Source organism: Amycolatopsis sp. NBC_01488 (assembly GCF_036227105.1).
In the GTDB taxonomy this organism is placed as follows: Bacteria; Actinomycetota; Actinomycetes; order Mycobacteriales; family Pseudonocardiaceae; genus Amycolatopsis.
The window spans coordinates 6,819,283-6,934,625 of sequence record NZ_CP109434.1; the positions used below are offsets into that span (position 1 = coordinate 6,819,283).

Here is a 115,343-nt window from a genome sequence, read left to right on the forward strand (position 1 = left end):
GGCCGAGCGCGCGCACGCCGACGTCCCGTTCCATGGCGCCGACGCCCTTGCCGCCGAGCGCCGCCTCGTACTCGCCCTTCACCCGCGCGCGCTCGGCGTCGAGCCGCGCGTACAGCCCGGCGACGTGGTCGCGTTCGGACCGCAGTTCTTCTTCGTACCCCTGAGACAATTTTCCTCTTCGTTCTCGGACGACAGCGGTCAGGCGGGCGCGCCGAACCACTTCCGCAGCACGCCGGGCAGCTCGGCCCCGTCTTCGCCGGCCCAGACGACGTGGCCGTCCGGCCGCAGCAGCACCGCGGGCACGTCCAGCTCTTCGCTGACGTCGACGACGTGGTCGACCCGCTTTTCCCAGCCCGCCACCGAAAGCGAGCCGGTCTGGTCGAGCAGGAGGCCGCGGCCTTCGTGCATCAGGCCGTAGAGCCGGCCCTGCTTCAGCTCGACGTCCCGCAGCCGACGGCCCAGCAGAGCGTGCCCCTCGCCGAAGTCGTAGCGGATGCCGATCGCGATGATCTTCTCGGTGAGGTACCGGTTGACCTCGTCGAACTCCATCAGCTCCGCCACCAGCCGGCGCGCGGCCTGCGGGCCCGGCTCGAGCAGCATCAGCTCCATCTGCGCCCGCGTGTTGTTCAGCACCTCCTCGGCCACCGGGTGGCGCTCGGCCTGGTAGCTGTCGAGCAGCCCGTCCGGCGCCCAGCCGGCGACCGCCGCGGCCAGCTTCCAGCCGAGGTTGAACGCGTCCTGGACACCGAGGTTGAGCCCCTGCCCGCCGACCGGTGGGTGGATGTGCGCCGCGTCGCCGGCCAGCAGCACCCGGCCGACCCGGTAGCGCTCGGCCTGCCGGGTGGCGTCGCCGAAGCGCGAGAGCCAGCGCGGCGAGTGCACGCCGAAGTCGGTGCCGGCGACCTTCCGCAGCTGCTCCTTGAGTTCGTCGAGGGTCGGCGCGGTCCGCCGGTCCTCGGCGACCCCGTCGGCCGGGACGCCGACGCGGTACGTGCCGCCCTCGACGGGCATGAAGCCGAACCGCTTCTGGGTCTTGCGGACCTCGATGTTCGCGGTGTCGATCTCCTCCCGCGAGACGGCCACCTCGACTTCGCCCAGCAGCGTCTCGATCCGGCTCGGTTCGCCGGGGAAGCCGACGCCGAGCAGCTTGCGCACGGTGCTGCGGCCGCCGTCGCAGCCGACGAGGAACCGCGCCCGCAGTCGTTCTCCGCCGGCCAGCTCGACCGTGACGCCCTCGTCGTCCTGCGCCAGCCCGATCACCTCGCGGCCGCGCCGGATCTCGGCGCCCAGTTGGATCGCGTGCTCGGTCAGCAGGCGGTCGATGACGGGCTGGTGGATGCCGAGCGTGTAGCCGTGCGCGGTGTCCAGCTTCTCCGGCGACGGCTTCGGGATCCCGGCGAAGAAACCCCCGACCGGGTACTTCGTGCCCAGCTCGAGGAACCGCTCCAGCAGCCCCCGCTGGTCCATCACTTCGATGCTGCGCGCGTGCAGGCCGAGCGCGCGGACGACCTTCGTCGGCTCCGCGTCGCGCTCGAGCACCACGACGTCGGCCCCGTGCAGCCGCAGCTCCGCCGCCAGCATCACGCCGGTCGGCCCGCCGCCGGCGATGATCACGTCGAACAAGAAAACCCCCTTGACTTCCCCGCGTTTCCGCAGGTTGTGGCTACGGCCGAGAATTGTGCGGCACGACGGGGGTCTTGCCGCAAGCCCGGGGGTGCGCTATACGTTGAACATGGAGGGGAGTGGTTTTCCTCCCTCCGTCTCCGGGACGTCTTCCCAGATCCAGCCCTTCGTACCAGGTTTCGGCCTGCTCTTCGCGGCCGGTCTATGACGGCTGTCATAGTGTGCTTCGCGTCGCACTGTGGTCTGATGGAGCTATGACAGCTGTCATAGACATCCGGGAGCTGGGTGACCACCCGGCGGACCGGGAGCGCGTCGCCGCGCTGGTCGCGGCCTGCTCGCCGGAGAGCCTCCGGCTGCGGTTCCTGATGGGCGGCCCGGCCGAGCCGGGCGACGTCTTCCGGCGCTACCGGCGGTTCCTGCTGGCGGGAACGCCCGCGCTGCTGGCCGTTCGCGACGGGCGGCCGGTGGGGCTGCTCAACTTCGTCGCGGAGACCCCGGGCGAAGCCGAGATCGGCGTCCTCGTCGCCGATCCCTGGCAGCGACAGGGAATCGGCAGCGCGTTGACGCGCTGGCTGTGGGCGTCCGGGCAGTGGCCGGGCTGGACGGTGCGGGCCACCGTGCGGGCCGGCAACACCGGTGCGGAAACGCTGCTGCTGCGCCAAGGGTTCCGGCCCGTGCCGACGTACGAACGCGGCGAGCGGGACTTCGCCCTGGTCGTCCCGGACTGGGCTACCATGACAGGTGTCATGAAGGAGGCGGTCGATGACCAGGACGCCGCGGGAGCGGATGGTGCTCAGCGCCGCGCAGCTGGTGCGGATCCAGGGTGTCGGGGCAACTGGCATGCGGGACGTGGTCGCGCACGCCGAGGCGCCGCGGGGGTCCCTGCAGCACTACTTCCCGGGCGGTAAGGACCAGCTGATCGCCGAAGCCGTCGCGTGGGCGGGAGGGTACGCGGCGCGGCGCGTCGAGCGCGTGCTGGCGAAGCTGACGGATCCGACGCCCGGCAAGCTCTTCGAGGCCATGGCCGCTCAGTGGCGCGACGAGTTCACGGCCCAGGGCTTCGACGGCGGCTGCCCACTGGTCGCCACGGTCGCCGACACCGCGGCGACCAGCGACAGCCTGCGGGAGGCGGTCGGCAAGGCGTTCGACGGCTGGCAGCGTCCGGTCGCTTCGGCGCTCGAGGAACTGGGCGTGCCGTCGGCTCGCAGCACGTCACTGGCGGTGCTGATGCTCAGCGCCCTGGAGGGCGCGATCGTCCTGGCCCGCGCGCACCGGGACGTCGCACCGCTCGACACGGTGGTCGCGGAGCTGCGCCCCCTCCTCGACGGCGCGGTGTCCTAGGGGGCCGCGGAAAGACTCCGTCCGGGATTCCCGAGACGGCCTAAGTGTGGGTGCCGCCGTCGATGCGGATTTCCGTGCCGGTGATGAACTTGCCGTCGTCGGAGGCCAGCATCGCCACCACGCCCGCCACCGTCTCCGGGCCGGCCACCGGGTTGCCCACCTCCGTCGTGAAATCCGCCGGGAGGATCGGCAGCAGGCGGCCGAACAGCGAGAAGTCGGTGTCCTGGGGCAGCCAGCTCGCCGCCGAGTCCGTGATGCCGCTCTTCACGCTGCCCGGCGCGATGCTCACCGCACGCAGGCCCTGCTTGCTGTACTCCAGCGCCAGCGAGTGCGTGAACGCCTGGATGCCGCCCTTGCTCGCGCAGTAGGCCGCCATGTACGGGTGCGCGAACGACGCCGACGTCGAGCTGAAGTTCACCACCACGCCGTGCTCCGAGGCGAGCAACGACGGCAGGGCCGCGCGCGTCACCAGGAACGTGCCGGTCAGGTTGACCGTCAGCACGCGGTTCCACAGCTCCAGCGACGTCTCGTGCGTGTGCGAGGCCAGCAGGATGCCGGCCGCGTTGACCACCACGTCGAGCCCGCCCAGCGCGTCGACCGCCGAAGTCACCCCGAACTCGACCGACGCCTCGTCGGCCACGTCCATGACGAACGTCGTCAGGCCGCCGAGGCTCGCGGCCTTCTGGGTCTCGATGAGCCCCTCTTCGGAGACGTCGGTGCCGATGACCTGGGCCCCCTCCTCCAGCAGGCGGAATGTGGTGGCCCGGCCGATGCCGGAGCCGGCACCGGTGACCAGGATGCGGCGATCGCGCAGGCGTTCCATGGCGATCACCGTAGCCAAGAACTCAGAGCGCGGGCACCCTCTCGGCCTCCGGCGGCGGGCCCGGCGGGGTCCCGTCGCCGAACGGGCGGCCGCCCAGCTCCTCGCGGTGGTGCGGCGTCGGCCAGCCGGACACGTCCGGCCCCAGCGGGACGATCCCGCTCGGGTTCAGGTTCTTGTGCACCACGTAGTAGTGCTCCTTGATCTGCGGGAAGTCGATGGTGTCGCCGAACCCGGGCGTCTGGAACAGGTCGCGCGTGTAGGCCCAGAGCACCGGCAGTTCGGTGAGCTTCTGCCGGTTGCACTTGAAGTGGCCGTGGTAGACCGCGTCGAACCGGACGAGGGTGGTGAACAGCCGGACGTCGGCCTCGGTGATCGTGTCGCCGACCAGGTAGCGCTGGTTCGCGAGCCGTTCGGACAGCCAGTCCAGCCGCGTGAACAGCTTGCGGTAGGAGTGCTCGTACGCTTCCTGGGAGCGGGCGAACCCGCACTGGTAGACCGCGTTGTTGACGTCGGTGAACACCTTCTGCGCGACGTCGTCGATCTCGTCGCGCAGCTTCTCCGGGTACAGCTCGGGCGCGCCGTCGCGGTGGTACGCGGTCCACTCGGTGGACATGTCGAGCGTCATCTGCGCGAAGTCGTTGGTGACGACCTGGCCGCTCGGGACGTCGACGAACGCCGGCACGGTGATGCCGCGCGGGTACTCCGGGTCGCGCTTGAAGAACGCCTCCTGCAGCCGCTCGATGCCGAGCACCGGATCGCGACCGCCCGGATCCAGGTCGAAGCTCCAGCTCCGCTCGTCGTGCACCGGCCCGGCGATGCCCATCGACAGCACCGGTTCGAGGCCGAGCAGGCGTCGCACGATCACCGCGCGGTTGGCCCACGGGCACGCCCGCGCGACGACCAGGCGGTAGCGCCCGGGCTCGACCGGCCAGCCGTCGCGGCCGTCGGCGGTGATGCGGTCGGGAAGGTAGTTCAGGTCGCGCTTGTACTCGCCCTGGTCGGTCATCGGCGTCCTCAGCAGTCGTCGGTCGGGGGAGTGGCGTCCAGCGCCGCGGCCAGCCGGGCCAGCACCGGCCCGGCCGTGCGGATGTCTTCGGTGCTCAGGTGATCGAACACCCAGGCCCGCGCGCGGGCGAGGTGGCCCGGGTAGGCCGCCTCCAGTCTGGCCAATCCGGCGCCGGTCAGCACGGCGTTGGACGCGCGGCCGTCCTCTTTGCAGCGCCGCTTCTCGACCAGCCCGCGGCGGGTGAGGTCGTCGACGACCCGGCTGATCCGGCTCAGCGAAAGCCCGGTGGTCGCGGCCAGTGCCGAGATGCGGAGCAGGTGGTCCGGCGCTTCGGAGAGCGCGACGAGCACACCGTAGTCGCTGACGGTGAGCCCGGTCTCGGGCAGGAACTGGTCCTCGAGCGCCCGCGGCAGCGCGGTCGTGATGCGCATCAAGGACCGCCAGAACGGCGCTTCGTCGGGATCGAGCGCGGACAGTTCACCCATACGGCGAGTGTATGCGAAAGCTTGCTTGCGCAACCAGCCAAAGTGAGTACAGTGTCGTTGAACCCTCAATCACCTGGGGGTCGCCCCGACGAGGAGAGAAGACGAGCATGACCAGCGCGACCACCTACCCCCAGCTGACCGGTGAGTACACCCTGGACGCCGCCCACTCGCGGATCGGGTTCGTCGCCCGGCACGCCATGGTGACCAAGGTCCGCGGCAGCTTCAACGAGTTCACCGGCGCCGCGACGATCGACGGGGACACCCCGGAGAAGTCGTCGGTCCAGGTCACGATCCAGGCCCACAGCATCGACACCCGCAACGCCGACCGCGACGGTCACCTGAAGAGCAACGACTTCCTGTCGATGGACGAGTACCCGCAGATCACCTTCACCTCCACCGAGATCAAGCAGACCGGCGAGACCTCCTTCGACGTGACCGGCGACCTGACGATCAAGGACGTCACCCGGTCGGTCACGATCCCGTTCGAGTTCGAGGGCTCCGCCAAGGACCCGTTCGGCAACGACCGGATCGGCTTCGAGGGCTCCACCACGATCAGCCGCAAGGACTACGGCATCACCTGGAACGCCACCCTCGAGACCGGCGGTGTCCTGGTGAGCGACAAGGTCACCCTCGAGTTCGAGATCTCCGCGATCAAGAACGCCTGACTTCGGGAGCGGGAGCCGGCCTCAGCGCCGGTTCCCGCTCGCCCGCAGGTTCGCGATCCCGACGTCGAGCGCCGCTTCCAGGTGCTCGATGCCGCCGGTCGACAGCATCACCACCACGCCGCCCTGGATCCCAGCCAGCAGGGCGGCCGCCGTGCGCCCGGCGTCGACGTCCGTGCTCACCTGGCCGGCGTCCTGCAGGTGGCGGATGCCCGCCTCGATCTCGTCCTGCCAGCGTCGCAGCAGCTCGCTCACCACGGCCTGCGCCCCCGGCGTCGCGCGGCCGAGCTGGGAGATCAGCACGTTGAGCGGGCAGTGCTGCCCCCGGCTGTCGTAGTGCGAGACGACGGTGTCGCGCCAGCGCTTCCACGCCGCCCACGACGTCAGCCGGCCCAGCTGCGGCTGCTGGACGGCCAGGACCTGGTCGGCTTCGTGGCGCGCCACCGCGAGCAGCAGCTCTTCCTTGCCGTCCGGGAAGTAGTGGAAGAGCTGGCTCTTGCTGGTGCCCGTGCGCGCCCGCACGTCGTCGAGCGTCGTGACGGCGACACCGCGCTCGCGGATCTCCGCCGCGGCGCCCTCGATGATCCGCTGCCGCGTCGCGACGCCCTTCGGGGTCAGCTTTGGACTCACCGGTCCAGTTTAATCAGGTCTCGTCGTGCGCGCTCCGGCGGGACGATCCCGGCCTGTCCCCGCCGCGAGCGCGCCGAGGGTGAGAAGGCCGATGAGCACGTACAGGTAGTTGCCGAACAGCGTGGCCAGCTCGCCAGGGTGCGGCACCCTGAGCGTTTGCAGGACGATCCAGCACGACGACGCCAGGAACGCCAGCCACACCAGGACGACGCCGGCCTTCTCGGCGGGCAGGTGGCCGCGCCAGGCCCGGACGGCCCAGATCACCAGCAGGGGGACGCACCACACCCAGTGGAAGATCCACGAGACCGGTGAGATCAGCAGCCCGGTGATGGCACCCGCCAGGATGCCGGCCAAGTCGTGCCCGCGGCGGCTCGCCCGGACCGCGACCGCGAGCCCGGCCACGCCGACCAGTGCCGCGAGCACCAGCCAGATCGCGCCGGCGTGCGGGACCTCCAGCTGGTCGAGCACGCCGCGAATCGAGGCGTTCAGGGTGCGGGCCACCTTGTCGTCGGGGATCTGCGTCACCCGCTTGAAGTCCCACAGCTCGGTGAACCAGTATTCGACGGAATCCCGGGGCAGCAGCACGAAACAGGCCAGGATGGTGGCGGCGAAGGTCAGCGCCGCGGTACCGGCCGCGCGCCGGCCGCGGGTGAACAGCAGGTAGGGGAGGAAGATGAGCGGGGTCAGCTTGATGCCCGCCGCGATGCCCACCCCGACCCCGCGAAACCGGCCGCGTGCGCCGACCAGGTCGGCGATCACCAGCAGGAGCAGGATCAGGTTGACCTGGCCGATCCACAGGTTGAACGTGACCGGAGCCAGCGGCAGCGTGGCCAGGCTGGCGACCGCCGTCCACCGGACGCGTGCCGCCGGATCGGTGACGCCGAGCGGCCGGAGCAGTGACCAGATCACCGCCTCCATCGCGAGCACCGAGATCAGCGTCCAGACGGCCGCCGCGATCGCGGCCGGCAGCACGGCCAGCGGGCTGAACAGCACGGCGGCGATCGGCGGGTAGGTGAACGGGAGCTTCAACGGCGAGGTGAAGCCGTACAGCGGGGCACCGTCGAGGACGGTGGCTCCCGCGCCCCGGTAGACGTCGAAGTCGACGCCGAGAAACGCGCGTGGGTAGCGGAGGAGGACGGCGCCCGCCGCGCCGACGGCCAGCAGAGCCAGCAGGCCGTGCCACCCGGTGATGTTCCCGGCGAGCCGGTGCCATCGGGTCGTGTCGTCGCGCCGGGCATCCACGTCCACCATGTCGTGGCCCCTTCCATCCCTGTCGATCGAATGAGCCCGTCCGAACAGGCTAGGGAGGAATGGTCGCCGGCGGTTCTTCTGTCGTGCTGTCCCCTCCGACGGCGGACGAACGTGCCCTCGTCACTCGCGACCGGTGATCGGCACCTCCGCACCGTCGCGCAGGAACACGGGAATCCGCTCCGCGGGCGCCTCGGCCTCGACCGTGACGCCGCCGTCGTGGCGGGCGCCGGTCACCGCGTCCGTCCACGACGCACCCGCGGGCAGGTACACGCGCCGCGCGGTGAGCCCCGGCGCGAGGACCGGCGCGACCAGCACGTCCGGCCCGAGCAGGAACTGGTCGGAGACGTCCCACGCCGAAGCGTCCGCGGGGAAGTCGACGAACAGCGGGCGCATCGGGGGCACGCCCTGCTCGTGCGCCACCCGCATCTGGGCCATCAGGTACGGCCGCAGCCGCTCCCGCAGCCGCAGCGATTCGGTGATCGCCGGCAACGCCTCCGGACCGAAGGACCAGACCTCGTTCGGACCGCCGGTCATCGACGGCCCGAACGGCGGCCGCGGGTCGCGGAAACCGTGCAGGCGGAACAGCGGGCAGAACACCCCGTACTGGAACCACCGCACCATCAGCTCGCGATACTCGGGCGACGCCGGGTCGCCGCCGTGGAAGCCGCCGATGTCCGTGGTCCACCACGGGATCCCGGCCAGCGCCACGTTGAGCCCGGCGCGGACCTGCGTCCGCAGTGACGCCCAGGTCGCCGGGATGTCGCCCGACCACAGCGCCGCCCCGAACCGCTGGCTGCCCGCCCACGCCGAGCGGCTGAGCAGCACCACCTCGTCGTCGCCTTCGGCGCGGATGCCGTCGTGGAAGGCCTGCGCGTTCGCCTGCGGGTAGAGGTTGACCACCTCCGAGCCGGGCCCGGCGTGGAAGCCGAGGTTGTGCGGGTGGCCGGGCTGGATCTCCGGCTCGTCGCCGTCGAGCCACCACGCGCGCACGCCCAGGTCGTAGTAGTTCTCCTTGACCTTGCTCCAGACGAACTGCCGGGCCACCGGGTTGGTCGCGTCGTAGAACGCCACCGGCATCTCGACGTCGAACCCCTTGTCCTTCCACGGCGCGTGCGCCGGGACCCCGTTCTCGGCGGCGACCAGCAGCCCCTTCTCGTGCATCTCGCGGTGGTTCGACGACAGCGGGCTCACCGACGGCCACACCGACACCATCAGCTTGACGCCGAGTTCGTCCAGCTCCCGCACCATCGCGGCGGGGTCCGGCCACTCGGCGGGGTCGAACCGCCAGTCGCCGAGGTGCGTCCAGTGGAAGAAGTCCGCCACGATCACCGACAGCGGCAACCCGCGCGCGTGGTACTCCCGCGCGACCTCCAGAAGCTCGTCCTGCGTCCGGTAGCGCAGCTTCGACTGCCAGAACCCGGCCGCCCACTCCGGCAGCATCGGCGGGTACCCGGTCGCGTCGGCGTAGTGGCCGAGGATCTCCCGCGGGCCGTCGCCGGTGGTGACCCAGTAGTCGAGCTGACGCGCGTCGTCGGCGACCCAGCGGGTGCCGTTGGCGGCCAGTTCGACGCGGCCGACCGCCGGGTTGTTCCAGAGGAACCCGTAGCCGCGGCTGGACAGCAGGAACGGCACCGACACCTCGGCGTTGCGCTGCACCAGGTCGAGCACGAGGCCCTTCTGGTCGAGCCGGCCGTGCGTGTGCTGGCCGAGGCCGTAGAGCCGCTCGTCGTCGTAGGCGGTGAACCGCTGTTCGAGGCGGCCGTACCCGTTGCGCGACGGCATGAACAGCCGCGCGCCGGGCCACCAGAAGTGCGCGCGCTGCTCGGCCAGCAGCTCCTCGCCGGTATCCGACCGGACGAACCGCAGCTGCGCGTCGATCCCGGTGTCGGTGTCGGCGATCTCCACGATCGCGGTGAGCGCGCCGTTGACCAGAAGGCCGGTGCGCCCGTCGACCGAGGCGGTGGCGGTCGACGGCTTCGCGGGCAGCAGCGCCCCCGGCACGTCGTCGAGGATGCGGTGCCGCCCGGCGCGCACGCGCACGCTGCCGTCGCCCCACGGCTCGACGCGCAGCACCTCGTGCCGCACGGTGACTTCGAGCGAACGGCCGTCTTCGGACGTGATCACGCGGTCTCCTTAGTCTTTGACGGCGCCGCTGGTCAGCCCGGCGACGACGTACCGCTGGGCGACGACGAGCAGGACGGCCGCGGGGATCGCGGCGAGGACGGCGGTGGCCATGATCCCGTTCCAGTCGGCGGACTGGTTGCCGACGAACCGGTAGATGCCGACCGTGATGGGCTCGAACGACTGCCCGGTGGTGAGCGTGACGGCGAACAGGAAGTCCGCCCAGGCGAACAGGAACGCGAACAGGCCCGCGGTGACCAGCGCGTTGCGGCTGATCGGCAGGATGATCGAGCAGAACGTCCGCCAGTACCCGGCACCGTCCACTCGGGACGCTTCGGTCAGCTCCTTCGGCACGGAGATCATGAAGGCGCGCAGCAGGAGCACGGCGAACGGGATGGTCGCGGTCGAGTCCGCGAGCACCAGCCCGAGGTAGTTGTCGATCAGGCCGAGGTTGCTGAACACCGTGTAGAGCGCGTTCGCCATCACGATGCCGGGGATCATCTGCACGATGAGCAGCACGAACACCAGCACCGGGCCGCCGCGGACCTTGAGCTGCGCCAGCGCGTACGACGCCGGCGCGGCGATCGCCAGCGACACGAGCACGGTGCCGAGCGCGACGACGACGCTGGAGAGCAGGTGCGGCCCCTGCGACGCGAGGGCTTTCCGGTAGCCGTCGAGCGTCCCGTCCACGGGGAAGAACGCCGGGTCGGGCCGCAGGAGCGCGCCGCTGGGCTGCAGCGAGGCGTTGACCATCCAGTACAGCGGGAACAGCAGCACCGCGACGATCAGCACGCCGAAGACCGTGCGCGGCCAGGACGAGGTCTTCATGCCGCCGCCTCGGCCAGGGTCGCCTTCGCCGAGCGCAGGTACAGCAGCCCGAACAGCGTCGCCACCAGGATGAGGACGTTGCCGACCGCGGCGCCCTGCCCGAACGCGAAGTCCTGGAAGGACAGCCGGTAGGACCACGTCGTGAGCGTCTGGGTCGCGTTGGCCGGGCCGCCGCCGGTGACGACCATGATCACGTCGAACACCTTGATCGTGTAGACCAGCCCGAGCATCAGCACGATCCCGGTGACCGGCCGCAGCAGCGGCCAGGTGACGTGCCGGAACCGCTGCCACGCGCCGGCGCCGTCCAGCGACGCCGCCTCGTAGAGCGACGCCGGGATCGCCCGCAGGCCGCCGTGCAGGATCACCAGGTTGAACGGGATGCCGATCCAGATGTTGGTGAGGATCACCGCGGGCAGCGCCCAGCTCGTGCTGCTCAGCCACGGCACCGCGTCGAGGCCCGCGAACCTCAGCGCCGCGTTGAGCACGCCGTGGTCCTGGTCGAACATCCACCGCCAGACCGCGCCGCTGACCACCAGCGGCAGCAGCCACGGGAGCAGGAGCAGCGAGCGCAGCAGTGAGCTGCCGAGGAACCGGCCGTTGAAGAACACCGCCAGCGCCAGCCCGATGCCGAACTGGAAGACGAGCGAGCCGGCGGTGAACAACACCGTGTTGAGCGCCGCTGTGCCGAACAACGGGTTGTCGAACACGGCCGCGTAGTTGGCGAGGCCGACGAAGGGTGCTTCGCCGGTGTAGAACGACTTCACCGTGTAGTTCTGCGTGCTCATCACGAGGTTCGCGGCCAGCGGGTAGCCGAAGAACACCACGATGTAGGCCAGCGCGGGCAGCAGGAACGCCCACGCGGCGAACCGGGTGCCGCGCCGGGGTTTCCGGCCGGCGCGGGGCGGTGCCGCGACGGCCGGGGCGACCAGCGTCACGAACCGCTCGCCTGCTGGGCGGCCTTCAAGGCCTGGTCGGCCGGCTGCTTGCCGGTGAGCGCCGCCTGCAGCGCGTCGGCGAGGGCCTGCGAGACCTTCGGGTACTTCTCGCCGAGTTCGGCGGTGCGGGAGCGGGCGGTGCCGACCTCGTCGACGAACGCCTGCATCTCCGGCTGCTCGCTGCCGAACTTGGCCGCGGTGGCCGTCTTCGACGGGATGTAGGCGTGCGCCTTGCTCCACTGCAGCATCGTGGGCTCCGACAGGACGCAGGAGAGCACCTTGCCGGCGGCCTGCTGGGTCGCGTCGCCGGTGACCGGCACGGTGCCGACCTCGCCGCCGAGCGCGACCACCGGCTTCGCGCCCGCCTGCGGCACCGGCATCGGGACGACGCCGTAGTGCAGGGACTTCTGCTCGTCGAGCCGGGCCAGGTTCCACGACCCGTTGACCATCATCGCCGCGTTGCCCGCGACGAACTGGTCGGCGACGTCGTTCTGGTTCCATGTCACCACGGACTTCGACGCCGACCCGGAGTTCACCAGGTCCGTGACGAATTGAAGCGCTTTCACGGACTGCGCGGAGTCCAGTTGGGACAGTTCGGCACCGTTGCTCCAGAAGAACGGGAGGAACTGCCAGGTGCCCTCTTCGGACGGGATCGCGGAGAAGGCGAGGCCGTACTTGCCGTCCTTGGTGAGCTTCGCCGCGGCGGCCTTCAGCTCGTCCCAGGTCTTCGGCGGCTCGATGCCCGCCGCGGTGAGGAGGTCCTTGTTGTAGATGAGCGCGAGCCCGTTGACGCCGGGCGCGACGCCGTAGACCTTGCCCTGGTACGTCCCGGCCTTGACGATGCTGTCGTAGTAGCCGTCGGTGGTGATGCCGTAGCCGTCCAGCGGGGTCAGCGCGCCGGTCGCGGCGACCTGCTGCAACGTCGGGTTGTCGGTGAAGAGCAGGTCCGGCAGCGTCTTCGAGCTCGCGCCCTGCAGGACCTTCGGCAGCATCTGCGCGGTCGGCACGGTCTGGCGCTGGATCTTGATCCCGGTCTGCGCCGCGCAGGCGTCGAGGATCTTCTGCCACGCCGCGGAACCCTGCTCGTCGGCGTAGTAGTCGAGTTCGGTGATGGACGACGCGGGCGCGGCCCCGGTCCCGGTCGAGGGGGCGGCGGGGCTCGGGCTGCACGCGGCGAGCACCGCGGCGCTCGCGGCCAGGACGAGGGCGCGACGGGCTACGGACATGGCGATTCTCCTTCGGCGGTGGAGCAGAACCGGATCAGACGCGGGGGGCGGCGGTGCTGGCGCGCCGGGTCAGGCGGGGCCCGAGCAGCCGCACCTCGGGCGTGGTGTGGCCGGCGAGCCGGCGCATGGTCATTTCGACGGCCTGGGCCCCGACCTCTTCGGCCGGGATGGCGACCGTCGTGAGCGCGACGGCGTGGTGCTCGGCCATGCTGTCCGGGCACACCGCGACGACGGAGATGTCCTCGGGCACCCGCAGGCCGCGGTGGCGCAGGTCCGAGAGCAGCCCGGGCAGCACGGCCTCGTTGTGCACGACCAGGCCGGTCAGGTCCGGGTCGGCGGCGAGCAGGTCGTCGAGGCAGGCGCTGACCGCTTCGTAGGAATGGGCGCACGGCCGGTTCGTGGCCCGGATGTCGCGGCTCTTCGCGCCGTCGTCGAACCCGCGCAGGAACCGCGTCGCGTAGCTCGTGCCGCGCCGGTAGACGGCGGGGGAGGGGCCGATCAGCGCGACCGAGCGGTGGCCGAGGTCGGCCAGGTGCGCGACGCACGCCGAGCCGGCGGCGGTGAAGTCCAGGTCGACGCAGCTGAGGCCGGCCGGGTGGTCGGGGACGCCGATGAGCACCACCGGCAGGTCGAGCGCGATGAGCATCGGCACCCGCGGGTCGGCGGCTTCGACGTCCATCACCATCAGCGCGTCGGCGATCGCCGACGACGCCACCCGCTGCAGCGCGGCGGGGCCTTCGTCCTTGGTGAGCAGCAGCAGGTCGTGGTCGTACGCGCGGGCCGCGGTGACCGCCGAGGCGACGAACTCCATCACGACGGCGACGTTGAGGTCCGTGCGCAGCGGCACGACCAGGGCGAGCACGTTGGTCTTGCTGCTGGCCAGCGCCCTGGCCCCGGCGTGCGGGTGGTAGCCCAGCTTGCGGATACTCTCCTCGACCAGCCGCCGGGTCTTCGGCGAGATCGAGCGCTTGCCGCTGATCACGTACGACACCGTGCTGGGGGCCACGCCCGCCGCGCTGGCGACGTCGTTGATCGTGACCACGGGCGGCCTCCTGGGGACGGGGCGGGAGAACTTCGTCGAAGCGCATCGACGATGGGACGAAGGTAAGTGACCCCCGCCCGAAACACAAGCCGGATTTGCCGTCCGCGGATATTCGATTCGCATTCGACGATCCTCGTCGGTGTCGAAACTGTCGAACGTCGCTGTTGACGGATCTTCTCGCAGTTCAGCGCGCAGTTTCGGGGGAAGTCCGGACTTCCCTGGGAGCGCGCCCAGGAACTCTTGACCTCGTGCTCACACGACTGTAATAGTCGTCACCATCCCCACCTTCGACGCGAATGTTCCGCGCCGCGCTGTCGAAACGATTCGACGATTCTGGGAGGCCGTCCGTGCGCCAGTCCCCGCTCCGCCGCGCCCTCGTCCCGGTGGTGGCCGCCACCCTGCTGCTGGCGCCCGCGCCGGCGCTCGCGGCACCCCCGCCGCCGTTCCGCGACCCGGCGCTGCCCCTGGCCACCCGGATCGACGACCTGCTGTCCCGGCTGACGGCCGACGAGAAGATCTCGCTGCTGCACCAGTACGAGCCGGCCATCCCGCGGCTGGGCATCGGGGTGTTCAAGACCGGCACCGAAGCGCTCCACGGCGTCGCCTGGTCGACCGACTACGACGACAACGGGGCGGTGGTGAAGGCCGACGGCACGGTGTTCCCGCAGGCGGTCGGCCTGGCTTCGACGTGGGACCCGGCGCTGGTCAAGCAGGTCGGCACGGCCGTCGGCCAGGAGGCGCGCGGGTTCAACGCCGAGAACCCGACGCTGTGGGGGCTGAACCTCTGGGCGCCGGTGGTCAACCTGCTGCGCGACCCGCGGTGGGGCCGCAACGAGGAGGGCTACTCCGAGGACCCGTACCTCACCGGGCAGCTCGCGACCGCCTACGGCCACGGCATCCAGGGCGACGACCCGCGCTACCTGCAGGCCGCCCCGACGCTGAAGCACTACCTCGCCTACAACAACGAGATCAACCGCGACACCAGCAACTCCTCCGTGCCGCCCAAGATCCTGCACGACTACGACGAGCAGGCGTTCAAGATCCCGCTGCAGGCCGGGGCGGCCAATGCCGTGATGCCGTCGTACAACCTGGTCAACGGGCGGCCGAACACCGTGAGCCCGGACCTCGGCGGCCTGCTGCGGAAGTGGGCGCCGCAGGACATCGCCGTCGTGAGCGACGCCGGTGCCCCGTCGAACCTCGTCAACTCGGAGAAGTACTACGCCACCAAGGCGGAGGCGGACGCGGCGGCGCTCAAGGCCGGGCTCGACAGCTTCACCGACAACGACACCAACGGCTCGATCACCGTCGAGGCCGTCAAAGAAGCGCTCGCGCGCGGGCTGCTGACCATGGCCGACGTCGAAAAGGCCGATCGGCACCTGCTGTCGCTGCGCTTCCGGCTCGGCGAGTTCGACCCGCCGGGCCGCAACCCGTACGCGAAGATCACCCCGGCGGTCATCAACTCGCCGGAGCACCAGGCGCTCGCCCGGAAGGTGGCCGACGAGCAGGTCGTCCTGCTGCGCGACAACGCCAACGCGCTCCCGCTCGACGCGAAGAACAAGAAGGTCGCCGTCGTCGGCCCGCTGTCCGACACGCTGTACGAGGACTGGTACAGCGGCTCGATGCCGTACCGCGTGACGCCGAAGCAGGGCATCGAGGAACGGCTGGGAGCCCCGGTGGCGTCGTCCGAAGGCGTGGACCGGATCGCTCTCAAGGACCTCGCCACCGGCCGCTACCTGACGGCGCCGGCCGCCCCGGGGAAGGTGACCGCGGGCGGGACCACGGCGGGCACGGCGGAATCCTTCGACGTCTTCGACTGGGGCGCGGGCAAGAACACCCTGCGCGCGGCGGCGAACGGCAAGTACTTGAGCTACTCCGGTGGCGCGCTGGCCGACGACGCCGACCAGCCTTCCGGGTGGTTCGTGCAGCAGCAGCTCAAGCTCGACCCGCAGCCCGACGGCAGTTACGTGCTCGAATACGCGGGCAACGAGGTCACCGAGCCGTGGTTCGGCCCGAACCGCTACGCCGTCGTCGGCGCGGACGGGGCCCTGACGATCTCCGCCCCGGACGCGGCGCACGCGACGAAGTTCGGCCGCGAGGTGCTGCGCAGCGGCGTTTCCGACGCGGTCGACGCGGCGCGGGGCGCGGACACGGCGGTCGTCGTGGTCGGCAGCATGCCGTTCATCAACGGCCGCGAGGCGAACGACCGGACGAGCACGGAACTGGCTCCGGCGCAGCGCGCGTTGATCGAGGCCGTGCAGAAGGCGAACCCGCACACCGTGGTCGTGGTGGAGAACAGCTACCCGACGACCGGCTGGGACACGCTGTCCGTGCCGGGAATCGTGTGGACGAGCCACGCGGGGCAGGAGACCGGGCACGCGGTCGCGGACGTGCTGTTCGGCGACCACGACCCGAGCGGGCGGCTCACCCAGACCTGGTACGCCTCCGACGCGGGGCTGCCGAGCATCCTCGACTACGACATCGCGAAGACCGGGATGACGTACCAGTACTACCGCGGGAAGCCGTTGTACCCCTTCGGATACGGGCTGAGCTACACGAGCTTCCGCTACGGCTCGGTGCGTGCGTCCCGGGTCGGCGGCTCGGTGCGGGTGAGCGTCGACGTGACGAACACCGGGGCTCGCTCCGGGACCGACGTCGTCCAGCTCTACTCGAAGGACTCCGGCGTCCAGCGGCTGCGGGACTTCTCCCGCGTGACGCTGCAGCCGCACGAGACCCGGACGGTCCGGTTCGAGGTGCCGATCGCGGACCTGGCTTCGTGGGACGTCTCGCGCGGCCGGTCGGTGGTGGCGCAGGGGACGTACGACTTCTCGGTGGGCCGCAACGCCTCCGACCTCTCCGCGGCGCAGCCGGTCTTCGTGCCGGGGGAGCGGGCCGAGCCGCGCGACCTGAGCCGTCCGACGCAGGCACAGAACTTCGACGACTACTCCGGGACGACGTTGACGGACACGTCGAAGACGGCGGGCACGTCGGTCGCGGCGGCCCCCGGAAGCTGGCTGGCCTACCACGACGTCGCCTTGACCGGCCCCGCGCGGTTCACGGCGTCGGTGTCCACAGTGGAGTCGTCGCACGTCACGATCCACGTGGACTCGCCGACCGGCCCGGTTCTGGGCACGGCCGCGGTGCCGTCCACCGGGGACCGGTACGCGTACACCACGGTGAGCGCGGCACTCGCGAAGGCGACCGGCCGCCACGACGTCTACCTGACCTTCGACGGGCCGGTGAACCTGGCGACGTTCTCCCTGCGGTGACTAGGGCTTCCGGCCGACCCCGGCGTAGGGCAGCGCGTTGATCGCCGGGTCGTCGGACATGTCGCCGGCGCCCTCGGGCTTCCACATCGCGCAGCCGACCACGCCGGGGTCGACCACCTCGAAGCCGTCGAAGAAGGCGAGGACCTCGTCGTGCGTGCGGGGGACCGGCTGGTTCTGCTGGTCCTGGTTGCTCTTGTACACCTCGACGGCTTCGTCGAGGCGCTCGGACTCGGAGTCCGCCGCGACGTGCGTGACGGCCAGGAAGCTGCCCGCGGCCAGCCGGTCGCGGTAGCGGGCGAGGATGTTCGCCGGGTCCCACGAGTCCGGGACGAAGTGCAGCAGCAGCAACATGAACACTCCGATCGGCTCGTCGAGGTCCAGCAGCTTGCCGGCACCGTCGAAGACGTCGTTGACGTCGCGCAGGTCGGCCTGCAGCACCACGCAGTCGTCGTTGCCCTGCAGCAGCAGTTCGCTGTGCGCCACGGCCACCGGCTCGCGGTCGACGTACACCACCCGGCACGACGGGTCGGCCTGCTGGACGATCTCGTGCAGGTTCCCCACGGTCGGAATGCCCGAGCCGATGTCGAGGAACTGCCGGACGCCGGAGCCGACCATGAACTTCGCGGCACGGCGCAGGAACGCGCGGTTGAGGCGGGCCGCGTCGCGCACGCCCGGCATGATCTCGAGGATCTGCTCCCCGAGAGCCCGGTCGGCGGCGAAGTTGTGGTCGCCGTCGAGCCAGAAGTCGTACACCCGCGCCGGGTTCGGCACCGTGGTGTCGATCTCCGGCGGTACCCAGCTCGGCTCCCCGGTCACGGGATCTCCCCCCTCGCGCTTGAAAGACCGCTTGGAAGCACGGAGTGTAGCGCCCTCCTCCGTTCGTGTGGACTCGCGCTCGGGGGCGCCCGCGCACGGCTAGGGTGTCCCGGTCACCAGGAGGCGAGGCCATGCCGAACCCGCGTCGCGTGCCCGGCCGGTGGCCCGTGCTCGGGCACACGCCGTCGCTGCTGCGCGACCCGCTGAAGCTCTTCACTTCCCTTCCGGCGTACGGAGATGTCGTCGAACTCCGCCTCGGGCCGCTGCCGGTGCACGTGGTCACCACGCCCGAGCTGGCCTGGCGGGTGCTCGCCACCGACGCCGACAAGTTCGACAAGGGCCTGGTCTTCGACAAGATGCGCCCGCTCTTCGGCGACGGCCTGGCCACCTCGAACGGCGAGCTCAACCGCCGTCAGCGCCGCCTGGTCATGCCCGCCTTCGGCCGCACGCGGATCGCGGGCTACGCCGAGACGACGATGACGAAGCTGGCCGAGGAGCTGGTGAGCTCGTGGCAGCCGGGCGATGTCGTCGAGGTCGACAAGCGGATGCAGGACCTGGTGCTGACCATCGCCGGGCAGACGCTCTTCTCGACCGCCCTCGGCGACGAAGCCCTGGCGGAGATCCGGCGCTCGATCCCGATCATGCTCAAGTACGTGCTGATCCGGGCGTTCTCGCCGAGGTTCGTGGAGAGGCTGCCCATTCCGCCGAACCGCAAGTTCGACGCCGCGGCCGCGCGCCTGCGCGACGTGATCGGCGAAACCGTCGTCGCCGCCCGGAAAGAGGGGGTCGACCACGGCGACCTGCTGTCGATGCTGCTGCTCGCCCGCGACGAGGACACCGGCGATGGCATGTCCGACCGGCAGGTGCACGACGAGGTCGTCACGATCCTCACCACCGGCGCCGAGACCACCGCCGTCGCGCTGGCCTGGTTCTTCCACGAGCTGGGGCAGCACCCGGAGGTCGAACGGCGTTTCCACGCCGAGGTCGACGAGGTCCTCGGCGGCAAGCCCGCGCGGTTCGAGGACCTGCCGGACCTGGTGTACACGAACCAGATCGTCGACGAGATCGTCCGCCGGACCCCGCCGTTGATCCTCATGCGCCGCGCCCGGGAGGACGTCGAGCTCGGCGGCGTCGGGATCCCGGCGGGCAGCGAGGTCGCGGTCAGCCAGCACACCCTGCACCGGGATCCGCGCTGGTTCCTCGAGCCGGAGCGCTTCGACCCGGACCGCTGGGCGCCCGGTCACACCACGGAACTGCCGAAGGGCGCCTACATCCCGTTCGGCGCCGGGGCGCGGCTGTGCCCGGGGCACGTCTTCGCGCCGACGGAGATCGGCATCGTCGCCGCCACCATCGGGGCGCGGTGGCGGCTGGTTCCCGTGCCGGGCAAGAAGGTCCGGGCGCAGCTCAAGGCCACGATGCAGCCGAACCGGCTGCCGATGACGGTCGTGCCGCGGACCTGACGGTACCCGTACGGCTACCGGGTGTAGTGTTCCCGAGTTCCTTCACCCGCCCGAGTCCGGAGGGAGTGTGGCGTGAAGCTGCCGCTCAAGCTGACATCGGCGTTGTTCGCCTGCGGTGTCCTGCTCGCCTCGCTGACCGCCGCGATGCCCGCCGAGGCGGCCGCGATCTCCTGCGCCGACACGGATCTGCCGGTCAGCGGCCCGGGCCTGCCGCCGCTGGTGCCGGGCGCGCCGGCCATCGTGCACGGCAGGCTGTGCCTGCCCGCCGGGGCCGGGTCGGCCACCGCTGTGCCGGACACCGTCCAGCTGCTCGTGCACGGTGGCACGTACAACAGCGCGTACTGGGACCTGCCCTACGAGCCCGAGCGCTACTCCTACCAGCGCGACATGGCCGCGCACGGCTACGCGACGTTCGCCGCCGACCAGCTCGGCGCCGGGCAGAGCAGTCACCCGCTGAGCCTGCCGCTGTCGGTCTGGGCGGCGGCCGAGTCGATGCACGAGGTCGTCGGCCACCTGCGCGCCGGGCACGTCGGCGGCGTGCCGTTCGCGAAGGTCGTCATCGTCGGGCACTCGGTCGGGTCGGGCGTCGTCGCGGTCGAGGCGTCGACCTACCACGACGTCGACGGCGTGGTCCTCACCGGCATCACGCACCTGCCCGCGCTCCCGGCGCTGGCGCTCGGCGCGGCGCTCGGCCTGCAACCCGCCCCGCTCGACGGCCGGCTCGGCAGCCTGGGCAGCGACCCGCTGTACTTCACGACGAAACCGGGTGCGCGGGCCGGGCTGTTCTACGCCGCGGGTGATTCCGACCCCGGCGTGATCGCCGCCGACGAAGCGACCAAAGATCAGGTTTCGGTGCCCGGCATGGGCACGGTCGCGCTGTTCGGGATCGTGTTGCCGGCGACGAAGGGAATTTCCGTACCGGTTTTCCAGGTGGTGGGGGAAAAGGACGTTCTTTTCTGCGGCCCGCTCGCCCTGCGTGACTGTTCGGACGCAGGCGTGCTGCGCACGCAGGAGGCACCGTATTACGCCGATCCGTCGAAGCTGTCGATGTACGTCCTCCCGGGTGCCGGTCATTCCGTTGCGTTGCACGAAAACGCGGCGGACTACCGGGACGCCACCCGGTCGTGGCTGCGGGATTGCCTGGCGATCGCTCCGCAGGGTTATCACTCGATTGGATGAATGCTGTTTCGTGCACCGGACACAATTTCGCGCCAAGATATATCGGCTACCCGAACCGGAGTTGACTGAAGTCCAGGACAGGCTGAGGTGACTGCTCCCCATCCCCGCGGTGACACCCCGCGGCAGAAGCCGTCCGCCGAACGCGCGGCGAGACGGCTCGGCACGCTCGCGCGCAAGTGGGGCTATCTGATCAGCACCACCGCGTACCTCCCGCACACGCCGGAGGAGATCGAGCGTGAGCTGGCCGTGCTGGTCGGGCGGCTGTTCGAAGCGGTCGCCGGCGAGCAAGCGGACCTCGAGGAGGCCGCGGCCGCGGGCGCCCGGCTCGCCGAACTGCGCTGCGTCGGCGCGGACAGCCTGCGCCGCAGCCTGGAGGTGCTCGGCAAGGCGCTGCTGCGCGAGCCGGAGCTGCGCCGGGTCGACGACCTGGCCGAGCGGGTCGTGCTGGTGCTCGGCGCGCTCAGCTCGGGCTACGGCGAGATGCTGCGCGAAGACATCCAGAAGCGTCAAGAAGGCCTGAGCCGCGCGTTGCTCAAGGTCGAGCAGGAGACGCGGCAGAAGCAGATCATCACGCGCGCGCAGTTCGAGGAGGTGTTCGCCGGCTCGGCCAGCGGCGTCGCGCTCACCGAGCTGGACGGCCGCGTGCTGCGGGCCAACGCCGCGCTCGCCAAGACGCTCAACCGCACGCCCGCCGAAATCGCCGCGATGAGCCTGTTCGACCTGGTCCACCCGGAGGAGGTCGAACAGCTGCGGGCGTCCTACGCCGAGCTGGTGGCCGGCCGGCTGCACCGGTTGCGCGTCGGCCGGCGGCTGATCGGCAAGGACGGCGAGCCGATGTGGGCGACCTTCGCCGCGTCGGTGGTCCGCGACGCGGTCGGCACGGCCCGGCAGCTCATCACGATCGTCGACGACGACACCGAGGTGTCGCTGCTGCAGCGGCGGCTGTCCCACCAGGCCCTCCACGACGTGCTCACCGCGCTGCCGAACCGGCAGTTCTTCAGCACCCGCCTGGAGAACCTGCTGTGCGACGCCGACCCGGCGCGGGGCGTCACGCTCTTCCACCTCGACCTCGACGGCTTTTCGCAGATCACCGGCGGGCTCGGCCAGGACCTGGGCGACCGCGTGCTGCGCGGGGTCGCCGCGAAGCTGAAGGCGGTCTTCGACGGCGAGAAGGCCCTCGTGGCGCGCCTCGGCGGCGACGAGTTCGGTGTGCTGGTGCAGAACACCGCGGACACGCCGGACGTGGTGACGCTCGTCCGCCGGATCACCCATGAGCTCGCGGAGCCGGAGTACGTCGACGGGCACCGCGGGGTCGGGGTGTCGGCCGGCATCGGCGTCGTCCACCGGCCACCGCGCGACATCACGCCGGCCGAGCTGCTGCGCGCGTCGGACCTGACGCTGCGCCGCGTGCAGCGGACCGGGAACCAGTGGGGCCTGTACGACCGTGAGCTCGACCGCCGCGACCGCCACGACTTCGCTCTTGCCGCGGCGATGGCGGGCGCGTGGGAGACCGGTGAGATCGAGGTCGGCTACCGGCCGCTGGTGGCCGCGGTGGACGGCTCGGTCCGCGGTGTCGAGGCGCGGCTGCGCTGGACCCATCCCACCGAAGGCGTGCTGCCGCACGAGACGTGCGTGCGGCTGGCGGGGGAGACGGGCCTGGCGCTCCCGCTGGGCACCTGGCTCCTGCGCACGGCGGCCGGGCGGGTCGCGGCGGCCGGCGTCGCCGTGCCGCTGACCGTCGAGCTGACCACGCAGCAGGCCACCGACCCCGAGCTGATCGGCGAGATCCGCGGCGTGCTGGAGTCCGCCGGCCTGGCGCCGGAGCGCCTGCGCCCAGCGTTCCCGGCCGCGACCCTGCTCGCGGACTCCGGCGACGCGGCCGACAACCTCAAGGTGCTCGCCGAAATCGGCGTGGGCGCGGAGATCCACGACTTCGACGACGTCACCTGCCTCACCGAGTTCCCGGTGCGCGCGGTCCGCGTCGCGGCCCGGCTCGTGGAGCGCCGGGAGCACCCGCTGGTGGACCGCTCGCTGACGGCGCTGGTCGAAGCGGCCCACCTGGCCGGAGCGGAGGTCGGCGTGGCCGGCGTCGCGCGCGCGGACCAGCGCGAGTGGTGGCGGGACCGCGGCGCGGACCGGCTGTCGGGTCCGTTGTTCGCCGGTCTCCCCGGCGGACTGCCGTCCTGCTGAGCCGTCAGATCCGGACCAGCACCTCGTCGAGCGACTTGCGCCGCAGGTCCGGCACCACGCAGTCGTCGGCCGGGTAGCCGACCGGGATCACCGCGAACGCCCGTTCGTTGCGGGGCCGGCCGAGCAGATCGCCGAGGAACCGCATCGGCGACGGCGTGTGCGTCAGCGCCGCGAGGCCGGCCACCTGCAACGCCGTCAGCAGCATGCCGACCGCGATGCCCACCGACTCGTCGACGTAGTAGTGCTTGTGGACGCCGCCGTCGTCGTCGAGCGCGAACCGTTGCTGGAACACGACGATCAGGTACGGCGCGTCGGTCAGGTGCGGCTTCACCGCGTCCGTGCCGAGCGGCCGCAACGCCTCGAGCCACTCGTCGCCGAGCCGGCCGTCGTAGGAGATCCGCTCCTCCGCCTCGGCGGCCTCACGGATCGTCCGGCGCACCGCGGGATCGGTGACGAGGACGAAGGTCCACGGCTGCTGGTGCGCGCCGCTGGGAGCCGTGGAGGCCACCGCGATCGCGTCGAGCACCGCGCGCTCGGGGACGGGGTCGGAGGAGAACATCCGGACCGAGCGCCGCGCTTCCATCCGCTGCCGCAGTGCGGCGGCCTCCGCAACGGCTTCGGCGGCGGGCACGCGGGCCGGCCGGTACGGGACGGGGCGATACGTCATGCCCGGATTGTGGCGGGGGACACCACCGCGCCAGCAGGGCCGAACGTACGATTTCGAGGCACCTGAGTCCGATATACGGACGGTAAGGTGATCCTTGCCTCGATTTTTACCCCGAATGGCCTAGGGCAACTAGGCCGAATGGTCCTGTCGCGCGAAGTGACCTCCTCATTACCCTCCAGTAGTCAGTGGTGCCGATCACAGTCGCCGGAGGAGGCCCCATGGCGTCGCGCGTCCGAGGACCCGGCTCCGAAGACCGGCGCGAACTGCGGCTCAGGCACATCGCCGGCTGCCTCTCCTGCACCCTCAAGTGCGGGTACTGCGGCCTGCCGGTCCGGCTCACCGGCCGGAGCGATCACCCCGGCTACGGCGTGGTCGAAGAAGTCACCGGGGAACTGGTGCTGCTGCACCGGTTCTGCCGCGGCGCGCTCGGCCGTTGCCGGACGCGGGGGGGCGTGCTGCGGCGCGCCCACCTCGGCCGCGCGACCGAGCAGTACGAAACCGGCCGCCGCCGTCCCGGGCGCTACCAGCGCCTCGGCGTCCGCCGGTCGCCCGACCTCGATCTGTACCGGAAACACTGGCGGGTCGCGAAGATGCGGTACGCGTGCAAGGCGTGCCGCTACTACACCGGCTCGCACTGAGCCGTTCCTTCCAAGTACGTCCGGAGGACCCGTGCTCGTTCGTCTCATCCTCGGCCTGCTCATGACGGTCGTCGGCCTCGCCGTCGCCGGCAAGCGGGTGGCCTTCCTGTACCGGCTGATCAAGGCCGGCCAGCCCGACACCAAGCGGTCGGACGACCTGGGCGCCCGCCTCCTCGCGCAGGTGCGCGAGGTGTTCGGCCAGCGCAAGCTCCTGAAGTGGTCGGTGCCCGGCCTGGCGCACTTCTTCACGTTCTGGGGCTTCGTGATCCTCGCTTCGGTGTACCTCGAGGCGTACGGCGCGCTGTTCGACGAGAAGTTCGCGATCCCGTGGATCGGCCACTGGGCGGTGCTGGGTTTCCTGCAGGACTTCATCGCCGTCGCCGTGGCCGTGTCGCTGGGCGTGTTCACGGTGATCCGCATCCGCAACGCCCCCGAGCGCAAGCAACGCGCGTCCCGGTTCTACGGCTCGCACACCGGCGGCGCGTGGCTGATCCTCGTCATGATCTTCAACGTCGTCTGGACGATGTTCTTCTTCCGCGGCGCGTCCTCGGCGTCCGGCAACTTCCCGTACCGCTCGGGCGCGTACGTCTCGCTCGGCGTCGGGAACCTCCTCGAGCCGCTCGGGCACTCGACGACCGAGGTGCTCGAGACGGTCGGGCTGCTGCTGCACATCGGCGTCATGCTGGTGTTCCTGTCGATCGTGCTGTACTCCAAGCACCTGCACATCTTCGTGGCGCCGATCAACGTCTCGGCGAAGCGGCTGCCGGACGCGCTCGGCCCGCTGCTGCCGATGGAGTCCGGCGGCAAGCCGATCGACTTCGAGGACCCGGGCGAGGACGACACGTTCGGCCGCGGCAAGATCGGCGACTTCACGTGGAAGGGCATGCTGGATTTCGCCACGTGCACCGAGTGCGGCCGCTGCCAGTCGCAGTGCCCGGCGTGGAACACCGGGAAGCCGTTGTCGCCCAAGCTCGTCATCATGAACCTGCGCGACAACCTGTTCGAAGAGGCGCCGTACATCCTGGCGGGGACCGAGCACGAGGGCGCGCGCCCGCTGGTCGGCCCGGAAGAGGACGGCGCCGTCATCGACCCGGACGTGCTCTGGTCGTGCACCACCTGCGGCGCGTGCGTCGAGCAGTGCCCGGTGGACATCGAGCACGTCGACCACATCGTCGACATGCGCCGGTACCAGGTGATGATCGAGTCGGCGTTCCCGACCGAGCTGGGCGGGCTGTTCAAGAACCTGGAGACCAAGGGCAACCCGTGGGGCCAGAACAACTCCGAGCGGCTGGCCTGGACGAAGGACCTCGGCTTCGACGTCCCGGTGTTCGACGGCGAGCTCGCGGAAGACGTCGAATACGTCTACTGGGTCGGCTGCGCGGGCGCGTTCGACGACCAGGCGCGCAAGACGGTCCGCGCGACGGCCGAGCTGCTGCACATCGCCGGGGTCAAGTACGTGGTGCTCGGCAAGGAGGAGTCCTGCACGGGCGACCCGGCGCGCCGGGCGGGCAACGAGTTCCTGTTCCAGATGATGGCGCAGCAGACGGCGGAGACGCTCAACGCGGTGTTCGAGGGCCGCGAGCCGCGGCTGCGGAAGATCGTCACGACGTGCCCGCACTGCCTCAACACGCTGGGCCGCGAGTACCCGGACCTGGACGGCCACTACGAGGTGGTCCACCACACGCAGCTGCTCAACCGCCTGGTCCGCGGCGGTCAGCTGACCCCGGTCAAGCCGGTCGAGGACGGCCCCCGCGTGACCTACCACGACCCGTGCTACCTCGGGCGTCACAACAAGGTCTACACGCCGCCCCGCGAGCTGGTCGGCGCGACGGGCGCTTCTCTCGAGGAAATGCCGCGGCACGCGGACCGCGCGCTGTGCTGCGGTGCGGGCGGCGCACGCATGTGGATGGAGGAGCAGATCGGCAAGCGCATCAACCTGGAGCGCGTGGACGAAGCGATCGCGACGGACGCGGAGACGATCGTGACGGGCTGCCCGTTCTGCCGGGTGATGCTGACCGACGGGTTGGTGCAGCGCCAGAGCGAGCAGAAGGCGGAGAACGTCGACGTCCGCGATGTGGCGCAGCTGCTGCTGGAACGGGTGAAGGCTCCGGAAGCCGCGCCGAAGCCCTGACGGTTCACCCGTTCGCCGCATCTCTTCCCGCCGCGGCCCGGCTCTACCCCGAGTCGGGACGTGGTGGGAGGGGCGATGGAACACCCAGTGACGATCGAGACGCTCGAAGGGGCTGTTGCGCGGCTGGACGTGCGGCGCGGATCGTGGCTCGTCGGTCGCGGGCCGGAAGCGGACCTCCGGCTGTATTCGAACCGGGTGAGCCCGCGGCACGCCTGGCTCCGGCGTGACGCGCGCGGGACCTGGGTGTCCGACGGCGGGTCCCGCGGCGGCACGCGCGTCAACGGGGAAGCTCTGGCGCCGAGGCAGGCGCGGCTGCTGCGCGACGGCGACCGGGTTTCCTTCGGTCCCATCACCACCGTCTACTCGGACCTCCAGGCGGCCGGGGACGACCAGCCGGAGTTCGCCGTGGTGCCCGCCGCGCGGACGGGCACCGTCGCGCTGATGGTCGGCCCGGTCCTGTTCGTGACCGGGTTCGGCTTCGGGGCGGCCCGCGTGCTCAAGCACTTCGACGCCCGGCCGGAGTTCGGGGTCACGCTCCTTCTGGTGGGGCTCGCACTCTCGGCGCTCGGACTCGTGCGGGCACGCCGGAGAAGAGTGCGTTAGCCGTCCACAGTGGAAGCGACCACAGTGGACGGTGACGACACCGCCGGAACCCGGCTGCCGAGCTGGGCGGTCGGCACCCGGAAGGTCTCCCGGGCCGTCGCCGCGGCGGCCGCCGCCAGCACGCAGACCACTGCCGTGAAGATCGCGACGCCCAGCCAGTCCTGCTTGGCCGAGCCGATCGCCGCCACCACGCTCGGCGCGAACCCCGCCACCGCGAAGCCGACCTGGGTGCCGATCGCCATGCCCGACAGGCGGACGCGGGCGGTGAACATCTCGCCGTACAGTGCGGGCCAGACGCCGTTGACCCCGGAGTACGCCACGCCGAACAGCGCGATGCCGAGCACGAACAGCAGCGCGTACGAGCCGATCGAGATCGACCACAGGTAGGGGAAGATCAGCACGCCGCACAGGAGGCACCCGGTGATGAACACCGGCTTGCGCCCGACGCGGTCGGCGAGCCCGGCCAGCAGCGGGATCGCCGCCAGCGCCACGATGTTGGCCAGCACGCCGACCCACAGCATCGGCGTGCGGGCCAGGCCGATCGTGTTGACCGCGTAGCTCAGCGCGAACACCGTGAAGATCGTGCTCACCGACGCGATCGTCGCCGCGACGACCACCCGCAGCACGTCCGCCCAGTGGTCGCGGAAGAGGACGGCGACCGGCAGCTTCGCGACCTCGGTGCGTTCGAACACCGGCGTCTCGTCGAGCTTGCGGCGGATGACGAACCCGACCACCACGACCGCCGCGCTGCACCAGAACGGCACCCGCCAGCCCCACGTCAGCAGCTGGTCCTGCGGCAGCGCGGCGACCGGGAGGAAGATCGCGGTCGCCAGGATCTGGCCAGCCTGCGTGCCGCTCAGGGTGAAGCTGGTGAAGTACGCGCGGCGCCGTTCCGGGGCGTGTTCGAGCGACATCGAGTTCGCGCCCGCCTGCTCGCCGGCCGCGGAAAGTCCCTGCAGCAGCCGCAAGACGACCAGCAGGATCGGCGCGAGCACGCCCACCGCGCCGTACGTCGGCAGGCAGCCGACGGCGAACGTCGCCGCGCCCATCAGCAGCAGCGTGAACACGAGGACGCGCTTGCGGCCGAAGCGGTCGCCGACGTGGCCGAGGATGAACGCGCCGACCGGCCGGGCCAGGTAGCCGACGCCGAAGGTGGCCAGGGCCAGCAGCGTGCCCGTCGCGGGGGAGGAGGCGGGGAAGAAGACCTTGTTGAAGACCAGTGCGGCGGCGGTCCCGTAGATGAAGAAGTCGTAGTACTCGAGCGCGCTGCCGATCCAGGCGGCCAGCGCCGCCTTGCGGGGCATCGATCCGGTCACGGGGATGAGCTCCTGACGTCCGTGCTTCGTTGCTCAGAGTCGGCGGGGAAGCAATGTACGGTCTAGTTAGTTAATAGAGAGTGCGAGACCGCGCCCCGGGTGTCAAGAGGGGGATTTCAGGCCGTCAAGTAGTCGATCACCAGGTCGCCGAGCATCTTCCGGTAGTGCGCACGCCGGGCCGGGTCGAGCAGGTCGCGACTGAAGATCGCCTGGAACGTGTGCCGGTTCGCGAGGCGGAACACGCAGAACGAGCTGATCACCATGTGCACGTCGAGCGCGTCGGCGTCGGCGCGGAAGCGGCCGGCCTCGCGGCCGCGCTGGAGGATCCGGGTGATGCCGCCGAGGGCCGGGTCGGCCAGGCCGGGCAGGATCTCCGACTGCGCCAGGTGTTCCGCGCGATGGATGTTTTCGATGCTGACCAGCCGGATGAAGTCGGGGTTGGCTTCGTGGTGGTCGAAGGTCAGCGCCGCCAGCTGCCGTAGCGCGTCCTCCGGGTCCAGGCGCTCGACGTCGACGTGCTTCTCCAGCGCGCGGATCGTGAGGTACGCCTTCTCCAGCACGGCGAGGTACAGCTGTTCCTTGCCGCCGAAGTAGTAGTAGATCATCCGCTTGGTCGTGCTGGTGCGGGCGGCGATCTCGTCGACGCGGGCGCCGGTGTAGCCCTTGTCGGCGAACTCCCGGGTGGCCACCGCGAGGATGTCCGCACGAGTTCGTTCCTTGTCGCGCTGGCGCTCGGCCTCCGACGACGGTGCGGCCACCTGGCTCCTCCCACTGCAGGTCAACGGCCCCACTCTAGCCCAGCCCTTCCGCCGAGGCGGTCGCCACGCTAACGTGAACGTACTAGTTCGTACATTAACTCGGAGGGCGCGGCGTGACCAGCTACCTGATCGGACTCGTCGGCTCGGGCATCGGGCCGTCCGCCAGCCCGGCGCTGCACGAGCGGGAAGCCGACGAGCTCGGCCTCCGCTACCTCTACCGCCGCCTGGACCTCGACGTGCTGCGCCGCCCGGTCGCCGACGTCCTCGCCGCCGCCCGGCTGGCCGGGTTCGACGGGCTCAACGTCACCCACCCGGCCAAGCAGGAAGTCCTCCCGCACCTCGACGAGCTGTCGCCCGAAGCCGCAGCGCTCGGCGCGGTCAACACCGTCGTCTTCGAGCACGGCCGCGCGATCGGGCACAACACCGACGCGACCGGCTTCGCGCGCAGCCTCACCCGCGGCTTCCCGGACGTCCGCAGGGACGACGTCGTCCTCCTCGGCGCGGGCGGCGCGGGCGCGGCGGTCGCGCACGCGCTGCTCTCGCTGGGCACCGGCCGGCTCACGATCCACGACGTCGACAGCGAGCGGAGCGCGAAGCTCGTCGACGCGCTGCGGCGGAGGTTCGGCGCGTCCCGGGCCGAGACCGGCGACCTCGACGCCGTCCGCCGCGCGGACGGCCTGGTGCACGCCACGCCGACCGGGATGGCCGCCCACCCCGGCTCGCCGATCCCGGCCCGGCTGCTGCGACCGGAGCTGTGGGTGGCCGACATCGTCTACCGGCCGCTGGAAACCGCGCTGCTCGCCGACGCCCGCGCCCGCGGCTGCCGCGTCCTGCACGGCGGCGGCATGGTCGTGCTGCAGGCCGCCGAGTCGTTCCGGCTGTTCACCGGCGTCGAGCCGGACCCGGCGCGGATGCTGCGCCACTTCGACGCCCTCGAAGGGAAGACCGCCCGTGCTGCCTGAACCGCGCACCGCGATCGCCACGGTCTGCCTGTCCGGCACCCTCGAAGACAAGCTCGCCGCGGCCGCCTCGGCCGGCTTCGACGGCGTCGAGCTGTTCGAGAACGACCTGCTCGTCTCGCCGTCGAGCCCGGCCGAGATCCGCCGCCGCTGCGCCGACCTCGGCCTGTCGATCGACCTCTACCAGCCGTTCCGCGACTTCGAGGCGGTCCCGCCGGACCGCCACGCGGCCAACCTCCGGCGCGCGCGGCACAAGTTCGACGTCCTGGCCGAACTCGGCACCGGCACCGTGTTGGTCTGCTCGTCCGTGGCGCCGGACGCGATCGACGACGACGAGCTGGCCGCCGAGCAGCTGCACGCGCTGGCGGAGCTGGCCGGCGAGCGCGGCATGCGGATCGCGTACGAGGCGTTGGCCTGGGGCAAGCACGTCAGCGGGTACGAGCACGCGTGGCGGATCGTGCGCCGCGCCGCGCACCCCGCGCTCGGCGTGTGCCTGGACAGCTTCCACATCCTGTCGAGGGGCCACGATCCGGCGCCGATCCGCGCGATCCCCGGCGACAAGATCTTCTTCCTGCAGCTGGCCGACGCGCCGAAGCTGCCGATGGACGTCCTGCCGTGGAGCCGGCACCACCGGCTCTTCCCCGGTCAGGGCGACTTCGACCTGACGGCGTTCACCGGGCACGTGCTGGCCGCGGGCTATCGCGGGCCGCTGTCCCTGGAGGTCTTCAACGACGTCTTCCGCCAGGCCGACCCACGCCCGGCCGCGGTCGACGCGATGCGCTCGCTGCTGGCGTTGAAGGAGTCCTTGGGCGTGCTCGCGATCCCGGCCGCGCCGGTGCTGACCGGGCACGAGTTCGCCGAGGTCGTCACCGACCCCGGCGCGGGGCGGGTGCTCGCGTCGCTGGGGTTCGCGCGCACCGGCGTGCACCGGACCAAGCCGGTCGAGCTGTGGGAGCAGGGCAAGGCCCGCGTGGTGGTCAACGAGGGCGGGGCGGCGCACGGCGCCGTCGGCGCGGTGGCGCTGGCCAGCACCGACCCGGCCCGCTCGGCCCGCCGGGCGGAAGCACTGCTGGCACCGGTGCTGCCGCGGGTGCGCGGGCCGCGCGAGGCGGACCTGGCGTCGGTCACGGCGCCGGACGGTACCGAGGTGTTCCTGTGCGGCAGCGACGACTGGCGCGGCGACTTCGTGCCGACCGGCGAGACGGCGGCGGGTGCGGGCATCCTCGGCATCGATCACGTGGCGCTCACCCAGCCGTTCGACCACTTCGACGAGGCGGCGCTGTTCTACCGGTCGGTGTTCGGGCTGACGCCGTCCCCGGTGGTCGAGTTCGCGGCGCCGTTCGGGCTGGTCCGCAGCCGCGCGATGGCGGCGGGGGAGGTCCGGCTGACGCTGGACAGCGCCCTGGTCCGCCGCGGCGAATGGGCGCCGGCGGTACCCGAACCGCAGCACGTGGCGTTCGCCTGCACGGACGCACTGGCGGCGGCCGCGGCGATGCGGTCCGCCGGCGCGCCGCTGCTGGACATCCCGGCCAACTACTACGACGACCTGGAGGCCCGGCTGGACCTGCCGGCGAGGCGGCTGGCGGAACTGCGGGAGCACTCGGTGCTCTACGACCGGGACGAGCAGGGGGAGTTCCTGCACTTCTACACGGCGCTGGCCGGGGCGCGGGTGTTCTTCGAGGTGGTGCAGCGGATCGGCGGGTACCGCGGGTACGGCGTGGTCAACGCGCCGGTGCGGATGGCCGCGCACCGGGCCCGCCGCGGCGCCGGCGCACCGGTGAAAACACCGGCCTGACCGGCAGACCGCGTCCGCGCCGGAAACCACCGCCCCGGGGAAGCCTTTCCCGGGGCGGTTTTCGGTGCGCCGTCCGGGTGGCCGGGCGGTGGATTGCGGGTGGCCACCGGTGAAAAACGTTCCGGACACCCTCCTATTCGGACGACTTCCCCCGCAGGTCGCGGGCGGCGCCGTGACCGTCCGGCTACTGCGCGTCAGAGTCCCCGGTGGGTTTACAACGTTCCGGCAACCGCCTTGACAGGGCCTGTGGTACGTACCACTCTAACCCCAACATTGGTCTACACCATTTGGGGAGTCCGGCCGCGGTTCGGCCGGGCATCGAAAGGACGGCATCGAGTGAAACGCTGGCTCAAGCTGGCGGCGGGCGCCGCCGCACTGACCCTCGCGACCGCCGGCTGCGCGGGCTCCAGCGGCTCGGACACCGCGGCCTCGTCGAGCGGGAACGCGCCGCTCAGCGGCACCGTCACGGTCTGGCTGATGACCGGGTCCGCGCCGAGCACCCTGACCGACGCGCTCAACAAGGAGTTCGAGGCCGCGCACCCCGGGGTCAAGGTCAAGTACGAAATCCAGCAGTGGGACGGCATCCAGCAGAAGCTGACCACCGCGCTGGCCGGCGGCACCCCGCCCGACGTGATCGAGATCGGCAACACGCAGACCGCGGCGTTCGCCTCGCAGGACGGCGTCCTGACCGACCTGACCGCCGACAAGGACAGCTTCAACGGCGCGCAGTGGCTGAAGGGTCTCGCGGACTCCGGCACCTACGACGGCAAGACCTACGGCGTCCCGTTCTACGCGGCCAACCGCGAGGTCATCTACCGCAAGGACATGTTCGAGCAGGCCGGCATCACCAAGACGCCGACGTCGAACGACGAGTGGATCGACGCGATCACCAAGCTGAAGACGAAGTTCGGGTCCGACCCCGACTTCCAGCCCCTGTACATGCCGGGCCAGAACTGGTACGCGCTGCTGTCGTTCATCTGGGACAACGGCGGTGACATCGCCCAGGCCGACGGCAAGAACTTCAAGGCGACGCTGGACAGCGCCGGCGCGAAGGCGGGCCTGGACTTCTACAAGAAGCTCGTCGACACCTCCGGCACCAAGGCACCGAAGGACGCCGACGAGGCGAAGCCGCAGCAGGCGACCGTCTACGGCGCCGGCAAGGTGGCCATGATGATCGGTCTTCCGTGGGAGCTGCCGACCGCGGCCAAGACGGACCCGAGCCTGACCGCCAAGACCGGCGCGTTCCCCATCCCGAGCAAGACCGCCGGCCAGAGCGCCCCGGTCTTCCTGGGCGGGTCCAACCTGGCGATCCCGGCCAACAGCAAGAACGTGGCCGCCGCCAAGGAGTACATCAAGCTGCTCTCCAGCCCGAAGTACCAGAGCCAGCTCGCCGCCGCCGGCGTCGTGCCCGGCACGTCGACCGACCTCTCCGGCCTGGACAAGGACCCGCTGGGCAGCGTGATGGCGAAGGCGTCGGCCAACGGCAAGGCCGTCCCGGCCAGCCCGAAGTGGGGCGACGTCGAGTCCGGTCAGAACCCGATCAAGGACATGCTGACCGCGTACCTGACCGGCAAGAAGACGCTCGACCAGGCGACCGCCGACGCCAACGCAGCGCTGAACAAGCTCATCGGCGGATGACAGCGACCGCCAATGTGACGATGCCGGCGGGGGCGACCCCGCCGGCATCGCCGCGCGACGCGGGCGTCAAGAGGCGCAGGCGCGGCCGGTTCGGCGACCGGGTGCTCCCGTACCTGCTCCTCCTCCCCGCTCTCGCGGCGATCCTGGTCCTGCTCGCCTGGCCGCTGGTCCAGGTGCTCGGGATCAGCTTCCGCAAGCTGGACATCGGCCAGCTCGTCTCCGGCAAGACCATCTGGATCGGGTTCGACAACTACACGAACACGCTCTCGGACCCCGAGTTCTGGACGGTCACCTTCCGGACGCTGGTCTTCACCGCGTCCGTCGTGGCCGCCACCATCCTCGGCGGCCTGCTGCTCGCGGTGCTCATGCGCCACCTCGGCCCGGTCGTGCGGATCCTCGTGCAGGTGACGCTCGTGCTGGCCTGGGCGACCCCGGTGATCGCGACGACCACGGTGTTCCAGTGGATCTTCGACGAGCAGTACGGGATCCTCAACAAGACCTTGGACCGGCTGGGCTTCCACGGCTTCATCGGGTTCTCGTGGTTCTCCAGCGGCGCCAGCACGCTGACCGTGATCGGGCTGCTCATCGTGTGGCAGGCCGTGCCGTTCGTGACGTTCTCGCTGTACGCGGGCATCATCGGCGTCCCGCGCGAGCAGTACGAGGCCGCCGGCATCGACGGCGCCAGCGCGTGGCAGACGTTCCGCGCGGTCACCTGGCCCGCCATCCGGCCGATCACCACGATGGTGACGTTCCTGTCGGTGCTGTGGGACTTCAACGCCTTCGCCCAGATCTGGGCGATCCGCGAAGGCGGCCCCGACGGCGAGAGCACCACGCTGGCCGTCGTGCTGTACCTCAAGGGCATCGCGGGCAACCACTTCGGCGCGGCCGCCGCGATCGCGACGCTGATGCTGATCGTGCTCGCGCTCATCACGGGCCGGTACATCCAGCTGCTCACCCGGACCCGGGAAGGTGATCTGTCGTGAAGAAGTCGCTGTCGCAGCGGATCGTGCTCTCGGTGGTCGGCGTGCTCGTCGCGCTGGCGATCGTGTTCCCGACGTACTGGATGTTCGTCACGTCGCTGCGGACGCCCGGGCAGATCCTCTCGCCCAAGTACGACCTGATCCCGACGTCGTTCTCGTTCGGCAACTTCGCCACGGCGCTGGGCAAGGACAACTTCCCGACCTACCTGATGAACAGCCTGATCGTCACGGTCGGGTCGGTGCTGTGCGCGCTGGTCGCCGGGACGCTGGCGGCGATCCCGCTGTCGCGGCTGCGCTTCACCGGCCGCAAGGGCTTCCTGGTGCTGGTCATGGTGGCGCAGCTGGCCCCGGTGTCGGCGCTGTTCATCCCGCTGTTCCTGCTCATGCGGGACGCCGGGCTGCTCAACACGCTGCCGTCGCTGCTGCTGATCTACTTCGCGACCACGCTGCCGTTCACCGTCTGGATGCTCTACGGCTTCGTCAACGGGATCCCGTACGAGCTGGAAGAGGCCGCGATGATCGACGGCTGCAGCCAGACCGGCGCGTTCCGCCGGGTCACGCTGCCGCTGCTCGGGCCGGGGCTGGTCACGACGTCGGTGTTCAGCTTCATCACGGCGTGGAACGAGTACCTGTTCGCGCTGGTGTTCATCCAGGACAAGCCGAAGGAGACGCTGCCGGTGTGGCTGGCGTCGTTCCGCACGGCGTTCGCCACCGACTGGGGCGGCGTCATGGCCGCGTCGGTCATCTACGCGATCCCGGCGCTGGTGTTCTTCCTGCTCGTGCAGCGCAAGCTGGTGTCCGGCGCGACCGCCGGCGCGGTGAAGGGGTAGCGGTTGACCACACCGGAGAAGCTCGCCGAAGCCGTCCTCCTGCCCGGGTTCGCCGGGACCACCGCGCCGGACTGGCTGCGCCGCCGGATCGCCGGCGGCCTGGGCGGGGTGGTCCTCTTCGGCCGCAACGTCGTCGACGACGAGCAGGTCGCCGCGCTCACCGCGCAGCTGCGGGGCGAGCGGGACGGCGACAGTGGTGTCGTCGTCGGGATCGACGAGGAGGGCGGCGACGTCACCCGCCTCGACGTCAACACCGGGTCGTTCGTGCCGGGGCCGCTGGCCCTCGGCGCGGCCGACGACCCGGAGCTGACCACGGCGGTCGCCGCCGCGCTCGGCGAGCGGCTCGCGGCCTGTGGCGTCACGCTCAACCTCGCGCCGTGCGCGGACCTGACCCTGGCGGCCGAGGACCCGATCATCGGCGTCCGGGCGTTCGGGTCCGACCCGGTGAAGGCGTCCCCGCACGTCGCCGCCTACGTGACCGGCCTGCAGAAGTACGGCGTCGCGGCGTGCGCGAAGCACTTCCCGGGCCACGGCGCGGCCACCGAGGACTCGCACGTCGCGCTGCCGGTGCTGCCGCGCACGCCCGCGGAACTGCGCGCCATCGAGCTGGTCCCGTTCGCCGCGGCGATCCGGGCCGGGGTGCGCTCGGTGATGTCGGGCCACCTGGTCGTGCCGGCCTGGGGCGCGGAGCCCGCGACGCTCAACCGCGTCGCCCTCACCGACGTCCTGCGGGGCGAGCTGGGCTTCACCGGCGCGGTGATCACCGACGCGCTGGAGATGGGCGCGGTCTCGGGCGCGTACGGCAAGCACGACGGCCTCGGCCGGTCGGCGGTGCGGGCCCTGGCCGCGGGCGCGGACGCGTTGTGCCTCGGCGGCGCGGCGTTCGAGGCCGAGCACCTGGACGCGTGCGTCACGGCGATCGTGGCCGCGGTCGCGGCGGGGGAGCTGCCGCTCGACCGGCTCGAGGAGGCGGCGTCACGGACGGCGGCGCTGGGCACCGACCCGGCACCGGCGGCCGTCGGCCCGGTCGACCGGCGGCTGGGCCTCGAAGCGGCCCGCAAGGCGCTGCGGGTGACCGGCGAGCCGCGGCTGGACGGGCCCCCGCTGGTGGTCGACGTCCAGACCGAGCCGACCATCGCGGCCGGCCCGATGCCGTGGGGCCTGGGCGCGCACCTGGCCGAGCTGGTGCCCGGCACGCGGGCGCTCACCGCGACGCCGGACGACGTCGACGCGGTGCTCGAAGCGGCCAAGGGGTTCCGCAGCGTCGTCGTGATCACCCGGGAAGCGCACCGGCACCCGCGGGTGCGCGAGCTGCTGGCCGCGCTGTCCACTGTGGACTACATCCGGGTGGAGACCGGCGTGCCCGGACCGCTGGAAGCCGGACGGCCGCGGATCGACACGTTCAGCGGCTCCTACGTCAGCCTGCGCGCGGCCGCCGAGTACCTGGCCTGACCCGGTCCTTTTTGCCGTATCTCCACGGGTCCCGCCGGCTTTTGTACGGCGCTTGTACCGGCGGCCGCCATGGTGTCCTCACACCACAACTGGAGGACGGACACCATGAAGATTCGAATCGGCAAGCAGGTCGCGGCGGTCGCCGGCGTCGCCGCGGCGATCGCGCTGGCCGGGGCCACCCCCGCGTTCGCCGCGACCGGCACGGTGCACACCGATTCCGGCGCCGCGCTGACCCTGCGCCGCGCTGACCCTGCGGGCCACCCCGAGCACGAGCGGCAGCTCGGTGGGCAGCGTCGCCGACGGCACCGCGGTCACCATCTCGTGCCAGACCAACGGCTCGACCTTCGACGGCAAGTACGGCACCTCGGACATCTGGGACAAGGTCGGCGACGGCTACCTCAGCGACGCCTACGTCTACACCGGCTCCGACGGCCGCGTGGCCCCGGACTGCGCCGGTTCCACCCTGGCCTGCACCACCGCGAGCACCGGCGACCCGAACACCTGCGCCGAGGCGGTCACGAAGGCGAAGTCCCGCGTGCACACGAACGACGACTCGTCCTACGACGGCTGGTGCGACCGGATCAACGCCCAGAACTACGGCTTCTCCGCGTCGGGCTCGGCGTCGGCGCAGGTGCACTGGACCCAGATCCCGGCATCGTTCAAGCACCCGGGCGACTACCAGGTCCCCGCGGGCGGCCTGGCGTTCTTCTCCAGCAGCAGCGGCTACGGCCACACGATGATCTCCATCGGCGGCGGCGACTTCCTGTCGAACGACATCCACGGCGCCGGCACCTACACCAAGACGACGATCTCGGAGATCAAGAGCAAGTGGGGCCAGACGTACCTCGGCTGGTCGCAGCCGTGGTTCAAGGTCAACCACTGACGCGCTGAGCGGACGCGGGTCTCGCCGGCCCTGGGGGTGCGGCGAGATCCGGCCCCGGTGTCGCGAGACCGCCACGATCGGCGAACCCCCCCGGCCACCATCCCCGGCCGGGGCGAGACGGCCCCTGCCCACCTCCCCGGGCAGGGGCCGCGCGCGTCAGGTCTCGCGCTTCACGTGGTGCAGCACGAAGATCCCGCCCAAGGCCGGCCGATCGGACCGTTCGTGGTCGGTCGCCACGTACTCGTCGAGCACCGCGAGGATCCGCCGGTCCAGCTCCTCGACCTCGTCGGGGGACAGGTGCAGCAGGAACTTCTCGTGCACCGCCACCGACTCCGGGCCCGCCGCCCGGATCTCTTCCTGGAAGATCTCGATCGGCGCGAACCGCGTCTCGGCGTCGGCCTCGGCCAGGGGGCCGTCCAGCCACCACGTCTCGTTGTTCGACCGGTACGGCTTCTCCAGCGCGCCACTGGGTCCGGTGCGGACCGGCGCCGGTTCCAGCAGGCCCGCCGACACCAGCTGCCGCACGTGGTGCAGGACGGTCCCGGGGTCGCGCTCGAGGCGCTCGGCGAGCTGCTTGTTCGTCAGCTCCTCGACCAGGCACATCCGCATGATGCGCAGCCGCAGCGGGTGGCCGAGGGCCTTGGCTTCCGCCGGCGTCGCCGGGCGCCGGCGGCGGGGTTCCGTCATGAGCGGAGCGTAGTCCATCGATGGAATGACGTCACATCGATGGAGAAAGCCCATCGATGTGCGATCCTCAATTCATGACCACCGTGTTCTGGCGGCTGTGGTCCGCCGCCGGCCTCTCGAGCCTCGCCGACGGCGTCCTCAAGGTCGCGTTGCCGCTGGTCGCGGTCGGCTACACGCGTGAACCGGCCCTCATCGCGGGGCTCGCCTTCGCCTTCAGCCTGCCGTGGCTGCTGCTCGCGCTGCCCGCCGGCGCGCTGGTCGACCGGCTCGACCGCCGTCGTGCGATGCTCGCCGCCAACGTCGTGCGCGGCGGGCTCCTCGCCGGCGTCACGCTGTTGACCGCCTTCGGCGCGGGATCCATCTGGGCGCTGTACGTCGTCGCGGTGGGGGCCGGGTGCGCCGAGACGATCTACGACACCGCCGCGCAGTCGATCGTCCCGCAGGTCGTCGGGCGCGCGGACCTGGCCCGCGCCAACGGCCGGATGTTCGCCGCCGAGCAGACCGCCAACGAGTTCGCCGGCCCACCGCTCGCCGGCGTCCTGGTCGCGGCGGGGGTCGTCGCCGCGCTCGTCACGCCGGTGGCGCTGTGGGCAGTGGCCGTCGCGGCCCTGCTGCTCGTGCGCGGCTCGTACCGGATCCCGCGCGAGGGCCGCACGACCCTCCGTGCGGACATCGCCGAAGGACTGCGCTTCCTGGTGCGCCACCAGGTGTTTCGGACGTTCTCGGTCATGGTCGGCACGTTCAACTTCGCCACCGGCGCGACCTTCGCCGTCCTCGTCCTCTACGCGGTCGGCCCGGGCTCGGCGATGGGCCTGTCCGGACCGGCCTTCGGGCTGCTGATGGCGACGAGCGCCGCGGGCGGGCTGACCGGGTCACTGCTCGCCGAAGCGGCCGAACGCCGCCTCGGCCGGATCCGCGCGCTCTGGATCTCCTGGCTCACCGGCGGGCTCTCGGTCGGCGTGCTCGCGGTGACCGCGAACCCCTACGCCGTGGGGGCGGGCTTCTTCCTCGGCGGCGCGGGGGTGCTGGTGTCCAACGTGGTCATGGTGTCCCTGCGCCAGCGCCTCACCCCCGACCGGCTCCTGGGCCGGCTGAACAGCAGCTACCGCCTGGTCGCGTGGGGCACGAAGTCCCTCGGCGCCCTCGCGGGCGGCGCGATCGCGCAGGCCTTCGGACTGCACGTGGTGTTCGTGGTGATGGCGGTTTTGGCCTTCGCGGTGGTCGCCGGGCTCCGGGTGGTGACCGAGGACGCCCTCGATCAGAGCGGATGCGTCTCCGCGTAAGCGGTCCAGACCTTCTTCGGCACGCACATCCGCCACGCGTCCAGGACCAGCTCGCGCAGCTCCTGCGCATCGATCGCCGCCAGGCGGCAGCGCACCCACTGGTAGCGCAGGTCCGACGGCTCGGGCAGCAGGAACTTCTCCGGTTCGCCCGCCACCAAGGCTTCCCGTTGGTCACGGGGATAGCCGAACCCCATCACGGTCTCGTCCGGCGACAGCGCGGCGAACACGATCCGCCCGACCCGGAACTTGGCCCGGTCACGCACGACGGCTTCGTAGGCGCGGGGGAGTGTCAGGGCGAACGCGCGGACTTCGGCACCGGTGACCATGCCGGTCATTCAACCGCGTCGTGCCCGGCAGGTCTCGTCGCGGCTCACCCGGGCCGGACCCGAGGCCGGGCGGGCAACGGCAGGACGAGCAGGTCGACCGAGCCCGGCGTGAGCGCCCCCACCCGCTCCCAGCCCCACCGCCGGTACATCGCGTACGCCGGGGCCGCGGTCGCCGCCGCCAGGACCGCGACCGGCTCGCGGCGGCCGGCGAGCAGGTCGCGCAGCAGCTCACCGCCGTGTCCCCGGCCGCGCAGACCGGGCAGCACGGCGAGTTCGTAGACGTAGAACAGCGGCGTGCCGGCCAGCCAGCGGGGTACCGGTGACGCGGCACCAGGGTGCCACCAGCCCGCTTCGCGGCCGACCCCGTAGGCGAACCCACCGAGCTCCTCGCCGGCGCGCACGGTCTTCAGCGCGAATCCCGGCAACCGCGAATGCCGGGCCACGGTTTCGCGGAACCGGGCAGCGTCCGCGGCGTCTTCCCCGTACGGCCGTTCGCGGTAGACCGAGAGGTAGGTGCTTTCGATCTCCGCCCACGGGTCAAGCACCTGCCGGCTCCTCGACCCGCGCCGCCACCGGCTCCAGTCCTAATCAGTTCTGGGAGTGGGCTATCCGGCACACTCCTGGTGGTAGCCGGCCGGCAGGTGAGCACTCGTGGGTCCTGGACGCTTGAGTCCTGATGAAAGACCGTGCCCCTGTCGGTGGCTGGGAGAGTTGATCGCTGCTGGGATGTCGTGCCGCGCGTGGTGGTGGCGTGAGCACTGTGTGATTAGGTCGCTGATGGTTCTCCCCGCCGGCTGCTCAGGGTGATCGAGATCGGGAGGATCGTTGCGGCTGTTCGTAGGGGATGACTGGGCTGAGGACCATCACGATGTGGAGGTGATGGACGGTTCCGGGCGCAGGCTGGCCAAGGCCCGGCTGCCCGAAGGCGTCACGGGGATGGCCCGGCTGCACGCGATGATCGGTGAGCTGACCGGGGACGACACCGACACCCTCGAGGTGCTCGTCGGGATCGAGACCGACCGAGGCCCGTGGATCCGGGCACTGGTCGCTGCCGGATACACGGTGCTGGCGGTCAACCCGTTGCAAGCGGCCAGGTTCCGCGACCGGCTCGGGGTCTCCGGGGCCAAGAGCGACGCCGGTGATGCCCATGTGCTGGCCGACATGGTCCGCACCCACGGCCACGAGCTGCGGCCGGTCGCCGGGGACAGCCCCGAGGCCGAGGCGGTCAAGGTCGTGGCCCGTACTCACAAAACCCTGATCTGGGAACGGACCCGCCACACCCAGCGGCTGCGGCACGCCTTGCGGGACTACTTCCCCGCCGCGCTGATCGCGTTCACCGACCTCGACGCCGCCGACACCCTGGAACTGCTCGGCAAGGCCCCCACCCCGGCCCGGGCCGCCCGGCTGACGATCGCGCAGATCAGCGCCGCGTTGACACGCGCGCGCCGCAAGGACATCGCCGGGAAAGCGGCGGGAATTCAGGCGGCCTTGCGCGCTGAGCACCTGGCCCAGCCCGATGTCGTGGTTGCCGCCTACGCCGCCTCGGTCCAGGCGCTGCTGGCGGTGCTGACTGTCCTGGACGCTCAGGTCAAGACTCTGCAAGGGCAGGTCGAGGCCTATTTTGGGCAGCACCCGGCCGCTGAGATCATCCTGTCCCAGCCTGGTCTGGGATCGGTTCTTGGCGCCCGGGTGCTCGCAGAGTTCGGCGACGACTCCCACCGCTACACCTCGGCCAAGGCCCGCAAGAACTACGCCGGGACTTCCCCGATCACCCGTGCCTCGGGCAAGAAGAAGGTTGCCCTGGCCCGGTTCGTGCACAATGACCGGCTCATCGACGCCCTGATGAGCCAGGCACAGAGCGCGTTGCTGCACTCGCCCGGCGCCCGTGCATACTACGACCGGCAGAAAGCCCGCGGCGCTGGCCACAACGCCGCTCTGCGTCAGCTCGCCAACCGACTCGTCGGTCTTCTCCATGGCTGTCTCACAAACGGCACCCTTTATGACGAGCGGACTGCCTGGTCGCATCACGCCGAGAACGTTGCTGCTTGACATCTACGCTCCTGGGATGTCTTTCAGGACGGAGAACGCCAGCGCGCAGCACCCGGCGAGCACGAGCCACGGCAACCACGCGCTCCCGGCGAGCAACGCGGTGAACGTCACCGGGGCGATGACCCGTGCGGCGCCCCACAGCAGCTCCTCCAAGCCGAAGTAACGCCCCCGTAGGTGGGCCGGCGCCAGAGCGACGGTGAGCGCACTGCTCGTCGGCGCCTGCAGCAGTTCGGCGGCGGTGAACACCGCGGTCGCCACCGTGAGGACGACGATCGCCGCGCCGGGTACCGCCCGCGGCACCACCGCGAACAGCACGAACGACAGCGCCCACACCGCGGCCGCGACCTGCAGCACCCGCGGCTTGCGGTACCCCGCCAGCCTGCTCGCCACCACCGTCTGGCCGACCACCACCAGCACGGTGTTGCCGGCGAACAGGATTCCCGGCTGCCACGAGGGCAGGCCGAGGGTGTCGATCACGTAGGCGCTGAGCAGCACGGTGAACGCCAGATCGCACAGGGCGAACACGAAGACGGTCAGCAGCACCCGCCGGAAGGACCGGTCGGCGAGCACGGCGCGGTAGCCCGCCCCCGCCGTCGGCGCACGGGGTGGTGGCGCGGGAGCGGCGGCGGGCCCCCGCCACGAGGCGACCAGCCCGGCCGCGACGAGGAACGTCGCCGCGTTCGCCAGGACGATCCCGGTGTAGCCGGCCGTCCCGCCCCAGGCGACGAGCACGCCACCGGCCAGTCCGCCGGCACCGATGCCGACGTTGCGCAGCGCGCGGTCCATCGCGTACCAGCGGCCGCGCTGGCCGTCGTCGGCCACCTGCGCCACGAGTGCGCCCGACGCGGGCCAGAACAGCCCCTCACCCCAGAAGGTCAGGGCGGCGAGGACGACCAGCTGCCACAGGGATCCCGCGACGACATAGCCGGCGAAGGTGAACACCCGCAGCAGGTTGGCGATGACGACGACCCGCCGGGCGCCGAGCCGGTCGACGAGCGGGCCGGCGAGCGGCCCCGCGGGCAGCGCCAGCAGGGCGGCGGCCGACAGCGCGCCGCCGACCGCCGGCAGCGGGATGTCCTTGGCCGCGTGGAAGTACACGACCGCGAACGGGAGGAACAGGCCGGTGCCCAGGGCGTCGACGGCCTGCGCGGCGACCAGGGGGAGCCGGCCGCGGGTGCGCGGCAGGCCGAGCAGTTCGGTGGCAGCCATCGCGACCCTTCACGCGTGCGGGAGCGGAAAGGTGTTCAGCCGCTCTTCGGTCAGGGGCCGGGTCCGCCAGCCGAGGTCGACGGCGGCGCGGCGGATCCGGCCGTCGCCCCAGTACGGCAGGCCGGCGGGGAAGTTGGACACCAGCCCCGGCACGATCGTGTGCGCGGCGTGGAACCCGGCCGCGGCGACGTCCCGGGTGGTCAGGTCGACCGCGATCACCTCGAAACCGCGCTCCTCGACGCGCTCCCGGTACGCCTTGAGCCGTCGCTCGCCCAGGGCCGGGAGCCCCTGCCACGGGCGTACCGGCAACTCGTGCACCCACGGAGCCACGCGCGTCGCGGCCCGCGGGTCGAGGTAGACCTGCTGCTGGCACAGCAGGTCCACGACGTCGCCGAAGTCTTCGCGGTAGGAGTCGAGGTAGCGCCGGTCGGCGCGGTAGGGCTTCAGGTTGGCCAAGTGCGGCAGGTCCGCCCGCATCCCGGCGAGCTCGAGCTCGTCGTCGAGGGCGAGGCAGGTGTGCTGCAGCGTGAACCCCTCGGCGAGCGCCTTCTTGGCCGCGTCGACCGCGTCGGGGCGAGTGGCGAACCCGATGGACAGCCAGTGCCGGGCGCGGTCGAGCACCGCGGCGGCGACGATCGGCACCGCGAACTCGTTGTCCAGCGGGATCAGCGTGACGTCGTAGGCGTCGGTGGTGTCGGCGATCAGCGCCCGGAGCTCGGCCGGGACGGGCAGCCGGCGCAGCCGCGGGGTGTTGGCCCACCAGAGCATCGTCGTGTCGCGTTCGAGCACCTCTTCCAGCCCCGACGTCACGGCGTGCTCTTCGCTGGTGCCGCCGGCGAGCCCGGCGATCAGCGGGTCGGTGAACCGGCCGCGGTCGGCCTCCGACGAGACGAGACAAGCGGGGATCCACACGGTTTCGTCCGTCGTGTGGGAGAAAGCTTCGATCCAGGTGCACTCCGTTTCGGGCGTCAGGGGAGCGAAGGGGAAGCCCGGGGTGGCGTACTGCCGTGGCGAATACAGGTTCAGGCGACGCGGGTCCAGCGCGGGGACGCCGTCGCGGCGCAGGCGCCGGTAGCTCGTGTACCGGAGCTCGCGCTCGGGGGGCAGCCAGCTGCCGCAGTACCGTTCGACGGCCTCGCCGATCGCGGAATCCCGCGCCGCGTCGAAGTCGTGCCAGGACGTTCCGAACGCCTGGCGGTCGTTGGGCCAGTCCACGACCCGGCGCATGTCCGCCACGTCCACCGCGCACACGCGCAGGCGCGCGGGCATGCCGGGGGCGGGCGGAAGCTCGTGGACCGCCGTGACGATGCCGGTCCGGTCGTCGACGAGCAGGTCCGGGCGGGGGCCGAGCGCTGCGACCGGCCGGGGGCGGTCCGGCATCGGGAGCACGGGCCGGGGCGTCACGCTCAGCCGGACGGGGTCGATCTCGAGCTCGCCGGTGATCGTCTCCGTGGGTTCGCCGGCGAGCCAGCGCTCGAGCTGGACGGCGAGCACGGTCAGCATCCAGCGGGCGTCGCCCGGGCGGAACCGGCGACCGGCCGGTGGCGGGGCGGTGGCGAAGGCGTCGGCCAGGCGCGGGTCGAGGGCCGCGGAACGCCGCCGCGCGAGCACGTCGGCGAAGTCGGGCCCGGTGCCGCCGGGCGTGATCGCGGGCCCGGCGACACCCTGGCCGCGTTCGCAGCGGAAGGGCAACAGGCGGACGCCCCGCTCCGCGCAGTACGCGTCCAGGGTGGTGAGTTCCGAATGCGCTGGATGGGTGAACGCGGCGACGACCACGGTGTCGACCGGATCGAAGGGGAGGGGGCCGGTGAACCCGGAGAGGGTCTCGACCCGCGCATACCCGGCCGGCACGAGGATCTGCGCGAGGGGCGCGGTGAGCTCGGGGGTACCGGCGATGAGGACGGTGGTCGAAGCGGCGCGCCGGGCCGCGGCGGCGTCCGTCGCGGCGGGCCGGAGGCTGCCGTCCGCCGCGAGGACGTCGAGCACCTCCGCGTACTCGGGGTTCATCCCGGCGAGCAGCTCGGTCCGGGTCCGGGTCCCGTCGCAGCGTGCGATCCACGCGTGGAACTCGGTGACCGGCGCGGTGATCGAGTACTGGCCACCGTTCGGCGTGATGAGCAGGCACAGCTCCGGCTCCAGGTCGTGGACCTCGACTCCGGTCAGTTCCAGGTGGACGTCGTCGGCTGGCATCGCGAACCCCTCGTCGGATATGGCCGTGCCGCGGCCCCGGGGTGGGCCGCGGCACGTGGTGCGGGCCGGCTACTTCGCGGAGGCGCGGTTGTGGACGACCGCGCGGTTGTGGACCACGGCGCGGTTGTGCACGACGGCCCGGTTGTGGACCACGGCGCGGTTGTGGACGACGACGGCGGTGGGGCGCTCGACGATCGAAATCAAGGTTCCTCCTGTGTGTGTGGAGTGTCTCCGGTGTGGATTCCGGGACGGGGTGACGTGATCAGTTTGTGGTCCGGGGGTGCACCGTGACGTCTTCCGGAATGCGATCCGCACGACGAGCTTCGGGCGTTTCGCACCGGCCGCCCACGCGGAACGCACGAGAGCGCCCCGCCACCCGGGAAGGGTGACGGGGCGCTCGGCTCGCCGTGGGGTCCGGTGCGGTCAGGCCCGGCAGGTCTTGCCGCGGTTCACGCAGTTGACGAGCCCGTTCATGATCCGCTGCGACATCACGTTCGCGAAGTCGTCGTGGTCCGAGAGCGGGTTGTGCTTCTCCTGCGGGAAAGCGTCCACTTTGTACTGCTTCTTGACCTGGATGTCGTGCGGGATGTCGTAGGTCAGCGAGATCTGCAGCTGGGGAACGGCCTTGAACCCCTGGGCACACTGGCCGAACTTGTCCGGGAACACGATGTGCGTGCGGTGGTTGGCGCTGTCGGTGTTCTTCCCGTCCCAGCAGCTCGGGAACGTGTGGATTCGCTTGACCTTGCTGTTCGGCGGGCAGATCGGGTACTTGTCCGTGACGCGGTTCTCGAACCCGGTGCACGTCCAGCTCGCGCGGGCGTTGGCGGGCCCGTTCGTGGACTGCTTCGCGTCGCCGTAGAGCACGCGCAGGAACCGCGGCATCGCCACGACCTTGCCCACCGGGCTGCCGCGGAAGGTGATCTGCACCTTCTGCGGGCGCAGGATCTTGCCGTCGTTGCCCGGCAGCTCGTTGTTCTGGTCCTGGCCGGGCAGCGCGCCGCCCGCTGTGGTGCTCGTCGGCGGGGTCGGCGTCCCGGTGTCCTTGCCCGGCTTCGGCGCGCACGGCGCGAGCCCGCCGAGGTCCTTCGGCTTCGGCGCAACCGGGCGATGATGGTGGCGATCCGGTCGAGGATCGCGGCACGCCGGTCCTTCAGCGGGTTCAGGATGGCGTTCTGCAGGAAGTTCGCGCCGCCCTGGCCCTGCGTCTGCGCGACGCGCTGGTTGGCCTCGTCGGTCTGCGCGTCGAGCTGGTCGAGGTTGCCGTCGACCTCCGCCATGGCCTGGTCGGGGACGTCGGTGAGCTTGCTGGCGACGTCCGGGCAGGCGACCTGGACGGTCTTGGCTTCCTGGTCGGCCTGCGCCCGGTCGCCGTCGGGCGCCTTGGCGCTGGGATTTCGCTCCGCCTCACCGGTGTCGATGCGGACCACGGGCCAGAAGTAGGCGGACTTGTCGCCGTTCTTGCAGGTGGTGCCGGCCTTGGCGAGGCTCTTGTTGTTCGAGTCGGCGTTCGTCGAAAGGTTGCCGACGTAGTCGTGCAGGTGCTGGGCGCCGTTCTTGACGCCGGACTGGGCGATGAAGTTGTCGGGGTTGAAGTGGCCGTTCTCGTTGCGGCCGCAGTCGACGGTGAACGTGCCGGTCGACGCGCCGTAGACCGGGCGCGGGTCGAACTGGTTCGGCGGCACCTTGAGGATGTCGACGAAGAAGGCGGGGTTGGCCTCGTCGGCGCTCGCTTCACCGGTGTTGCCGGTGGTCGTCGCGACGACGATGCCGCCGACCGCGATGGCGAGGGCGAGGCCGCCGGTCGCGATCTTCGTTCTGCGGGAAAGGCGATGCCGTCCTTGGGTGCTGGACATGGCTGGATCCTCCGGGTGTCGGGCTGGCGGGAACGCCGCGACACTGGCGGGCACGAGCCCAGGCTCGTGCGCACCAGGTTTGCCATTTTTACGATGGCGTCGGCGGGAGGAACGATTCCCGGACCGGCCACCGACCCGACATCGGTGGGTGCGCGCCACCTGCCCGTGGCCACGCCGTCAACCGGCTGGTTATCGTTCCGTGATGGAAGCTACACCGGGGCTTGACACCGGGCAAGAAGGAAATTCCGCCAATTACGAACCGTCAGGCCGGGGTGCCGTTTCCGTAGTCGTTCATGAGTACGAAAAGTGTCCGAGAATGGAAGAAGAATGGCGTACGCGAAAAACGCGGGCGCGACGGACCGCGACTGGATCACGCTGGGCGGCCGCGCGTGTCTCTCTCCGGCGTACTCGGGTGTGCCGTCATCGTGGGCCGCTGACCGGGGCGTTGTCCAGCTTCGGGCGGTGTGGCGAGAAACTTTGAACCGATCCGAACCCGCGTCCGTATACCAGGGTGAAGCGTGCGAAATGCCCGCTCGCCGTTCAGGGATGATTGTGTCACCGCAGCGCGGCCGGGGTCGCGGGAATCGCCGCCAGCGCGGAGCCGAGCCGGTGTCCGACCGCCAGTCCGACCTGGTCCCGCAGTTCCGCCAGTTTCCCGACGTCGATTCCCGTCGCGATGCCTTCGGAGTGGAAGAAGTCGACCAGGTCGTCGGTCGCCACGTTCCCCGAAGCGCCCGGCGCGAACGGGCAGCCGCCGAGCCCGCCGAGCGCGGAGTCGAACCGGCGGATGCCGAGCGCGAGGCCCTCCCAGGCGTTGGCGGCCGCGCGGCCGTAGGTGTTGTGCAGGTGCAGGCCGAGCGGGACGTCCGGCAGTTCGTCGCGGACCGCCGCGACGACCGTACGAAGCTGGCCCGGTCGCGCCGCGCCGATCGTGTCGGCGAGGTGGACGACCCGTGCGCCGAGAGCGCCGAGACGGGCGGCCACGTCGGCGGTCCGGTCCGGGTCCGTGTCGCCGTCGAACGGGCACACGAACGCCGTCGCGACCGAAGCTTCCACGGCGACACCCGCTTCGGTCAGCAGCGCGGCGCATCCGGCGAGCCGGTCGAGTGCCGCGGCCGTCGGCACGCCCGCGTTGGCGACGCTGTGCCCGTCGCTGGCCGAGACGACCAATCGCACCGAGCGCGCGCCCGCGTCGATCGCCTGCCGCGCCCCGCGTTCGGTGAACACCAGCGTGTGCAGGGCCGCCGGGACGCCCGGCAGCAGCGTCCGCAGCACGTCGCCGGTGTCGGCCAGCTGCGGCACGCGGCGCGCGGAGACGAACGACCCGACCTCGAGGGACCGCACGCCCGCGTCGACGAGGCCGCGGGCGAGCCGGACCTTTTCGTGCGCCGGCACGGTGACGGGCTCGTCCTGCAGGCCGTCGCGCAGCACGACCTCGGTGAGGAGGACTTCGGTCATGGTCAGATCACTCCGTTCTCACGCAGGCGGGTGACCGCCTCGCCGGTGACGCCGAGCTCGGCGAGCACGGCCTCGGTGTGCGCGCCCAGCTCCGGCCCGAGGGCGCGGGTCCGGCCGGGCCGCTCGGTCAGGGCCGGCACGATGCCGGGGAAGGTGATTTCGCCGTCGTGGCCGCGTACCCGGTGCCGTTCGTGCATGCCGCGGGCCTCGAAGTGCGGGTCCTTGGCGATGTCGGCGGCGGTCAGGATCGGTCCACAGGGGACGGACGCGTCCCGCAGCACGGCTTCGGCGGCCTCCTGGGGGAGGGTCGCCGCCCACGAGCCGATGGCGTCGTCGAGCAGCTCGGCGTGCGCGACGCGGCCGGCGTTGTCGGCCAGCCGGGGATCCTCGGCGAGGTCCGCCCGGCCGACCGCCCGCATGAGCCGCCGGTAGATCGCGTCGCCGTTGCCGCTGACGACGATGTACCTGCCGTCGGCGCAGCGGTAGGTGTTGGACGGCGCCACCCCGGGCAGCGCGGAACCGGCCGGCCCGCGCACGACGCCGAACGCCTCGAAGTCCGGGACCAGCGACTCCATCAGCGAATAGACGGCTTCGTACAGCGCGACGTCGACCACTTCACCCGGCGTGGCGCCCGGCTCCCGCTCGCGCCGGAGCAGGCCCATCAGCGCGCCGATCACCGCGTACAGCCCGGCGACGGAGTCGGCCAGGCTGACCCCGACGCGCGTGGGTGGCCGGTCGGGATGGCCGGTGAGCGCGCGCAGGCCGCCGATCGCCTCGGCGACGCCGCCGAAGCCGGGCCGGTCGCGGTAGGGGCCGGTCTGGCCGTAGCCGGAGACGCGGACGACGACCAGCCGCGGGTTGAGCGCGCGCAGTTCGTCCGGGCCGAGGCCCCAGCGTTCGAGGGTGCCGGGGCGGAAGTTCTCGAGGAGGACGTCGCTGCGCCCGGCGAGCGCGCGGACGAGCTCCTGGCCTTCGGGGCGGCGCAGGTCGACGGTCACCGAGCGCTTGTTGCGGCCCAGGGTGCGGAACAGCAGCGACGTGTCGCCGGCGTGCAGCCGCCAGCGCCGGAGCTCGTCCCCGGTACCCGGCCGCTCGACCTTGACGACGTCGGCGCCGAAGTCGGCCAGCAGCCGGCCGGCGGTCGGCGCGGCGATGAAGTTGCCCAATTCGACCACCCGGATGCCCGCCAGGGGACCGGTTCGCTGACTCATGCCCGACTCCAAACCACGATGTGAGTTCTAAACCCAGAATACGGGCGAGTGTCGCGGAGTCAACAGCGGCGAGCGTGGCTAGACTGTGCGACACACCACGGGCACGGAGCGGGGCGATGGCAGAGGAAGAACGCAGCGGCACGACGCCGGTGCTGGTGCTGCGCAAGTTCAAGCAGATCCTCGAGTCGTTCACGATCGACGACCCCGAGCTGACGCTGCAGCAGATCACCCGCTCGACCGGGCTGCCGGCGAGCACGTGCCAGCGGCTGGTGCACAACCTGGTGCGCGAAGGGTTCCTCGACCGCTACGACGACACGTACCGCGTCGGGCTCGGCCTGGTCCGCTGGGCGGCGCCGGGCACGTTCGGTCTCGACCTGGTCCGGCTGACCCGGCCGGTGCTCCAGCAGCTGCGCGACGAAACGGGCGAGACGGCGTGCCTGTACGTCCGCGACGGCGCGTACCGCACGGTGATCTCCCTGGCCGAGTCCCGGCATCCGGTGGTGCGGCTGTTCGTGGTCGGCATGGTGATGCCGCTGCACGCCGGTTCCGCCGGGAAGGTGTTCCTGGCGTGGGACAAGCTGGCGGTCAGGGACGCGATCGGCCACGGCCTGGCCCGCTTCACCCCGCGCACGACGGTCGACATCGACCTGCTCTCGGAGCAGCTGGGCCAGATCCGCGAGGCGGGCTACGCGGTGAGCTTCGAGGAGCGCGACCTCGGCGCGGCGTCGTTGAGCGCCCCGGTGTTCGGCCTGAACGGCGAGGTCAGCGCGGCGATCGGGATCGGCGCGCCGACCCAGCGGTTCACCGCCGCCGACGTGCCGCGGCTGGCGCCCATCGTGGTCGAGGCCGGGCGACGCGCTTCCGAGCGGCTCGGGTACCGGCCCGGTGTCGAGCGGGTCGCCGCTCTCTGATCCATCCTGTCTTCGCGACGTGCCCGGCACGGCCGTGCCCTTGACTCCGTCGAACGCTCGTCACATTATGGGTCGGCCAACCACATCGTGGAGAAGTCAAAGGAGACGACGGATGGCGAACATCCCCGACGCCGCCGTGCCGGACACCGGCACGATCGCGGGCCGGCTCGACCGGCTGCCCATCACCCGCACGCACCGCCGGGCCACCGTCGCCGTCGGGCTCGGGCTGTTCTTCGACTTCTACGAGGTCTTCCTGACCGGTGTGCTCAGCTCGGTGCTCGTCCAGGAGTTCTCGCTCACGAAGGCGGAACTGCCGCCGCTGCTGGCGTCGACCTTCGTCGGCATGTTCTTCGGCGCCCTGCTGCTCGGCCGGCTCGCCGACCGGTTCGGCCGCCGCGGCGCCTTCCTGCTGAACCTCGGGCTCTACTCGCTGTTCTCGCTGCTCGGCGCGTTCAGCGGCAGCGCGCTGATGCTGCTGGTGACGCGGTTCTTCGCGGGCATCGGCCTGGGCGCGGAGCCGCCGTTGGCCGACACCTACCTCACCGACCTGCTCCCGGCCCGCAAGCGCGGCCGGTTCATCGCCTGGGCGTACACGCTCGCCTTCTGCGGCTTCCCGGTCGTCGGCTTCCTCGCCCGCGGCCTGACCGAGCACGAGATCCTCGGCGTCGCGGGCTGGCGCTGGCTGTTCGTGCTCGGCGCGCTCGGCGCGGGCGCGGTGTTCCTGCTGCGGCGCGGCCTGCCCGAGTCGCCGCGGTGGCTGGAGTCCGTCGGCCGCACCGAGGAGGCCGAGCACCTGGTGGCCGGGCTCGAAGCCGAGGCGCGCGGGAGCGTCGACGAGAACGTCGCCCCGCCGCGCGGCAAGACCCGCAAGCGCGCCGCCGCGCCGGTGCGCGAGCTGTTCGGCCCCGCGCTGCGCCGCCGCACCTGGATGATGGTCGTCTTCCAGGTCCTGCAGACCCTCGGCTACTACGGCTTCGGCACGCTCGTGCCGCTGGTGCTCGCGGCCAAGGGGTACGCCGTTTCGCAGTCGCTGCTGTTCGCCGCGCTGACCTACCTCGGCTACCCGGTCGGTTCGGCGCTGTCGCTGCCGATCGTGGAACGCGTCGAGCGGAAGTACCTGGTGGTCGGCTCGGTGCTGGCGATGGCGGTGTTCGGGATCGCGTTCGGCTACGCGGGTTCGATGGCGCTGATCCTCGTGTTCGGCTTCCTCTACACCGCGACCAGCAACCTGTTCTCGAACGCCTTCCACATCTACCAGGCGGAAATCTTCCCGACGGCGCTGCGCTCGACGGCGTCCAGCGGCACCTACTCGCTGTCTCGGCTGGCGAGCGGCGCGATGCCGTTCGTGCTGCTGCCCCTGCTGAACTCGCACGGCCCGACGACGCTGTTCCTGGTCGTCGCCGGCGCGCTGGTGGTGGTCGCGGTGGACGTCGCGGTGCTCGGCCCGCGCACGACGGGGCGCCGGCTGGAGAGCGTCAACGACGAGGTCGCGCCGCCGCTTCGATGACCGCGACCGCATCGCCGACCGAATGCCGGGCGGTGTCGACGACGAGGCGCTCGCGGGTCCACGGCTCGTACTCGCGGGCGGCGATCTGGGCCCAGGTGGGCGGGACGAGTCCCGGGATGCCGGAGTCGCGGGTGTCCGCGCGGCGCCGGTGTTCGACGGGGTCGGAGCAGACGATCTCGGCCTCGAGCACGCGCGCGCCGTGGTCGGCGCCGGTGTCCCGCCAGGCATCGCGGGTGATCGCCAGCGGGTTGACGCACTCGGCGATCACGCTGACGCCGGTCCGGAGCAGATCGGCGGCAACCGCCCGGGCGACGACGTAACCGACCGGCCCGAGTGGCTGCACCAGCGAAGTGGCGCGGATGACGGCCTGCTCGATCGTGTCGACGCGCAGGAAGGAGAACCCGGTCCGCCGGGCCAGTTCCGCGGCGACGGTCGTCTTCCCGCTCGCGGGCAGGCCGCCGACGACGATCAGCAGCGGAGGCACGGCGGCATGATCGCACGCCGCGCCGATGGGGGCGGGCTCGCCCGGGTGCGATGGTCAGCGGGTGGAGCCGGTCGCGGCCGCACGCCCGGTCCGGGAACGCCGTATCGGAGGAGGCCAAGTCCCTCGATGCGGCATTCCCGGACCACCCGCCCCGCGCTCTTCAGGACGCCTCGCGCTTCTGCGCCAGCAATCCGCGCCTCAACGTCGTCAACGCGCGGTGCTGGGCCACCCGGACCGCTCCCGCGCTGCTCAAGCCCACCGCCGATGCCGTCTCCTCCGCTGAGAGGCCCAAGATGATGCGCAGCACCAGGACCTCCCGCTGGCGCGGCGGGAGCGTGTCGAGCAAGCCCGCCGACCAGTCCAGGGCCGCCGCGCGCTCGACCTCGTCGCCTGTCGGGTCCGGGCCCGTCCGGTGGTCGGCGGGGGGCTCGGCCACCGGGCTCGTGCGGTCGCGGGCCCGGCGGCGGTGGAAGTCGGAGACCTTGTGCGCCGCGATGCCGAACACGAACGCCAGGAAGCTGTCGGCCTCGTACCGGTACCCCGGCAGCGCGCCGACGACCGCCAGGAGCACCTCCTGCGCGCAGTCCTCCGCGTCCGACGAGCCGTCCTGCCAGGTGCCGAGCCGGCCGAGGCAGTAGCGGAACACCATCGGCCGCAGCGCGCGCAGGATGCCTGCGATCGCGGCGCGGTTGCCGGTGATCGCGGAGCGGACCAGCTCCGGATCCAGGGACAACGTCGCCGTGGGTGCGGGTTCGCCCGCGGCGGACTGCGGCGGCATCGAGTCTCACCTCTCTTCGGCGACGGACCGTCACGACGCTAGGTCACCCCGAGTGGCCGCCGCACCGGCCGGGCGGCCGCCGGGACCCGGGTCTTACGGCCCTGGCGCGAGCCCTCTCGACGTGCTGCGCGGGCGCCCCACCGGCGGCCGGGCCGAACGGCCCTACCGGCTGCCTCGGCCCACCGATCACGCTGGAGGCCGGGGATTTTCAGAGAAAACACAGGGACGCGATGGTGGACGACGTGGGCTTCGGGCTGCTGCTCGACCGGCAGCAGTGCCTCGCCCTGCTGCGGACGGCGAGCCTCGGCCGGGTGATCTTCACCCACCGGGCCATGCCGGCCGTCCGGCCGGTGCGCTTCACGGTCGTCGACGACGCCGTCGTGTTCGCGGTCCCGACCGGCAGCTCCCTCTACGCGGGCGCCCGCGACGCCGTCGTCGCGTTCGAGGCCGACGACTTCGCCGCCGACCTCGGCGCCGGCTGGTACGTCAGCCTGCTGGGCCGGGCCACCGAGTCGCCGGTGGACGGTGCCGACATCGCGTGCCTCTGCCCGTGCCCGGCGCCGGCCGGTCGCCAGTTCCTGCGGATCCCCGTCGAGGCCATCACCGGTCACCGCATCGCCTGCCACGCCGAGTGACACGGCGCCACCCGTAACAGCGGCACTCCGCCGATCGACCCACCGGATGGACGAACCGGATTGGGCCGACGCGGGCAGTCGCCTGTGGGACCCTTGACGGCCCGGGGACACCCCCGGGATCGGGCTACAACGGGTCGGCGGGAAGTGGCGGACGAAATCGGCATGCCGGCGATCCTGGCCGCGGTGGCCGGGATCGCGCGGGAGCTCGAGGTGCCGGCGGTGCTGGGCACCGCGGTGACGACCGTGCGCGACCTGGTCGGCGCGCGGTACGGCCGGCTCGAGGTGACCGGCCCCGAAGGCGGCGTCGCCGAGTTCGGCCGGGCCGGCGGCACCGAGGTGGTCGAGCTGCCCGTGCGGGCGGGCCCGAAGACGTTCGGCCGGTTCGAGGTCGAACCCGCGCCGGGCCGCGAGTTCGGCCGCCGCGAGCGGGAGGTGCTGGGCGCGCTCGTCGCGGCGACCGCGATGGCCGTCGACAAGGCCCAGCTCCTCGACCAGATGCGCCGCCGCGAACGCTGGCTCGAGGCGTCCTACGACGTCACCCGCGCGCTGCTCGCCTCGCAGGACCTGCGGGCCACGCTCCGGCTGATCGCCGAGCGCGCGCGGATCGTGGCCGGCGGCACCGCCGGGGCGATCGCCCTGCCGGACGGGCCGGGGCGGCTCGTGTTCGACGTCGTCGAGCCGCCGGGGGAGGACGCCGACCGGCTCACCGGGCTGACCGTGCCGACCGAGGGGACGGCCACCGGCGTCGCGTTCACCACCCGCCGCCCGGTCGTCGTGCGCGACTACGGCGACCGCGTGCAGGAGGAGCAGCGCGACCGCGCCGGGCCGATGCCCGCGATGATCAAGGACCTCGACTCGGCGATCTCCGTGCCGCTGCTGGTCGGCGACGATACGCTGGGCGTGCTGGTCGTCGCGAAGTTCCGCGACAAGACGCCCTTCACCGAGGCCGAGGTCCAGCTGGCCGAGACCTTCGCCGGGCACGCGGCGCTCGCCGTCGAATTCTCCCGGGCGCAGGAGGTGCGCCAGCAGCTGGCGGTGTTCGAGGACCGCGACCGGATCGCCCACGACCTGCACGACCTGGTCATCCAGCGGCTGTTCGCGACCGGGCTCGGGCTGGAGGGCGTCAGCCGGTTGATCGCCGACCCGGTCGTCGCCGGGCGCGTCGCCGGGTTCGCCCAGGACCTCGACGGCACGATCCGCGAGATCCGCAACAGCATCTTCTCCCTGCAGGCGCCCGCGCAGGCGCAGGGCAGCCTGCGCGCCGAGCTGCTGCGGGTGGCGGTCGACGCGCGGGACACGCTCGGCTTCGAGCCGCGCGTCGGCTTCGACGGGCCGCTCGACGCCGCGGTGCCGGACGCCGTCCGCTCCGACCTGATCGCGTCGCTGCGCGAAGCGCTGACCAACGTCGCGCGCCACGCCGGGGCGACGTCGTCCTCGGTCGACGTCACCGTGGACGGGGCCGCCCGCCGGCTGACCCTGGTGGTGCGCGACGACGGGACCGGGCCGCTGCCCGCCGGACCCGGCCGGGTCAGCGGGCTCGCCAACCTGATCGCCCGTGCCGCACGGTGGGGCGGGAACTGCGAGCTGGTGGCCGCCGAGGGCGGCGGCTCCCGGCTGGAATGGACCGCGGAGCTGCCGGCCAGGGCCGGCGGGCAGGGGAGTGGGCGATGACGATCTCGGTGTTCCTGCTGGACGACCACGAGCTGGTCCGCACCGGGCTGAAGACCGTCTTCGAGTCCGAAGTGGACATCGAGGTGGTCGGCGAGGCGGCGACCGCGGCCGAAGCGCTGGTCCGGATCCCGCAGGCCCGCCCGGACGTGGCGATCCTCGACGTCCGGCTGCCCGACGGCCAGGGCGTCGAGGTGTGCCGCGAGATCCGCTCGACGGTCGAGCCGGCGCCCGCCTGCCTGATGCTGACGTCCTATTCGGACGACGACGCGCTGTTCGGCGCGATCATGGCGGGCGCGGCCGGGTACATGCTGAAGCAGGTCTCCGGCCGGTCGCTGGTCGACGCCGTCCGCACGGTCGCCGTCGGCGGCTCGCTGCTGGACGCCACGCTCACCGCGTCGGTGATGAACAAGCTGCGCGGCGAGGACGTCGCGGCGCCGGACCCGCGGTACGAGCAGCTCAGCCCGCAGGAGCGGCGCGTGCTGGACCTGGTCGCCGAAGGACTGACGAACCGGCAGATCGCGGAGCGGCTGTTCCTGGCCGAGAAGACGGTGAAGAACTACGTTTCTTCGGTGCTGCACAAGCTCGGCGTCGAACGGCGCACTTCGGCGGCGGTGTACGTGTCGCAGCGACGCGCCGACGGTGGCCATTCGGGCTGATCCCCGCGCCCACTCGGGCGAAACCGGTGGGGCATCCGACGTATCTGGCCGCCGATGCGATACACCTGTCGGGTGACGCACGAGTTGTCGTGCGCGGCGGAGGGGACGGCATGTCGGGGTTGTCGAGCGGGGACTATGTCACGCAGCAGATCAAGGCGCTGGCCAGAGCGGTGCGCCGGGAAGGCGCCGGCGGCGTCGGCACGCGCAGCTTCCAGCTGGCGGAGCACCTGGCCGCGGAGGGGGGCATCCACCGCGGCGACATCCTGACGGCGACGGCGACGCTCCTGGCGATGACGGCGTGGTGCGACGGCGAGGCCGACGCGGCCTGCCGGTTCGCGGCGCTGGCCGGCGAGCACGACGAGGAGTCGCGCGAGCTGGTGACCCACCTGCTGCGCCTGGAAGCCGGGGCGGACCAGGGCCGGCTGCCGCAGGAGCAGGTGGAGGCGCTGCTGGAGTACGCGCGCCGTGCCCGCCGCGGCGACCTGGCCAAGCGGGCGCGCGCGATCACTGGCTCACGCGGCGGACGGCACCGGCGGGACAACTAGCGCGTCGGCGACAGACCACCGGGGTGGCCTTCGGGGAGCGGCCGTGGGCGGGGCCGGCGCCCAGGGACGCCGTTCCCCACCCACGGCCCGTTGGCCGGCGCGGCTGGCTCGTGAGGGGATGCGCGGGGGTCCGAGGGGCGGCGCGGTCGAGCGCCGGCCGGGCAGTCCGGCGCCGACGATCACGTGCGTGTCGATCAGCCACTCACCCCGGTCAGCGCGAAGAACTCCTGACGCGTCTTGGGTTCCTCCCGCAGGAGGCCGTGCAGGGACGACGTCACGGTCAGCGCGCCGGTGGCCCGCACCCCGCGCAGCGACATGCACAGGTGCTCGGCTTCGATCACCACGCCGACGCCCTTCGGCGCCAGGTGCTCCTGCAGCCAGTCCGCGACCTGCTTGGTCAGCCGTTCCTGCACCTGCAGGTCCCGCGCGAACATCTCGACGACGCGGGCGAGCTTCGAGAGCCCGAGGATCCGCTCGCCGGGCAGGTAGCCCACGTGCGCGACGCCGCGGAAGGGCAGCAGGTGGTGCTCGCACAGCGACTGCACCGGGATGCTCTTGGCCAGCACGAGCTCGTCGTAGCCCTCGTCGTTCGGGAACGTCGTCAGCTGGAAGTCGCGCGGGCGCAGCATCTCCGCGTAGGCGTTGGCCACCCGCCGCGGCGTGTCGCCCAGGTGCACCGACGACGGGTCCTTCCCGAGCGCCCGCAACAGGTCGGCGACCGCGCGTTCCGCCGCGGGCAGGTCCATGGTGTCGCGCTCGTGTACGACGCCCAGGTGCCGCAACGGCACCGGTTCGCGGACGGGATCGACGGTCACGGAGGGCCTCCTTCAAGCCAAGACGAGCCGACGGTAGAAGCCTTCCGGGGTTTTCGTCAACGATTATTTGTTTTAGAGTGCTCGGATGCACAAGTCCCAGGCCGGCGCGCTGGCCGCGGTCGCGGCGCTCGACGAGCCGACGCGCCGGAGGCTGTACGAGTACGTCGTCCGGCGGCCGGGTCCGGTCAGCCGCGACGACGTCGCCGAGGCACTCGGCGTGGCCCGCCCGACCGTCGCCTTCCACCTCGACCGCCTGGTGGCGGAGCGGCTCCTGGTGGCCGAGTACGAACGCCGCAGCGGCCGCACCGGGCCGGGCGCGGGCCGCCCGGCGAAGCTCTACCGCCGGTCCGACCGGCAGGTGAGCGTCTCGGTGCCCGAGCGACACTACGAGCTGGCCGGCGAGCTCCTCGCGTCCGCGATCGAAGAGGCCGACGAGACCGGCGGCTCGGCGCGGGAAATCCTGGCGCGGCGGGCCCGCGACCACGGCGCCGGACTGGCGGCCGGCGCCCCGGACGTCGTCGGCGCGCTCGAGGAGCACGGGTTCGAGCCCCGCGTCGAGGAGGGCGCGGTGCTGCTCGGCAACTGCCCGTTCCAGCGGCTGGCCAAGACGCACGCACAGCTGGTGTGCGAGATGAACCTCGGGCTGCTCGCAGGCATGCTCGACGGCGTGGGCGAGGGAGGGCTGCGCGCCCGGCTCGATCCGCGGCCGGGGTTCTGCTGCGTGCGCCTCGAGCCCGCCTGAGGTCAGCGCGGGAGGAACGGGAGGACGAACAGGAAAGCGCCGAAGGCGACCAGCGCCGCCGAGGCGACGCGGTGCAGCCGGCGCCCGCGCAGTCTTCGGGCCAGGCGCGTGCCGAGCAGGGTGCCGGCGCCGGCCAGTACGCCGAGGACGCTGCCGAGTCCGAAGTGGACGGATCCCTGCGCGGCGTAGCCGAGCGTCGCGAACCCCACGAGCGGGAGCTGGATCAGCTGCCCGGCCGCGATCGTCGTCAATGCCGGCACGCCGAGCGCCAGCAGGACCGGCACGAGCAGCACCGGGCCGCCGGTGCCGGTCAGCGCCGAGCCGAACCCGACGGCCGCGCCCACCGCTGCGGCGGCGGGCGCGGGCAGCTCGCGGGATTCCCGCGGGCGCGACCAGAGGTTGAAGGCGCCGGACCCGGCGGTCACCGTGGCCAGGAACAGCCAGAGGACCGTCGCCGGGACGACGCCGTTCACCAGGGCGCCGGCGGCCGCGGCCGGTGCGGCCCCGAGCGTGAGCCATCCGCCGAAGCGCCACGGCATGGCCTGGTGCCGCGCGTAGGCCGTGGTGCCGACGATCCCGGTGAACAGGAAGCACCAGCTGCTGGTGCCCGCCGCCGCGTGGACGTCGAGGCCGGCGAACCAGGTGAGCGCGGGCGGCAGGAGGACGCCGCCGATGCCGATCGTCCCGATGAAGACGCCGACCGGCACGGCCAGCAGCAAGACGGCTAACACGGCCCGAAATGCTCGCGAAGCCGGTGCCGGACCGTGCCGGTGATCCCTTCCACGGATCGACCGTAACCCGGATGTGCGGGGCAAGTCGTGACGCGGGGCCGGACCTCGCGCGGTGCCCGCCCGGATGAGACGCAGGCCACATCCGGTGCCCGCGGGCGAACAGCGCGGGGGTGTCCGGACAAGAGCCGGTATGCACAAGGGGAACGCGATGCTGCTGGCCGGGGCCTGTGCCGGCGCGGTGGCGGCGATGCTCGTCGCGGCCGCGGCGGTCCGGTCGCCGGGACCCGCCGTGGCGGCCGGACCACCACCGCCCGTCGCGCCGTCCTTCACGACGAGCGTGGCCACCACGGCGACTTCGGCACCGCCGGAGACCTCGGCGAAGCGGCAGCCGGTGCCCGACGGCGCCTCGCTGGCGGCGCTCGCGCCCGGCCGGCTCAGCGTCCTCGTCCGCGATCGCACATCCGGCCGCGACGTCGTTTCGTACCGTCCGGGCGCGCTCTACACGTCCGCGTCGCTGGTCAAGCTGCTCATCGCGATGGAAGCGCTGCGGCAGGGCGTGCCCGCCGACGTCGTCGCCGAGATGCTCTCGCGCAGCGACGACGACGTCGCCGGCCGGCTCTGGGCGAAGCTGGGCGGGCCCGCGATCGTGCTGTCGTGGGCCAAGCGGATCGGCATGACCTCGACCCGCCCGCCCGCCGACGCCACCCACTGGGGCGCCACCCTCGTCACCGCGACCGATGTGACGCGGTTCTACGCGTACCTGATGGACGAGGTGCCCGCGGGCATCCGGCAGGTCGTCCTGCGCGCCCTCGACGGCGCCACCGAACACGGCACGGACGGCTTCGACCAGTTCTTCGGCATCCCGGACGCGGTCAAGGCGGCGGACTGGGCGGTGAAGCAGGGCTGGTCCTGCTGCGACCCGGGCCGCAACCTGCACACCAGCGGGCTCGTCGGCGGGCGCCGCTACATCGTCGTCGTCCTCACCGCCCAGCCCGCCACGACTTCCTGGGCGACGGCCACCCAGCGCGTCACGGCGGTCGTGAAAGCGCTCTCCGGCCCACTCGGCTGGTCCTGACGCGCCCGGCGTCCGCCGGTGACGGCCCGTTCGGCGGTACGGTCTCGGGGTGGTGAGGCAGCGCGAGGCGGAGGGAGCCAGGGTGGTGGACCGGGCGAAGCCGGGGGAGCAGGTCAGGACGTCGGCCCCGGGACCGCGGCAGCCCAGCCTGGCCGACGTCGCCGGCCTGGCCGGGGTGTCGCACATGACCGTCTCGCGCGTGGTCAACGAGAGCGGGCCGGTGCGCCCGGAAACCCGCGAGCGGGTCCTGGCCGCGGTGCAGAAGCTCGGGTACCGGCCCAACACCGCGGCGCGGACGCTGGTCACCGGCCGGTCGGGGACACTCGGCGTGGTCGCACTGGAATCGAACCTGTACGGGCCGGCGAGCACCCTGTACGGCATCGAGAACGCGGCGCGCGAAGCCGGGTACGGCGTCGCGATCTGCAGCGTCACGCGCCCGGGCCGGACGTCCATCGGCGACGCGGTGGAGAGCCTGCGCCGCCAGGCGGTCGAGGGAATCGTCGTGATCGCCCCGCACGTCACGGCCGGGCGCGCTCTCGCGGCGGTCCCCGCGGACATCCCGGTGGTGGCGGTCGGCGGCGGGAAGTCGGCGCCGGTGCCGGTGATCTCGGTCGACCAGTACGACGGCGCCCGCCGCGCCACCGAGCACCTGCTGGCCCTGGGGCACCGGACGGTCTGGCACGTCGCCGGGCCGGAGGACTGGCTGGAGGCCCGCGACCGCGAACGCGGCTGGCGCGAGACCCTGGAACGGCGCGGCCTGCGGGTGCCGGCGGTCGTGCGCGGCGACTGGAGCCCGCGGTCGGGCTACGAGGCGGGCCGGGCGCTCGTCGGGAAGCGCGGGCTGAAGGCGGTGTTCTCGGCCAACGACCAGATGGCGCTGGGGCTGCTGCGCGCGTTCACCGAGGCGGGGATCCGGGTCCCGGAGGACGTCCACGTCGCGGGCTTCGACGACGTCCCGGAGGCGGCGTACTTCCCCCCGCCGCTGACGACGGTCCGGCAGGACTTCATCGAGGTCGGCCGGAAGACGTTCGGGCTACTGGAAGACCGGATGGCGGGCGGTGACGTCCGCGCGCGGCACCTCGTGCCCGCCGAGCTGATCGTGCGGGAGAGCACCGGCCCCCGCTGAGCGTCGCGAATGACTCGTTCAAGACATCCGGTGCGAATGTTAGCGCTAACACGACGTCGGCATTGATCCATCCCGGTGTTGTATCTTGACCGCTTCTGTGTGATCGGCAAAGGATCGTGTTCGGTTCTGGTCCCTGACGCCCGGAGGTCCCCGCATGCGTGCCGTCGTCCGGACTCTGCTCGTCGCCGTGCTCGCCCTGGTCGGGGTGACCGTCCCGCAAGCCACGGCCACACCGCCGGCGAAGGCCGCGCACACCGTCACCTACGACGGCTATTCCTTCCTGGTCGACGGGAACCGGACCTACCTGTGGTCGGGGGAGTTCCACGCCTACCGCCTGCCCAGCCCCGATCTCTGGCTCGACATCTTCCAGAAGATGAAGGCCGCCGGGTTCACCGCGACCTCCCTCTACTTCGACTGGGGCTACCACTCGCCGCGCCAGGGCGTCTACGACTTCACCGGCGTCCGCGACCTGGACAAGCTCCTCGACCTGGCGCAACAGGCCGGGCTCTACGTCATCGCGCGGCCCGGCCCCTACATCAACGCCGAGGTCGACGGCGGCGGCTTCCCGACCTGGCTGTCCACCACGCCCGGCCACACGCGCAGCGCCGACCCGGTCTACCTGAAGTACTCCGACGAATGGCAGACGCAGATCGACCGGATCCTGCAGCGCCACCAGCTCACCAACGGCACCGGCAGCGTGCTCGCCTACCAGGTCGAGAACGAGTACTACAACGGCAACGCCGACGGCCGCGCCTACATGCAGCACCTCGAGGACAAGGCCCGCGCCGACGGCATCACGGTTCCCCTGGTGGGCAACAACAACGGCACCTTCAACGCCGGGGACGCCGCGCTCGACGTCGACGCCGCCGACTCCTACCCGCAGGGCTTCGACTGCTCGAACCCGACGCGCTGGAACGGCGTCCCGGACATCAGCTACGACCACGTCCCCGGCAAGCCGCTGATCACCGCCGAGTTCCAGGGCGGCGCCTTCGACCCGTGGGGCGGCCCGGGCTACCAGAAGTGCGCGCAGCTGATCAACGACCAGTTCGCGAACGTGTTCTACAAGCAGAACATCGCCGTCGGCGCCACCGGCCAGAGCTTCTACATGCTGCACGGCGGCACGTCGTGGGGCTGGAGCGCGATCCCGCAGAACTACACCTCCTACGACTACGGCGCCGCGATCACCGAAGGCCGCCAGTTCGACCCGAAGTACGACGAGGACAAGCTGATCGGGTACTTCACCCAGTCCGTGGCGCCGCTGACCAAGACCGACGGCCTGGCGAGCGCGCCGCTGACCGATCCGGCCCTCACCGACACCGCCCGGATCAACCCCGACACCCGCACGCAGTTCCACACCCTGCGCCACACCGACTCGACGTCCACCGCCACGAACACCACCAGCCTCGCGCTCGACCTCGCGGCGCACGCCGGCTACACCTACGACGACCGCGCCACCGAGGTCGGCTACACCGGCACCTGGAGCCACGTCGGGCCTGAGGTGAACTACACCGGCGGCGACTACCAGCACACCGAGTCGTTCTCGGAGGTCACCGGCGACAGCGTCGGCATCCCGTTCACCGGCACCGGGATCCGCTGGGTGACGTCGAAGGACCCGAGCCACGGCATCGCCGACGTCTACCTCGACGACGCGAAGGTCAGCACGGTCGACCTCTACGCGGGCAGCAAGCAGAACCAGGTCACCGGCTACGAGGTGCGCGGCCTGCCCGCCGGCGCGCACACGCTGAAGATCGTCGTCACCGGGCAGAAGAACGCGAAGGCCACCGGGCCGTTCGTCGTGGTGGACGCCGTCGACCTGCTGTCGGGCAGCAGCGACTACTACCCGGTCGTCCCGCAGCAGGCCGGCACCGGGATCACGCTGAACGGCCGCCAGTCGAAGATCGTCGTCGCCGGGTACGACCTCGGGCGGACGCGGCTGCAGTACTCGACGTCGGAGATCATGACGAACGCGGCCATCGGCGGCCGTGACCTCGCCGTCCTCTACGGGGACGAGGGCGGGCCGGGCGAGACCGTCCTGAGGTTCGCGCAGCAGCCCACCGTCCAGGTCCTCGGGGGCAGTGCGACGTCCACTTGGGACGCCGCCCGCGGCGACCTGCGGCTGAACTACACCCACGACGGCCTGACGCGGGTGCTCGTCACCGCGCCCGGGCAGCGGCCGCTGCTCCTGCTGCTCGCGGACAAGGCGACGGCGGCGACGTTCTGGCGCCAGGACTCCGCCGCGGGCCCGGTGCTGGTCCGCGGCACGCACCTGGTGCGGACCGCGGCCGACGACCACGGCACCCTCGCCCTGACCGGCGACACCGGCACCGATGGCACGTTCGAGGTCTTCGCGGCCGAGAAGTCGTTGTCGTGGAACGGATCCCGCGTCGCGACGCAGCCGACGCCGAGTGGCAGCCTGGCCGGCACCGCGCCGGCGGCCAAGGCCGTGACGCTGCCCGCGCTGACCGGCTGGAAGCACCAGCAGGAGTCCCCGGAGAGCCAGCCGGGCTTCGACGACTCGGCGTGGCCGGTGGCCGACAAGGACACCACCAACAGCTCGACGGCGCTCGGCACGAAACCGGTGCTCTTCGCCGACGACTACGGCTTCCACACCGGCAACACGTGGTACCGCGGCCGGTTCACCAGCGACGGCAAGCAGACCGGGATCACGCTGTCGAGCCAGAGCGGCGGCCCGGCCGGCGCGTTCTCGGCGTGGCTCAACGGCGTCTTCCTGGGCAGCTCGACCGATCCGCAGCACACGTTCGCCTTCCCGGCCGGTGCGCTGCGTCCGGGGGACAACGAGATTTCCGTGCTGACCGTGAACATGGGGCACGAGGAGGACTACGGCGCGAACAACGGCAACAAGGCCGCGCGCGGGCTCACGTCCGCGCGGCTGACCGGGTCGCCGCTGACGTCGGTGACCTGGCGGCTGCAGGGCGTCCGCGGCGGCGAGACCGGCCTCGACCCGGTCCGCGGGCCGCTCAACACCGGCGGCCTCTACGGCGAGCGGGCGGGCTGGTCGCTGCCCGGCTTCCCCGACGGGCGCTGGACGTCGACGTCGCTCCCCGCGAAGGACACCACGCCGGGCGTGTCCTGGTACCGGACGACCGCGGACCTGGATTTGCCCCGCGGCCAGGACACCTCGCTCGGCCTGACGATCACCGACGACCCCGCGCGGCAGTACCGGGCGCTGCTCTTCGTCAACGGCTGGCAGCTCGGGCAGTACGTCAACCACCTCGGGCCGCAGCACAGCTTCCCGATCCCGAACGGCGTCCTGAACCCCCACGGACACAACACGATCGCCGTCGCGGTGTGGAACCTCGACGGCAGCACGGGCGGCCTCGGCACGATCGCGTGGACGAACTACGGCAGCTACCGCTCGCCGCTGACGGTGCAGCAGAACGCCTCGCCCGGCTACGACCCCGGGCGCTACGCGATGCCGTCGGCCCCGACCGCGGCCGTGTTGCTGAGCGCGCCGGACACGGCCTCGGGCGGACAGCGGTTCACCGCGTCGGCGACGGTCCGGGTGCCCGCGGGCGCACCTCCGGCGTTCGACGTGAAGCCGGTGCTGAGCGCGCCCGCCGGGTGGACGGTCGGCGCGGCGTCGCCGCCGTCGGTGGCGCGGATCGACGGCGGCCGGTCGGCGACCTTCACCTGGCCGGTCACCGCTCCCTCCACAGTGGACACCGCCGCGCTGAAGGTGGCGGTGGGCTACCGGCAGGCCGGTCACCCGGGTGCGGTCTCGGACGAGCGGATCGTCGGTGCGGTGCCTCCGGCGCCGCCCGCCGGGCAGGTCGCGGTCAGCTCGCTGCCGTTCCTCACCGCGACGAACGGCTGGGGCCCGGTCGAGCGCGACACGAGCAACGGCGAAGCGAGCGCGGGCGACGGCAAGCCGATGACCATCGGCGGCGTGGCCTACGCGAAGGGCCTGGGTGTCCACGCGGCGAGCGACGTCCAGGTCTACCTGGCGGGCGCGTGCAGCCGGCTGACGGCGTCGGTGGGCGTCGACGGCGAAACGGGCACGGGCGGCAGCGTGAGCTTCAGCGTTTCGGTGGACGGCGCCACGCGGGTGACGACGCCGGTGGTCCGCGGCGGCCAGGCGGCGGTCCCGCTCGACGTCGACGTGACCGGCGCCCAGGTCCTGGACCTGCTGGTGGCCGACGGCGGCGACGGCAACGGCAACGACCACGCGGACTGGGCGCTGCCGACGCTGACCTGCGCTACGCCGCCCGCTCGGTGACCGCGGGCAGGGCCCGGAGGAAGAAGGTGGCGCGGACCTCCCGGCGTTCGCGCCACAGGTGGTACAGCGCCAGCCCGAAGATGATCGAGCCCAGGACGTTCGCGACGAAGTGCCACCAGACGCGGTACGTCGTCAGGCCGGGGCCGGGGTCGAGCAGGCCGAAGAACGTCGACAGGCCGACGGCCCGCGAGCCGAAGGCCACCGACAGCGTCAGGACCAGGTGCTCGAGTCCGTGCAGGCCCTGCATCCAGACGCCCATCTTCGCCCAGCGGCGGGCGCGCGTGCCCCGCGCCCGCCGCGTGATCACCATGACCCCCGCCAGCCCGGCCAGGAAGAGGAAGTTGCCGGTCAGGTGCAGCAACTCCATGCCGAACGTCTTGCGGTCCGGCAGCAGCAGCTGCAGGCCGTTCGCGAGCCCGGTGCCCCACGGCGTCATCCACGCGGGCGCGTTCGGGTGCCCGAGCCAGTAGCCGACCTGCGCGACGTGCTCCTGGACGTGGCCGAGCTGGCCGAGCACGCCGGCGCCGATCACCGCGACCGAGCCGCGGTACACCCACGGCCGCACCGGCCCGCGGTTCGCGTACGCCAGCACGCCGACCGCGGCCCACATGGCCAGCGCCCAGAGCACCAGCAGCACCGCCCCCGCGACGTCCCAGCCGGACATCGCCTCCATCGGCATCGTCATGGCCGCCTCCCGTCCGCGTCCCGGCTCAGGCTAGCCGCGGACCGGGGCGTCCTACGTCTTCCTCCGTGCGCCGGCGAACCGGGCAAACCGTTACACCGCAATGATTTCCGGCTCAAGCGAGGACAAGCCGGACGGCCAGGGCCGTGATCACCGCGCTCGACGCGAGCGCCGTCACCAGCCGGCCACGCGGCCCGGTCAGGACGCGCCCGAGCAACGCCCCGCCGCCGGCCAGGAGCGCTTGCCAGCTCGCCGAGGCGGCGAACGCGGCGAGCACGAACACGACCTGGCCGAGCGCCGACACCGCGGTGCCGGCGCGGTCGCCGACGACCAGGGCGGTGAAGTAGACGACCGTGGCCGGGTTCACCAGCGTGATGCCGAGCAGGCTGACGTACGCGCGGCCGGGCGCGAGCGGCGTCACGGGCCGGGCGGTGGCGTCGCGGTGCGACCGCAGCGCCAGGACGGCGCCCCGGACGGCCAGCACGACCAGGATCCCGGCCGACGCCAGCCGCAACGGCCCGGCGGCCGGCGCGATCACCCCCGCGATCGCCGCCCCGCCGAGCACCGCCACCAGCGCGTACACGCCGTCGGCGGTGGCGACGCCGAGGGCCGCGGCCAAGCCGGTCCGCAGCGACGTGCGGGCGGTGAGCGCGACGAGGTAGGTCCCGACGGCGCCGACCGGGATCGCGATGCCGTAGCCGGCGAGCAGGCCGGCGAGCAGCGCGCCCGTCACGGCGCCGAGGTGATCGACCTCCGCGGACGGCACGGCTGCTGCCGGACCGGCGCGGTGGTCGCGGCGACGGTCGGCGGGAGCGGCGTGCGAGAGGTCGTCATGCGCAGAGGGTGCCGTCGGCGCGGCCGTTAGGGCAACCGGATTTCCCAGCCGGTGCGCGCCGGGCAGCTGTGCTTGAATCGGCCGGAGGGCGGGGCCGACGCGAGGAAGGGCTTTCACGATGCGGGTCGACCTGAGCGGGAAGACGGCGCTGGTCACCGGGTCCACCCAGGGCATCGGCTCGGCGATCGCGGCGGGGCTCGCCGCCGCGGGCGCGCGGGTCGCGGTCAACGGCCGGAGCGAAACCGGGGTCGCGAAGGCCATCGCGCGCCTGAAGGAGGACCTGCCGGACGCCGACCTGATCCCGGCCCCGGGCGACGTCTCGGAGGAGGCCGGCGCGGCCCAGGTCGTCGAAGAGGTGCCCGACGCCGACATCCTCGTCAACAACCTGGGCATCTTCGGCGCGCAGGAGCCCCTCGAGATCACCGACGCCGAGTGGCGGCGCTACTTCGAGGTCAACGTCCTGGCCGCGGTGCGGCTGACTCGCGCGTACCTGCCCGGCATGACCCAGCGCGGCTGGGGCCGGATCCAGTACATCGCCAGCGATTCGGCGGTCGTGATCCCGGCCGAGATGATCCACTATGGAGTGTCGAAGACGGCCCTGCTCGGCGTCTCGCGCGGGTTCGCCAAGCACGCGGCGGGCACCGGCGTCACGGTCAACGCCGTGATCGCGGGGCCGACGCACACCGCCGGCGTCGAAGAGTTCGTCTACGAGCTGGTGGACAAGGACCTGCCGTGGGACGAGGCCCAGCGGGAATTCATGAAGAAGCACCGGCCGCAGTCGCTGCTGCAGCGCCTGATCGAGCCGGAGGAGATCGCGAACCTGGTGGTGTACCTCAGTTCCCCGTTCGCCTCGGCGACCACGGGCGCGGCCGTGCGCGCCGACGGCGGGTACGTCGACTCCATCGTCCCGTAAGGCCCGCTCCCGCCCGGTGTTCCGCGGCCGGGCGGGATGTGCGTCGCCGGGGTACCCCGCGCAGGGGTCGCCCGGACGGGCGCGCCGACTGTCCCGATCGGCCCGCTTGGTTCATGATCGATTTCATGGACCACATCGAGACACCGGTGAAACCCGCCCGGGGCCTGCGCCGGGTGCTCCTCGCCGCGGCGGCGGGCGCGCTGCTCGCCGCCGCGGCGTGGGTGGCACTCTGGCTGGCCATGCACCTGTGACGCTACGGCGTGAGCCGGTCCGAGGTCGCTAGCCGGTGACGCTCGGCGCGCCCGTCTCGAGGTGCCCGCTGAACCGGCGGAGGAACTTCGGGTCGGCGTCGAGCGTCGCCGACAGGTCGTACCAGCCGTTCCCGTAGGCCACCGGGTTCCAGTCGTCCGACACGGTCTGGCCCGCGGCCAGCGGGTAGGTCCACGGGCCGTCGGTGCGGTAGTGGTTCGCCGTCACCGTGATTGTCACGGTCGTCGTGCCGCCGTTGCGCATCGTCAGGCGCAGCTTGTTCTCCGTCGTGTAGCCGCCGAGGACGTCGACGCCCGCGCCCGCGCTGTTCGCGTCCCCCGCGAGGACCCAGCGGAACCGGTTCGGCCCGTGCACCGCGACGCCGTACTTGCCGCCGCCGTAGCGCTGGATCCGCCAGGTGTCGCTGACCTGCGCCCCGGACGCGACGTCGTAGGGCCAGGGGCCGTCGGCCTGGCCGTCGTTGCGGTAGGCCATCAGCTGGACGGCCGCGGTGCCCTGGTTGGCGAACGTCGTGGTGAGGATCTGGTGGTCCGCGCTCAGCGACGTCGTCACGAGCGGCCGGTAGGGGAGCGCGCGGGCCGGGCGGGTGCCCGCTTCCTGCACCGGGACCTGCTGCTTCCCGGTCGCGGGCGGCGCCGGCTTCGGCAGCTTCTGCTGGGTGTCGTCGGCCTGCTTGCGCAGCGCGGCGGTGTCGGGCAGCAGGGGGATCTGCACGTTCGGGGTGCCGAAGTCGAAGCACGTCATCAGGTCGCCGCAGACCGCGCGGCGCCACGCGCTGATGTTCGGCTCGGCGACGCCGGTCCAGCGTTCGAGGAAGCGGATCACCGAGGTGTGGTCGGTGACCTCGGAGCTGATCCAGCCGCCGCGGCTCCACGGCGAGATCACCGTCATCGGCACCCGCGCGCCGAGCCCGATCGGCTTGCCGGCGATGTACTCGCCCGCGGTCCCGGACGGCGCGACCGGCGGGGCGACGTGGTCGAAGAAGCCGTCGTTCTCGTCGTAGTTGATGAGGACCACTGTGGACTCCCAGAGCTTCGGGTTGGCCCACAAGGCGTTCAGCACGGTCTGGGTGTACGCGGCGCCGTCGACCGGGCGCGCTTCGGGGTGTTCGCAGTAGCCGTACGGCGCGACGATCCACGAGACCTTCGGCAGCGACCCGCTCGCGCAGTCGGCCTTGAACTCCGCGAGGACGTGGTCGACGTCCTTGCCCTGTCCCGAATCCGGCCCCCAGGTCTTGAACACGCTGGCCCGCTTCGACAGATCGGAGCCGTAGTCCTGGTGGTAGGCCTTGAAGAGCCACAACGGGTTGTCGCCGTAGTCGCCGACGAACGAGCCGCCCGCGTCGCCGACCTCCTTGTTGGCGTAGACCTTCCACGAAATCCCGTGCTGCTGCAGGCGTTCCGGGTAGGTCGTCCAGCTGAAGACCGGCTGGTAGTCGGCGGGGTTGTAGTTCGCCGGGCCGCCGGCCTGGCCGGCGGCGTCGATGGTGCCGGTGAACAGGTAGAGCCGGTTGGGCGTGGTCGGGCCCTGCACCGAACAGAAGTAGTGGTCGCACAAGGTGAACGCGTCGGCCAGCGCGCGGTGGAACGGGAGGTCGCCCTGGTCGAAGTAGCTCATGGTCATTTCGCCCTTGGCGGCCACCCACGCGTTGTTCGCGCCGCCGGCGATCGCCTGGTGCTGGTCGGCCCAGCCGTGGCCGAGGTCGCCGAGGTCCTGACCGTCCACTTTGGTCGTGTCCACCCGGAACGGCAGGAGGTACCTGCCGTCGCTGCGCCCGGAATCGGGCTGGTGGAAGACGTCCTGGCCGCTCGGCTGCACGATCGCCGAGCGGTCGCCGTAGCCGCGGACGCCCTTCATCGTGCCGTAGTAGTGGTCGAACGAGCGGTTCTCCTGCATGAGGACCACGACGTGCTCGACGTCGGACAGGCTGCCGGAGACGCGGGGTTCGGCGAGCGCCTCGGCCATGCCGGGCGGCAGGGCGCCGAGGGCGCCGGCGGCGGCGACCCCGCCGAGGAAGCTGCGGCGGGTGAACTGGTGCGGATCGGCCATCACGGGAGCCTCCAGGGGGACCTCGGCAGGGCAGCGCCAGCCTAGGTGATCGAAGTTGTTCGGAAACACCGACGTTCGGACGTAATCGCGCACTGGATGTTCATGCGGTGTTCGGTTCTCGGTGCGGCTGCGTGACACTTTCCGGTGACCCGGACGTGAACCCGCGCCCGAGGGGGAATCTCTTCCAGCACAAACCCCTGGCACACAGGGGAGATAGCGGAAGGAGAGCACGATGAAGATCCGGATCGCTTCCTGGGCGACGGCCGCTGCGCTCACGGTTTCCGCGGTGGTCGCCGCGGCGGCCCCGGCATCGGCCGACCCGGTGCCGGGCAACCCGAACCAGTTCTACGCCTACTGCTCGGTCGACCTGCTCGGGGTGCCGGTGGCCTGTACCGAGACCGACGCGGCCCACGCGTCGCACATCTGCCAGTACGTCCTCACCGGCGTCGGCCTCGGCCTCGACTGCATCCAGCGCTGAACCGGCGTACGGTGCCCGAAAGTACCCGGTGGTCCGGACCATCGGGTACTCGTCGGAAAATGTCCGACCGGATAGCCTTGTTCTTCGCCAGGGACCCGTTCATACTTTGTTGTCATCCACAACAAATAGGGTGCCGGTGAGCCGCCAGCCGTCGCCCGCGGAACGGAAGGGGCGACGACGATGTCGACCAGGAACTCCGCCCGATGGCGGCGGACCGTACGCCTGCTGATGGCGCCCGCGGCGCTGCTGATGGCCGGGGCCGTGGTGGCCGCACCGCAGAGCCAAGCCGCACCCGCCTCCACCCAGGCCTCCTTCAGCGACGACTTCGACGGCCCGGCGGGCAGCGGGGTCGACGGCTCGAAGTGGGTCCACGAGACCGGCGACAACGTGAACAACCACGAGCGGCAGTGGTACACCGACGGCACCGCCAACGCGGCGCTCGACGGCCAGGGCCACCTCGTGATCACCGCGAAGAAGGAGAACAGCGGGAACAACTGCTGGTACGGCCCCTGCGAGTACACCTCGGCCCGGCTCAACACCTCCGGCAGGTTCACCGCTTCGTCCGGGCACATCGAGGCCCGGATGAAGCTGCCGCGCGGGCAGGGCATGTGGCCCGCGTTCTGGATGCTCGGCTCGGACATCGGCAGCGTCGGCTGGCCGCAGTGCGGCGAGATCGACATCATGGAGAACGTCGGGTTCGAGCCGAACACGGTGCACGGCACCATCCACGGCCCGGGCTACTCGGGCTCGGCCGGGATCGGCGCGGCCTACACCGGGCCGAACTTCTCCGACGACTTCCACACGTACGCGATCGACTGGTCGGCCGATCGCATCGTCTGGTCGGTCGACGGCAACGCCTACCAGACCCGCACCCCGGCCGACGTCGGCGGCAACCAGTGGGTGTTCAACCACGACTTCTTCGTGATCCTGAACCTCGCGGTCGGCGGCTACTGGCCGGGCGACCCCGACGGCAGCACCCAGTTCCCGCAGCAGCTCGTGGTCGACTACGTCCACGTGAGCTGAGGGACCAGACCAGCGGGACCGGTCTCTCGCCGCGCGCGGCGGTGAGGGGCCGGTCCCGCGCCACGTCTTCTGGTACAGAACCGGGACACTTCTGGTTCAGACCTGTCGACCAACTCCGACGGCCCGGCGATCTTCCCCGGACACAGTGACGGTGCGCGCTCACGAAGCGCCCCGGCACCCGGAGGAGAACCATGGCCCGTACCCGCATCCCACCCGTCGCCGGTGGCCTCGCCGCCGCCGTCGCGGTGGCCCTCGCCGCGGCCTGCTGGGTGCTCTTCCCGCCGACCGTCGCGGGCCGGGCGAGTGCCGCGCGGCCCGCCGTCGACCTGCCGTTGCCGTGGCCGTCCGAAGGGCAGGCGAGCGCCGAGGTGCAGGGCCTCGGCTCGCTCGGCAGCCGCGGGGAGCAGCGGCCGGTGCCGATCGCCAGCGTCACCAAGGTGATGACCGCCTACGTCGTGCTCAAGGACCACCCGCTGGCCGCGGGCGAAGCCGGGCCACGGATCACCGTCGACGAACAGGCCGAAGCCGAGTCGACCTCGGCCGAGGAGTCGACCGTGGCCCTGCGGGCCGGGCGGCAGGTCAGCGAGCGGGACCTGCTGGCGCTGATGCTCGTCCCGTCCGGCAACAACGCCGCCCGGCTGCTCGCCCGCTGGGACGCCGGCAGCCAAGCCGACTTCGTCGCGAAGATGAACCGCGAGGCCGCCGCGCTCGGCATGACCGACACGACCTACACCGGCGCCAGCGGCGTCGAGGATTCGACCACCAGCACCGCCACCGACCAGCTGCGCCTGGCCCGCGAAGTGATGCGCAACGCCGTGATCCGCGAGATCGTCGCCACGCCGAGCCTGCGCGTCGACGGCGTGCCCGGTGTCGTCAACACGAACACCCTCCTCGGCCGGGACGGCGTGATCGGGCTGAAGACCGGTTCGTCGACCGCCGCCGGCGGGGCGCTGATGTGGGCCGCGAAGGGGCCGGGCGACCAGCTCATCCTCGGCGTCGTCCTGCACCAGCACCCGGGCGGCAGCCCGGCGCAAGGGCTGAGCGCCGCGCTCGAGAACAGCCGGACGCTCATCGCCGCGATCCAGCGGGAACTGCCGGCGGCCACGCGATGACCGCGGTGCTCGAGACCGCGCCGGACCGCGCGACCTGGCGCCGCGGCCGGGTCGTCGCGGGGTTTTCCGCGTTGACGGCACTGCTCCTGCTCGCGCATTCGCTGGTGCCCAACCGGGTGGGCAACGCCGGCAGCCTGCTGGAGACGTTCCTGCCGTGGACGGGCCTGCTCGTGCTGCCGCTGCTCGTCGCGGCCCTGGCCCGGCGGTCGGCGCTCGCGCTCGTGTCGCTGCTGCTGCCCGCGCTGGTCTGGGGCGGGTTCTTCGGCGGCAGGCTGGTCGACCGGACGGGAGCCGGCGGCGACCTGACGATCGTCTCGCACAACGTCAACGACGAGAACCCGGACCCGGCCGGCACCGCGCGCGCCCTGGCCGCCTCCGGCGCGCAGGTGATCGCGTTGGAGGAGCTGAAGAAGTCCGAGATCCCGAAGTACGAGGACGCGCTCGCGGCCCGCTACCCCAACCACTCGGTGCAGGGGACGGTCGGGATCTGGAGCACGTTCCCGATCCGCGACACGCGACCGGTGGCGATCATGCCGTGGACCCGCGCGCTCCGGACCACAGTGGACACTCCGCGGGGCCCGCTTGCGGTGTTCGTCGCGCACCTGCCGTCGGTCCGGGTCCGGCTCGACTCGGGCTTCACGGCGAACGGCCGTGACGAAGCGATCGGCCTCCTCGCCGAAGCCGTGGCGGCGGAGTCGTCGCCGCGCACGGTGCTGGTCGGCGACTTCAACGGCACGGCCGACGACCGGAGCCTGGCGCCCGTCACCGCGCGGATGCGGTCGGCGCAGGACGAGGCCGGGGACGGCTTCGGGTTCAGCTGGCCGGCCGGGCTGCCGCTGGCGCGGATCGACCAGGTCTTCGTGACCGGGGTGCGGCCGGTGGCGTCGTGGACGTTGCCCGCGACGGGCAGCGACCACCTCCCGGTCGCGGCCTCGCTCGCTCTGTAACGGCGCTTCAAAACCCGCGAACATGCGCCCTGAACACCGCGGTCGGGAACACCCGGTGATTAACAAACAGCCTTTCCCGCAGGTCCAGCCGCGAAGCCACGAACCGCGTGCCCTCCGGCGCACGTGACTAGACCGTTACGCGCGCCGGACTTGACCCCGCGGGTGTTATCGCTAACACTGACTCCTCGCCGTCACCGGAACGGGTGACGGCGACCACGTCGAAGCGGACGAAAGGGGACGCCGGTGGCCGAACGACCCCGCTCCGGCGGCCCCGTCAGGGTGCCCGCCGCCGGTACGCGGCAGCCCAGCCTGACCGACGTCGCGGGCGTGGCGGGCGTGTCGCACATGACCGTCTCCCGCGTCATCAACGGGACCGGTCCGGTGCGCCCGGAAACCCGCGCCCGGGTGCTCGCCGCCATCGAAGAACTGGGCTACCGCCCGAATTCCGCGGCTCGCGCGCTCGTCACCGGGCGCACCGGCACGCTCGGCGTCGTCGCGCTCGAGTCCAACCTCTACGGTCCGGCCAGCACGCTCTACGGCATCGAGAACGCCGCCCGCGAAGCCGGGTACGCGATCACGATCTCCAGTGTCAGCCGCCCCGGCCGGTCGTCGATCGCCGACGCGGTGGAGAACCTCCGCCGCCAGGCCGTCGAAGGCATCATCGTCATCGCCCCGCACGTCACCGCGGGCCGCGCCCTGGAGGCCGCGCCCGCGGACTTCCCGGTCGTCGCCGTCGGGGGCGGCGAGGCCGCGCCGGTCCCGGTCATCTCCGTCGACCAGCGCGACGGCGCCCGCCGCGCCACCGAGCACCTGCTGGCCCTGGGGCACCGCACCGTCTGGCACGTCGCGGGCCCGGAGGACTGGCTGGAGGCCCGCGACCGCGAACTGGGCTGGCGGGAAACCCTGGAGCGCCACGGCGCGAACGTCCCGAAGGTGATCCAGGGCGACTGGAGCTCGCGCTCCGGCTACGAGGCGGGGCGATCCCTCGCCAAGGAGCACGACCTGGACGCCGTCTTCGCCGGCAACGACCAGATGGCGCTCGGCCTGCTGCGCGCGTTCGCCGAGGCCGGCATCTCCGTGCCGCGGGACGTGCGCGTTGCGGGCTTCGACGACGTACCCGAGGCGGCGTACTTCACGCCGCCGCTGACCACGGTGCGCCAGGACTTCATCGAAGTCGGCCGGCGCACGTTCGGCCTGCTCACCCAGCGGATGGACGGGGGCGACCGGCACGCGCGTGCCCTGGTCGTGCCCGAGCTGATCGTCCGCGAGAGCACCGGGCCGCGTTAGCGCCCCACCTGAGAACCAGCTCCGAATGTTAACGCTAACAACAATGATCACCGTCGATCGAGGAGTGAACGTGCTGAAGAAGCGATGGGCCGCCGCGGCGGCCGCAGCCGCCGCAGTAGTGGGCCTGGTGCTGCTCACCGCCTGCGGGAGTGGTGGCTCCTCCGGTGGCTCCGGCGGGGCGATCACCCTCGGGTTCGCCCAGGTGGGCGCCGAGAGCGGGTGGCGGACAGCCAACACCAAGTCGATCCAGGACTCGGCGAAGGCCGCCGGCATCGAGCTGAAGTTCTCCGACGCGCAGCAGAAGCAGGAGAACCAGATCTCCGCCATCCGCTCCTACATCCAGCAGAAGGTCAAGGTCATCGCCTTCTCGCCGGTGGTGGAGTCCGGCTGGGACACCGTGCTCAAGGAGGCCAAGACGGCCAACATCCCGGTCATCCTCACCGACCGGGCGATCGACTCGCCGGACAAGTCGCTCTACAAGACCTTCCTCGGCTCGGACTTCATCGCCGAGGGCAAGAAGGCGGGGGAGTGGCTGACCAAGGAGTACGCGAACACGACCGGCCAGGTCAACATCGTCGAACTGCAGGGCACCACCGGCTCGGCGCCGGCGAACGACCGCAAGAAGGGCTTCGGGGACGTCATCGCGGCGGACCCGAAGTACAAGATCGTCGCCTCGCAGACCGGTGAGTTCACCCGCGCCAAGGGCAAGGAGGTCATGGAGGCCTTCCTCAAGTCCCAGCCCAAGATCGACGTCCTGTACGCGCACAACGACGACATGGCTCTCGGTGCCATCGAGGCGATCGAAGCCGCGGGCAAGGTCCCGGGCAAGGACATCAAGATCGTCTCGGTCGACGGCGTCAAGGACGCGCTGACGGCGCTGGCCGACGGCAAGATCAACCACGTCGTCGAGTGCAACCCGCTGCTCGGCCCGCAGCTGATGGACCTGGTGAAGAAGGTCGCCGCCGGTGAGTCGGTGCCCGCGCGCATCGAGACCCAGGAGACCGAGTTCGACCAGGCGTCGGCGAAGGCCGCCCTGCCGCAGCGCCAGTACTGACCACCGCCTGCGGGTCGTGAGTGAGAAACAGGGTTAGAACACTGTTTCTCACTCACGACCACCCGCACCGAGCATCAAGTTCCCGGAGTACGCAATGCCAGCACCGATGGTGCGGATGAGTGGTATCCGCAAGGAGTTCCCCGGCGTCCTCGCGCTGGACGACGTCGCGTTCCGGATGTTCCCCGGCGAGGTCCACGCCCTGATGGGCGAGAACGGCGCCGGGAAGTCCACCCTCATCAAGGTGCTGACCGGCGTGTACGGGGTGGACGCGGGCACGATCGAGCTGGACGGCGAGCCGGTCGCCTTCAGCGGGCCCGGGGAGGCCCAGCGGGCCGGCGTCAGCACGGTCTACCAGGAGGTCAACCTCTGCCCGAACCTGTCCGTGGCGGAGAACGTCTGCCTCGGCCGGGAGCCCCGCCGCCTCGGCCGCATCCAGTGGGGCCCGATGCGGCGGCGGGCCGAGGAGCTCCTCGCCCGGCTGGACGTCCACGTGGACGTCTCGGCCGAGCTGAGCACCTGCTCGATCGCCGTCCAGCAGCTGGTCGCGATCGCCCGCGCGCTCGACGTCGAGGCGCGGGTCCTGGTGCTCGACGAGCCGACGTCCAGTTTGGACACCGGCGAGGTCGAGCGGCTGCTGCAGGTCGTCCGGTCCCTGCGCGAGCAGGGGCTGGCCATCCTGTTCGTCTCGCACTTCATCGACCAGGTCTTCGCCGTCGCCGACCGGATGACCGTGCTGCGCAACGGAAAGCTCATCGGCGAGTACCGCACCGCGGACATCACGCCGGTCGAGCTGGTCACCAAGATGATCGGCAAGGAGCTGCAGGTCCTCGAAGACCTGGAGGACTCCGGGCCGACCCGGGCCGAGGTCGCCGGCGCGCCGGTGCTGCTGGCCGCCGAGGACCTCGGCCGCAAGGGCGGCGTCGCACCGTTCAGCCTCGACATCCACGCCGGGGAGGTCGTCGGGCTGGCCGGCCTGCTCGGCTCCGGGCGCACCGAGCTGGCCCGGCTGCTCTTCGGCGCCGACCACGCCGACAGCGGGTCGGTGACGATCGACGGCAGCGTCACGCACCTGCGGACCCCGCGGGCCGGGCTCGACCACCGGATCGCGTTCCTCTCGGAGAACCGCAAGTCCGAGGGGCTCGTCGAGGAACTGACCGTCCGGGAGAACATCGTCCTCGCGCTCCAGGCCTCGCGCGGCTGGGCGCGGCCGCTGTCGCGCCGCCGTCAGGACGAGATCGCGCAGAAGTACATCAAGACGCTCGACATCCGGCCCGCCGACCCCGAGGCCCTGGTCGGCAACCTGTCCGGCGGCAACCAGCAGAAGGTCCTGCTGGCGCGCTGGCTCATCACCGAGCCGCGGCTGCTCATCCTCGACGAGCCCACCCGCGGCATCGACATCGGCGCCAAGACGGAGATCCAGCGGCTGGTCACCCGGCTCTCGGCCGACGGCATGGCCGTGCTGTTCATCTCCGCCGAGCTGGAGGAAGTCCTGCGGCTGAGCCACCGCGTCGTCGTGCTGCGCGACCGGAAAGTGGTGGCGCAGCGGGAAAACCTGGGGCTCACCGCGGACGACATCATGGCCACGATGGCCGAAGGGGTGCAGGCGTGAAAGGGATGACCAAACACCGGCTCTTCTGGCCCGTGGTGGCGTTGCTGGCCCTGTTGCTGGGCGACCTCGTCGCGAGCCCCGCCTTCTTCTCGATCGAACTGCGCGACGGCCACCTCTACGGGAACCTCGTCGACATCCTCAAGAACGGCGCGCCGCTGATCCTCATCGCGATCGGCATGACACTCGTCATCGCCACCCGCGGCATCGACCTGTCGGTGGGCGCGGTCGTCGCGATCAGCGGCTCGCTCGCCTGCCTGTGGATCGCCGACCACCCGGACGGCGTGGGTGCCACGCTCGTCGCCGTCGGACTGGCGCTCGGCCTGTCCCTGGTGCTCGGGGTGTGGAACGGCTGGCTCGTCGCCGCGCTGGGCATCCAGCCCATCATCGCGACGCTCATCCTCATGGTCGCCGGCCGCGGGATCGCGCAGCTGATCAGCGGCGGGCAGATCATCACCATCAACTCCGGCCCGTACGAGTGGATCGGCAGCGGGTTCGTCGCCACCCTGCCCAGCGCGATCCTCATCGCCCTGGCCGTGTTCGTGCTCGCTTCGCTGCTGGTCCGCCGCTCCGCGCTCGGCATGCTCGTCGAAGCCGTCGGCGGCAACCCGGAAGCCAGCCGGCTGGCCGGGCTCCGCTCGGCGCGGCTGACCTGGCTCGTCTACGTCTTCTGCGGACTGTGCGCGGGCATCGCCGGGCTGATGATCAGCGCGAACGTGCACAGCGCCGACGCCAACCACGCCGGGCTGTTCATCGAACTCGACGCGATCCTCGCCGTCGTCGTCGGCGGCACCCAGCTGACCGGCGGCCGGTTCTCCCTCGGCGGCTCGGTGATCGGCGCGCTGCTCATCCAGACGCTGACCACCACCGTCTACGCCCTCGGCATCCCGCCCGAGTCGATCATGCTGTTCAAGGCCCTGGTCGTGCTCGCGGTGTGCCTGCTGCAGTCGCCCGCGTTCCGCCGCAAGCTCCGACGCCGCCGGACGCCGCGGCCCGGGCAACCGGCACCCACGTCCGCTCCGGAGAAGATCGAGGTCACGGCATGACCACGCTCGCCCGTGTCAAGGGCTACCGGCCGCAGCAGCGGCACGTCCCGATCCTGGCGACGATGGCGCTGCTGATCGCCGCGTACATCTTCGGCGCCGCCCAGTACGAGGCCTTCGGGTCCGGGCAGGTCGTGCTCGACCTGTTCATCAACAACGCCTTCCTGCTCGTGGTCGCGATCGGGATGACGTTCGTGATCCTCACCGGCGGCATCGACCTGTCGGTCGGCTCGGTGGTCGCACTGTCCACTGTGGTCTCCGGCGACCTGATGCAGAAGCACGGCTGGCCGGCGTACGCGGCGATGGCGGTGGTGCTGGTGCTCGGCGCGCTGCTCGGCGCCGGGATGGGCGCGCTCATCCACTTCTTCGAGATCCAGCCGTTCATCGCGACGCTGATCGGGATGTTCTTCGCCCGCGGGCTCTGCTACACGATCAGCACGGAGGCGTACTCGATCGACAACCCGACGATCGCCACCCTCGCCCAGACGCAGATCCCGCTCGGCGGGGAACTGCACATCTCGATCAGCGTGGTCGTCGCGCTGGTCGTGGTCGCCATCGCCGCCTACGTCCTGGCCTTCACGCGGTTCGGGCGCACGGTCTACTCGATCGGCGGCAACGCGCAGTCCGCGATGCTGATGGGCCTCAAGACCGGCCGCACCAAGATCGCGGTGTACACGATCAGCGGGTTCTGCTCGGCCCTCGGCGGGCTGTTGCTGGTGCTCTACAAGTCTTCGGGCGACCCGCTCAACGGCGTCGGCCTGGAGCTGACCGCGATCGCCGCGGTGGTCATCGGCGGCACCATCCTCACCGGCGGTTCCGGCTACGTGCTGGGCACCGTGCTCGGGATCATGGTGCTGGGCATCATCCAGACGCTGATCACCTTCGACGGCACCCTCAACTCCTGGTGGACCTCGATCATCACCGGGGCGCTGCTGTTCGTCTTCATCGTCCTGCAACGCCTCGTCACCCGACGGACCCGCTGACTGTGCGCCCTCATACTCGAAGGAGAGTCATGCTCCGCAGATTCCGGCGCCCCCTGGCCGTGCTCGCGGCCCTGGCCCTGTTCTCCGCCCTGCCCGTCACGGCGGCCGCGGCCGACCCGGACCCGGCGCTCGCCGGGCACTGGACGTTCGACGAGGGCAGCGGCACGACCGCCGCCGACACCGCGGGCAGCCACCCCGCCACCTTGAACCCCGGCGCGGGCTGGGCACCCGGCATCCGCGGCGGCGCACTGACCACCGACGGCGCGAGCGGGTTCGCCGACGCCGGCGCGCCCGTGCTGGACACGACCAAGAGCTTCTCCGTCAGCAGCTGGGTCAAGCTCGACAAGACGTCCGGCTACCAGACGTTCGTGAGCATCGACGGCACCCAGGTCAGCACCTTCTTCCTGCAGTTCCGCGACGACTCGCGCCGGTTCGCCTTCACCCGCCTCGCCGGGGACGCTCCGGCTGACGGCGTGGTCGCGGGCGCGAACTTCGACCCGGTCGCCGGCCAGTGGTACCAGCTCACCGGCGTGTTCGACGCTGCCGCGTCGACCCTCTCCCTGTACGTCGACGGCACCCGCCAGGCCACCGTCGCCGCGCCTGCGGGCTGGGCCGGGACCGGCCACCTGGTGATCGGCCGCGGCAAGTACGGCGGCAACCCGGTGGACTACGTCGACGGCACGATCGACGACGTCCGCGCCTACAGCGGCGCTCTCACCGCGGCCGAGGCCGCCCGCCTGGCCATCGCCGGGCACTGGACCCTCGACGAGGGCACCGGCACCACCGCGGCCGACGACTCCCTCGACGCGCGCACCGCCACCCTCACCGGCGGCGCGACCTGGGGTGACGGCGTCGTCGGCCCGCACGGCGCGGTCCTGAACGGCACCGACGCCGCGGTCGACGTCCCGGCGCCCGTCGTCGACACCGCGCAGAGCTTCTCCGTGTCGGCGTGGGTCAAGCCGACGGCCGCCAGCGGCTTCCGGACCGCGGTGAGCGTGGACGGCTCGACGATCAGCGGCTTCTACCTCCAGCGCGCCGCCGACGGCCGGTTCGCCTTCACCCGCCGCGCGGGCGACGGCGACACGGCGTCGTCCTCGGCGGTGTCGACCTTGCCCGCGCAGGCCGACCAGTGGCAGCACGTCGTCGGCGTCTACAACCGCGCCGCCGGCGCGCTTTCCCTGTACGTCAACGGAACGCTGCAGCAGAGCGTCCCGTTCACCACGCCGTGGACCGCCTCCGGGCACCTGGAGATCGGGCGCGGCAAGTGGGCGGGCAACCCCGTCGACTGGTTCGCCGGGGGCGTCGACGACGTCCGCGCGTACCCGACGCCGCTGACCGCGTCCGCCGTCGCCGCGCTGGCCGCGAGCGGGTCGTGGCACTTCGACGAGGGCGCGGGCACGGTCACGCGCGACTCTTCGGCCAACGCGGCCGACGGCACCCTGCGCGGCGCCACCTGGACCGCCGGTGCGGCGGGCAAGGCCGTCCTGCTCGACGGAAAGTCCACTGTGGACATGGGCACCTCGCCCGCGTTCGACACCGGCACCGGCTCGCTGTCCGTGGCCGCGTGGTTCCGCGCCACCGCGGACGGCACCCTCGTGGACCACGGCGACGGCTACGCGCTCGGCGTGACCGGCGGCAAGCTCACCGCCCGCGTCGGCACGATCCAGGCAACCACGACCGGCGGCGGCCTGGCCGACGGCACCTGGCACCACGCCGCACTCGTCCTCGACCGCGCGTCCCAGCGGCTCACGGTCTACGCCGACGGCGACGCGGCCGCGGTCACCAGCACCTGCGGCACGCCCACGGGCACGACCCTGGACGTCTCGGCCTGCCCGGCCTCCGGGAACAGCACCGCCGCGCTGACCGTCGGCGCCGGGTTCACCGGCGCGGTCGACGAGGTCGAGCTGCGCCGCTTCCCGCTCACCGCGGCCCAGATCGGCACCCTCGCCGGAGCGAACCAGCTGGCCGTGGACGCCAACGTCGTCCGCGCCAACACCCGGCCGACCACCTACGGCTCGATCCTCGAGGACATCAGCCACTCCGTCGAAGGCGGGCTCTACGCCGAGCTGGTCCGCAACCGCACCTTCAAGGAGAGCTACCAGGCGGGCAGCGGCGCGGGCAACACACCAGTCCCGTACTGGTCGCTGCTCACTTCGCCGGCCGCGAGCGGTACGTACGCGATCGACACCGCGACCCCGCTGAACACCGCGCTCGACCGATCACTGAAGCTCCACGCCGACACCGTTCCGGCCGGCGGACGCGTTGCTGCAGCGAACGTCGGCTACTACGGCGTCGCGGCGAAACCGTCCACGAAGTACACCGGCAGCTTCTTCGCGAAGGGCACGTGGACCGGCGCGGTCCGGGTCAGCCTGGAGAAGCCGGACGGCACCGTGCTGGCGAGCAAGGACGTCCAGCCGGTCGGCGCGAGCTGGGCGCAGCAGACCTTCAGCTTCACCACGCCGTCGACGATCACCGCGTCCACCGACAACCGGATCGTCGTGTCCCTGGTGGACAAGGGCAAGAAGGCCCTGTCCGGGGACGCCTGGTTCCAGCAGGTCTCGCTGTTCCCGCCGACCTTCAAGAACCACGGCGTCCGCATGGACCTCGGGCAGAAGCTCGCCGCGATGAAGCTCGGCCTGTTCCGCGTCCCCGGCGGCAACTACCTCGAAGGCAACACCCTCGACACGCGGTTCGCCTGGAAGAACACCATCGGCCCGCTCGAACAGCGGCCCGGCCACCAGAACACCGCGTGGGGCTACTGGTCCACCGACGGCTTCGGCATCCTCGACTACCTGAAGCTGGCCGAGGACATCGGCGCCCAGCCGCTGCTCGCGCTGTTCGCCGGCTACACCCTCAACGGCCAGCACGTCAGCCAGGCCGACTACCCGCAGTACGTCCAGGAGGCGCTCGACGAGATCGAGTACGCCATCGGCGACGCCTCCACGACGTGGGGCGCGAAGCGGGTGGCCGACGGGCACGCGGCGCCGTTCGACCTGCACTACGTCGAGGTCGGCAACGAGGACTGGTTCGACGGCTCGGGCAGCTACGCCTGGCGCTACACGGACATGTACAACGCGATCAAGGCGAAGTACCCGCAGCTGACGGTCGTCGCGACGACCGGCGGGCTGCAGGGCGGTGCCGCGTCGAGCACGTCGACCGGCGTGCGCCCGGACGCCGCGGACGACCACTACTACCAGTCGCCGCAGTGGTTCACGGACAACTCGACGCGCTACGACACCGCTGACCGGTCCGGCCCGGACATCCTCGTCGGCGAGTACGGCGCCCAGGACGGCCGGCCCACCGGCACCCTGGCCGCCGCCATCGGCGAGGCGAGCTTCCTCACCGGGCTGGAACGCAACAGCGACGTCGTCATCGGCTCGATGTACGCGCCGGTGCTGGTGCAGGAGAACCAGGCGAACTGGCCGGTGAACCTGATCGGCTTCGACGCCGGCAGCAGCTACGCCTCGCCGTCGTACTGGGTGCAGCAGATGTTCTCCAGCACGCTCGGCAAGCAGATCGTGACCAGCCGCCTCAACCAGGGCAGCCCGCTGCGGCAGGTGGTGAACGTGACCACCAAGGCAGGCAGGAAGACGTTCACGGTCAAGCTCGTCAACCCGACCGGCCAGGTGCAGACCGCACGGCTGGCGCTCACCGGCGTCACGGCGGTCGACGGCACCGGGACGCTCACCACGCTCACCGGCGACCCGGCGGCGCGCAACAGCCTCGCCTCGCCGACCGCCATCGTGCCGCAGACCAGGGAGATCACCGGGCTGGCCGCGACGTCGAAGCTGACGTTGCCCGCCAACTCCGTGACGACGCTGGTCCTCACCGGCCGCTAGAACCCCGGGGCGCGGCGCGCAGACCGCCGCCCGCGCCGCGCCCCGGTCACCAACAGGAGGGAGAGGACACCGTGGCAGAACCACTCACCGTCGGCGTCGACTTCGGCACGCTGTCGGGCCGCGCGGTGGTCGTGCGGGTCCGGGACGGGGCCGAACTCGGCTCCGCGGTTTTCGAGTACCCGCACGGGGTGCTCGACGAGACGCTGCCCGCCACCGGCCGCGCGCTGCCGCCGGACTGGGCGCTGCAGGTGCCCGCGGACTACGTCGGCGTCCTCCGCAACGCCGTACCGGCGGCGCTGCGGGACGCGGGCGCCGACCCCGCCGACGTCGTCGGCATCGGCACCGACTTCACCGCGTGCACGATGGTGCCGACGACCGCCGACGGCACGCCGCTGTGCGAGCTGCCCGAGTTCGAAGGCAGTCCACACGCGTACGTCAAGCTGTGGAAGCACCACTCCGCCCAGCCCCAGGCCGACCGCGTCAACGAGCTGGCCCGCACCCGCGGTGAGAAGTGGCTGCCGCGCTACGGCGGGCTGATCTCCTCGGAGTGGGAGTTCGCGAAGGCGCTTCAGGTGCTCGAAGAAGCCCCGGACGTCTACGCGGCGATGCGGCACTGGGTCGAGGCGGCCGACTGGATCGTCTGGCAGCTCACCGGCCGCTACGTCCGCAACGCCTGCACGGCCGGGTACAAGGGCATCCTCCAGGACGGCCAGTACCCCAGCCGTGACTTCCTCCGCGAGCTGGCACCGGGTTTCGAGTCGTTCGTGGCCGACAAGCTCGAACACCCGTTGGGGCAGCTCGGGTCCCGCGCGGGCAGCCTGACCGCGGAAGCCGCCGCCTGGACCGGGCTGCCCGAAGGCATCGCCGTCGCCGTTGGCAACGTTGACGCGCACGTCACCGCGCCGGCCGCGAACGCCGTCGAGCCCGGCCAGATGGTCGCGATCATGGGCACCTCGACGTGCCACGTGATGAACGGCGCCGAGCTGCGCGAGGTCCCCGGCATGTGCGGGGTCGTCGAAGGCGGGATCGTCCCCGGGCTGTGGGGCTACGAAGCCGGGCAGAGCGGCGTCGGCGACATCTTCGGCTGGTTCACCGAGCACTTCGCCCACGACGGGCACGCCGAACTCACCCGGCTGGCCGCCCAGCAGGAGATCGGCGAACACGGCCTGGTCGCCCTCGACTGGCACAGCGGCAACCGGTCGGTCCTCGTCGACCACGAACTGTCCGGCGTCATCGTCGGCCAGACGCTGGCCACCCGCGCCGAGGACGTCTACCGCGCACTGCTGGAAGCCACGGCGTTCGGCACGCGCAAGATCATCGAGACGTTCAACGCCGCCGGCGTCCCGGTCACCGAGCTGATCATCGCCGGCGGACTGATGAAGAACGCGCTGCTCATGCAGATCTACGCCGACGTCACGAACCTCCCACTGTCGGTCATCGGCTCCGAGCAGGGACCCGCCCTCGGCTCGGCCATCCACGCGGCCGTCGCGGCCGGAGCCCACGCCGACATCCGCGTGGCCGCCGCGGCCATGGGCTCGGTCGAGCGTGCGGTCTACCAGCCGGTGCCCGCGCACGTCGCCGCCTACGACGAGCTGTACGCCGAGTACACGACGCTGCACGACTACTTCGGCCGTGGCGGCAACGATGTCATGCACCGCCTCGCCGCCCGCCGCCGCGAAGTCGCGAAAGCCCTCACGAAGGGACGGTCCTGATGTCGCTGACCGACGAAGTCCTCGACACCGTCGCCGAACTGCGCGAGACCGTGGCGAACCTGCACGGTGAGCTGACCCGCAACGCGCTGGTCATCTGGACCGCGGGCAACGTCTCGGCCCGGGTACCCGGCCGAGAGCTGATGGTGATCAAGCCGTCGGGCGTGTCCTACGACGACCTGTCCGCCGACACCATGGTCGTCACCGACCTGCACGGCGAACTGGTGCACGGCGAACTGGCGCCGTCGTCCGACACCGCCGCGCACGCCTACGTCTACCGGCACCTGCCCGAAATCGGCGGCGTCGTCCACACGCACTCGACCTATGCCACGGCGTGGGCGGCCCGCGGCGAGCCCATCCCGTGCGTGCTCACGATGATCGCCGACGAGTTCGGCGGGGAGATCCCGGTCGGGCCCTTCGCCCTGATCGGCGACGACTCCATCGGCCGCGGCATCGTCGAAACGCTCCGCACCAGCCGCTCCAAGGCCGTGCTGATGCGCAACCACGGCCCGTTCACCGTCGGCCGCACCGCGCGCGACGCGGTCAAGGCGGCGGTGATGGTCGAGGACGTCGCCCGCACCGTGCACAAGGCCTTCGAGCTGGGCACGCCCGAACCCCTCCCCCCCGAGGACGTCGACCGGCTCTACGCCCGGTACCAGAACTTCTACGGCCAGCACTGAAACGTTTCGAGGAGAACGATGACCCGCGCGTCGAAACCCCAGCTCTGGTTCCTCACCGGGAGCCAGGCCCTCTACGGCGAGGAGACCCTCGAACAGGTCGCCGGCCAGTCCCTGCGCATCCAGCAGCTGCTGGCCTCTTCCGGCGGGCTGCCGGCCGAGATCGTCGGCAAGCCGGTGCTGACCGAGGCGTCGTCGATCCGCCGCGTGCTGCAGGAGGCCAACGCCGATGCCGCCTGCGTCGGCGTGATCGCGTGGATGCACACCTTCTCGCCGGCGAAGATGTGGATCACCGGGCTGGACGCGCTGCGCAAGCCGCTGCTGCACCTGCACACCCAGCTCAACGAAGCCCTGCCGTGGTCCACCATCGACATGGACTTCATGAACCTCAACCAGGCCGCGCACGGCGACCGCGAGTTCGGGTTCATCCAGACGCGCCTGGGCGTGCCGCGCAAGACCGTCGCCGGGCACGTCGGCGACCCGGCCGTCGTCGCGCGGATCGACGCGTGGGCGCGCGCCGCGATCGGCGCCGACCACCTGCGCAACCTCCGGCTCGCCCGGTTCGGCGACAACATGCGCGATGTCGCCGTCACCGAGGGGGACAAGGTCGAGGCCGAGCTGCGGTTCGGCGTGTCGGTCAACACCTACGGCGTGAACGACCTCGTCGAGCTGGTCGATCAAGTTTCCGATGTGGACTCGCTCGTAGCCCAGTACGCCGAGGATTACAACGTTGTGCCGGAGCTGGCGGCCGGGGGAGCGCGGCACGAGTCGCTGCGGTACGCCGCACGCATCGAAGCCGGGCTGCGGAAGTTCCTCACCGACGGCGGCTTCGGCGCGTTCACCACGAACTTCGAGGACCTCGGCGGCCTGCGCCAGCTGCCCGGCCTCGCCGTGCAGCGGCTGATGGCCGACGGCTACGGCTTCGGCGGCGAGGGCGACTGGAAGACGTCGGCGCTGCTGGCGGCGGTCAAGGCGATGGGTGTCGGGGCCGGGCGGGGCACCTCGTTCATGGAGGACTACACCTACCACTTCGGGCCGGGCACGCCGAAGATCCTCGGCGCGCACATGCTCGAGGTCTGCCCCAGCATCGCCGCCGCGAAGCCGTCCTGCGAGATCCACGCGCTCGGCATCGGCGGCCGCGAGGACCCGGTCCGGCTGGTGTTCGACGCCGCGCCCGGGCCCGGCGTCACGCTCGGCCTGGTCGACCTCGGCGACCGGTTCCGCCTGGTGGCCAACGAAATCGAGGTCGTCGAGCCGGACGAGCCGCTGCCGAACCTGCCGGTGGCGCGCGCGGTGTGGGAGCCGGCGCCGTCGCTGGCGACGTCCGCGGAGTCGTGGATCACCGCGGGCGGCCCGCACCACACCGTGCTCACCCAGGCCGTGAGCACCGAAACCCTCCGCGACTTCGCGAACCTGCTCGGCGTCGAGCTGCTCGTGATCGACCAGGACACCACCCCGCACGACTTCGCCGACCGCATCCGCTGGAACCAGGCGTATCACCGGCTCGCTCAGGGCTTCTGAGAAAGGAAAAGAGAACAATGAAGTTCAGCAGAACAATCGCGGCGGTCGCCGCCGCGGGGCTCGTGCTCACGCTGTCGGCGTGCGGCTCGAGCCAGAAGACCGCCGACCAGACGGCGGCGCCCGGCGCCGGCGCGGCGGGCAGCCTGGTCGGCGTCACCATGCCGACGAAGTCGTCGGAGCGCTGGATCCACGACGGCGACAACATCAAGGCCGCTCTGGAAAAGCTCGGCTACAAGGTCGACCTGCAGTACGCCGAGAACGACATTCCCACTCAGGTGAACCAGATCGAGAACCAGATCACCAAGGGCGCCAAGCTGCTGGTCATCGCCTCGATCGACGGCACCGCGATCACCACCCAGCTGCAGGAGGCGGCCGACAAGAAGATCCCGGTCATCGCCTACGACCGGCTGATCCGCAACTCGCCCAACGTCGACTACTACGCGACCTTCGACAACTTCAAGGTCGGCGTCGAGCAGGCGAACTCGCTGGTCAAGGGACTGGGTGACGGACCGGGGCCGTTCAACATCGAGCTGTTCGCCGGGTCGCCCGACGACAACAACGCCACGTTCTTCTTCAACGGCGCGATGTCCGTGCTCAAGCCCCTGATGGACAGCGGCAAGCTGGTCGTCAAGAGCGGGCAGACCGACTTCGCCCGCGCGGCCATCCTGCGCTGGGACCCGGCCACCGCGCAGCGGCGCATGGAGGACCTGCTCACCAAGACCTACACCGGCGGCGCGAAGGTCGCGGGCGTGCTCTCGCCGTACGACGGCCTGTCGATCGGCATCCTCTCGGCACTGAAGAGCAACGGCTACGGCACCGCCGGCCAGCCGTACCCGGTCGTCACCGGGCAGGACGCCGAGGTCGCCTCGGTCAAGTCCATCATCGCCGGCGAGCAGTACTCGACGATCTTCAAGGACACCCGCATCCTCGCCGACACCACGGTGAAGATGGCCGACGCGGTGCTCAAGGGCGGCAAGCCGGAGGTCAACAACACCAAGGACTACGACAACGGCAAGAAGGTCGTCCCGTCGTACCTGCTCCAGCCGGTGACCGTGGACAAGACCAACTACCAGAAGGAACTGGTCGACTCGGGCTACTACACGGCAGGTCAGCTGAAATGACCGAACTGCTCGGCATGCGCGGGATCACCAAGACCTTCCCCGGGGTCAAGGCGCTGTCCGACGTCACGCTTTCCGTGCGCCAAGGGGAGATCCACGCGATCTGCGGGGAGAACGGCGCCGGGAAGTCCACCCTGATGAAGGTGCTCTCGGGCGTCTACCCCCACGGGACGTACGACGGCGAGATCACTTTCGACGGGCAGCGGTGCGAGTTCGGGTCGGTGCGCGACAGCGAACGGCGCGGGATCGTGATCATCCACCAGGAGCTCGCGCTGTGCGGCCAGCTGTCGATCGCGGAGAACATCTTCCTCGGCAACGAGCAGGGCAAGCGCGGCTGGATCGACTGGAACCGCACCAACCACGAGGCCGGCGCGCTGCTCGAGCGCGTCGGCCTCGCCGAAAACCCGGTGACCCCGGTCCGCGACCTCGGCGTCGGCAAGCAGCAGCTGGTCGAGATCGCCAAGGCACTGTCCAAGGAGGTCCGGCTGCTGATCCTCGACGAGCCCACCGCGGCGCTCAACGACGAGGACTCGGCCCACCTGCTGGAGCTGCTGCGCGGGCTGCGCGACGACGGCGTGACGTGCGTGATCATCTCGCACAAGCTCGGCGAGGTGACGGCGATCGCCGACACCGTCACGATCCTGCGCGACGGCAAGACGATCGAAACGCTCGACGCCGCCGGGCTGACGGAAGAGCGGATCATCACCGGGATGGTCGGCCGCGACCTCGAGCACCGGTTCCCGCCCCGGGAGCCGGACATCGGCGAAGAGGTGCTGCGGATCGAGGACTGGACCGTGCACAGCCCCACCCAGGCCGGCCGGGTCGTCGTCGACCACGCGTCGCTTTCGCTGCGGCGCGGGGAGATCGTCGGGCTGGCCGGCCTGATGGGCGCGGGCCGCACCGAGCTCGCGATGAGCGTGTTCGGCCGGTCCTACGGCAAGGACATCTCCGGGAAAATCCTCAAGCACGGCCAGGAGATCGACGTCCGGTCGGTGCGCGACGCCGTCCGCCACGGCATCGCGTACGCCACCGAGGACCGGAAGCGCTACGGGCTCAACCTGATCGAGGACATCCAGCGCAACGTGTCCGCGGCCGGGCTGGGCAAGCTGGCGAAGCGCGGCTGGGTCAACGAGCACGCCGAGCACGACACCGCGTCCCGGTACCGCCGGGATCTGCGGATCAAGGCGCCGAGCGTGCAGAGCGTCACCGGCAAGCTCTCCGGCGGCAACCAGCAGAAGGTCGTGCTGGCCAAGTGGATCTTCACCGACCCGGACGTGCTGATCCTCGACGAGCCGACCCGCGGCATCGACGTCGGCGCGAAGTTCGAGATCTACACGATCATCAACTCCCTCGCCGCGCAGGGGAAGGCCGTGCTGGTGATCTCCTCCGAGCTGCCGGAGCTGCTCGGGCTCTGCGACCGGATCTACGCGCTGTCGGCGGGGCGGATCACCGGCGAGGCCACGCGCGAACAAGCCACCCAGGAACTGCTCATGCAGTACATGACGAAGGAACGGGAATGACCACGACCGACGCGCGGCCGGCCGCGCCCCCGGCCGAGCGCGCCAAGCGGCGGATCTCGATCAACCCGCGCCAGAGCGGCATCTACGTCGCGTTCGCGCTGATCGTGGTGCTGTTCGAGGTGCTCACCGGCGGCGCGCTGCTGGAACCGCAGAACATCTCCAACATCATCGTGCAGAACTCCTACGTGCTGATCCTCGCGATCGGGATGATCCTGGTGATCATCTCCGGGCACATCGACCTGTCCGCCGGCTCGGTCGTCGCGATGACCGGCGCGGTGTCGGCGGTGCTGATGGTGAACTGGCACCTGCCGTGGTTCTGGGCGGTGCTGGTCACCCTCGTCGTCGGCGCGGTGATCGGCGCTTGGCAGGGCTATTGGGTGGCGTACTTCGGGATCCCGGCGTTCATCGTGACGCTCGCCGGAATGCTGGCGTTCCGGGCGCTGACCCTGACGGTGCTGGGCAACCAGGGCATCGGGCCGTTCCCGGACGCCATCCGCACGCTGTCCAACGGCTTCACCGACGGCTACCTGGGCAACATCGGCCTCGGCCCGCTCGGTGGCGCCGACCTGGTCTCGCTGCTCGCCGGCGTCGCCGCGGTGGCCGGGATCGCGTTCACCCAGTGGCGCAAACGTGCGGCGCGCGTGGGCTACGGCCAGGACGTCGACCCGTTGCCGGTGTTCGTGCTGAAGATCGCCGGGATCGCGGTGCTGGTGCTGGCGCTGGTGGTGCAGCTGGCGCGGTTCAAGAACCTGCCGTGGGTGCTGATCCTGCTGTCGGTGCTGGTGCTCGGCTACTCGCTGGTGGCCGGGAAGTCGGTGTTCGGGCGGCACATCTACGCCGTGGGCGGCAACCTGCAGGCCGCGACGCTCTCGGGCGTCAAGGTCAAGTCGGTGACGTTCTGGATCTTCGTCAACATGGGCGTGCTGGCGGCGCTGGCCGGGATCATCTTCGCGGGCCGGCTCAACCAGGCGGGCCCGACGGCGGGCGTCAACTTCGAGCTGGACGCGATCGCCGCGGCGTTCATCGGCGGCGCGGCCGTCCAGGGTGGCGTCGGCAAGGTGGTCGGCGCGATCACCGGTGGCCTGATCATGGCGGTGATCAACAACGGGATGTCCCTGATCGGCGCGCCGAGCGAGCGGGTGATGCTGGTGAAGGGCGTCGTGCTGCTCGCGGCCGTGGCGTACGACATCTGGACGAAACGCCGCGCGGCTTCCTGAGTTCCGCGTCGAAAGGGGCTTTCTCGTTCGACGGGAAAGCCCCTTTCGTTTTCGAAGTTCTCGAATTGCTTGACCGGGTGGTAACGGGACGGTCATAGTGCTGGTGAATCCCTGACCAGTGGAGGACATTCCCCATGCACAATGCCGTGCGTTCCCTTGTGGTTTCCTTGACCGTGGCCGCTTCCGTGGCCACCTCGGCCGGTGTCGCTTCGGCCGCGACGTGGTCGTCTTCGGACAACTGGGCGACCTGGTCCAACGGTGGTTACACCGTCCGCAACGACGTCTGGGGCAGTGGGGCCGGGCCGCAGACCATCTGGGCGAATTCGTATTCCAACTGGGGTGTCTGGTCGAATCAGCCGAACACCGGCGGGGTGAAGTCGTACCCGCATTCGGCGAAGAACGTCGGCAAGAAGCTCAGCGCGCTCGGGAAGGTGTCGAGCAGTTTCAACGTCACTCGCCCCGGCAGCGGGGCGTACGAAACCGCCTACGACATCTGGGCGGACAACAACGCCTACGAAACCATGCTGTGGATGGACAAGCAGGGCGCGGTCGGCCCGCTCGGGAGCAAGCAGACCACGGCGACGGTCGGCGGCCACACCTGGGACGTCTACAAGGGATCGAACGGGTCGAACGCGGTCTTCTCGTTCGTCCGCACCTCGAACACCGACGCGGGCACGGTCGACGTCCTGGCGGTGCTGAACTGGATCCGTGCCCACGGCTGGTTCGGCGACGTGACGCTCGGCGAAGTCCAGTTCGGCTTCGAGATCACCTCGTCCGCCGGTGGCCTGAACTTCACCTCGAACAGCTACTCCGTCACCACGTCCTGACCCGGCCGGTCGTGAGTGAGAAACAGGGTTAGAACACTGTTTCTCACTCACGACCGCTTGGTCACTGGGAGCAGTGCTTGCCGGTGTTGATGCAGTTGACCACCTGGTTCATCAGCCGCTGGCCCATGACGTTCGCGAAGTCGTCGTGGTCCGAGCGGGGGTTGTGCTTCTCCTGCGGGAAGGCGTCCACTTTGTACTGGCCCTTCACCTGGATGTCGTGCGGGATGTCGTAGACCAGCTTGATGACCAGCTGCGGCACGTTCTTGAACCCCTGCGGGCACTTGCCCTGCTGGTCGGCGAACACGATGTGGGTGCGGTGGTTCGCGCTGTCGATGTTCTTGCCGTCCCAGCAGTTCGGGAACGCGTGGATCCGCTCGACCTTGCTGTTCGCCGGGCAGATCGGGTAGTGGTCGGTGAGCCGGTCCTCGAACCCGGTGCAGGTCCAGCTGGGCCGGGCGTTGGCCGGGCCATTGGTGCTCTCCTTGGCGTCGCCGTAGAGGATCCGCAGGAACTGCGGCATCGCGACGACCTTGCTCGCGCCGCCGCTGGTGAAGGTGATCGTCGCCGAGCGGACACGCTGGATCGTGCCGTCGTTGCCGGCCACCTCGTTCTTGTCGTTGACGCCGGGCAGCTCCGCGGGCGTGCCGGCGCTGTTCTGGCCGCCGTTGTCGAGGCCGCCCTTCCCGCTCTGCTTGAGCACGCAGGCCGCGAGCCCGCCCAGGTTCGTCGGCTTCGCCGCGCGGCGCCCGATCGCGATGGCGATCCGGTCGATCGTCGCGGTGCGCTTGTCCTTCAGCGGCCCGACGACGGCGTTCTGGATGTCCTGGGGCGTCTTCAGGTCGCCGTTCGCGATGCGCGCGTTCGCCTCGTCGATCTGCGTGTCGAGCAGGTCGAGGTTGCGGTTGACCTCGTCCATGGCCTGGTCCGGGACGTCGGGGAGCTTGCTCGCGACGTCCGGGCAGTCGACCTGGCTGCTCGCCTTGTCGGTCGCGCTCCCGGCGCGGTCGGGCTGGGTGGCGGGCGGGTTCTTCTCCGCCTCACCGGTGTCGATGCGGACCACGGGCCAGAAGTAGGCGGACTTGTCGCCGTTCTTGCAGGTGGTGCCGGCCTTGGCGAGGCTCTTGTTGTTCGAGTCGGCGTTCGTCGAAAGGTTGCCGACGTAGTCGTGCAGGTGCTGGGCGCCGTTTTTGACGCTCGGCTGGGCGATGAAGTTGTCGGGGTTGAAGTGGCCGTTCTCGTTGCGGCCGCAGTCCACGGTGAACGTGCCGCGCGCACCCTTCTGCTGCAGCGCTTTGTTCACGTTAACACCAGCGGGGACCTTGGCGATGTCGAGGAAGAACGACGCGTCGGCGGGATCCGCGCTGGCTTCGCCGGTGCGCCCGGCGGTGGTGGCGACGACGATCCCGCCGACCGCGAGCGCGAGCGCGAGGCCGCCGGTCGCGATCTTGGTGCGGCGGGTGATGCGATGTCTGCCCGTGGCGGGGGAGGTTTTCCGGGGCATGGTCACCTTCTTCGGTTTTCCGGGCACGCCGACGACAGCTGCGTGCCCGGGTGGGGAGACGCGCGGAACCCGGGGAAGTGCCACCGTGGGCGCGGAAATCGGGGAACCGCGCCCGGTGTCACTGGTTCCGGCACTGGCTGAAACGGCCGTGGCGGAAACCCGGTTCAAAGCGGCCGCCGCGCGTTACCGTTTCGTTATTTATGGAACCTGAAGGAAGTTCACGTCAGATCGTGTGATCGTTAACATCGGCTCCATGTCCGCGGACGACGCAGGTCCTGTCAGTGCCCCGGCCCGACGGGGCACGCTCGGCGTGATCGCCACGGGGGCCGCGGCGTCGGGGCCGGTCCTCAACGGCCTGCGCGCGGCCGCGCGGGAACACGGGTACGCGCTCGTCGTCTTCAGCGTGCCGGAACGCGGCCGGTCCGCGGTGCCGGCCGCCGTGGCGGGCCTGCGGTTGCAGGGGGTGGCGGGGGTCGTCCTGCTCGACCCGCACGCCGCCGCCGACCTGCCGCCGGTCATCGGCGTCCCGTTCGTCCCGGCCGCGTCCGCCGACCAGGGCGAAGGCGCGCGAAGGGCCACCGAACACCTCCTCGACATCGGCCACCCGACGGTCTGGCACGTCGGCGGCCCCGAAGACGGGCCGATCGCCCGCGCCCGTGAACGCGGCTGGCGGGAAACCCTCGAACGCCACGGCGCCGAGGTGCCCCCGGTGGTCCGCGGCGACTGGTCGGCCCGCTCCGGCTACCGGGCCGGGCAGTCCCTCGCCGTCGAAGCGGGGGTGTGCGCCGTGTTCACGGCCAACGACCACATGGCACTCGGTCTCCTCGCAGCGTTCGCCGAAGCCGGCATGCGCGTGCCGCGCGACGCCCACGTCGTCGGCTTCGACGACGTCCCGGAGGCGGCGTACTTCGCACCGCCGCTGACCACGGTCCGCCAGGACTTCGTCGCCGCGGGCCGCGAGACGATGGCGGTGCTCGCGGCCCGGATCGACGGGCTCGCGGCCCCGGGCGGCGGCGTGGTCCGGACCGAACTGGTGGTGCGGGAGAGCAGCCGCCCGGCCCGCAGGTGAGCGGAGGCGTCAATCTCGCAGTGGGGTTCCCCGCAGGTTCGCCGGGACCGCGAAATCCGGTACGGCAAACCGTTCGCGGGGCCGCCGCCGGTTCGTCCGGAACCACCCTAAAGCTCGAGCCGGTCGCCGAGGTCGCGGATGTGGTCGGCGTCGCCGCAGCCGAGGCCCAGCTGGCGGCGGCGCTCCGCCACGAACGCGCGGCCGAGACCCGTGCGGTCCGAGGTGGACATCGTGCGGCGCAGGTCGTTCAGCAGTCCGCGTTCCTCGCCGCGGACGTGCGCGTCGACGACGTTCTCCAGCCGCAGCAACGCCTTGTCGAAGTCGGCGGCTTCGAGAACGCCCAGGAGGTCGTCCGCGAACGGCGTCCCGGGGGAGTCCGGGCGGACGATCCGCTCGGTCGCCGTCGCGTGGGCGACGAGCAGCGCCGCCAGCTCGTCGACCAGGGCCGGGCGGTCGGCCTCGGCGTTGCGCAGGTCGCGGAACAGCTGCTCGAACCGGCGGTGGTCGGCCAGCAGCACCTCGATCAGGTCGGACCCGGGCGCGACCGCGGCCGGGCCCGGGCGCATCCAGCCGAACGTCAGCTCGACCGCCTGGCGCCAGTGCGCGTACTCGGAGTCGCGGCGGGCCGGGTCCATCGCCGGCAGCCACTGCCCGGCCCGGTGCCAGTTGCGCCGCAGCCCCTCGAGGTCCGGCCAGTACCCGACGGACAGCCCGGCCGCGTAGGCCGCGCCGAGCGAGACCGTCTCCGCCACCATCGGGCGGACCACCGGCACGTCGAGGACGTCCGCGATGCACTGCATCAGCAGGTTGTCGGCGGTCATCCCGCCGTCGACCTTCAACGTCGAGAGCGCCAGCCCGGAGTCGGCGTTCATCGCGTCGACGACCTCGCGGGTCTGCCAGCCGGTGGCCTCCAGCACCGCCCGCGCCAGGTGGCCCTTCGTGATGTAGGACGTCAGTCCGGCGATCACGCCCCGGGCCTCGCTGTGCCAGTGCGGCGCGAACAGCCCGGAGAACGCGGGCACGATGTAGCAGCCGCCGTTGTCCTCGACCGTCCGGGCGAGGGTCTCGATCTCCGGCGCGCTGCCGATCAGCTCGAGCCCGTCGCGGAACCACTGCACCAGCGACCCGGTGACGGCGATCGACCCCTCCAGCGCGTACACCGCCGGTTCGTCACCGATCTTGAACCCGACGGTGGTGAGCATGCCGTGGGTGGACAGCACGGGCGTCGAACCGGTGTTGAGCAGCAGGAAGCTGCCGGTGCCGTACGTGCACTTCGCCTCGCCAGGCGCGAAGCAGGTCTGGCCGAACAGCGCCGCCTGCTGGTCGCCGAGCGCCGCCGCGATCCGGATGCCGGGCACGACGCGCGAGGTGGTGCCGTAGACCTCGGTCGAGGACCGGATTTCCGGCAGCATCGCGCGCGGGACGTCGAAGAAGTCGAGCAGCTCGTCGTCCCAGTTGAGGGTGCGCAGGTTCATCAGCATGGTGCGCGAGGCGTTGGTGACGTCGGTGACGTGCACGCCGCCCTCGCTGCCGCCGGTGAGGTTCCAGATCAGCCAGCTTTCGATGGTGCCGAAGAGGACGTCACCGCGTTCGGCGCGTTCGCGCAGGCCCGGGGTGCGTTCGAGCAGCCAGCGGACGCGCGGCGCGGAGAAGTAGGTCGCCAGCGGGAGGCCGCACAGCTGCCGGACGCGATCGACGCCCGGCTCGCGGGCCAGCTGTTCGAGCATGGCGTCGGTGCGGGTGTCCTGCCAGACGATCGCCCGCCCGATCGGGTTGCCGGTGTGCCGGTCCCACAGGACGGTGGTCTCGCGCTGGTTGGCGATGCCCAGCCCGACGACCTGTTCCGCGGTCGCGCCGGCGTCGGCGAGGGCCTGCGGCACGATCCGGGCGAGGTTCCGCCAGATTTCGACGGCGTCGTGCTCGACCCAGCCGGGACGGGGGAAGTGCTGCTGGTGCTCGCGCTGCACGACGGAGACGAGCCGCCCGCGCGCGTCGAACAGGATGCACCGGGTGGAGGTGGTGCCCTGGTCGATGGACATCACGTACCGCTGGACCACGTGCGCACCTCCTTGACGATCGTGCCGCGCCGGCCGGCGCCGAACGGCCGCGGCGAGCGCCCGCGTGCCCCGCCGGGCACGTGCTCGCCGGGGCGCCGCCGGCGGCGAGTCCGGGGCACCCGCACCTCCCTCACCATCGGGACGCGCCCAGATCGCGGGACACCGCACGGGCGGCGTCGCGGACGTGGCCCAGCAGCCTCGGGTTCGGGCCGCCGTCCGGCTCGCAGAGGCGCTCGACCGCGCCGAACACGCCGATCGCACCCACCACGATGCCGCCGTGGCCGCGGATCGGCGCCGCGATCCCCGCCTCGCCGGAGATCATCTCGCCGTTCTCCACCGCCCAGCCCGCTTCACGTACCTTCGCACACGCGCGCTTGATCGCCGTCTGCGTGACCAGCGTGCGGCGCGTGTACGACTCCGGGGTCGCCTTCAGCGTCGTGTCGTAGGCCAGCAGCACCTTGCCCAGCGCCGTCGCGTGCAGCGGCAGGAGCGTGCCGACGTCCAGGGTCTGCAGGCTGTCGTCCGGCCGGAACACGTGGTGCACGACGAGCACGCGGCCTTCGAGGGGCGCGCCGATCCGGACCGCTTCGCCGCTGCGTGACGCCAGCGCGTCGGCCCAGTTGATCGCGCGGGAGCGCAGCTCGTTGACGTCGAGGTAGCTCGTGCCCAGGTGCAGCAGCGCCGCGCCGAGCTGGTACTTGCCCGTGTCGCGGTCCTGCTCGACGAACCCGACGCCCTGCAGCGTGCGCAGGATCCCGTGCGCGGTGCCCTTGGCCAGCTCGAGCGATTCGGCGATCTCGCCGACGCCGAGACGGCCCGAGCCGCGCGCCAGCAAGCGCAGGATCGCGGCGGCGCGCTCGATGGACTGGATCGGACCGGGCACGGCGCGACCCTACTGGATCGAGCGTTGCCAATCCGACCGGCAGTCACGGCGGAACACGTCCCGTTGAGTAAATTCGCTCCGGTTCGGGTCCGCCTGCTTTCGGCCGGATTGGTCACCTGACCGGCCCGGATTCGACAATGTCGAACATCCACACCGGGCGTTCGACAATGCCGACCGGGGTCCGTTGACCCCTGCGCACCCCGAACTTAGCTTTCACCCACCGGGGCAACGATCGGTCCTTTGTGGAGGAAGCAATGGTGCGAAACCTCAAGGCCCACGGACTCGTCGGCGAGATGGCCGCCGAGTTCGTGGGGACGATGATCCTCATCCTGTTCGGGTGCGGGGTGGTGGCGCAGGTCGTCGCCGCGGGCATCGGGGACCACGACAGCATCGCCTGGGCCTGGGGCCTCGGTGTCACGCTCGGTGTCTACGTCGCTTCGCGGATCAGCGGCGCGCACCTGAACCCCGCGGTCACCGTCGCGCTGGCCGTGTTCAAGGGCTTCGAATGGCGCAAGGTCGCCCCGTACGCCCTGGCCCAGACCGCGGGCGCGTTCCTCGCCGCGCTGCTCGTGCGCTGGAACTACACCGAGGTGCTCCACGCCAAGGACCCCGGCCTCACGATCAAGACCCAGGGCGTGTTCTCCACCCTTCCGGGTAACGGCACGCTCCCGGTGGGTGACTGGGGTGCCTTCCGCGACCAGATCATCGGCACCGCGATCCTCGTCCTGGTGATCTTCGCCATCACCGACCTGCGCAACACCTCGCCGGGCGCGAACCTGGCCCCGGTCGTCGTCGGCTTCCTGGTCGTCGCGATCGGCATGGCCTGGGGCACCGACGCCGGCTACGCGATCAACCCCGCCCGCGACTTCGGCCCGCGCCTGGCCTCCTGGCTGACCGGCTACGACACGGCGTTCACCGACCAGTACGGCTTCCCCTACTGGTGGATCCCGATCGTGGCCCCGGTGCTCGGCGCGGTGATCGGCGGCGCGATCTACAAGTTCCTGATCGAGCGCCACCTGCCCGCCGGGGAGCAGCTGGACGCCATGCCCGCCAAGGACTTCGAGCCCGCCAACTGACTTCCGCCGATCGACCGAGGAGTACCTCCATGCCTGACTACGTCGGCGCCGTTGACCAGGGCACCACGAGCACCCGCTTCATGATCTTCGACCACGGCGGCAACGAGATCGCCCGCCACCAGCTCGAGCACCAGCAGATCCTGCCCAGGCCCGGCTGGGTCGAGCACGACGCCACCGAGATCTGGGAGCGCACCCGCTCGGTCATCGCCACCGCGCTCACCAAGGCGAACCTGACGCACGGTGACCTGGCCGCGCTCGGCATCACCAACCAGCGCGAGACCACCGTCGTGTGGAACCGCCGCACCGGCCGCCCGTACTACAACGCGATCGTCTGGCAGGACACCCGCACCGACCGGATCGCCTCGGCGCTGGAGCGCGAGGGCAAGGGTGACGTCATCCGCCGCAAGGCCGGCCTCCCGCCCGCGACGTACTTCTCCGGCGGCAAGCTGCAGTGGATCCTCGAAAACGTCGACGGCGTGCGGGAGGACGCCGAGAAGGGCGACGCCCTCTTCGGCACCACCGACTCGTGGCTCATCTGGAACCTCACCGGCGGACCGGACGGCGGCGTCCACGTCACCGATCCGACCAACGCGTCGCGCACCATGCTGATGGACCTCGAAACCCTCGACTGGGACGACGAGCTGCTGTCGTTCTTCGACGTCCCGAAGCAGATGCTCCCGGCGATCCGGCCGTCGTCGAACCCCGGCTTCTTCGGCACCACCCGCGCGGACGGCCCGCTCGGCGGCGAGGTCGCGCTCACCGGCGTCCTGGGCGACCAGCAGGCGGCGACCGTCGGGCAGGTCTGCTTCCGGCCCGGCGAGGCCAAGAACACCTACGGCACCGGCAACTTCCTGCTGCTCAACACCGGTCACGAGCTGGTCCGCTCGAAGCACGGCCTGCTCACGACGCTGTGCTACCAGTTCGGCGACCAGAAGCCGGTCTACGCGCTGGAAGGCTCGATCGCCGTCACCGGGTCGGCCGTGCAGTGGCTGCGCGACCAGCTGGGCATCATCAGCGGCGCGGCGCAGAGCGAGAGCCTGGCCCGTCAGGTCGAGGACAACGGCGGCGTCTACTTCGTCCCGGCGTTCTCCGGCCTCTTCGCGCCGTACTGGCGCTCGGACGCCCGCGGCGCGATCGTCGGGCTCACCCGCGCCACGACGAACGCCCACATCGCGCGGGCCACCCTGGAAGCGATCTGCTACCAGACCCGCGACGTCGTCGAGGCGATGCAGAACGACTCCGGCGTCACGCTCGATGTGTTGCGTGTGGACGGTGGCGTGACCGCCAACGAGCTGTGCATGCAGCTGCAGGCGGACATCCTCGGCGTGCCGGTGTCGAAGCCGGTCGTCGCGGAGACCACCGCGCTCGGGGCCGCCTACGCGGCCGGGCTGGCCGTCGGCTTCTGGAAGTCGACCGACGAGCTGGAGCAGAACTGGAACGAGGACAAGCGCTGGCAGCCGACGTGGCCGGACGAGCAGCGCGCCGAGGGCTACGCGGGCTGGCAGAAGGCCGTCGGCCGCACGCTCGACTGGGTCGACGTGCAATGAACAGGAGGAGGAACACCGTGACCCCGCTTTCCCCGCAGTACCGGGCGGAGACCCTGCGGAAGCTCGCGAACGAAGAGGTCGATGTGCTGGTCGTCGGCGGGGGAGTGACCGGCGCGGGCGTCGCGCTCGACGCCGCGTCGCGCGGGCTGTCGACCGCGCTGGTCGAGGCCCGCGACTTCGCCGCCGGCACGTCCAGCCGCTCGTCCAAGCTGATCCACGGCGGCCTGCGCTACCTGGAGCAGCTGGACTTCAAGCTGGTGCGCGAAGCGCTCAAGGAACGCGGCCTGCTGCTGCAGAAGCTGGCCCCGCACCTGGTGCGGCCGGTGAAGTTCCTGGTGCCGCTGAAGCACCGGGTGTGGGAGCGCGGCTACATCGGCGCGGGCGTCACGCTGTACGACACGCTCGGCGGCGCCCGCGCGCTGCCGCGGCACCGGCACCTGTCCAGGCGCGGCGCGGGCAAGGTGGCACCGGCGCTCGCAGACGACGCGTTGATCGGCGCGATCCAGTACTACGACGCCCAGGTCGACGACGCCCGCCACACGATGACGATCGCGCGGACGGCCGCCGAACAAGGTGCTTCGGTGCTGACGCGGGCTCGCGTGACGTCGCTGCTTCGCGACGGCGAGCGAGTGGTCGGCGCGAAGGTGGTCGACCGGGAGAGCGGGGTCGAGTTCGAGATCCGCGCTCGCATCGTCGTGGCCGCCACCGGTGTCTGGAGCGACGACATGGCGGCGGCGGCGGGCATCCCGGCGCCGTTCACCGTGCGGGCGTCGAAGGGCATCCACCTCGTGGTGCCGCGGGAGAAGATCGACCTCGACACCGGGCTGATCCTGCGCACCGAGAAGAGCGTGCTGTTCGTGATCCCGTGGGGCCGGCACTGGATCGTCGGCACCACCGACACCGAGTGGGACCTCGACCGCGAGCACCCGGCGGCGAGCCGCGCGGACGTCGACTACGTGCTGGAGCACCTCAACGCCGTCCTGCGTACCCCCGTGACGCACGACGACATCGAGGGCGTCTACGCGGGACTGCGTCCGCTGCTCGCGGCGAAGTCGGCCGCGACGACGAAGCTGTCGCGGGAGCACGCGGTGGCGCACCCGGTGCCGGGCCTGGTGATCGTGGCCGGCGGCAAGTACACGACGTACCGGGTGATGGCCGCGGACGCGGTCGACGTCGTGGTCGAGGAGCTCGGCCGGCCCGCGCCGCCGTCGTGGACCGACCGGCTGCCGATCGTCGGCGCGGACGGCTACCACGAGCTGTGGGCCGACCGCGTTTCGGTCGCTTCGCGGACGGGACTGCCGCTGCCGCGCGTCGAGCACCTGCTGCAGCGGTACGGGACGCGGATCTGGAACCTCGTCGAGCTGGTCAAGGAGCAGCCTTCGCTCGGCGAGCCGATCACGGACACCTCGGAGTACCTCCGCGTCGAGGCCGTCTACGCGGTTTCGCACGAGGGCGCGCTGCACCTGGAGGACGTCCTCACCCGGCGGACGCGGATCTCGATCGAGGAGCGCGACCGCGGCGTCGCGGCGGCTCCGGTCGTCGCTTCGCTGATGGCTCCGCTGCTGGGCTGGGATGCGCACCGCACCGACCGGGAAGTGGCCAACTACCTGGCCCGGGTCGAGGCGGAGCGCTCGGCGCAGGAGGCCCCGGACGACGCGGCGGCGAACGCCACCCGCCTCGCGGCGCCGGCCCTGCTGCCGAGCTGATCCGGCGTGCTCACGGAGCCGGCACGCAGTCCAGCTCCGTGAGCACGTACCGGGCGTTGGCCGAGATGACCGGGTTGGTGTGCCGGTAGTACGGCAGCTGGATCACGGCCATCGACAGTGCCCAGCCGCGGCCGCGCGCCCAGGTCGCGTCGTCGGCGGCCACGGCGTCGCGGAAGATCTGCCGGGTGCTCCCGGACAGCAGGTTCCACGCGGGGATCAGGTCGCAGGCCGGGTCGCCGAGGCCCGCGGTGGCCCAGTCGAGGACGCCGGTCAGGCGGCCATCGGTGAGCAGCAGATTGCTCGGCATCAGGTCCGCATGCACCCAGCACGGCCGGTCTGTCCACTGGGGAGCGTCGAGGGCCTCGGCCCAGCCGGCCAGTGCCGCGTCCGCGTCGAACGGCTCGTCGGTGCGGCTCAGCTCCGTGATCGCCTGGCGCGTGGCCCGGTCGACGGCGGACAGCGGCGTCCCGCGGTAGGCCGGGGGACCGTCCGCCGGGTTCGCCCGGAGCGCGAGGACGAACTCCGCCAGATCGCGGGCCGGTGCGTCCCGGCCTTCCCGCGCGGGTTCGCCGTCGAGCCAGCGGTGCACCGCCCACGGCCACGGCCAGTCCTCGGCGGGTTCGCCCAGTGCGGCGACCTCCGGGACGGCCACCGGCAACCCGCCGAGCGCGCTCAGGATCCGGTGCTCCTTCGAGACGTCCTCGGCGGTGCGGGGCAGCCGGACCGTCAAGTCGTCCCCGAGGCGGTACACGGCGTTGACCGTGCCGCCGGAGGCCAGCGGAGTGATCGGGCGGTCGGCCCACTCCGGGAACTGCGTGCGCAGCAGCCGCCGGACGAGCGCGGTGTCGACGGCGGGCATGGGATCACCGAACCACGCACGTCAACCGGGTTTCCGTGACCCCGGGCACCCCGGATTGCACGACGATGCATGGGCGTGCATAATCATTCGCATGTCCAAGGTGCTCACTTCCCTGCCCGTCGGCGAGCGTGTCGGTATCGCCTTCTCCGGTGGCCTCGACACTTCCGTAGCGGTCGCGTGGATGCGCGACAAGGGCGCGGTGCCCTGCACCTACACCGCCGACATCGGCCAGTACGACGAGCCCGACATCGCGTCGGTGCCCGGGCGCGCACACGCCTACGGCGCGGAGATCGCCCGGCTGGTCGACTGCCGGGAAGCCCTCGTGGAAGAGGGGCTCGCGGCGCTGACGTGCGGGGCGTTCCACATCCGCTCCGGCGGCCGCAGCTACTTCAACACGACCCCGCTCGGCCGCGCGGTCACCGGCACGCTGCTGGTGCGCGCCATGCTCGAGGACGACGTCCAGATCTGGGGCGACGGCTCCACCTTCAAGGGCAACGACATCGAGCGGTTCTACCGCTACGGCCTGCTCGCCAACCCCTCCCTGCGGATCTACAAGCCGTGGCTCGACGCCGACTTCGTCACCGAGCTCGGCGGCCGCAAGGAGATGTCGGAGTGGCTGCTGGCCCACGACCTGCCCTACCGCGACAGCACCGAGAAGGCCTACTCGACCGACGCCAACATCTGGGGCGCCACGCACGAGGCGAAGTCGCTGGAGCACCTGGACACCGGCCTCGAGATCGTCAAGCCGATCATGGGCGTGGCGTTCTGGGACCCGGAGGTCGAGATCGCCACCGAGGACGTCACGATCGGCTTCGAGCAGGGCCGGCCGGTGACGATCAACGGCAAGGAGTTCGCCACCGCCGTCGACCTGGTGCTGGAGGCCAACGCCGTCGGCGGCCGCCACGGCCTGGGCATGTCCGACCAGATCGAGAACCGGATCATCGAAGCCAAGAGCCGCGGCATCTACGAGGCGCCGGGCATGGCCCTGCTGCACGCGGCCTACGAGCGGCTCGTCAACGCCATCCACAACGAGGACACCCTTGCGAGCTACCACAACCACGGACGGGAGCTCGGCCGCCTGATGTACGAAGGCCGCTGGCTGGACCCGCAGGCGATGATGCTGCGCGAGTCGCTGCAGCGCTGGGTCGGCACCGCGATCACCGGCGAGGTGACGCTGCGGCTGCGTCGCGGCGAGGACTACTCCATTGTGGACACCACGGGCCCGGCGTTCAGCTACCACCCCGACAAGCTGTCGATGGAGCGGACCGAGGACTCGGCGTTCGGCCCGGTCGACCGGATCGGCCAGCTCACCATGCGCAACCTCGACATCGCGGACTCGCGGGCCAAGCTCGAGCAGTACGCGAGCCTCGGCATGGTCGGCGGGAACTCCCACCCGAAGCTGATCGGTGCCGCCCAGGCCGCGGCGACCGGCCTGATCGGCGCGATGCCCGAGGGTGGCGCCGAGGTGATCGCCTCGCGCGGCAAGGCGGGCAACGACGAGCTGCTCGACAGCGCCGCGATGGAGTTCGGCACCGACTGACCCGCGTGCCGAAGGCCACCACGCGCGCCGTGGTGGCCTTCGGCGCGTTCAGGGGACGAGCACGACCTTGCCGGTGACGGTCCCGGATTCGGCCAGGGCCAGCGCCTTCGCCGCCTCCTCGAGCGGGATCCGCGCCGCGACCTGCGCCTCGAGCCGGCCCTGCGCCGCCAGGTCGAAGACGGCCGTCAGGTCCTCGGCGAGCCGCGCGCGGAACCGGGCGAGGTTCCGCTTGCCGCCCCAGACGTTGTAGAAGTGCGTCCGGCGGCGGTTCGGCAGCACCTTCCACCACAGCAGCCGGGCGACCAGCTTCAGCACGGCCGGCTTCGGGTTGCCGCCGGTGTCCTTGGTGGCCGCGCTGCCGTAGGCGACCAGCGTGCCGCCCGGCGCGAGCAGGCGGAACGAGTCGACGATGCCCGGGCCGCCGACGTGGTCGAAGACGGCGTCGACCCCGCCCGGCGCCAGCTCGCGCACCCGGGCCGGGACGTCGCCGCGGTAGTCGATGTGGGTCGCGCCGAGCGCGGTCACGACGTCGGCGTTGCGCGCCGAAGCCGTGCCGATCACCCGGATCCCCGCCACGCGGGCGAGCTGGACGAGCGTGGTGCCGACGCCGCCGCTCGCGCCGTGGACCAGGATCGTGCCGCCGGTCCGCACCCGCGCGATCCGGTGCAGCATCTGGTAGGCCGTGATGCCGTTGACGACGAACGTCTCGGCCTCGGCCGCGTCGAGTCCGGCGGGCACCGGGACCAGGTCGGCGGCCGGGACCACGAGGTGGCTGCTCCACCCGCCGATCTTGGTCATGGCGGCCACGCGGCGTCCGACCAGCGCGGTGTCCTCGGCTTCGAGAACGGTGCCGACGACGTCGTAGCCGGGCACGAACGGGAACGGCGGCTGGTCGTAGTACTTCCCGCGGCGCATCTGCTGCTCGGCGAACGAGATCCCGCTCGCCTCGACGCGGACGAGGGCTTCGCCGGCACCGGGCCGCGGCAGCTCGCGGTGCTCGACGCGCAGGCCGTCCGGCTCGACGAGGCCGGGGAGGACGATCTGGGTGGTGGTGGCCATGGGACTTTCCTTTCGGTGGTGAGTGATTGATCAATCACTCGATGGGCGTGAAAGAAGTGATTTGCGGGTCCGGTTCAGTTCTTGCCGGGGTGGCGGATGCCGGCGGCGAGCACCGCGGCCCAGTCGCCGGTGTGCTCGTCGAGGTCGAGGGTGGCGATCAGGTGGCAGAGCTGGCCGTAGGCGACGAACCGCTGCACCTGGTCTCCGTCGGCGCCGGAGCGCGTCAGGGCGAACTCGGTCACCTTGGCCAGCCCACGGCGGACGGCGTCGGCGATCTCCGGGGTGTCGGTCGCGGACTGGGCGTGCACCTGCAGCATCAGCAGGTTCCGGTCGGCGATCAGCTGGGCGTACGCGCCGCCCATCTCGTAGAGGATCTTTCCGGGGTCTTCGCCGTCGGCGCGGGCCGCCCCGTTCGAGAGCGCGTGCACGACCAGCTCGTAGCACCGGTCGAGCGCGGCGACGAAGAGGGAAACCTTGCCGGGGAACAACTTGAAGACGTAGGCGGGGGAGATGTCGGCCCGCGCGGCCACCGCGCTGATCGGCGTGCTGTGGTACCCGCCCCGGGCGAATTCGGCGATGGCGGCGTCGACGACGACGTCCCGCCGGGCGTCGGAGGTGGAGAGGGTGGCACCGCGCTTCGTCATGTGAGTGACTGTACACTCACTCTCGTCGGGAAGGCAACACCCGCGGTCAGTGGTCGTCGGGGGAGCCGCCCATCATCCGCAGCATCCCGGCGCCGCCGGTGCGGAGGAACCGGGCGACCAGGACCGCCGCGAGCAGCACGAACACGATGTTCAGCCACGTCGTGTAGTTCCACGACACGCCTTCCCGCAGCACCGTCGCCGAGCGCGCGGCCGGGATCAGGCCGGCGACGCCGAAGAGCAGTTCGACGAGGTACCCGGCGCCCACCATCGCGGCGTAGAACGTGCCGAGCAGCACCAGCGTCATCCGGGTGCCGTAGTACTTCCGGTAGATGTTCAGGATCGGCAGGATCAGCAGATCCGCGAAGAGGAACGCGACGACGCCGCCGAAGCTGATGCCGCCGTTCCACAGCACCGCGGCCAGCGGCACGTTGCCGATCGAGCAGACGAACGCCAGTATCGCGACGACCGGCCCGATGATCGGCCCCCACAGCGCCGACGCGACCGGGTGGCCGGTGAAGAACAGGGCCCGCCACCACGACTCCGGCACCCACGCGCCGACCGCGCCGGCGATCAGCAGCCCGATCACCAGGTCGCGCAGGATCGCCGCCCACTCCATGACGAACACGTGCGCCACCGCGGTGAAGCCGTCCGCCGAGAACAGCCGCTGCCGGAACGTGCCGGGGCCCTGGACGGACATGTCCATCGCCGCGTGGCCCTCCATCGACCCGGCGAGGCCCTTCTCCGCCTGCTCGCGGGCCTTCTCGAGGAGCCGGCGGCGGACGAAGACGCGGAACAGCACCGCCACCAGCACGATCATGATCGGGCCGCCGACGAACTCGGCCGCGGTGAACTGCCAGCCCATCAGCAGCGCCAGGATGATGCCCAGCTCGACGACCAGGTTCGTCGACCCGATCTCGAACGCCATGGCGGCGGTGAAGTGCGCGCCCCGGCGGAACAGCGACCGCGCCAGCGCGACCGCGGCGTACGAGCAGGACGACGACGCCGCGCCCAGCACCGAGGCGACGGCGAGGGTGCGCGGCCGGTCGTCGCCCATCAGCCGGACGATCGTCGACTTCCGGACGACGGCCTGGACGACGGCGCTCAGCAGGAACCCGAGGATCAGCGCCCAGAGGATCTCCCAGGTCATCGACCCGGCCAGGGCCAGCGCTTGGAGGACTTCGGCCACGAGACCGGACGCTACCCGTGCGGTGCCGCGGCTGCCACGCGAACGCGCCCGCCGCGTCCACAGTGGACGTGACGGGCGCGGCCGGCGGCGCTCAGACGCCCGCGGTGGCCGAGATCCAGTCGCGGTACTTCGTGATGTTGATGTAGGCCGTGTAGGACTGGCGGTCACTCGTCGACGCCACGCCGACCTGCCTGCCGTTCGCGTACATCGGGCCACCCGAGTCGCCGCCCGCGGTGATGCCGTCGCCGCGGTTCGCGCACACCGAGACGCCGGCCGCGCCGTCCGGGCAGTCGATCGAGGTGACGTTCACCTTCGCGACCTTCAGCAGCTGCGACTGGCACTCGATCTCCGGCTTGTCGGTGCAGGTGGCGCCCCAGCCGTAGACCTCGGCCTGGTCGCCCACCTTGACGTCGCCCTCGCTGCCGAGGGGCGCGTAGTCGGTCTGCACCTGCTGGTCGATCTGCACCAGCGAGATGTCGGCGTCCGGCGATTCGTGCACCGAAGTGGCGTTGACGGTGGTGCCCTTCGTCTGGTCCAGGTCGCCGACGTGGAAGCTGATCGCCTGGCCGTTCGCACCCTGCGTGCAGTGGCGCGCGGTGAGGATCCAGTCGGGTGCGATGATCGTCGCCGAGCAGATCTGCTGGCCGCCGGCGAACATCCGGGCCGCCGAGTGGAGTGAGTCGGCATTGCTGCCGTCGATGATGGCCGGCTGGGCGGCCAGGGACGGCGCCGCGGCCGCGAGTGCCGAGAACAGCACACCGGAGACGACGACGCCGGTTCGCGCGATACGCACTGGGGAACCTCCATCCGCGGACCGGGGTCCGGCGGTGACGTGGGGTGAGGGACGTGCCCACCGTCGCGGCTGTGGGTGAATCTCCGGAACCCGCCGATAGTCGGTTGATCCACAACGCGACTTTCGTCGTGGGCCGTCCGGCGCAGCCGCGGGCCCCGTCCGTGCTGACGCCGGTGAGTGCCTGCGAACCGGAAACTGTCACGTGTGAAAGCGCGCGTCACAAAGAACGAAGGGGCCGAAAAACCGTGAGCCGACCCATCGCGACCGGGCCCGCCGGAATCCGCCCGGCGGGCCGGGGCCGATGCCGGAATCCGGCACCGGGGAACTGCCGGGATCCGCCGAAACCGTTCCCTCCCAACGTGATCCTCCCTTCGTAGGTACCGGGTGCACGGCGGTGCGCGGAGTATTCCGTGCCACCACGTCGAATCGTCACCGGCTGGAGGACCACTTCGTGATCACCACTTCAGGAGTCCTACGTGGACTCGCGGCGGTTTCGGCCGCCGCGGCGGCCGTCGTCGCACTGCAGGCGCCCGCCACCGCGGCCGCCGCGCGGACCGATCTCGGCATCAGCATGCAGGCCCAGCAGAAGGACCAGTGGTGCTGGGACGCCAGCGGCAACACCATCGCCGGCTTCTGGGGATATTCGCTTTCCCAGACCCGGTTCTGCCAGATCGCGCACAACGAGTCGGGCAGCGACTGCGCGAACCACCAGGGTTACCTGTCCGACCAGCAACGGGTGTTCGGCTACCTCGGCTTCGCCGGTGTCGGGTCCTACGACTCGAACGGGCAGGTCCTTTCCTTCACCACCATCAAGAACCAGATCGACGCGGGACAGCCGATCGGCACCCGCATCGGCTGGCGTTCCGGCGGCGGCCACATGCACGTCCTCTACGGGTACGACAACGCGAACGGCGCGACCCGCGTGGAATACGGCGATCCGTGGCCGAACAACAGCCGCTACAACTCGATGAACTACGACACCTACCGCTCGAACACGCAATTCCGGTGGACGCACACGCTGTACGGGATCGAGGGATGAGCGTGCTGAAGAAGGCGATGGGCGCGGCCGTGCTGGCCGGCGCCGCGATGCTCACCACCACCGGCGCCGCGGGCGCGGCCACCGGCCCGGCCGGCACCCCGACCGCGGCCGACACCGCCGCGATCGGCCAGGTCACCGGCGGCCGGGCCACCCTCGACCGGCTCGCGACGACGAAGTTCCCCGGCGCCCACGCGGCCGCCGCGGCGCAGGCGGCGAAGGCCGACCCGGGCACGCAGGTCGCGGTCTACGAGCCGACGGCGGCGTTCGTCGCCGGAACCTCGGACGTCCCGGCCGCGCTCGCCTACGTCGCGGTGCCGGCGCGGGCCGGCGACGGCACGACGGCGACGGTCTGGGCCGAACGGCAGGGCGCGGCCTGGACCGTCGTCAACGTCGCGTCCGGCGACTACGAGCAGCGGTACGCCGAGGCCGCGGCCGGCGGCTACCTCCTGCACGAACCGCAGGTCAACGCCTGGTACGCGGTGCACGGCGACGCCGTGACGGCGCTGGACGGCTCGGTCACCGGCGTGGCCGCGGGCACGAAGCTGAGCGTGCCGGACTACCGCGCGGCGCTGCACCAGCGGTACGCGGACAAGCTCCCGGGCTCGGCGTACGACCGCGACGGCGCGGGCGGCGGCTACGGCGGCCGCGAGCGCGCTGTCCCGGCGACCGGCTCCGACGACGTGCTGCTGCTGCCATTCGCGCTCGGCGGTGTCCTCGTCCTGGTGGCGGGCGCCGTCGTCGTGCCACGGCTGCGGCGCCGGTAGGTCCGCGTGGGGCCGCCGACGAGCCCGGCGGCCCCTTGGCAGGTGATCATGATCAGGGCACAATGCGCCATGCCCGTTCCCACGGCCGTCCAGCCGGAACCGGCGCGGTTGACCGGATCGGACCTCGCGCTGGTCGAGGCGCTGCAGCGCGACCCCCGGGCACCGTGGACGCGGATCGCTGCCGCCGTCGGCACCGACGCGACGACGGCCGCGCGCCGCTGGGACCGGCTGCAGGCGGCCGGGCTGGCCTGGCTCACCGCGTACGCCACCGCCCCGACGACCACGGTCGGCTACGTCGACCTGGCCTGCCGCCCGGACGCGCTGACCGAACTGACCCGCGAGCTGTGCGGCTGGCCGCCGGTGTTCAGCGTCGAGCGCACGACCAGCCGGTTCTCGCTGTTCCTCTCCCTGGCGGCCCGCGACCTCGATGCGCTGGACGAGCTGGTCACCGGCCGGGTCGGCGCCCTGCCCGGCGTGCGCGAGGTCCGGTTCGCCGTCGTCACCCGCGTCTACCGCGAAGGCAGCGGCTGGCTGGTGAACGCGCTGGCCCCGGAACAGCGCGCGGCGCTCGACGAGACGGCGGTGCAGGCCCGGCTGGTCGTCCCGCAGCAGTGGGACGACCGGGACCTGCGCGCGCTGGTCGAGTCCCTCGGCGAGGACGGCCGCCGCAGCTACGCCGAGCTGGCCCGCGACTGCCGGATGAGCGAGTCGGCGGTGCGCCGCACGCTCGCGCGGATGCTGCGCAACCACGAGCTGGACTTCCGCTGCGACCTCGCGCACGTCCCGGCGGGCTGGCCGGTGATCGCGGGCTACCGCCTCGACATCGCGGCGGACGACCTCGACCGCGCCGGGACGGCGATCGCGCAGCTGCCGGAGACGCGGCTGTCGGCGGCGGTGGTCGGAGCGGGCAACCTGGTGGTCTCGGCGTGGCTGCGGGAACCGGCCGGCTGCACGGGCTACGAGACGCGGCTCGCGGCCGCCGCACCGGGCGCCCGCGTGCTCGACCGCGCGATCACGCTGCGGATGCCGAAGCGGATGGGCCGCCTGCTCAGCCCGCACGGTCTCGGCGGGACCCACCAGGCGATCATCCCCGCCCGCTGACGGCGCCGAGACCGGCCGGCTGATGACCACCCACCACACACCGCGGCGCAGCGCGAGATCGGCGCGCTCGTCCTGGATGGCCAGGGCTGGGGAATAGGCGGCACCCGGTGCCGCCGCGGTGGATGCGCGACTTCCGGCGCGACGCGGCCGCGTAGGGTCGGAGGCGGGGAACCGGCACTGTGGAGGAACGTTTGGGCGAGCAGAACTGGGCCGGGAACCTCGGCTACACCGCGGACTCGGTGCCGACTCCGCGGACCGTCGAGGAAGTACGGGAAGCCGTCGCGGCCGCGACGCACGTCAAGGCCCTGGGCAGCCGTCACTGCTTCAACGACATCGCGGACTCGCCCGGCGGTGTCCTGCTGGACCTGCGCGCACTCGACGTCCCGGTGGAGATCGGCGACGGGACGGTGACCGTCGGCGGGTCCGCGCGCTACGGCGACTTCGCCGGACAGCTGCACGCCGCCGGGTTCGCGCTGCCGAACCTGGCGTCGCTGCCGCACATCACGGTGGCCGGCAGCGTCGCGACCGGCACCCACGGCTCCGGGCGCGGGCAGCCGGGACTCGGCTCGGCGGTGTCGGCGATCGAGCTGGTCACCGCGAACGGCGAGCTGCGGACGTTCACCCGCGCCCACACCGAGTTCCCCGGGCTGGTCGTCGGCCTCGGCGCGTTCGGCGTCGTCACGCGGATCACCCTGGACGTCGTGCCCACGTTCGACGTCCGCCAGGACGTCTTCGACGGCTTGCCCTGGGAGGCCGCGTACCGGCACTTCGACGAGATCGAGGACTCGGGCTACAGCGTCAGCATGTTCACGAACTGGGCGAACGACGCGATCGACCAGGTCTGGGTCAAGTCGCGGGTCGACGCGTTCACCGAGCGGACCGGCCTGTTCGGCGCGGTGCCCGCCGACGGCCCGCGGCACCCGGCGCACGCGGCCGGGATCTCCGCCGACAACGGCACGCCGCAGGGTGGGGTGCCGGGTCCGTGGCACGAGCGGCTGCCGCACTTCGCACTCGCGTTCACCCCGAGCGTCGGTGACGAGCTGCAGTCGGAGTACTTCGTGCCCTACGAGGACGCGGTGGCGGCCGTGCGGGCCGTCCGCGGGATCGGTGAGCTGCTGGCTCCGTTGCTGCTGGTGTCGGAGATCCGCGCGATCGCGGGCGACGAGCTGTGGCTGAGCCCGTGCCACGGCGGCGACCGGGTCGCGCTGCACTTCACCTGGCAGCCGCGGCAGCCCGAGGTCGAGGCGGTGCTCCCGATCCTCGAGGAGCGACTGGCGCCGTTCGGTGCGCGGCCGCACTGGGGCAAGCTCTTCCACCGGGTCGGGTCGTATCCGCGGCGGAGAGATTTCCGGGCGCTGGCCACGGAACTCGACCCCGGCGGGAAGTTCCGGAACCCCTTCCTGGAGCGGCGCGTCTTCGGCGGTTAGCCCGCCGGCGGGGCCGTGGTCGCGCGGACGATCAGGTACGTGTCGAGCACCTGGGTCGTCTGCTCGTCCGCGGTACCGTCCAGGAGATCCAGCAGGATCGTCACCGCCGCCCGGCCGGCCGCCTCCGTCGGCATCGCGATCGTCGTCAGCGGCGGGGCCGAGATCGCCGCGAAGACCAGGTCGTCGAAGCCGACCAGGCTGATCTCGTCCGGCACCGGCACGCCGCGGGCGTTGAGCCGCGCGAGGGCCCCGAAGGCGACCAGGTCGTTGTACGCGACGATCGCCGTCACGTCCGCGGCCAGGGCCAGGTCCGCGCCCTGCAGGCCGCCCTCGAACACCGGCGGGAACGGCCCGAACTCGACGACCTCGGTACCGTGCCGCTCGGCCGCCTCCGCCAGGCCCGCCCGGCGCGCGCGGTTCGCCCACGCCATGCGCGGCCCGCCGAGGTAGGCGCAGCGGCGGTGACCCAGCGCGGCGAGGTGCTCGATCGCCTGGCGCATCCCGTCGGCCGCGTCCATCACGATCGACGGGATCCCCGGCACCTCGCGGTTGAGCAGCACCAGCGTCGTCTGGCCGGCGAGCGCGCGCAGCTGGTCGTCGGTCATGCTCGGGCTGCCCAGCACGACACCGTCGACCTGCCGGGCCATCCGCCGGACCAGGTTCTGCTCGGTCGCCGGGTCCTGGTCGCTGCTCGCGAACAGCACCGCGACGTCGTCCTGCCGCGCGCGGGCCTGGACGCCGTCGAGCACGCCGGTGAAGAACGGGTTGCCGAGGTCCGACACGACGATGCCGATGTGCCCGGTGCGGGCGGCGGGCTGCACGGTCCCGACGGCGTGGTACCCGAGTTCGCTCGCCGCGGCCAGCACCCGGCTGCGCGTCTGGTGCCGGACCAGATCCGGCGACGTGAACGCGCGCGACACGGTCGAGATCGACACGTTGGCCCGGCGGGCGACGTCGTGAATGGTCACGCTCACGGCTACTCCTCGGCAGGCTCCTGCCACATCATGGAAACGCCCGGCAGCGTTGTCAACAACGGATCGCCTTGCGGCAGCGGGAATCCGGCCGCCGCAGGGCCATTCGGCTGGGCTTGGGATGAAAACCCTGCAAATCGTTGACCGGGTTTTGCTGCAAATCGTAGAACGGAGTCTCCGCCGCGTTCCCCGCTTCCGGGGCGCGGGTCCCCACCCCCTTCGAGGTGCCTGATGACCAGGAAGTCCCTGCGAGTTTTCGGAACCGCCGCCCTCGCCGCGGCGATGGCCGTCGCCGTCCCCACCGGCGTCGCGCACGCGGCCTACGAGAGTTCCCCCGTCGGCTACGGCGCCGGCACGACCGGCGGCGCGGGCGGCGAGACCGTCACCGTGACGACGGCGTCGGCGTTCACCAGCGCGGTGGCCGATTCCACGGCCCGCACGGTCCGGGTGAGCGGGAAGATCACCCTGGCGAGCAAGGCGCTGGTGAAGATCGGGTCCAACAAGACGATCCTCGGCGTCGGGTCCGGCTCGGGCTTCACCGGCGGCGGCCTCGCGGTGGACAAGTCGTCGAACGTGATCATCCGCAACCTGGCCATTTCCAAGGCGGTCGGCACCGACGCGATCCAGATCCAGCGCGGCGCGACCCGGGTGTGGATCGACCACAACGACCTGTCTTCCGACCTCGACCACGGCAAGGACTACTACGACGGCCTGCTCGACATCACCCACGGCGCGGACGCGATCACCGTGTCCTGGAACAAGTTCCACGACCACTACAAGGTGTCTCTGGTCGGGCACAGCGACAGCAACGCGGCCGAGGACACCGGCAAGCTGCACGTGACCTACAGCCACAACTGGTTCGAGAACGTGAACTCGCGGCTGCCGAGCCTGCGGTTCGGCACCGGGCACGCCTACGACAACTATTTCCACTCGGTCGCCGATTCCGCCGTGCATTCGCGGATGAACGCGCAGTTCCTCGCCCAGAACAACGTCTTCGAAGCCACGAAGGTGTGCCTCGAAACGACCGGTGACAGCGACGTCGACGGCTACCTGAACGAGTCGGGCAACTCGTTCGGCGGTTGCACGAACAAGATCACGCGCACCGGGAGCATGACGAAGGCGCCGTATTCCTTCACGCTGGAGCCGACTTCGACGGTCAAGGCGACCGTGACCGCCGGTGCGGGCGTCGGCCGGATCTGAACGGGCCGCCGGTTCGAGTAAGCGCTTACTCGAACCGGCCACCGCCGATCGGAGTACCCCATTTTCGACGAATTCGAAGACGTGTCCCGCGTATTGACACACTTGTCGCGAACGCCCTACCGTGACGACCGGAAGTTTCTCCCGAACTGCCCATTCGTCAGTTCCCGTGCGGCCTGGCCCGGCCGCGCCGATCGGAGACCCATGTCGGGGAGCAGGCGCCGCACCGTCGCGGACCGGCCGAGGCTGGCCGTGGTCGGCACGTCCGGCTACGCGTTCAGCTACCTGCACCGCGCCCGCATCCTGCACGACGAAGGCCTGGTGCGGTTCGCCGGCATGGCCGACGTCCGGGTGCCTTCGGCCGCCGCGGTCGCGCTGCTGCCCGAAGGCGGCACCGCGCACGTCGGGGTCGACGACCTGCTTCGCCACTGCCGTCCCGACATCACCGTGGTCGCCACCCCGCCGCACGCCCACGTCCGCGTCGGCGGGGCGGTGCTGCGG

98 protein-coding genes and 3 pseudogenes (2 of these 101 only partly in view) are annotated in these 115,343 nt (G+C 71.5%); 59 read left to right on the forward strand and 42 right to left on the reverse strand.

What is annotated here, in order from left to right; genetic code table 11:
* Both helR and rox read right to left on the reverse strand, forming a co-directional pair.
* Window positions 1-169, reverse strand: partial view of an RNA polymerase recycling motor ATPase HelR gene (helR, locus tag OG738_RS32475; protein WP_329046714.1) — the 5' end (the start) only. Its footprint begins 1,988 nt before the window's first position; 169 of the gene's 2,157 nt are visible here — the first part of the coding sequence; the start codon lies at window positions 167-169; its stop codon lies off the left edge, out of view.
* A gap of 29 nt (window positions 170-198) precedes the next feature.
* Window positions 199-1,623 carry a rifampin monooxygenase gene (gene rox, locus OG738_RS32480; protein WP_329046715.1) on the reverse strand — a complete coding sequence of 475 codons (1,425 nt, stop codon included), beginning with the start codon at window positions 1,621-1,623 and terminating at the stop codon, window positions 199-201.
* A gap of 254 nt (window positions 1,624-1,877) precedes the next feature.
* Here rox and OG738_RS32485 point away from each other — a divergent pair, with 254 nt between their 5' ends.
* Window positions 1,878-2,531, forward strand: a complete 654-nt coding sequence (locus tag OG738_RS32485) for a GNAT family N-acetyltransferase (protein WP_329046718.1) — start codon at window positions 1,878-1,880, stop codon at window positions 2,529-2,531.
* Window positions 2,464-2,964 carry an LmrA/YxaF family transcription factor gene (locus tag OG738_RS32490; RefSeq protein WP_442875824.1) on the forward strand — a complete coding sequence of 167 codons (501 nt, stop codon included), beginning with the start codon at window positions 2,464-2,466 and terminating at the stop codon, window positions 2,962-2,964. The genes OG738_RS32485 and OG738_RS32490 overlap by 68 nt, the downstream gene beginning before the upstream one ends.
* A 40-nt stretch (window positions 2,965-3,004) precedes the next feature.
* Here the strand turns inward: OG738_RS32490 and OG738_RS32495 are convergent, their stop codons facing one another.
* From OG738_RS32495 to OG738_RS32505, 3 genes are read right to left on the reverse strand one after another with little or no spacing between them, the layout of a single operon-like run.
* Window positions 3,005-3,787, reverse strand: coding sequence for an SDR family NAD(P)-dependent oxidoreductase (locus OG738_RS32495; RefSeq protein WP_329046720.1), 783 nt, complete (start codon window positions 3,785-3,787; stop codon window positions 3,005-3,007).
* Window positions 3,788-3,809: 22 nt separating this feature from the next.
* The gene (locus OG738_RS32500) at window positions 3,810-4,793 is read right to left on the reverse strand and encodes a glutathione S-transferase family protein (RefSeq protein WP_329046722.1); all 984 of its coding nucleotides are present in this window, start codon (window positions 4,791-4,793) and stop codon (window positions 3,810-3,812) included.
* Window positions 4,794-4,801: 8 nt separating this feature from the next.
* Entirely contained in the window at window positions 4,802-5,278 is a 477-nt protein-coding gene (locus OG738_RS32505; protein ID WP_329046724.1) for a MarR family winged helix-turn-helix transcriptional regulator, read from the reverse strand.
* A 107-nt stretch (window positions 5,279-5,385) separates the two neighbouring features.
* On the opposite strand from OG738_RS32505, the gene OG738_RS32510 reads away from it, so the two are divergent.
* Window positions 5,386-5,943 (forward strand): YceI family protein, encoded by a 558-nt coding sequence (locus OG738_RS32510; RefSeq protein WP_329046726.1) that lies wholly within the window; start codon window positions 5,386-5,388, stop codon window positions 5,941-5,943.
* 21 nt (window positions 5,944-5,964) lie between these two features.
* On the opposite strand, the gene OG738_RS32515 is transcribed toward OG738_RS32510, so the two are convergent.
* The 7 genes from OG738_RS32515 to OG738_RS32545 all read right to left on the reverse strand — a co-directional run bounded on the left by OG738_RS32515 (window position 5,965) and on the right by OG738_RS32545 (window position 13,973).
* Window positions 5,965-6,570, reverse strand: coding sequence for a TetR/AcrR family transcriptional regulator (locus tag OG738_RS32515; RefSeq protein ID WP_329046728.1), 606 nt, complete (start codon window positions 6,568-6,570; stop codon window positions 5,965-5,967).
* Between the two features lie 9 nt (window positions 6,571-6,579).
* Window positions 6,580-7,821 (reverse strand): glycosyltransferase 87 family protein, encoded by a 1,242-nt coding sequence (locus OG738_RS32520; protein ID WP_329046730.1) that lies wholly within the window; start codon window positions 7,819-7,821, stop codon window positions 6,580-6,582.
* A 120-nt stretch (window positions 7,822-7,941) separates the two neighbouring features.
* Window positions 7,942-9,945, reverse strand: coding sequence for a glycoside hydrolase family 31 protein (locus OG738_RS32525; protein ID WP_329046732.1), 2,004 nt, complete (start codon window positions 9,943-9,945; stop codon window positions 7,942-7,944).
* Between the two features lie 9 nt (window positions 9,946-9,954).
* Window positions 9,955-10,770 (reverse strand): carbohydrate ABC transporter permease, encoded by an 816-nt coding sequence (locus tag OG738_RS32530; protein ID WP_329046733.1) that lies wholly within the window; start codon window positions 10,768-10,770, stop codon window positions 9,955-9,957.
* Window positions 10,767-11,705 (reverse strand): carbohydrate ABC transporter permease, encoded by a 939-nt coding sequence (locus tag OG738_RS32535; protein WP_442875825.1) that lies wholly within the window; start codon window positions 11,703-11,705, stop codon window positions 10,767-10,769. The genes OG738_RS32530 and OG738_RS32535 overlap by 4 nt, the downstream gene beginning before the upstream one ends.
* On the reverse strand, window positions 11,702-12,931 hold the full coding sequence (locus tag OG738_RS32540; RefSeq protein ID WP_329046735.1) for a sugar ABC transporter substrate-binding protein: 1,230 nt from the start codon (window positions 12,929-12,931) through the stop codon (window positions 11,702-11,704). The genes OG738_RS32535 and OG738_RS32540 overlap by 4 nt, the downstream gene beginning before the upstream one ends.
* A 34-nt stretch (window positions 12,932-12,965) precedes the next feature.
* Window positions 12,966-13,973, reverse strand: coding sequence for a LacI family DNA-binding transcriptional regulator (locus OG738_RS32545; RefSeq protein WP_329046736.1), 1,008 nt, complete (start codon window positions 13,971-13,973; stop codon window positions 12,966-12,968).
* Window positions 13,974-14,320: 347 nt separating this feature from the next.
* Here OG738_RS32545 and OG738_RS32550 point away from each other — a divergent pair, with 347 nt between their 5' ends.
* A complete protein-coding gene (locus OG738_RS32550) occupies window positions 14,321-17,239 on the forward strand; it encodes a glycoside hydrolase family 3 protein (protein WP_329046739.1) in 2,919 nt (972 codons plus the stop codon).
* Here OG738_RS32550 and OG738_RS32555 read toward each other — a convergent pair whose 3' ends face one another.
* Entirely contained in the window at window positions 17,240-18,055 is an 816-nt protein-coding gene (locus tag OG738_RS32555; protein ID WP_329046740.1) for an SAM-dependent methyltransferase, read from the reverse strand.
* A 131-nt stretch (window positions 18,056-18,186) separates the two neighbouring features.
* On the opposite strand from OG738_RS32555, the gene OG738_RS32560 reads away from it, so the two are divergent.
* The 3 genes from OG738_RS32560 (at window position 18,187) to OG738_RS32570 (ending at window position 22,884) form a co-directional block, all read left to right on the forward strand.
* Complete coding sequence (locus tag OG738_RS32560) at window positions 18,187-19,515, forward strand: cytochrome P450 (protein ID WP_329046742.1); 1,329 nt, start codon at window positions 18,187-18,189, stop codon at window positions 19,513-19,515.
* A 72-nt stretch (window positions 19,516-19,587) separates the two neighbouring features.
* Entirely contained in the window at window positions 19,588-20,694 is a 1,107-nt protein-coding gene (locus tag OG738_RS32565) for an alpha/beta hydrolase (protein WP_329046744.1), read from the forward strand.
* 87 nt (window positions 20,695-20,781) lie between these two features.
* Window positions 20,782-22,884, forward strand: a complete 2,103-nt coding sequence (locus OG738_RS32570; protein ID WP_329046747.1) for an EAL domain-containing protein — start codon at window positions 20,782-20,784, stop codon at window positions 22,882-22,884.
* A gap of 4 nt (window positions 22,885-22,888) precedes the next feature.
* Here the strand turns inward: OG738_RS32570 and OG738_RS32575 are convergent, their stop codons facing one another.
* Window positions 22,889-23,551, reverse strand: a complete 663-nt coding sequence (locus OG738_RS32575; protein WP_329046749.1) for a nitroreductase family protein — start codon at window positions 23,549-23,551, stop codon at window positions 22,889-22,891.
* A 218-nt stretch (window positions 23,552-23,769) separates the two neighbouring features.
* Between OG738_RS32575 and OG738_RS32580 the strand changes: the two genes are divergently transcribed.
* The 3 genes from OG738_RS32580 (at window position 23,770) to OG738_RS32590 (ending at window position 26,923) form a co-directional block, all read left to right on the forward strand.
* Window positions 23,770-24,189, forward strand: coding sequence for a hypothetical protein (locus OG738_RS32580; protein ID WP_329046751.1), 420 nt, complete (start codon window positions 23,770-23,772; stop codon window positions 24,187-24,189).
* A gap of 31 nt (window positions 24,190-24,220) precedes the next feature.
* The gene (locus OG738_RS32585; protein WP_329046753.1) at window positions 24,221-26,320 is read left to right on the forward strand and encodes a (Fe-S)-binding protein; all 2,100 of its coding nucleotides are present in this window, start codon (window positions 24,221-24,223) and stop codon (window positions 26,318-26,320) included.
* A gap of 75 nt (window positions 26,321-26,395) precedes the next feature.
* Entirely contained in the window at window positions 26,396-26,923 is a 528-nt protein-coding gene (locus OG738_RS32590) for an FHA domain-containing protein (RefSeq protein WP_329046755.1), read from the forward strand.
* Here the strand turns inward: OG738_RS32590 and OG738_RS32595 are convergent.
* Window positions 26,920-28,239, reverse strand: a complete 1,320-nt coding sequence (locus OG738_RS32595) for an MFS transporter (RefSeq protein WP_329046757.1) — start codon at window positions 28,237-28,239, stop codon at window positions 26,920-26,922. The two genes, OG738_RS32590 and OG738_RS32595, sit on opposite strands and share 4 nt — an antisense overlap.
* A gap of 116 nt (window positions 28,240-28,355) precedes the next feature.
* Window positions 28,356-28,997: a TetR/AcrR family transcriptional regulator gene (locus tag OG738_RS32600; RefSeq protein WP_329046760.1), complete on the reverse strand. Its 642-nt coding sequence runs from the start codon at window positions 28,995-28,997 to the stop codon at window positions 28,356-28,358.
* A gap of 113 nt (window positions 28,998-29,110) precedes the next feature.
* Between OG738_RS32600 and OG738_RS32605 the strand changes: the two genes are divergently transcribed.
* The 7 genes and pseudogenes from OG738_RS32605 (at window position 29,111) to OG738_RS32635 (ending at window position 37,534) form a co-directional block, all read left to right on the forward strand.
* Window positions 29,111-29,959, forward strand: a complete 849-nt coding sequence (locus tag OG738_RS32605; RefSeq protein WP_329046763.1) for a shikimate dehydrogenase — start codon at window positions 29,111-29,113, stop codon at window positions 29,957-29,959.
* A complete protein-coding gene (locus OG738_RS32610; RefSeq protein ID WP_329046765.1) occupies window positions 29,949-31,751 on the forward strand; it encodes a sugar phosphate isomerase/epimerase and 4-hydroxyphenylpyruvate domain-containing protein in 1,803 nt (600 codons plus the stop codon). The genes OG738_RS32605 and OG738_RS32610 overlap by 11 nt, the downstream gene beginning before the upstream one ends.
* 336 nt (window positions 31,752-32,087) lie before the next feature.
* The gene (locus OG738_RS32615) at window positions 32,088-33,389 is read left to right on the forward strand and encodes a sugar ABC transporter substrate-binding protein (RefSeq protein WP_329046767.1); all 1,302 of its coding nucleotides are present in this window, start codon (window positions 32,088-32,090) and stop codon (window positions 33,387-33,389) included.
* Window positions 33,386-34,372 carry a carbohydrate ABC transporter permease gene (locus OG738_RS32620; protein WP_329046769.1) on the forward strand — a complete coding sequence of 329 codons (987 nt, stop codon included), beginning with the start codon at window positions 33,386-33,388 and terminating at the stop codon, window positions 34,370-34,372. The genes OG738_RS32615 and OG738_RS32620 overlap by 4 nt, the downstream gene beginning before the upstream one ends.
* Entirely contained in the window at window positions 34,369-35,199 is an 831-nt protein-coding gene (locus OG738_RS32625) for a carbohydrate ABC transporter permease (protein WP_329046771.1), read from the forward strand. The genes OG738_RS32620 and OG738_RS32625 overlap by 4 nt, the downstream gene beginning before the upstream one ends.
* Window positions 35,200-35,202: 3 nt before the next feature.
* Window positions 35,203-36,651: a glycoside hydrolase family 3 protein gene (locus tag OG738_RS32630; RefSeq protein ID WP_329046773.1), complete on the forward strand. Its 1,449-nt coding sequence runs from the start codon at window positions 35,203-35,205 to the stop codon at window positions 36,649-36,651.
* Window positions 36,652-36,756: 105 nt separating this feature from the next.
* Window positions 36,757-37,534: pseudogene (locus OG738_RS32635) on the forward strand (hypothetical protein).
* 156 nt (window positions 37,535-37,690) lie between these two features.
* On the opposite strand, the gene OG738_RS32640 reads toward OG738_RS32635, so the two are convergent.
* Entirely contained in the window at window positions 37,691-38,221 is a 531-nt protein-coding gene (locus OG738_RS32640; RefSeq protein ID WP_329046775.1) for an ArsR/SmtB family transcription factor, read from the reverse strand.
* Between the two features lie 74 nt (window positions 38,222-38,295).
* On the opposite strand from OG738_RS32640, the gene OG738_RS32645 reads away from it, so the two are divergent.
* Window positions 38,296-39,504, forward strand: coding sequence for an MFS transporter (locus OG738_RS32645; protein WP_329046777.1), 1,209 nt, complete (start codon window positions 38,296-38,298; stop codon window positions 39,502-39,504).
* Here the strand turns inward: OG738_RS32645 and OG738_RS32650 are convergent.
* Together OG738_RS32650 and OG738_RS32655 are read right to left on the reverse strand one after the other, a co-directional pair.
* Window positions 39,480-39,830, reverse strand: a complete 351-nt coding sequence (locus OG738_RS32650) for an MmcQ/YjbR family DNA-binding protein (RefSeq protein ID WP_329046779.1) — start codon at window positions 39,828-39,830, stop codon at window positions 39,480-39,482. The two genes, OG738_RS32645 and OG738_RS32650, sit on opposite strands and share 25 nt — an antisense overlap.
* A gap of 44 nt (window positions 39,831-39,874) precedes the next feature.
* Window positions 39,875-40,375: a GNAT family N-acetyltransferase gene (locus OG738_RS32655; protein WP_329046781.1), complete on the reverse strand. Its 501-nt coding sequence runs from the start codon at window positions 40,373-40,375 to the stop codon at window positions 39,875-39,877.
* A gap of 280 nt (window positions 40,376-40,655) precedes the next feature.
* Between OG738_RS32655 and OG738_RS32660 the strand changes: the two genes are divergently transcribed.
* A complete protein-coding gene (locus OG738_RS32660) occupies window positions 40,656-41,879 on the forward strand; it encodes an IS110 family transposase (protein WP_442875826.1) in 1,224 nt (407 codons plus the stop codon).
* Between the two features lie 3 nt (window positions 41,880-41,882).
* Here OG738_RS32660 and OG738_RS32665 read toward each other — a convergent pair whose 3' ends face one another.
* The 6 genes and pseudogenes from OG738_RS32665 to OG738_RS32690 all read right to left on the reverse strand — a co-directional run bounded on the left by OG738_RS32665 (window position 41,883) and on the right by OG738_RS32690 (window position 49,800).
* Window positions 41,883-43,088: an MFS transporter gene (locus OG738_RS32665; protein ID WP_329046783.1), complete on the reverse strand. Its 1,206-nt coding sequence runs from the start codon at window positions 43,086-43,088 to the stop codon at window positions 41,883-41,885.
* Between the two features lie 9 nt (window positions 43,089-43,097).
* Complete coding sequence (locus tag OG738_RS32670) at window positions 43,098-45,278, reverse strand: YcaO-like family protein (protein WP_329046785.1); 2,181 nt, start codon at window positions 45,276-45,278, stop codon at window positions 43,098-43,100.
* A gap of 69 nt (window positions 45,279-45,347) precedes the next feature.
* Window positions 45,348-45,482 (reverse strand): hypothetical protein, encoded by a 135-nt coding sequence (locus OG738_RS32675; protein ID WP_329046787.1) that lies wholly within the window; start codon window positions 45,480-45,482, stop codon window positions 45,348-45,350.
* A 219-nt stretch (window positions 45,483-45,701) separates the two neighbouring features.
* Window positions 45,702-47,131, reverse strand: a pseudogene (locus tag OG738_RS32680) (DUF1996 domain-containing protein).
* A gap of 555 nt (window positions 47,132-47,686) precedes the next feature.
* On the reverse strand, window positions 47,687-48,589 hold the full coding sequence (locus OG738_RS32685; protein ID WP_329046789.1) for a hydroxymethylglutaryl-CoA lyase: 903 nt from the start codon (window positions 48,587-48,589) through the stop codon (window positions 47,687-47,689).
* Window positions 48,590-48,591: 2 nt separating this feature from the next.
* Entirely contained in the window at window positions 48,592-49,800 is a 1,209-nt protein-coding gene (locus tag OG738_RS32690) for a CaiB/BaiF CoA transferase family protein (RefSeq protein ID WP_329046791.1), read from the reverse strand.
* Window positions 49,801-49,916: 116 nt separating this feature from the next.
* On the opposite strand from OG738_RS32690, the gene OG738_RS32695 reads away from it, so the two are divergent.
* Both OG738_RS32695 and OG738_RS32700 read left to right on the forward strand, forming a co-directional pair.
* A complete protein-coding gene (locus tag OG738_RS32695) occupies window positions 49,917-50,711 on the forward strand; it encodes an IclR family transcriptional regulator (protein WP_329046794.1) in 795 nt (264 codons plus the stop codon).
* A gap of 112 nt (window positions 50,712-50,823) precedes the next feature.
* Complete coding sequence (locus OG738_RS32700) at window positions 50,824-52,218, forward strand: MFS transporter (protein ID WP_329046796.1); 1,395 nt, start codon at window positions 50,824-50,826, stop codon at window positions 52,216-52,218.
* Here OG738_RS32700 and OG738_RS32705 read toward each other — a convergent pair.
* Window positions 52,187-52,702 carry an AAA family ATPase gene (locus tag OG738_RS32705; protein ID WP_329046799.1) on the reverse strand — a complete coding sequence of 172 codons (516 nt, stop codon included), beginning with the start codon at window positions 52,700-52,702 and terminating at the stop codon, window positions 52,187-52,189. The genes OG738_RS32700 and OG738_RS32705 overlap by 32 nt on opposite strands.
* A 160-nt stretch (window positions 52,703-52,862) precedes the next feature.
* Window positions 52,863-53,480, reverse strand: a complete 618-nt coding sequence (locus OG738_RS32710; RefSeq protein ID WP_329046801.1) for a sigma-70 family RNA polymerase sigma factor — start codon at window positions 53,478-53,480, stop codon at window positions 52,863-52,865.
* Between the two features lie 230 nt (window positions 53,481-53,710).
* On the opposite strand from OG738_RS32710, the gene OG738_RS32715 reads away from it, so the two are divergent.
* The 4 genes from OG738_RS32715 (at window position 53,711) to OG738_RS32730 (ending at window position 56,987) form a co-directional block, all read left to right on the forward strand.
* On the forward strand, window positions 53,711-54,115 hold the full coding sequence (locus tag OG738_RS32715) for a pyridoxamine 5'-phosphate oxidase family protein (protein ID WP_329046803.1): 405 nt from the start codon (window positions 53,711-53,713) through the stop codon (window positions 54,113-54,115).
* A gap of 162 nt (window positions 54,116-54,277) precedes the next feature.
* The gene (locus tag OG738_RS32720; protein ID WP_329056906.1) at window positions 54,278-55,786 is read left to right on the forward strand and encodes a GAF domain-containing sensor histidine kinase; all 1,509 of its coding nucleotides are present in this window, start codon (window positions 54,278-54,280) and stop codon (window positions 55,784-55,786) included.
* Window positions 55,783-56,442, forward strand: a complete 660-nt coding sequence (locus OG738_RS32725; protein ID WP_329046804.1) for a response regulator transcription factor — start codon at window positions 55,783-55,785, stop codon at window positions 56,440-56,442. The genes OG738_RS32720 and OG738_RS32725 overlap by 4 nt, the downstream gene beginning before the upstream one ends.
* 110 nt (window positions 56,443-56,552) lie before the next feature.
* Window positions 56,553-56,987 carry a hypothetical protein gene (locus tag OG738_RS32730; protein WP_329046806.1) on the forward strand — a complete coding sequence of 145 codons (435 nt, stop codon included), beginning with the start codon at window positions 56,553-56,555 and terminating at the stop codon, window positions 56,985-56,987.
* 194 nt (window positions 56,988-57,181) lie between these two features.
* On the opposite strand, the gene folE is transcribed toward OG738_RS32730, so the two are convergent.
* Complete coding sequence (gene folE, locus OG738_RS32735; RefSeq protein ID WP_329046809.1) at window positions 57,182-57,802, reverse strand: GTP cyclohydrolase I FolE; 621 nt, start codon at window positions 57,800-57,802, stop codon at window positions 57,182-57,184.
* Between the two features lie 85 nt (window positions 57,803-57,887).
* Here folE and OG738_RS32740 point away from each other — a divergent pair, with 85 nt between their 5' ends.
* Window positions 57,888-58,544 carry a helix-turn-helix transcriptional regulator gene (locus OG738_RS32740; RefSeq protein ID WP_329046811.1) on the forward strand — a complete coding sequence of 219 codons (657 nt, stop codon included), beginning with the start codon at window positions 57,888-57,890 and terminating at the stop codon, window positions 58,542-58,544.
* Window positions 58,545-58,546: 2 nt separating this feature from the next.
* Here OG738_RS32740 and OG738_RS32745 read toward each other — a convergent pair whose 3' ends face one another.
* Window positions 58,547-59,473 carry a sulfite exporter TauE/SafE family protein gene (locus OG738_RS32745; RefSeq protein ID WP_329046815.1) on the reverse strand — a complete coding sequence of 309 codons (927 nt, stop codon included), beginning with the start codon at window positions 59,471-59,473 and terminating at the stop codon, window positions 58,547-58,549.
* Here OG738_RS32745 and OG738_RS32750 point away from each other — a divergent pair.
* From OG738_RS32750 to OG738_RS32760, 3 genes are all read left to right on the forward strand, one after another.
* Window positions 59,466-60,350: a hypothetical protein gene (locus tag OG738_RS32750; protein WP_329046817.1), complete on the forward strand. Its 885-nt coding sequence runs from the start codon at window positions 59,466-59,468 to the stop codon at window positions 60,348-60,350. The genes OG738_RS32745 and OG738_RS32750 overlap by 8 nt on opposite strands.
* A gap of 82 nt (window positions 60,351-60,432) precedes the next feature.
* A complete protein-coding gene (locus OG738_RS32755) occupies window positions 60,433-61,476 on the forward strand; it encodes a LacI family DNA-binding transcriptional regulator (RefSeq protein ID WP_329056908.1) in 1,044 nt (347 codons plus the stop codon).
* Between the two features lie 154 nt (window positions 61,477-61,630).
* Complete coding sequence (locus tag OG738_RS32760) at window positions 61,631-65,713, forward strand: beta-galactosidase (RefSeq protein WP_329046819.1); 4,083 nt, start codon at window positions 61,631-61,633, stop codon at window positions 65,711-65,713.
* Here the strand turns inward: OG738_RS32760 and OG738_RS32765 are convergent.
* Window positions 65,694-66,398, reverse strand: a complete 705-nt coding sequence (locus tag OG738_RS32765) for a DUF6008 family protein (RefSeq protein WP_329046821.1) — start codon at window positions 66,396-66,398, stop codon at window positions 65,694-65,696. The two genes, OG738_RS32760 and OG738_RS32765, sit on opposite strands and share 20 nt — an antisense overlap.
* A gap of 112 nt (window positions 66,399-66,510) precedes the next feature.
* Complete coding sequence (locus OG738_RS32770; RefSeq protein WP_329046823.1) at window positions 66,511-67,128, reverse strand: LysE family transporter; 618 nt, start codon at window positions 67,126-67,128, stop codon at window positions 66,511-66,513.
* Window positions 67,129-67,348: 220 nt separating this feature from the next.
* On the opposite strand from OG738_RS32770, the gene OG738_RS32775 reads away from it, so the two are divergent.
* Both OG738_RS32775 and OG738_RS32780 read left to right on the forward strand, forming a co-directional pair.
* Window positions 67,349-68,143 carry an SDR family NAD(P)-dependent oxidoreductase gene (locus OG738_RS32775; RefSeq protein WP_329046826.1) on the forward strand — a complete coding sequence of 265 codons (795 nt, stop codon included), beginning with the start codon at window positions 67,349-67,351 and terminating at the stop codon, window positions 68,141-68,143.
* Window positions 68,144-68,268: 125 nt separating this feature from the next.
* Complete coding sequence (locus tag OG738_RS32780) at window positions 68,269-68,394, forward strand: hypothetical protein (protein WP_329046827.1); 126 nt, start codon at window positions 68,269-68,271, stop codon at window positions 68,392-68,394.
* A 28-nt stretch (window positions 68,395-68,422) separates the two neighbouring features.
* Here the strand turns inward: OG738_RS32780 and OG738_RS32785 are convergent, their stop codons facing one another.
* Window positions 68,423-70,462, reverse strand: a complete 2,040-nt coding sequence (locus OG738_RS32785; protein WP_329046829.1) for a phosphocholine-specific phospholipase C — start codon at window positions 70,460-70,462, stop codon at window positions 68,423-68,425.
* A gap of 232 nt (window positions 70,463-70,694) precedes the next feature.
* Here OG738_RS32785 and OG738_RS32790 point away from each other — a divergent pair, with 232 nt between their 5' ends.
* From OG738_RS32790 to OG738_RS32870, 17 genes and pseudogenes are all read left to right on the forward strand, one after another.
* Window positions 70,695-70,940 carry a hypothetical protein gene (locus OG738_RS32790; protein ID WP_329046831.1) on the forward strand — a complete coding sequence of 82 codons (246 nt, stop codon included), beginning with the start codon at window positions 70,695-70,697 and terminating at the stop codon, window positions 70,938-70,940.
* Window positions 70,941-71,120: 180 nt separating this feature from the next.
* Window positions 71,121-71,960 (forward strand): annotated as a pseudogene (locus tag OG738_RS32795) (glycoside hydrolase family 16 protein); the annotation flags it as partial.
* A gap of 194 nt (window positions 71,961-72,154) precedes the next feature.
* Window positions 72,155-73,075, forward strand: coding sequence for a D-alanyl-D-alanine carboxypeptidase family protein (locus OG738_RS32800; RefSeq protein ID WP_329046833.1), 921 nt, complete (start codon window positions 72,155-72,157; stop codon window positions 73,073-73,075).
* Entirely contained in the window at window positions 73,072-74,022 is a 951-nt protein-coding gene (locus tag OG738_RS32805) for an endonuclease/exonuclease/phosphatase family protein (RefSeq protein ID WP_329046834.1), read from the forward strand. Before OG738_RS32800 ends, OG738_RS32805 begins: the two co-directional genes overlap by 4 nt.
* Before the next feature lie 243 nt (window positions 74,023-74,265).
* On the forward strand, window positions 74,266-75,309 hold the full coding sequence (locus tag OG738_RS32810) for a LacI family DNA-binding transcriptional regulator (RefSeq protein WP_329046836.1): 1,044 nt from the start codon (window positions 74,266-74,268) through the stop codon (window positions 75,307-75,309).
* 43 nt (window positions 75,310-75,352) lie between these two features.
* On the forward strand, window positions 75,353-76,363 hold the full coding sequence (locus OG738_RS32815) for an ABC transporter substrate-binding protein (protein WP_442875827.1): 1,011 nt from the start codon (window positions 75,353-75,355) through the stop codon (window positions 76,361-76,363).
* Window positions 76,364-76,469: 106 nt separating this feature from the next.
* Window positions 76,470-77,972 carry a sugar ABC transporter ATP-binding protein gene (locus OG738_RS32820; RefSeq protein ID WP_329056910.1) on the forward strand — a complete coding sequence of 501 codons (1,503 nt, stop codon included), beginning with the start codon at window positions 76,470-76,472 and terminating at the stop codon, window positions 77,970-77,972.
* Window positions 77,973-77,977: 5 nt separating this feature from the next.
* Window positions 77,978-79,015: an ABC transporter permease gene (locus OG738_RS32825; protein WP_329046842.1), complete on the forward strand. Its 1,038-nt coding sequence runs from the start codon at window positions 77,978-77,980 to the stop codon at window positions 79,013-79,015.
* Window positions 79,012-79,995 carry a galactofuranose ABC transporter, permease protein YjfF gene (gene yjfF, locus OG738_RS32830; protein ID WP_329046844.1) on the forward strand — a complete coding sequence of 328 codons (984 nt, stop codon included), beginning with the start codon at window positions 79,012-79,014 and terminating at the stop codon, window positions 79,993-79,995. Before OG738_RS32825 ends, yjfF begins: the two co-directional genes overlap by 4 nt.
* Before the next feature lie 29 nt (window positions 79,996-80,024).
* Window positions 80,025-83,834 (forward strand): LamG-like jellyroll fold domain-containing protein, encoded by a 3,810-nt coding sequence (locus OG738_RS32835; protein WP_329046846.1) that lies wholly within the window; start codon window positions 80,025-80,027, stop codon window positions 83,832-83,834.
* Between the two features lie 71 nt (window positions 83,835-83,905).
* On the forward strand, window positions 83,906-85,546 hold the full coding sequence (gene araB, locus OG738_RS32840; RefSeq protein WP_329046849.1) for a ribulokinase: 1,641 nt from the start codon (window positions 83,906-83,908) through the stop codon (window positions 85,544-85,546).
* Window positions 85,546-86,223, forward strand: a complete 678-nt coding sequence (locus OG738_RS32845; protein WP_329046852.1) for an L-ribulose-5-phosphate 4-epimerase — start codon at window positions 85,546-85,548, stop codon at window positions 86,221-86,223. Before araB ends, OG738_RS32845 begins: the two co-directional genes overlap by 1 nt.
* Window positions 86,224-86,241: 18 nt before the next feature.
* Window positions 86,242-87,741, forward strand: coding sequence for an L-arabinose isomerase (gene araA / locus OG738_RS32850; RefSeq protein ID WP_329046855.1), 1,500 nt, complete (start codon window positions 86,242-86,244; stop codon window positions 87,739-87,741).
* A gap of 17 nt (window positions 87,742-87,758) precedes the next feature.
* Entirely contained in the window at window positions 87,759-88,862 is a 1,104-nt protein-coding gene (gene chvE, locus OG738_RS32855; protein ID WP_329046858.1) for a multiple monosaccharide ABC transporter substrate-binding protein, read from the forward strand.
* Complete coding sequence (gene mmsA / locus OG738_RS32860) at window positions 88,859-90,379, forward strand: multiple monosaccharide ABC transporter ATP-binding protein (protein WP_329046859.1); 1,521 nt, start codon at window positions 88,859-88,861, stop codon at window positions 90,377-90,379. The genes chvE and mmsA overlap by 4 nt, the downstream gene beginning before the upstream one ends.
* On the forward strand, window positions 90,376-91,596 hold the full coding sequence (gene mmsB / locus OG738_RS32865; protein WP_329046861.1) for a multiple monosaccharide ABC transporter permease: 1,221 nt from the start codon (window positions 90,376-90,378) through the stop codon (window positions 91,594-91,596). Before mmsA ends, mmsB begins: the two co-directional genes overlap by 4 nt.
* A gap of 134 nt (window positions 91,597-91,730) precedes the next feature.
* The gene (locus OG738_RS32870; RefSeq protein WP_329046863.1) at window positions 91,731-92,423 is read left to right on the forward strand and encodes a glycoside hydrolase family 12 protein; all 693 of its coding nucleotides are present in this window, start codon (window positions 91,731-91,733) and stop codon (window positions 92,421-92,423) included.
* A gap of 61 nt (window positions 92,424-92,484) precedes the next feature.
* On the opposite strand, the gene OG738_RS32875 is transcribed toward OG738_RS32870, so the two are convergent.
* On the reverse strand, window positions 92,485-93,924 hold the full coding sequence (locus tag OG738_RS32875; protein WP_329046865.1) for a DUF1996 domain-containing protein: 1,440 nt from the start codon (window positions 93,922-93,924) through the stop codon (window positions 92,485-92,487).
* A 253-nt stretch (window positions 93,925-94,177) separates the two neighbouring features.
* On the opposite strand from OG738_RS32875, the gene OG738_RS32880 reads away from it, so the two are divergent.
* Window positions 94,178-94,993 carry a substrate-binding domain-containing protein gene (locus OG738_RS32880; RefSeq protein WP_329046867.1) on the forward strand — a complete coding sequence of 272 codons (816 nt, stop codon included), beginning with the start codon at window positions 94,178-94,180 and terminating at the stop codon, window positions 94,991-94,993.
* Window positions 94,994-95,100: 107 nt separating this feature from the next.
* On the opposite strand, the gene glpK (OG738_RS32885) is transcribed toward OG738_RS32880, so the two are convergent.
* The 3 genes from glpK (OG738_RS32885) to OG738_RS32895 are packed head-to-tail and all read right to left on the reverse strand — an operon-like array spanning window position 95,101 to window position 97,933.
* A complete protein-coding gene (gene glpK / locus OG738_RS32885) occupies window positions 95,101-97,050 on the reverse strand; it encodes a glycerol kinase GlpK (protein ID WP_329046869.1) in 1,950 nt (649 codons plus the stop codon).
* Window positions 97,032-97,169 (reverse strand): hypothetical protein, encoded by a 138-nt coding sequence (locus tag OG738_RS32890; protein WP_329046871.1) that lies wholly within the window; start codon window positions 97,167-97,169, stop codon window positions 97,032-97,034. The genes glpK (OG738_RS32885) and OG738_RS32890 overlap by 19 nt, the downstream gene beginning before the upstream one ends.
* A gap of 11 nt (window positions 97,170-97,180) precedes the next feature.
* Window positions 97,181-97,933 (reverse strand): IclR family transcriptional regulator, encoded by a 753-nt coding sequence (locus OG738_RS32895; protein ID WP_329046873.1) that lies wholly within the window; start codon window positions 97,931-97,933, stop codon window positions 97,181-97,183.
* A gap of 254 nt (window positions 97,934-98,187) precedes the next feature.
* Between OG738_RS32895 and OG738_RS32900 the strand changes: the two genes are divergently transcribed.
* Genes OG738_RS32900 through glpD form a run of 3 tightly spaced genes read left to right on the forward strand, consistent with a single transcriptional unit; the run spans window position 98,188 to window position 102,262 of the window.
* A complete protein-coding gene (locus tag OG738_RS32900; RefSeq protein WP_329046875.1) occupies window positions 98,188-99,009 on the forward strand; it encodes an MIP/aquaporin family protein in 822 nt (273 codons plus the stop codon).
* A 29-nt stretch (window positions 99,010-99,038) separates the two neighbouring features.
* The gene (glpK, locus tag OG738_RS32905) at window positions 99,039-100,556 is read left to right on the forward strand and encodes a glycerol kinase GlpK (RefSeq protein WP_329046878.1); all 1,518 of its coding nucleotides are present in this window, start codon (window positions 99,039-99,041) and stop codon (window positions 100,554-100,556) included.
* Window positions 100,553-102,262: a glycerol-3-phosphate dehydrogenase gene (glpD, locus tag OG738_RS32910; protein ID WP_329046880.1), complete on the forward strand. Its 1,710-nt coding sequence runs from the start codon at window positions 100,553-100,555 to the stop codon at window positions 102,260-102,262. Before glpK (OG738_RS32905) ends, glpD begins: the two co-directional genes overlap by 4 nt.
* Before the next feature lie 10 nt (window positions 102,263-102,272).
* Here glpD and OG738_RS32915 read toward each other — a convergent pair whose 3' ends face one another.
* A complete protein-coding gene (locus tag OG738_RS32915) occupies window positions 102,273-103,121 on the reverse strand; it encodes an aminoglycoside phosphotransferase family protein (protein ID WP_329046882.1) in 849 nt (282 codons plus the stop codon).
* A gap of 91 nt (window positions 103,122-103,212) precedes the next feature.
* On the opposite strand from OG738_RS32915, the gene argG reads away from it, so the two are divergent.
* Window positions 103,213-104,661, forward strand: coding sequence for an argininosuccinate synthase (gene argG, locus OG738_RS32920; protein ID WP_329046884.1), 1,449 nt, complete (start codon window positions 103,213-103,215; stop codon window positions 104,659-104,661).
* A 48-nt stretch (window positions 104,662-104,709) separates the two neighbouring features.
* Here the strand turns inward: argG and OG738_RS32925 are convergent, their stop codons facing one another.
* The 4 genes from OG738_RS32925 to OG738_RS32940 form a co-directional block, all read right to left on the reverse strand.
* Window positions 104,710-105,720, reverse strand: coding sequence for a medium chain dehydrogenase/reductase family protein (locus tag OG738_RS32925; protein ID WP_329046886.1), 1,011 nt, complete (start codon window positions 105,718-105,720; stop codon window positions 104,710-104,712).
* 74 nt (window positions 105,721-105,794) lie between these two features.
* Window positions 105,795-106,364 carry a TetR/AcrR family transcriptional regulator gene (locus tag OG738_RS32930; RefSeq protein WP_329046888.1) on the reverse strand — a complete coding sequence of 190 codons (570 nt, stop codon included), beginning with the start codon at window positions 106,362-106,364 and terminating at the stop codon, window positions 105,795-105,797.
* Between the two features lie 46 nt (window positions 106,365-106,410).
* Window positions 106,411-107,550: a permease gene (locus OG738_RS32935; protein WP_329046890.1), complete on the reverse strand. Its 1,140-nt coding sequence runs from the start codon at window positions 107,548-107,550 to the stop codon at window positions 106,411-106,413.
* Window positions 107,551-107,641: 91 nt separating this feature from the next.
* Window positions 107,642-108,343 carry a S1 family peptidase gene (locus OG738_RS32940; protein WP_329046892.1) on the reverse strand — a complete coding sequence of 234 codons (702 nt, stop codon included), beginning with the start codon at window positions 108,341-108,343 and terminating at the stop codon, window positions 107,642-107,644.
* A gap of 451 nt (window positions 108,344-108,794) precedes the next feature.
* On the opposite strand from OG738_RS32940, the gene OG738_RS32945 reads away from it, so the two are divergent.
* The 4 genes from OG738_RS32945 (at window position 108,795) to OG738_RS32960 (ending at window position 112,674) form a co-directional block, all read left to right on the forward strand.
* Window positions 108,795-109,382 carry a papain-like cysteine protease family protein gene (locus tag OG738_RS32945; RefSeq protein ID WP_329046893.1) on the forward strand — a complete coding sequence of 196 codons (588 nt, stop codon included), beginning with the start codon at window positions 108,795-108,797 and terminating at the stop codon, window positions 109,380-109,382.
* The gene (locus OG738_RS32950; protein WP_329046895.1) at window positions 109,379-110,146 is read left to right on the forward strand and encodes a hypothetical protein; all 768 of its coding nucleotides are present in this window, start codon (window positions 109,379-109,381) and stop codon (window positions 110,144-110,146) included. The genes OG738_RS32945 and OG738_RS32950 overlap by 4 nt, the downstream gene beginning before the upstream one ends.
* 69 nt (window positions 110,147-110,215) lie before the next feature.
* Window positions 110,216-111,247, forward strand: a complete 1,032-nt coding sequence (locus OG738_RS32955) for an Lrp/AsnC family transcriptional regulator (protein WP_329046897.1) — start codon at window positions 110,216-110,218, stop codon at window positions 111,245-111,247.
* Between the two features lie 191 nt (window positions 111,248-111,438).
* Entirely contained in the window at window positions 111,439-112,674 is a 1,236-nt protein-coding gene (locus tag OG738_RS32960; protein ID WP_329056912.1) for an FAD-binding protein, read from the forward strand.
* Here OG738_RS32960 and OG738_RS32965 read toward each other — a convergent pair.
* On the reverse strand, window positions 112,671-113,648 hold the full coding sequence (locus OG738_RS32965; RefSeq protein WP_329046899.1) for a LacI family DNA-binding transcriptional regulator: 978 nt from the start codon (window positions 113,646-113,648) through the stop codon (window positions 112,671-112,673). The genes OG738_RS32960 and OG738_RS32965 overlap by 4 nt on opposite strands.
* A gap of 228 nt (window positions 113,649-113,876) precedes the next feature.
* Between OG738_RS32965 and OG738_RS32970 the strand changes: the two genes are divergently transcribed.
* Window positions 113,877-114,845: a pectate lyase family protein gene (locus tag OG738_RS32970; protein WP_329046901.1), complete on the forward strand. Its 969-nt coding sequence runs from the start codon at window positions 113,877-113,879 to the stop codon at window positions 114,843-114,845.
* Window positions 114,846-115,046: 201 nt separating this feature from the next.
* Window positions 115,047-115,343 carry the 5' portion of a Gfo/Idh/MocA family protein gene (locus tag OG738_RS32975; protein WP_329046902.1) on the forward strand. 885 nt of this gene lie beyond the right edge of the window, so 297 of the gene's 1,182 nt are visible here — the first part of the coding sequence; the start codon lies at window positions 115,047-115,049; the stop codon falls past the right edge of the window.

What these genes read in the sequence shown, in the direction of transcription:
- mmsB (WP_329046861.1), top strand. Translation starts at nt 90,376, where the DNA reads ATGACCACGACCGACGCGCGGCCGGCCGCGCCCCCGGCCGAGCGCGCC.
- OG738_RS32645 (WP_329046777.1), top strand. Translation starts at nt 38,296, where the DNA reads ATGACCACCGTGTTCTGGCGGCTGTGGTCCGCCGCCGGCCTCTCGAGC.
- OG738_RS32875 (WP_329046865.1), bottom strand. Translation starts at nt 93,924, where the DNA reads ATGCCCCGGAAAACCTCCCCCGCCACGGGCAGACATCGCATCACCCGC.
- OG738_RS32665 (WP_329046783.1), bottom strand. Translation starts at nt 43,088, where the DNA reads ATGGCTGCCACCGAACTGCTCGGCCTGCCGCGCACCCGCGGCCGGCTC.
- chvE (WP_329046858.1), top strand. Translation starts at nt 87,759, where the DNA reads ATGAAGTTCAGCAGAACAATCGCGGCGGTCGCCGCCGCGGGGCTCGTG.
- OG738_RS32505 (WP_329046724.1), bottom strand. Translation starts at nt 5,278, where the DNA reads ATGGGTGAACTGTCCGCGCTCGATCCCGACGAAGCGCCGTTCTGGCGG.
- OG738_RS32915 (WP_329046882.1), bottom strand. Translation starts at nt 103,121, where the DNA reads ATGCCCGCCGTCGACACCGCGCTCGTCCGGCGGCTGCTGCGCACGCAG.
- OG738_RS32815 (WP_442875827.1), top strand. Translation starts at nt 75,353, where the DNA reads ATGATCACCGTCGATCGAGGAGTGAACGTGCTGAAGAAGCGATGGGCC.
- OG738_RS32725 (WP_329046804.1), top strand. Translation starts at nt 55,783, where the DNA reads ATGACGATCTCGGTGTTCCTGCTGGACGACCACGAGCTGGTCCGCACC.
- OG738_RS32590 (WP_329046755.1), top strand. Translation starts at nt 26,396, where the DNA reads ATGGAACACCCAGTGACGATCGAGACGCTCGAAGGGGCTGTTGCGCGG.
- OG738_RS32880 (WP_329046867.1), top strand. Translation starts at nt 94,178, where the DNA reads ATGTCCGCGGACGACGCAGGTCCTGTCAGTGCCCCGGCCCGACGGGGC.
- OG738_RS32520 (WP_329046730.1), bottom strand. Translation starts at nt 7,821, where the DNA reads ATGGTGGACGTGGATGCCCGGCGCGACGACACGACCCGATGGCACCGG.
- OG738_RS32575 (WP_329046749.1), bottom strand. Translation starts at nt 23,551, where the DNA reads ATGACGTATCGCCCCGTCCCGTACCGGCCGGCCCGCGTGCCCGCCGCC.
- OG738_RS32690 (WP_329046791.1), bottom strand. Translation starts at nt 49,800, where the DNA reads ATGAGTCAGCGAACCGGTCCCCTGGCGGGCATCCGGGTGGTCGAATTG.
- OG738_RS32790 (WP_329046831.1), top strand. Translation starts at nt 70,695, where the DNA reads ATGAAGATCCGGATCGCTTCCTGGGCGACGGCCGCTGCGCTCACGGTT.
- OG738_RS32695 (WP_329046794.1), top strand. Translation starts at nt 49,917, where the DNA reads ATGGCAGAGGAAGAACGCAGCGGCACGACGCCGGTGCTGGTGCTGCGC.
- OG738_RS32560 (WP_329046742.1), top strand. Translation starts at nt 18,187, where the DNA reads ATGCCGAACCCGCGTCGCGTGCCCGGCCGGTGGCCCGTGCTCGGGCAC.
- OG738_RS32820 (WP_329056910.1), top strand. Translation starts at nt 76,470, where the DNA reads ATGGTGCGGATGAGTGGTATCCGCAAGGAGTTCCCCGGCGTCCTCGCG.
- OG738_RS32710 (WP_329046801.1), bottom strand. Translation starts at nt 53,480, where the DNA reads ATGCCGCCGCAGTCCGCCGCGGGCGAACCCGCACCCACGGCGACGTTG.
- OG738_RS32900 (WP_329046875.1), top strand. Translation starts at nt 98,188, where the DNA reads ATGGTGCGAAACCTCAAGGCCCACGGACTCGTCGGCGAGATGGCCGCC.
- OG738_RS32500 (WP_329046722.1), bottom strand. Translation starts at nt 4,793, where the DNA reads ATGACCGACCAGGGCGAGTACAAGCGCGACCTGAACTACCTTCCCGAC.
- OG738_RS32930 (WP_329046888.1), bottom strand. Translation starts at nt 106,364, where the DNA reads ATGACGAAGCGCGGTGCCACCCTCTCCACCTCCGACGCCCGGCGGGAC.
- OG738_RS32640 (WP_329046775.1), bottom strand. Translation starts at nt 38,221, where the DNA reads ATGACGGAACCCCGCCGCCGGCGCCCGGCGACGCCGGCGGAAGCCAAG.
- OG738_RS32800 (WP_329046833.1), top strand. Translation starts at nt 72,155, where the DNA reads ATGGCCCGTACCCGCATCCCACCCGTCGCCGGTGGCCTCGCCGCCGCC.
- OG738_RS32650 (WP_329046779.1), bottom strand. Translation starts at nt 39,830, where the DNA reads ATGGTCACCGGTGCCGAAGTCCGCGCGTTCGCCCTGACACTCCCCCGC.
- OG738_RS32955 (WP_329046897.1), top strand. Translation starts at nt 110,216, where the DNA reads ATGCCCGTTCCCACGGCCGTCCAGCCGGAACCGGCGCGGTTGACCGGA.
- OG738_RS32685 (WP_329046789.1), bottom strand. Translation starts at nt 48,589, where the DNA reads ATGACCGAAGTCCTCCTCACCGAGGTCGTGCTGCGCGACGGCCTGCAG.
- mmsA (WP_329046859.1), top strand. Translation starts at nt 88,859, where the DNA reads ATGACCGAACTGCTCGGCATGCGCGGGATCACCAAGACCTTCCCCGGG.
- OG738_RS32950 (WP_329046895.1), top strand. Translation starts at nt 109,379, where the DNA reads ATGAGCGTGCTGAAGAAGGCGATGGGCGCGGCCGTGCTGGCCGGCGCC.
- OG738_RS32780 (WP_329046827.1), top strand. Translation starts at nt 68,269, where the DNA reads ATGGACCACATCGAGACACCGGTGAAACCCGCCCGGGGCCTGCGCCGG.
- OG738_RS32805 (WP_329046834.1), top strand. Translation starts at nt 73,072, where the DNA reads ATGACCGCGGTGCTCGAGACCGCGCCGGACCGCGCGACCTGGCGCCGC.
- OG738_RS32700 (WP_329046796.1), top strand. Translation starts at nt 50,824, where the DNA reads ATGGCGAACATCCCCGACGCCGCCGTGCCGGACACCGGCACGATCGCG.
- OG738_RS32785 (WP_329046829.1), bottom strand. Translation starts at nt 70,462, where the DNA reads ATGGCCGATCCGCACCAGTTCACCCGCCGCAGCTTCCTCGGCGGGGTC.
- yjfF (WP_329046844.1), top strand. Translation starts at nt 79,012, where the DNA reads ATGACCACGCTCGCCCGTGTCAAGGGCTACCGGCCGCAGCAGCGGCAC.
- OG738_RS32825 (WP_329046842.1), top strand. Translation starts at nt 77,978, where the DNA reads ATGACCAAACACCGGCTCTTCTGGCCCGTGGTGGCGTTGCTGGCCCTG.
- araA (WP_329046855.1), top strand. Translation starts at nt 86,242, where the DNA reads ATGACCCGCGCGTCGAAACCCCAGCTCTGGTTCCTCACCGGGAGCCAG.
- OG738_RS32670 (WP_329046785.1), bottom strand. Translation starts at nt 45,278, where the DNA reads ATGCCAGCCGACGACGTCCACCTGGAACTGACCGGAGTCGAGGTCCAC.
- OG738_RS32760 (WP_329046819.1), top strand. Translation starts at nt 61,631, where the DNA reads ATGCGTGCCGTCGTCCGGACTCTGCTCGTCGCCGTGCTCGCCCTGGTC.
- OG738_RS32715 (WP_329046803.1), top strand. Translation starts at nt 53,711, where the DNA reads ATGGTGGACGACGTGGGCTTCGGGCTGCTGCTCGACCGGCAGCAGTGC.
- OG738_RS32775 (WP_329046826.1), top strand. Translation starts at nt 67,349, where the DNA reads ATGCGGGTCGACCTGAGCGGGAAGACGGCGCTGGTCACCGGGTCCACC.
- argG (WP_329046884.1), top strand. Translation starts at nt 103,213, where the DNA reads ATGTCCAAGGTGCTCACTTCCCTGCCCGTCGGCGAGCGTGTCGGTATC.
- OG738_RS32620 (WP_329046769.1), top strand. Translation starts at nt 33,386, where the DNA reads ATGACAGCGACCGCCAATGTGACGATGCCGGCGGGGGCGACCCCGCCG.
- OG738_RS32540 (WP_329046735.1), bottom strand. Translation starts at nt 12,931, where the DNA reads ATGTCCGTAGCCCGTCGCGCCCTCGTCCTGGCCGCGAGCGCCGCGGTG.
- OG738_RS32750 (WP_329046817.1), top strand. Translation starts at nt 59,466, where the DNA reads ATGCACAAGGGGAACGCGATGCTGCTGGCCGGGGCCTGTGCCGGCGCG.
- glpK (WP_329046878.1), top strand. Translation starts at nt 99,039, where the DNA reads ATGCCTGACTACGTCGGCGCCGTTGACCAGGGCACCACGAGCACCCGC.
- OG738_RS32765 (WP_329046821.1), bottom strand. Translation starts at nt 66,398, where the DNA reads ATGACGATGCCGATGGAGGCGATGTCCGGCTGGGACGTCGCGGGGGCG.
- OG738_RS32870 (WP_329046863.1), top strand. Translation starts at nt 91,731, where the DNA reads ATGCACAATGCCGTGCGTTCCCTTGTGGTTTCCTTGACCGTGGCCGCT.
- glpD (WP_329046880.1), top strand. Translation starts at nt 100,553, where the DNA reads ATGAACAGGAGGAGGAACACCGTGACCCCGCTTTCCCCGCAGTACCGG.
- OG738_RS32740 (WP_329046811.1), top strand. Translation starts at nt 57,888, where the DNA reads ATGCACAAGTCCCAGGCCGGCGCGCTGGCCGCGGTCGCGGCGCTCGAC.
- OG738_RS32835 (WP_329046846.1), top strand. Translation starts at nt 80,025, where the DNA reads ATGCTCCGCAGATTCCGGCGCCCCCTGGCCGTGCTCGCGGCCCTGGCC.
- OG738_RS32485 (WP_329046718.1), top strand. Translation starts at nt 1,878, where the DNA reads ATGACAGCTGTCATAGACATCCGGGAGCTGGGTGACCACCCGGCGGAC.
- OG738_RS32510 (WP_329046726.1), top strand. Translation starts at nt 5,386, where the DNA reads ATGACCAGCGCGACCACCTACCCCCAGCTGACCGGTGAGTACACCCTG.
- OG738_RS32925 (WP_329046886.1), bottom strand. Translation starts at nt 105,720, where the DNA reads ATGGCCACCACCACCCAGATCGTCCTCCCCGGCCTCGTCGAGCCGGAC.
- OG738_RS32530 (WP_329046733.1), bottom strand. Translation starts at nt 10,770, where the DNA reads ATGAAGACCTCGTCCTGGCCGCGCACGGTCTTCGGCGTGCTGATCGTC.
- OG738_RS32580 (WP_329046751.1), top strand. Translation starts at nt 23,770, where the DNA reads ATGGCGTCGCGCGTCCGAGGACCCGGCTCCGAAGACCGGCGCGAACTG.
- OG738_RS32730 (WP_329046806.1), top strand. Translation starts at nt 56,553, where the DNA reads ATGTCGGGGTTGTCGAGCGGGGACTATGTCACGCAGCAGATCAAGGCG.
- OG738_RS32495 (WP_329046720.1), bottom strand. Translation starts at nt 3,787, where the DNA reads ATGGAACGCCTGCGCGATCGCCGCATCCTGGTCACCGGTGCCGGCTCC.
- OG738_RS32490 (WP_442875824.1), top strand. Translation starts at nt 2,464, where the DNA reads ATGCGGGACGTGGTCGCGCACGCCGAGGCGCCGCGGGGGTCCCTGCAG.
- OG738_RS32970 (WP_329046901.1), top strand. Translation starts at nt 113,877, where the DNA reads ATGACCAGGAAGTCCCTGCGAGTTTTCGGAACCGCCGCCCTCGCCGCG.
- OG738_RS32845 (WP_329046852.1), top strand. Translation starts at nt 85,546, where the DNA reads ATGTCGCTGACCGACGAAGTCCTCGACACCGTCGCCGAACTGCGCGAG.
- OG738_RS32720 (WP_329056906.1), top strand. Translation starts at nt 54,278, where the DNA reads ATGCCGGCGATCCTGGCCGCGGTGGCCGGGATCGCGCGGGAGCTCGAG.